General features: G+C 69.9%; 103 protein-coding genes and 4 tRNA genes (2 of these 107 cut by a window edge). 31 read left to right on the forward strand and 76 right to left on the reverse strand.

Going from position 1 to position 114,345, the window contains the following annotated elements; all coding sequences use genetic code 11:
* The 13 genes from carB to AB5G72_RS08880 all read right to left on the reverse strand — a co-directional run.
* On the reverse strand, positions 1–300 hold the 5' end (the start) of the coding sequence (gene carB / locus AB5G72_RS08820; protein WP_185950487.1) for a carbamoyl-phosphate synthase large subunit. The gene continues 3,063 nt to the left of window position 1, outside the view; the window shows 300 of its 3,363 coding nt (coding positions 1–300); it begins with the start codon at positions 298–300; the stop codon falls past the left edge of the window.
* A complete protein-coding gene (carA, locus tag AB5G72_RS08825; protein WP_067717951.1) occupies positions 300–1,508 on the reverse strand; it encodes a glutamine-hydrolyzing carbamoyl-phosphate synthase small subunit in 1,209 nt (402 codons plus the stop codon). Before carA ends, carB begins: the two co-directional genes overlap by 1 nt.
* The gene (locus AB5G72_RS08830; RefSeq protein WP_067717949.1) at positions 1,505–2,053 is read right to left on the reverse strand and encodes a PH-like domain-containing protein; all 549 of its coding nucleotides are present in this window, start codon (positions 2,051–2,053) and stop codon (positions 1,505–1,507) included. The genes carA and AB5G72_RS08830 overlap by 4 nt, the downstream gene beginning before the upstream one ends.
* A complete protein-coding gene (locus tag AB5G72_RS08835) occupies positions 2,050–3,375 on the reverse strand; it encodes a dihydroorotase (RefSeq protein WP_440221438.1) in 1,326 nt (441 codons plus the stop codon). The genes AB5G72_RS08830 and AB5G72_RS08835 overlap by 4 nt, the downstream gene beginning before the upstream one ends.
* Positions 3,372–4,313 carry an aspartate carbamoyltransferase catalytic subunit gene (locus tag AB5G72_RS08840; protein ID WP_067717943.1) on the reverse strand — a complete coding sequence of 314 codons (942 nt, stop codon included), beginning with the start codon at positions 4,311–4,313 and terminating at the stop codon, positions 3,372–3,374. Before AB5G72_RS08840 ends, AB5G72_RS08835 begins: the two co-directional genes overlap by 4 nt.
* On the reverse strand, positions 4,310–4,894 hold the full coding sequence (pyrR, locus tag AB5G72_RS08845) for a bifunctional pyr operon transcriptional regulator/uracil phosphoribosyltransferase PyrR (protein ID WP_440221439.1): 585 nt from the start codon (positions 4,892–4,894) through the stop codon (positions 4,310–4,312). Before pyrR ends, AB5G72_RS08840 begins: the two co-directional genes overlap by 4 nt.
* Before the next feature lie 69 nt (positions 4,895–4,963).
* Positions 4,964–5,542, reverse strand: a complete 579-nt coding sequence (gene nusB / locus AB5G72_RS08850; RefSeq protein ID WP_069389334.1) for a transcription antitermination factor NusB — start codon at positions 5,540–5,542, stop codon at positions 4,964–4,966.
* Between the two features lie 2 nt (positions 5,543–5,544).
* Positions 5,545–6,108, reverse strand: a complete 564-nt coding sequence (gene efp / locus AB5G72_RS08855; RefSeq protein ID WP_067717936.1) for an elongation factor P — start codon at positions 6,106–6,108, stop codon at positions 5,545–5,547.
* Positions 6,109–6,183: 75 nt separating this feature from the next.
* Positions 6,184–7,284 (reverse strand): aminopeptidase P family protein, encoded by a 1,101-nt coding sequence (locus AB5G72_RS08860; protein WP_120283327.1) that lies wholly within the window; start codon positions 7,282–7,284, stop codon positions 6,184–6,186.
* Positions 7,281–8,408, reverse strand: coding sequence for a 3-dehydroquinate synthase (gene aroB, locus AB5G72_RS08865; RefSeq protein ID WP_067717930.1), 1,128 nt, complete (start codon positions 8,406–8,408; stop codon positions 7,281–7,283). Before aroB ends, AB5G72_RS08860 begins: the two co-directional genes overlap by 4 nt.
* A gap of 47 nt (positions 8,409–8,455) precedes the next feature.
* Positions 8,456–9,004 (reverse strand): shikimate kinase, encoded by a 549-nt coding sequence (locus tag AB5G72_RS08870; protein ID WP_163375808.1) that lies wholly within the window; start codon positions 9,002–9,004, stop codon positions 8,456–8,458.
* Entirely contained in the window at positions 9,001–10,215 is a 1,215-nt protein-coding gene (gene aroC / locus AB5G72_RS08875) for a chorismate synthase (protein ID WP_440221440.1), read from the reverse strand. The genes AB5G72_RS08870 and aroC overlap by 4 nt, the downstream gene beginning before the upstream one ends.
* A 26-nt stretch (positions 10,216–10,241) precedes the next feature.
* Positions 10,242–11,315, reverse strand: a complete 1,074-nt coding sequence (locus AB5G72_RS08880; RefSeq protein ID WP_120283334.1) for an AraC family transcriptional regulator — start codon at positions 11,313–11,315, stop codon at positions 10,242–10,244.
* 70 nt (positions 11,316–11,385) lie between these two features.
* Here AB5G72_RS08880 and AB5G72_RS08885 point away from each other — a divergent pair, with 70 nt between their 5' ends.
* Positions 11,386–12,900, forward strand: coding sequence for a flavin-containing monooxygenase (locus AB5G72_RS08885; RefSeq protein WP_440221441.1), 1,515 nt, complete (start codon positions 11,386–11,388; stop codon positions 12,898–12,900).
* 86 nt (positions 12,901–12,986) lie between these two features.
* Here the strand turns inward: AB5G72_RS08885 and AB5G72_RS08890 are convergent, their stop codons facing one another.
* The 6 genes from AB5G72_RS08890 to AB5G72_RS08915 form a co-directional block, all read right to left on the reverse strand.
* Positions 12,987–13,826 carry a shikimate dehydrogenase gene (locus AB5G72_RS08890; protein ID WP_096905419.1) on the reverse strand — a complete coding sequence of 280 codons (840 nt, stop codon included), beginning with the start codon at positions 13,824–13,826 and terminating at the stop codon, positions 12,987–12,989.
* Positions 13,816–14,988, reverse strand: a complete 1,173-nt coding sequence (locus AB5G72_RS08895; protein WP_440221442.1) for an endolytic transglycosylase MltG — start codon at positions 14,986–14,988, stop codon at positions 13,816–13,818. The genes AB5G72_RS08890 and AB5G72_RS08895 overlap by 11 nt, the downstream gene beginning before the upstream one ends.
* A 93-nt stretch (positions 14,989–15,081) precedes the next feature.
* Entirely contained in the window at positions 15,082–15,594 is a 513-nt protein-coding gene (ruvX, locus tag AB5G72_RS08900; protein WP_283467124.1) for a Holliday junction resolvase RuvX, read from the reverse strand.
* Entirely contained in the window at positions 15,591–18,251 is a 2,661-nt protein-coding gene (alaS, locus tag AB5G72_RS08905) for an alanine--tRNA ligase (protein ID WP_440221443.1), read from the reverse strand. Before alaS ends, ruvX begins: the two co-directional genes overlap by 4 nt.
* A gap of 200 nt (positions 18,252–18,451) precedes the next feature.
* Positions 18,452–18,598, reverse strand: a complete 147-nt coding sequence (locus tag AB5G72_RS08910) for a hypothetical protein (protein WP_167457804.1) — start codon at positions 18,596–18,598, stop codon at positions 18,452–18,454.
* Positions 18,599–18,680: 82 nt separating this feature from the next.
* On the reverse strand, positions 18,681–20,081 hold the full coding sequence (locus tag AB5G72_RS08915) for a replication-associated recombination protein A (RefSeq protein WP_120283346.1): 1,401 nt from the start codon (positions 20,079–20,081) through the stop codon (positions 18,681–18,683).
* 129 nt (positions 20,082–20,210) lie between these two features.
* Between AB5G72_RS08915 and AB5G72_RS08920 the strand changes: the two genes are divergently transcribed.
* Positions 20,211–21,515 (forward strand): alkaline phosphatase family protein, encoded by a 1,305-nt coding sequence (locus AB5G72_RS08920; RefSeq protein WP_440221444.1) that lies wholly within the window; start codon positions 20,211–20,213, stop codon positions 21,513–21,515.
* A gap of 27 nt (positions 21,516–21,542) precedes the next feature.
* Here AB5G72_RS08920 and aspS read toward each other — a convergent pair whose 3' ends face one another.
* Positions 21,543–23,342: an aspartate--tRNA ligase gene (gene aspS / locus AB5G72_RS08925; protein WP_440221445.1), complete on the reverse strand. Its 1,800-nt coding sequence runs from the start codon at positions 23,340–23,342 to the stop codon at positions 21,543–21,545.
* 236 nt (positions 23,343–23,578) lie between these two features.
* Here aspS and ypfJ point away from each other — a divergent pair, with 236 nt between their 5' ends.
* A complete protein-coding gene (gene ypfJ, locus AB5G72_RS08930; protein ID WP_440221446.1) occupies positions 23,579–24,502 on the forward strand; it encodes a KPN_02809 family neutral zinc metallopeptidase in 924 nt (307 codons plus the stop codon).
* A 91-nt stretch (positions 24,503–24,593) separates the two neighbouring features.
* Here the strand turns inward: ypfJ and hisS are convergent, their stop codons facing one another.
* The gene (gene hisS / locus AB5G72_RS08935) at positions 24,594–25,874 is read right to left on the reverse strand and encodes a histidine--tRNA ligase (RefSeq protein WP_120283354.1); all 1,281 of its coding nucleotides are present in this window, start codon (positions 25,872–25,874) and stop codon (positions 24,594–24,596) included.
* 45 nt (positions 25,875–25,919) lie between these two features.
* Positions 25,920–26,585: an MBL fold metallo-hydrolase gene (locus tag AB5G72_RS08940; protein WP_440221447.1), complete on the reverse strand. Its 666-nt coding sequence runs from the start codon at positions 26,583–26,585 to the stop codon at positions 25,920–25,922.
* Positions 26,586–26,795: 210 nt separating this feature from the next.
* Between AB5G72_RS08940 and AB5G72_RS08945 the strand changes: the two genes are divergently transcribed.
* A complete protein-coding gene (locus tag AB5G72_RS08945; RefSeq protein WP_120283356.1) occupies positions 26,796–27,719 on the forward strand; it encodes a peptidylprolyl isomerase in 924 nt (307 codons plus the stop codon).
* Positions 27,720–27,872: 153 nt separating this feature from the next.
* Here the strand turns inward: AB5G72_RS08945 and AB5G72_RS08950 are convergent, their stop codons facing one another.
* The 18 genes from AB5G72_RS08950 to thrS form a co-directional block, all read right to left on the reverse strand.
* Positions 27,873–30,266, reverse strand: a complete 2,394-nt coding sequence (locus AB5G72_RS08950) for a RelA/SpoT family protein (protein ID WP_120283358.1) — start codon at positions 30,264–30,266, stop codon at positions 27,873–27,875.
* A gap of 46 nt (positions 30,267–30,312) precedes the next feature.
* Complete coding sequence (locus AB5G72_RS08955) at positions 30,313–30,870, reverse strand: adenine phosphoribosyltransferase (RefSeq protein WP_120283360.1); 558 nt, start codon at positions 30,868–30,870, stop codon at positions 30,313–30,315.
* On the reverse strand, positions 30,867–31,928 hold the full coding sequence (gene secF / locus AB5G72_RS08960; protein ID WP_440221448.1) for a protein translocase subunit SecF: 1,062 nt from the start codon (positions 31,926–31,928) through the stop codon (positions 30,867–30,869). Before secF ends, AB5G72_RS08955 begins: the two co-directional genes overlap by 4 nt.
* Positions 31,925–33,553, reverse strand: coding sequence for a protein translocase subunit SecD (gene secD, locus AB5G72_RS08965; protein ID WP_268093123.1), 1,629 nt, complete (start codon positions 33,551–33,553; stop codon positions 31,925–31,927). The genes secF and secD overlap by 4 nt, the downstream gene beginning before the upstream one ends.
* Positions 33,554–33,697: 144 nt before the next feature.
* Positions 33,698–34,006 (reverse strand): preprotein translocase subunit YajC, encoded by a 309-nt coding sequence (yajC, locus tag AB5G72_RS08970; RefSeq protein WP_120283366.1) that lies wholly within the window; start codon positions 34,004–34,006, stop codon positions 33,698–33,700.
* Between the two features lie 89 nt (positions 34,007–34,095).
* Positions 34,096–35,214 (reverse strand): Holliday junction branch migration DNA helicase RuvB, encoded by a 1,119-nt coding sequence (gene ruvB / locus AB5G72_RS08975; RefSeq protein ID WP_120283368.1) that lies wholly within the window; start codon positions 35,212–35,214, stop codon positions 34,096–34,098.
* On the reverse strand, positions 35,214–35,813 hold the full coding sequence (gene ruvA / locus AB5G72_RS08980; protein ID WP_119193231.1) for a Holliday junction branch migration protein RuvA: 600 nt from the start codon (positions 35,811–35,813) through the stop codon (positions 35,214–35,216). Before ruvA ends, ruvB begins: the two co-directional genes overlap by 1 nt.
* Positions 35,810–36,469, reverse strand: a complete 660-nt coding sequence (locus tag AB5G72_RS08985) for a crossover junction endodeoxyribonuclease RuvC (RefSeq protein ID WP_067717868.1) — start codon at positions 36,467–36,469, stop codon at positions 35,810–35,812. The genes ruvA and AB5G72_RS08985 overlap by 4 nt, the downstream gene beginning before the upstream one ends.
* 61 nt (positions 36,470–36,530) lie before the next feature.
* Positions 36,531–37,283 (reverse strand): YebC/PmpR family DNA-binding transcriptional regulator, encoded by a 753-nt coding sequence (locus AB5G72_RS08990; protein WP_096905400.1) that lies wholly within the window; start codon positions 37,281–37,283, stop codon positions 36,531–36,533.
* 81 nt (positions 37,284–37,364) lie between these two features.
* Complete coding sequence (pdxT, locus tag AB5G72_RS08995; RefSeq protein ID WP_096905399.1) at positions 37,365–37,979, reverse strand: pyridoxal 5'-phosphate synthase glutaminase subunit PdxT; 615 nt, start codon at positions 37,977–37,979, stop codon at positions 37,365–37,367.
* Positions 37,976–38,848: an acyl-CoA thioesterase gene (locus AB5G72_RS09000; RefSeq protein WP_119193229.1), complete on the reverse strand. Its 873-nt coding sequence runs from the start codon at positions 38,846–38,848 to the stop codon at positions 37,976–37,978. Before AB5G72_RS09000 ends, pdxT begins: the two co-directional genes overlap by 4 nt.
* A 7-nt stretch (positions 38,849–38,855) precedes the next feature.
* The gene (gene pdxS, locus AB5G72_RS09005) at positions 38,856–39,761 is read right to left on the reverse strand and encodes a pyridoxal 5'-phosphate synthase lyase subunit PdxS (protein WP_120283374.1); all 906 of its coding nucleotides are present in this window, start codon (positions 39,759–39,761) and stop codon (positions 38,856–38,858) included.
* 95 nt (positions 39,762–39,856) lie between these two features.
* Positions 39,857–40,456, reverse strand: a complete 600-nt coding sequence (locus AB5G72_RS09010; RefSeq protein WP_253003648.1) for a LemA family protein — start codon at positions 40,454–40,456, stop codon at positions 39,857–39,859.
* Positions 40,446–41,561, reverse strand: coding sequence for a glycosyltransferase family 4 protein (locus AB5G72_RS09015; RefSeq protein WP_440221482.1), 1,116 nt, complete (start codon positions 41,559–41,561; stop codon positions 40,446–40,448). The genes AB5G72_RS09010 and AB5G72_RS09015 overlap by 11 nt, the downstream gene beginning before the upstream one ends.
* 7 nt (positions 41,562–41,568) lie before the next feature.
* Positions 41,569–42,477 (reverse strand): phosphatidylinositol mannoside acyltransferase, encoded by a 909-nt coding sequence (locus tag AB5G72_RS09020; RefSeq protein WP_440221449.1) that lies wholly within the window; start codon positions 42,475–42,477, stop codon positions 41,569–41,571.
* The gene (gene pgsA / locus AB5G72_RS09025) at positions 42,474–43,118 is read right to left on the reverse strand and encodes a phosphatidylinositol phosphate synthase (RefSeq protein WP_440221450.1); all 645 of its coding nucleotides are present in this window, start codon (positions 43,116–43,118) and stop codon (positions 42,474–42,476) included. The genes AB5G72_RS09020 and pgsA (AB5G72_RS09025) overlap by 4 nt, the downstream gene beginning before the upstream one ends.
* A 12-nt stretch (positions 43,119–43,130) precedes the next feature.
* The gene (locus AB5G72_RS09030; RefSeq protein WP_241504636.1) at positions 43,131–43,643 is read right to left on the reverse strand and encodes an HIT family protein; all 513 of its coding nucleotides are present in this window, start codon (positions 43,641–43,643) and stop codon (positions 43,131–43,133) included.
* A gap of 86 nt (positions 43,644–43,729) precedes the next feature.
* The gene (thrS, locus tag AB5G72_RS09035) at positions 43,730–45,814 is read right to left on the reverse strand and encodes a threonine--tRNA ligase (protein ID WP_440221483.1); all 2,085 of its coding nucleotides are present in this window, start codon (positions 45,812–45,814) and stop codon (positions 43,730–43,732) included.
* A 158-nt stretch (positions 45,815–45,972) separates the two neighbouring features.
* Between thrS and AB5G72_RS09040 the strand changes: the two genes are divergently transcribed.
* Positions 45,973–46,653: a DsbA family oxidoreductase gene (locus tag AB5G72_RS09040; protein ID WP_163375826.1), complete on the forward strand. Its 681-nt coding sequence runs from the start codon at positions 45,973–45,975 to the stop codon at positions 46,651–46,653.
* A gap of 146 nt (positions 46,654–46,799) precedes the next feature.
* Here the strand turns inward: AB5G72_RS09040 and AB5G72_RS09045 are convergent.
* Positions 46,800–46,871, reverse strand: a tRNA-Val gene (locus AB5G72_RS09045).
* 369 nt (positions 46,872–47,240) lie between these two features.
* Between AB5G72_RS09045 and AB5G72_RS09050 the strand changes: the two genes are divergently transcribed.
* The 3 genes from AB5G72_RS09050 (at position 47,241) to AB5G72_RS09060 (ending at position 47,540) form a co-directional block, all read left to right on the forward strand.
* A tRNA-Gly gene (locus AB5G72_RS09050) sits at positions 47,241–47,313 on the forward strand.
* Between the two features lie 49 nt (positions 47,314–47,362).
* Positions 47,363–47,433: transfer RNA gene (locus AB5G72_RS09055), tRNA-Cys, on the forward strand.
* Between the two features lie 32 nt (positions 47,434–47,465).
* Positions 47,466–47,540: transfer RNA gene (locus AB5G72_RS09060), tRNA-Val, on the forward strand.
* Between the two features lie 44 nt (positions 47,541–47,584).
* Here the strand turns inward: AB5G72_RS09060 and AB5G72_RS09065 are convergent.
* The 3 genes from AB5G72_RS09065 to AB5G72_RS09075 all read right to left on the reverse strand — a co-directional run bounded on the left by AB5G72_RS09065 (position 47,585) and on the right by AB5G72_RS09075 (position 50,121).
* Positions 47,585–48,685 (reverse strand): glycosyltransferase family 4 protein, encoded by a 1,101-nt coding sequence (locus tag AB5G72_RS09065; protein ID WP_440221451.1) that lies wholly within the window; start codon positions 48,683–48,685, stop codon positions 47,585–47,587.
* Between the two features lie 28 nt (positions 48,686–48,713).
* Positions 48,714–49,763, reverse strand: coding sequence for a glycosyltransferase family 4 protein (locus AB5G72_RS09070; RefSeq protein WP_096905388.1), 1,050 nt, complete (start codon positions 49,761–49,763; stop codon positions 48,714–48,716).
* Between the two features lie 115 nt (positions 49,764–49,878).
* Positions 49,879–50,121, reverse strand: coding sequence for a phosphopantetheine-binding protein (locus AB5G72_RS09075; protein WP_240341293.1), 243 nt, complete (start codon positions 50,119–50,121; stop codon positions 49,879–49,881).
* A gap of 293 nt (positions 50,122–50,414) precedes the next feature.
* Between AB5G72_RS09075 and AB5G72_RS09080 the strand changes: the two genes are divergently transcribed.
* From AB5G72_RS09080 to AB5G72_RS09105, 6 genes are all read left to right on the forward strand, one after another.
* Positions 50,415–51,362: an amino acid--[acyl-carrier-protein] ligase gene (locus tag AB5G72_RS09080; RefSeq protein WP_240341294.1), complete on the forward strand. Its 948-nt coding sequence runs from the start codon at positions 50,415–50,417 to the stop codon at positions 51,360–51,362.
* Between the two features lie 743 nt (positions 51,363–52,105).
* The gene (locus tag AB5G72_RS09085) at positions 52,106–54,214 is read left to right on the forward strand and encodes a glycosyltransferase family 4 protein (RefSeq protein ID WP_440221452.1); all 2,109 of its coding nucleotides are present in this window, start codon (positions 52,106–52,108) and stop codon (positions 54,212–54,214) included.
* A complete protein-coding gene (locus AB5G72_RS09090) occupies positions 54,211–55,344 on the forward strand; it encodes a GNAT family N-acetyltransferase (RefSeq protein WP_440219704.1) in 1,134 nt (377 codons plus the stop codon). The genes AB5G72_RS09085 and AB5G72_RS09090 overlap by 4 nt, the downstream gene beginning before the upstream one ends.
* A 74-nt stretch (positions 55,345–55,418) precedes the next feature.
* Positions 55,419–56,891: a flippase gene (locus AB5G72_RS09095; protein ID WP_254050455.1), complete on the forward strand. Its 1,473-nt coding sequence runs from the start codon at positions 55,419–55,421 to the stop codon at positions 56,889–56,891.
* Entirely contained in the window at positions 56,888–57,664 is a 777-nt protein-coding gene (locus AB5G72_RS09100; protein ID WP_240341296.1) for a polysaccharide deacetylase family protein, read from the forward strand. Before AB5G72_RS09095 ends, AB5G72_RS09100 begins: the two co-directional genes overlap by 4 nt.
* Positions 57,661–58,986 (forward strand): O-antigen ligase family protein, encoded by a 1,326-nt coding sequence (locus AB5G72_RS09105; protein WP_253003656.1) that lies wholly within the window; start codon positions 57,661–57,663, stop codon positions 58,984–58,986. Before AB5G72_RS09100 ends, AB5G72_RS09105 begins: the two co-directional genes overlap by 4 nt.
* On the opposite strand, the gene AB5G72_RS09110 is transcribed toward AB5G72_RS09105, so the two are convergent.
* Together AB5G72_RS09110 and AB5G72_RS09115 are read right to left on the reverse strand one after the other, a co-directional pair.
* Positions 58,983–60,083 (reverse strand): glycosyltransferase, encoded by a 1,101-nt coding sequence (locus AB5G72_RS09110; protein WP_440221484.1) that lies wholly within the window; start codon positions 60,081–60,083, stop codon positions 58,983–58,985. The two genes, AB5G72_RS09105 and AB5G72_RS09110, sit on opposite strands and share 4 nt — an antisense overlap.
* Before the next feature lie 29 nt (positions 60,084–60,112).
* A complete protein-coding gene (locus tag AB5G72_RS09115) occupies positions 60,113–61,183 on the reverse strand; it encodes a hypothetical protein (protein ID WP_143337681.1) in 1,071 nt (356 codons plus the stop codon).
* 320 nt (positions 61,184–61,503) lie between these two features.
* On the opposite strand from AB5G72_RS09115, the gene AB5G72_RS09120 reads away from it, so the two are divergent.
* Positions 61,504–63,282 (forward strand): condensation domain-containing protein, encoded by a 1,779-nt coding sequence (locus tag AB5G72_RS09120; protein WP_440219705.1) that lies wholly within the window; start codon positions 61,504–61,506, stop codon positions 63,280–63,282.
* 15 nt (positions 63,283–63,297) lie between these two features.
* Entirely contained in the window at positions 63,298–64,386 is a 1,089-nt protein-coding gene (locus AB5G72_RS09125) for a glycosyltransferase family 4 protein (protein ID WP_096905379.1), read from the forward strand.
* Positions 64,387–64,398: 12 nt separating this feature from the next.
* Here AB5G72_RS09125 and AB5G72_RS09130 read toward each other — a convergent pair whose 3' ends face one another.
* The gene (locus tag AB5G72_RS09130) at positions 64,399–65,565 is read right to left on the reverse strand and encodes a GH39 family glycosyl hydrolase (RefSeq protein WP_440219706.1); all 1,167 of its coding nucleotides are present in this window, start codon (positions 65,563–65,565) and stop codon (positions 64,399–64,401) included.
* 254 nt (positions 65,566–65,819) lie between these two features.
* Here AB5G72_RS09130 and AB5G72_RS09135 point away from each other — a divergent pair, with 254 nt between their 5' ends.
* Positions 65,820–66,353 carry a GNAT family N-acetyltransferase gene (locus AB5G72_RS09135; RefSeq protein WP_096905377.1) on the forward strand — a complete coding sequence of 178 codons (534 nt, stop codon included), beginning with the start codon at positions 65,820–65,822 and terminating at the stop codon, positions 66,351–66,353.
* Positions 66,354–66,670: 317 nt separating this feature from the next.
* Here AB5G72_RS09135 and zapE read toward each other — a convergent pair whose 3' ends face one another.
* Positions 66,671–67,687 (reverse strand): cell division protein ZapE, encoded by a 1,017-nt coding sequence (zapE, locus tag AB5G72_RS09140; protein ID WP_120283392.1) that lies wholly within the window; start codon positions 67,685–67,687, stop codon positions 66,671–66,673.
* Positions 67,688–67,744: 57 nt separating this feature from the next.
* On the opposite strand from zapE, the gene AB5G72_RS09145 reads away from it, so the two are divergent.
* Genes AB5G72_RS09145 through msrB form a run of 4 tightly spaced genes read left to right on the forward strand, consistent with a single transcriptional unit; the run spans position 67,745 to position 71,717 of the window.
* Positions 67,745–68,485: a dihydrofolate reductase family protein gene (locus AB5G72_RS09145; RefSeq protein WP_194307194.1), complete on the forward strand. Its 741-nt coding sequence runs from the start codon at positions 67,745–67,747 to the stop codon at positions 68,483–68,485.
* Positions 68,482–70,023, forward strand: coding sequence for an alpha/beta hydrolase (locus tag AB5G72_RS09150; protein ID WP_440219709.1), 1,542 nt, complete (start codon positions 68,482–68,484; stop codon positions 70,021–70,023). The genes AB5G72_RS09145 and AB5G72_RS09150 overlap by 4 nt, the downstream gene beginning before the upstream one ends.
* A 53-nt stretch (positions 70,024–70,076) precedes the next feature.
* Positions 70,077–71,273: a glycosyltransferase family 87 protein gene (locus tag AB5G72_RS09155; RefSeq protein ID WP_227022034.1), complete on the forward strand. Its 1,197-nt coding sequence runs from the start codon at positions 70,077–70,079 to the stop codon at positions 71,271–71,273.
* A 9-nt stretch (positions 71,274–71,282) separates the two neighbouring features.
* On the forward strand, positions 71,283–71,717 hold the full coding sequence (msrB, locus tag AB5G72_RS09160; protein WP_440219711.1) for a peptide-methionine (R)-S-oxide reductase MsrB: 435 nt from the start codon (positions 71,283–71,285) through the stop codon (positions 71,715–71,717).
* Positions 71,718–71,821: 104 nt separating this feature from the next.
* Here msrB and hemQ read toward each other — a convergent pair whose 3' ends face one another.
* From hemQ to hemE, 3 genes are read right to left on the reverse strand one after another with little or no spacing between them, the layout of a single operon-like run.
* Positions 71,822–72,517, reverse strand: coding sequence for a hydrogen peroxide-dependent heme synthase (gene hemQ, locus AB5G72_RS09165; RefSeq protein WP_440219712.1), 696 nt, complete (start codon positions 72,515–72,517; stop codon positions 71,822–71,824).
* Between the two features lie 3 nt (positions 72,518–72,520).
* Positions 72,521–73,903: a protoporphyrinogen oxidase gene (gene hemG, locus AB5G72_RS09170; protein ID WP_440219713.1), complete on the reverse strand. Its 1,383-nt coding sequence runs from the start codon at positions 73,901–73,903 to the stop codon at positions 72,521–72,523.
* Positions 73,904–73,905: 2 nt separating this feature from the next.
* Positions 73,906–75,018 carry a uroporphyrinogen decarboxylase gene (gene hemE / locus AB5G72_RS09175; protein ID WP_440219714.1) on the reverse strand — a complete coding sequence of 371 codons (1,113 nt, stop codon included), beginning with the start codon at positions 75,016–75,018 and terminating at the stop codon, positions 73,906–73,908.
* A 106-nt stretch (positions 75,019–75,124) separates the two neighbouring features.
* Here hemE and AB5G72_RS09180 point away from each other — a divergent pair, with 106 nt between their 5' ends.
* Positions 75,125–75,712: a DUF3000 domain-containing protein gene (locus AB5G72_RS09180; RefSeq protein WP_440219715.1), complete on the forward strand. Its 588-nt coding sequence runs from the start codon at positions 75,125–75,127 to the stop codon at positions 75,710–75,712.
* The gene (locus AB5G72_RS09185; RefSeq protein ID WP_440219716.1) at positions 75,709–76,947 is read left to right on the forward strand and encodes an HRDC domain-containing protein; all 1,239 of its coding nucleotides are present in this window, start codon (positions 75,709–75,711) and stop codon (positions 76,945–76,947) included. The genes AB5G72_RS09180 and AB5G72_RS09185 overlap by 4 nt, the downstream gene beginning before the upstream one ends.
* A gap of 87 nt (positions 76,948–77,034) precedes the next feature.
* Here the strand turns inward: AB5G72_RS09185 and dxs are convergent, their stop codons facing one another.
* The 3 genes from dxs to AB5G72_RS09200 all read right to left on the reverse strand — a co-directional run bounded on the left by dxs (position 77,035) and on the right by AB5G72_RS09200 (position 82,375).
* Positions 77,035–78,909 (reverse strand): 1-deoxy-D-xylulose-5-phosphate synthase, encoded by a 1,875-nt coding sequence (gene dxs, locus AB5G72_RS09190; RefSeq protein ID WP_440219717.1) that lies wholly within the window; start codon positions 78,907–78,909, stop codon positions 77,035–77,037.
* A 119-nt stretch (positions 78,910–79,028) separates the two neighbouring features.
* On the reverse strand, positions 79,029–80,372 hold the full coding sequence (locus AB5G72_RS09195; protein WP_253003670.1) for a class I SAM-dependent RNA methyltransferase: 1,344 nt from the start codon (positions 80,370–80,372) through the stop codon (positions 79,029–79,031).
* Positions 80,369–82,375 (reverse strand): APC family permease, encoded by a 2,007-nt coding sequence (locus AB5G72_RS09200; RefSeq protein WP_253003671.1) that lies wholly within the window; start codon positions 82,373–82,375, stop codon positions 80,369–80,371. The genes AB5G72_RS09195 and AB5G72_RS09200 overlap by 4 nt, the downstream gene beginning before the upstream one ends.
* A gap of 98 nt (positions 82,376–82,473) precedes the next feature.
* Here AB5G72_RS09200 and AB5G72_RS09205 point away from each other — a divergent pair, with 98 nt between their 5' ends.
* Complete coding sequence (locus AB5G72_RS09205; protein ID WP_163375842.1) at positions 82,474–83,136, forward strand: potassium channel family protein; 663 nt, start codon at positions 82,474–82,476, stop codon at positions 83,134–83,136.
* A 76-nt stretch (positions 83,137–83,212) separates the two neighbouring features.
* Positions 83,213–83,872, forward strand: a complete 660-nt coding sequence (locus tag AB5G72_RS09210) for a potassium channel family protein (RefSeq protein ID WP_120284311.1) — start codon at positions 83,213–83,215, stop codon at positions 83,870–83,872.
* Here the strand turns inward: AB5G72_RS09210 and AB5G72_RS09215 are convergent.
* The gene (locus AB5G72_RS09215; RefSeq protein WP_440219718.1) at positions 83,847–84,539 is read right to left on the reverse strand and encodes a hypothetical protein; all 693 of its coding nucleotides are present in this window, start codon (positions 84,537–84,539) and stop codon (positions 83,847–83,849) included. The genes AB5G72_RS09210 and AB5G72_RS09215 overlap by 26 nt on opposite strands.
* 49 nt (positions 84,540–84,588) lie before the next feature.
* Between AB5G72_RS09215 and AB5G72_RS09220 the strand changes: the two genes are divergently transcribed.
* Together AB5G72_RS09220 and hrpA are read left to right on the forward strand one after the other, a co-directional pair.
* On the forward strand, positions 84,589–84,777 hold the full coding sequence (locus AB5G72_RS09220) for a hypothetical protein (RefSeq protein WP_067717794.1): 189 nt from the start codon (positions 84,589–84,591) through the stop codon (positions 84,775–84,777).
* A 51-nt stretch (positions 84,778–84,828) separates the two neighbouring features.
* On the forward strand, positions 84,829–88,743 hold the full coding sequence (hrpA, locus tag AB5G72_RS09225; protein WP_440219719.1) for an ATP-dependent RNA helicase HrpA: 3,915 nt from the start codon (positions 84,829–84,831) through the stop codon (positions 88,741–88,743).
* Positions 88,744–88,753: 10 nt separating this feature from the next.
* On the opposite strand, the gene nrdR is transcribed toward hrpA, so the two are convergent.
* Together nrdR and AB5G72_RS09235 are read right to left on the reverse strand one after the other, a co-directional pair.
* A complete protein-coding gene (gene nrdR / locus AB5G72_RS09230) occupies positions 88,754–89,209 on the reverse strand; it encodes a transcriptional regulator NrdR (protein ID WP_119192964.1) in 456 nt (151 codons plus the stop codon).
* Positions 89,210–89,320: 111 nt separating this feature from the next.
* Entirely contained in the window at positions 89,321–89,755 is a 435-nt protein-coding gene (locus AB5G72_RS09235) for a hypothetical protein (RefSeq protein ID WP_185950455.1), read from the reverse strand.
* A gap of 189 nt (positions 89,756–89,944) precedes the next feature.
* Between AB5G72_RS09235 and lexA the strand changes: the two genes are divergently transcribed.
* Positions 89,945–90,655 carry a transcriptional repressor LexA gene (gene lexA, locus AB5G72_RS09240; protein ID WP_372509910.1) on the forward strand — a complete coding sequence of 237 codons (711 nt, stop codon included), beginning with the start codon at positions 89,945–89,947 and terminating at the stop codon, positions 90,653–90,655.
* A gap of 39 nt (positions 90,656–90,694) precedes the next feature.
* Here the strand turns inward: lexA and hflX are convergent, their stop codons facing one another.
* The gene (hflX, locus tag AB5G72_RS09245) at positions 90,695–92,143 is read right to left on the reverse strand and encodes a GTPase HflX (RefSeq protein ID WP_120283417.1); all 1,449 of its coding nucleotides are present in this window, start codon (positions 92,141–92,143) and stop codon (positions 90,695–90,697) included.
* Positions 92,144–92,195: 52 nt separating this feature from the next.
* Complete coding sequence (gene dapF / locus AB5G72_RS09250; protein ID WP_182645992.1) at positions 92,196–93,086, reverse strand: diaminopimelate epimerase; 891 nt, start codon at positions 93,084–93,086, stop codon at positions 92,196–92,198.
* 119 nt (positions 93,087–93,205) lie between these two features.
* Here dapF and AB5G72_RS09255 point away from each other — a divergent pair, with 119 nt between their 5' ends.
* Positions 93,206–95,386, forward strand: coding sequence for a malate synthase G (locus AB5G72_RS09255; RefSeq protein WP_120283419.1), 2,181 nt, complete (start codon positions 93,206–93,208; stop codon positions 95,384–95,386).
* Positions 95,387–95,555: 169 nt separating this feature from the next.
* On the opposite strand, the gene AB5G72_RS09260 is transcribed toward AB5G72_RS09255, so the two are convergent.
* From AB5G72_RS09260 to AB5G72_RS09270, 3 genes are read right to left on the reverse strand one after another with little or no spacing between them, the layout of a single operon-like run.
* Positions 95,556–96,302, reverse strand: a complete 747-nt coding sequence (locus tag AB5G72_RS09260; RefSeq protein ID WP_185950453.1) for an IclR family transcriptional regulator — start codon at positions 96,300–96,302, stop codon at positions 95,556–95,558.
* Entirely contained in the window at positions 96,299–97,252 is a 954-nt protein-coding gene (miaA, locus tag AB5G72_RS09265; protein ID WP_440219720.1) for a tRNA (adenosine(37)-N6)-dimethylallyltransferase MiaA, read from the reverse strand. The genes AB5G72_RS09260 and miaA overlap by 4 nt, the downstream gene beginning before the upstream one ends.
* Positions 97,249–97,980 carry a hypothetical protein gene (locus AB5G72_RS09270; RefSeq protein ID WP_440219721.1) on the reverse strand — a complete coding sequence of 244 codons (732 nt, stop codon included), beginning with the start codon at positions 97,978–97,980 and terminating at the stop codon, positions 97,249–97,251. The genes miaA and AB5G72_RS09270 overlap by 4 nt, the downstream gene beginning before the upstream one ends.
* Positions 97,981–98,189: 209 nt before the next feature.
* Between AB5G72_RS09270 and AB5G72_RS09275 the strand changes: the two genes are divergently transcribed.
* Entirely contained in the window at positions 98,190–99,578 is a 1,389-nt protein-coding gene (locus tag AB5G72_RS09275) for a DUF349 domain-containing protein (protein WP_440219722.1), read from the forward strand.
* A gap of 129 nt (positions 99,579–99,707) precedes the next feature.
* Here the strand turns inward: AB5G72_RS09275 and AB5G72_RS09280 are convergent, their stop codons facing one another.
* From AB5G72_RS09280 to pgsA (AB5G72_RS09320), 9 genes are all read right to left on the reverse strand, one after another.
* Positions 99,708–100,289, reverse strand: coding sequence for an Rv2732c family membrane protein (locus AB5G72_RS09280; protein ID WP_120283427.1), 582 nt, complete (start codon positions 100,287–100,289; stop codon positions 99,708–99,710).
* A complete protein-coding gene (gene miaB, locus AB5G72_RS09285; RefSeq protein WP_440221485.1) occupies positions 100,277–101,848 on the reverse strand; it encodes a tRNA (N6-isopentenyl adenosine(37)-C2)-methylthiotransferase MiaB in 1,572 nt (523 codons plus the stop codon). Before miaB ends, AB5G72_RS09280 begins: the two co-directional genes overlap by 13 nt.
* A gap of 26 nt (positions 101,849–101,874) precedes the next feature.
* On the reverse strand, positions 101,875–102,483 hold the full coding sequence (locus AB5G72_RS09290; RefSeq protein WP_120283431.1) for a regulatory protein RecX: 609 nt from the start codon (positions 102,481–102,483) through the stop codon (positions 101,875–101,877).
* Complete coding sequence (gene recA / locus AB5G72_RS09295; protein ID WP_120283433.1) at positions 102,483–103,589, reverse strand: recombinase RecA; 1,107 nt, start codon at positions 103,587–103,589, stop codon at positions 102,483–102,485. Before recA ends, AB5G72_RS09290 begins: the two co-directional genes overlap by 1 nt.
* A gap of 226 nt (positions 103,590–103,815) precedes the next feature.
* Positions 103,816–104,010 carry a DUF3046 domain-containing protein gene (locus tag AB5G72_RS09300; protein ID WP_067717747.1) on the reverse strand — a complete coding sequence of 65 codons (195 nt, stop codon included), beginning with the start codon at positions 104,008–104,010 and terminating at the stop codon, positions 103,816–103,818.
* A gap of 67 nt (positions 104,011–104,077) precedes the next feature.
* Positions 104,078–104,902 (reverse strand): PspA/IM30 family protein, encoded by an 825-nt coding sequence (locus AB5G72_RS09305; RefSeq protein ID WP_120283435.1) that lies wholly within the window; start codon positions 104,900–104,902, stop codon positions 104,078–104,080.
* A 96-nt stretch (positions 104,903–104,998) separates the two neighbouring features.
* Entirely contained in the window at positions 104,999–105,313 is a 315-nt protein-coding gene (locus tag AB5G72_RS09310) for a helix-turn-helix domain-containing protein (protein ID WP_067717740.1), read from the reverse strand.
* Between the two features lie 16 nt (positions 105,314–105,329).
* Complete coding sequence (locus tag AB5G72_RS09315; RefSeq protein WP_440219723.1) at positions 105,330–105,863, reverse strand: CinA family protein; 534 nt, start codon at positions 105,861–105,863, stop codon at positions 105,330–105,332.
* Positions 105,864–105,868: 5 nt separating this feature from the next.
* On the reverse strand, positions 105,869–106,456 hold the full coding sequence (gene pgsA, locus AB5G72_RS09320) for a CDP-diacylglycerol--glycerol-3-phosphate 3-phosphatidyltransferase (protein ID WP_069389095.1): 588 nt from the start codon (positions 106,454–106,456) through the stop codon (positions 105,869–105,871).
* A 76-nt stretch (positions 106,457–106,532) separates the two neighbouring features.
* Here pgsA (AB5G72_RS09320) and AB5G72_RS09325 point away from each other — a divergent pair, with 76 nt between their 5' ends.
* Entirely contained in the window at positions 106,533–106,814 is a 282-nt protein-coding gene (locus tag AB5G72_RS09325) for a YciI family protein (RefSeq protein WP_069389096.1), read from the forward strand.
* Positions 106,815–106,833: 19 nt separating this feature from the next.
* Here AB5G72_RS09325 and AB5G72_RS09330 read toward each other — a convergent pair whose 3' ends face one another.
* The 5 genes in view from AB5G72_RS09330 to thyX are tightly spaced (at most 58 nt apart) and all read right to left on the reverse strand, a layout consistent with a single transcriptional unit that may run on beyond the window.
* Positions 106,834–109,695: a DNA translocase FtsK gene (locus tag AB5G72_RS09330; protein WP_440219724.1), complete on the reverse strand. Its 2,862-nt coding sequence runs from the start codon at positions 109,693–109,695 to the stop codon at positions 106,834–106,836.
* A 52-nt stretch (positions 109,696–109,747) separates the two neighbouring features.
* Entirely contained in the window at positions 109,748–110,404 is a 657-nt protein-coding gene (locus tag AB5G72_RS09335; RefSeq protein WP_185950448.1) for a TIGR03085 family metal-binding protein, read from the reverse strand.
* A 5-nt stretch (positions 110,405–110,409) separates the two neighbouring features.
* Positions 110,410–112,587 (reverse strand): ribonuclease J, encoded by a 2,178-nt coding sequence (locus tag AB5G72_RS09340; protein WP_440219725.1) that lies wholly within the window; start codon positions 112,585–112,587, stop codon positions 110,410–110,412.
* A complete protein-coding gene (gene dapA, locus AB5G72_RS09345; protein ID WP_185950446.1) occupies positions 112,584–113,543 on the reverse strand; it encodes a 4-hydroxy-tetrahydrodipicolinate synthase in 960 nt (319 codons plus the stop codon). Before dapA ends, AB5G72_RS09340 begins: the two co-directional genes overlap by 4 nt.
* A 58-nt stretch (positions 113,544–113,601) precedes the next feature.
* On the reverse strand, positions 113,602–114,345 hold the 3' portion of the coding sequence (gene thyX / locus AB5G72_RS09350; protein ID WP_067717719.1) for an FAD-dependent thymidylate synthase. Its footprint extends 9 nt past the window's final position; 744 of the gene's 753 nt are visible here — the last part of the coding sequence; its start codon lies off the right edge, out of view; its stop codon occupies positions 113,602–113,604.

Here is a 114,345-nt window from a genome sequence, read left to right on the forward strand (position 1 = left end):
TGCGGTCTGCCCACCGAGGGTCGCGAGCACCGCGTCCACCGGGTGGCCGTCGGCGGCCTCCTTGATCAGGATCTTGTCGATGAACTCGGGCGTGATGGGCTCGACGTAGGTGGCGTCGGCGAACTCCGGGTCGGTCATGATCGTGGCCGGGTTGGAGTTGACCAGGGTCACACGCAGGCCCTCGGACTTGAGCACGCGGCACGCCTGGGTGCCCGAGTAGTCGAACTCGCAGGCCTGGCCGATGACGATCGGCCCGGAGCCGATGACGAGGACGTGGTTGATGTCTGTGCGCCGGGGCATCAGTTCGAACCCTTTCTGGAGTCTGCGGAGCCGAGGTCGGAGGATTCGAGCAGGCTGACGAAGCGGTCGAAGAGGTCGGCGGCGTCCCGGGGGCCCGCCGCGGATTCGGGGTGGTACTGGACGGAGAAGGCGCTGCCGTCGACCAGGGCGACGCCCTCGACGGTGCCGTCGTTGGCGCACACGTGGGTCACGGCGGCCGTGCCCCACGGGGTCTGCCAGGTGTCACCCTCCGGGGCGCGCAGTGCGAATCCGTGGTTCTGGGAGGTGATGGCCACGGCGCCGGTGGCCTTCTCGATCACCGGGATGTTGATGCCGCGGTGCCCGAACTGCATCTTGTAGGTCTCCAGCCCCAGAGCCCGGCCGAGGATCTGGTTTCCGAAGCAGATGCCGAAGAAGGGGATCCCCTGGCCCAGCACCTCCTTGGTGAGGTGTACCGCGTGGTCGGCCGTCGCCGGGTCGCCCGGACCGTTGGACAGGAACACCCCGTCGACGCCGAGGTCGAGGATGTCCTGCAGCGTCGAGTCGGCGGGCAGGACGTGGACGCGGACCCCGCGCTCGGTGAGCATCCGGGGGGTGTTGGTCTTGATCCCCAGGTCCAGTGCGGCGATCGTGTAGGACGCCTCGCCCTCCGGCTCCACCACGTAGGCCTCGCGCGTGGAGACCTCGTCGGACAACGACGCGCCGGCCATGGACTCCTGGGCCCGGACCGCGGTGAGCATGGTCTCGTCGTCGGTCAGGTCGTCGCCCGAGAAGATCCCGGCCTTCATGGCCCCGAGCTCCCGGATGTGGCGGACCACGGCGCGCGTGTCGATACCGGCGATGCCGACCACGCCCTGGGCGGCCATCTCGTCTTCGAGGCTGCGGCTGGACCGGTGGTTGGAGGGCTGTCGCGACAGGTCGCGGATCACGAAGCCGGAGACCCAGATCCGGCCCCCGCGGGCCTCACCGTCGAGGAGGGACTCGCCGTCCTCGTCGTTCCAGCCGGTGTTGCCGATCTGCGGGGCGGTGGCCACGACGATCTGCCGGCAGTAGGAGGGGTCGGTGAGGGTCTCCTGGTAGCCGGACATGCCGGTGGTGAACACGGCCTCCCCGAGGGTGGTCCCGGTCGCGCCGAAGGAGGTGCCGCGGTGGATGCGTCCGTCCTCGAGGACGAGCGCGGCGGGTTGCGGGCCCGCCTGCGGCGCGGGCGTGGTGCTGTGCGGTGTCACTGGTTCTCCTCGGTGGTGGAGCTGGAGTCGGTGGGCGTGTCGGAGGGGTCGGCGTCTCCGCGCAGCGCCTCCCAGCGGGGGTAGGTGTCCTTGTCGTCCGCCCGGAAACCGGAGTCGACGAGCGTTCGGCCGTCGGTGCCCGTCACCTGCCATCGCGCGACGAGGATGCCGCCGCCGGGCACGGTCTTGTTGGCCAGCGCCGAGGCGCGGCGCACGTCGACGAGGTCGGCGCGGGGGATCCACACGACGGCGTCGGCCAGCTCGAGGCGTATGCCGCCGGTGTGGGCGGTCAGGGTGCCGGCGGAGCGGTGGCCGAGGGGCGGGCGGGCGATCCGGGCCTGCCAGTCCCCCGCGACGGTGCTGCCGATGTACACACCGGTCAGCGGCCCCAGGACGATCTCGCCCGGGTCGGCGGGCGGGGTGGGGAGCTCGTCGAAGAGCCCGGCCTGGGACCGGCTACGGTTCCGCCATCCCAGCGTCATCAGACCGATCAGCGCGAGCAGCACGGCGATGACGATGATGACGGTCCAGTAGTCCTGGGTCATGCGAGTACCTCTCCGTCGCGGGTGGTCAGGCGGCCCCGGTACACGGTGCCGACGACCCTGGCCGCGAATGTCATTCCCTCGTAGGGGGTGTTGGCGGACAGACTTGCCAGCGCGTCGCCGACGACGGTCCACGGGGAGTCGGGGTCGACGACGACGAGGTTCGCGGGCTCCCCTACGGCGATCGGTCGCCCCTGGTCCGACAGGCCGGCGATCTCGGCGGGCCGGGTGCTCATGACACGGGCGAGGTCCCGCCAGGTCATGTCCCCGGTCTCGACCAGCAGGGCGGCGACGATCGGCAGGGCGGTCTCGAGTCCGAGCATGCCCGGCCGGGCGGCGGCGAACTCGCAGCACTTCTCCTGCGCGGCGTGCGGGGCGTGGTCGGTGGCGACGCAGTCGATCACGCCGGACCTCAGCGCCTCGCGCAGCGCGAGGGTGTCGTGTGCCTCGCGCAGGGGCGGGTTGACCCGGTAGACGCCGTCGTAGGTCTCGAGCCGGGAGTCGTCGAGGAGCAGGTGGTGCGGGGTGACCTCGGCGGTGATCGAGATCCCCTGGTCCTTGGCCCACCGCAGCAGTTCGACGGTGCCGGTCGTGGAGGCGTGGCAGATGTGCACGCGGGCGCCGGCGTCGCGGGCCAGGATCGCGTCCCGGGCGACGATCGATTCCTCCGCCGACCGCGGCCATCCGGTCAGTCCCAGGCGTGCGGCGTGGGGCCCCTCGTGGGCCACGGCGCCGCCGGTGAGCCGGGGTTCCTCGGCGTGCTGGGCGACGAGGACGCCCAATCCGGCCGAGTACTCCAGGGCTCGACGCATCACCAGCGGGTCGTGGACGCACATCCCGTCGTCGGAGAACACCCTGACGCGGGCCTCCCCCGCGGCCATCTGCCCCATCTCGGTGAGCTGCTCACCCTGGAGACCCACGGTGACGGCGCCGACGGGGTGCACGTCGCACAGTCCGACCTCGCGGCCGATCCGCCAGACCGAGTCGGTCACCGTCTGGTTGTCCTGCGGGGGCTGGGTGTTGGCCATGGCGAACACCGCCGTGTACCCCCCGCGGGCCGCGGCGGCAGAACCCGAGGCGATGGTCTCGGTGTCCTCGCGACCGGGTTCACGCAGGTGGGTGTGCAGGTCGACGAACCCCGGCAGCAGTACGGCGTCGTCCGCATCGAGGACCTCGGTGTCCGGCGCGGACAGGTCCACGGACCCGCCCGCGTCCGGACCGATCGCGGCGACGACGCCGTCGCGGACGAGGACGTCGACCGGGTCGCCCTCGCCGTAGGGACGCACCCGCCGTAGCAACAGGGTCGGTGTGTGGGGGGCGCTCACTCAGGGGTTCCTTCCGCCGTGACGAGAGTGTGGAGCAGGACCGACATGCGCACGTGCACGCCGTTGGTGACCTGCTGGAGGATCGCGGAGGACGGCGCGTCGGCGGTGTCGAAGCCGATCTCCATCCCACGGACCATCGGACCCGGGTGCAGGACCACGACGTCGTCGCGGAGCCGGGCGGCGCGCGTCGGCCCGAGCCCGTAGCGCACCGCGTATTCGCGGGCAGACGGGAAGAACCCACCGTTCATCCGCTCGGCCTGGACGCGCAGCATCATGACGGCGTCCGCACCGTCCAACTCCGCGTCGAGGTCGGTCGACGCGCGGACCGGCCAGCCGTCGACTCCCACCGGGAGCAGGGTCGGCGGGGCGACGAGGACCACCTCGGCGCCCAACGTGGACAGCAACAGGGCGTTGGACCGGGCGACGCGCGAGTGCAGGATGTCCCCGACGATCACCACCCGGCGTCCGTCTATCCCGCCGAGGCGTTCACGCAGGGTCATGGCGTCGAGCAGGGCCTGGGTGGGGTGCTCGTGCATCCCGTCACCGGCGTTGATGACCGACGGGCCGACGCCACCCGGCGCGACCCACCCGGCGATCTGCTGAGCGGACCCGGAGGCGGGGTGACGCACGATGAGGGCGTCCGCGCCGATGGCGGTCAGGGTGAGCGCCGTGTCACGCAACGACTCGCCCTTCTGGACCGAGGAGGCACTGGCGGAGACGTTGATGACGTCCGCGCTCATCCACTTGCCGGCCGTCTCGAACGACACCCGCGTGCGGGTGGAGTTCTCGTAGAACACGGTGAGGACGGTCTTGCCCCGCAGTGTCGGCAACTTGCGGACCTCGCGACCGAGGAGCGTCTCCTTGAGTCGTTCCGCCTCGTCGAGGATGGACAGGGCCGAGTCGCGGTCGAGGTCGGCGGCCGAGAGCAGGTGCTTCATCTCGTCCTCTCCGCGTCCGGACGCCGCAGGACCACGGCGTCGACCCCGTCGACCTCGGTGAGCCGGACGGACACCCCCTCGTCGCGGGAGGTGGGGACGTTCTTGCCCACGTAGTCGGCCCGGATCGGCAGTTCACGATGCCCGCGGTCGACCAGCACGGCGAGCTGGACCCGCGCCGGTCGACCGAGGTCGCGCAGGGCGTCGAACGCCGCGCGGATGGTCCGGCCCGAGAACAGGACGTCATCCACGAGGATCACCGTCGCGCCGTCGATCCCGGCCGACGGGACCCGCGTGGGGTTCATCGGCCGGTGCGGGCCCACGGCGAGGTCGTCGCGGTAGAGCGTGACGTCGAGGGCCCCGGCGTGGACGTCCGCGCCGCTGAACTCACGGATCCTCTCGGCGAGTCGGGCGGCGAGCGGCACCCCGCGGGTGGGGATTCCGAGCAGCACCACGGGGCCCGAATCGGGCGCGTCCGCAGCAGTGCGTTCGATGATCTGATGTGCCAGGCGGGACACCGTCCTGGCGACGTCGTCGGACGTGAAGAGTGACACCGAGTTCTCTTGCGAACCGTCAGCGCTCACCGATCACCACCTCCTTGTCCGCCTCGCTGGACGGCTCGTTAAAGGGATAGCTTTCGGTCCCGAACTCTATCAGTCCCCGGTGTCCGTTCCGGGATCGGTGGACGTGGCCTCGGACACGTCTCCGGGCTCGTCGCCGGCGGCCTCGGAGGCAGCGTCGGCGGGCGGGGTGTCCAGGCCCGCCACGGCCCGCTCGGCGGCCCTGATGTGCTGGGCCAGGCCGGCCACGCGGTCGAGGACCGCGTTGACGTACGGAACCGACTTCTCCGCGGACAGGTCGGACACCAGAAGGACCGCCTGGTCGATCACGACGGCGGCGTCCACCTCGTCCGAGCCGAAGAGCAGTTCCCACGCACCGGCGCGCAGGACCGCGCGGTCGACGGCGGGCAGCCGCTCCAGCGTCCACTCCCTCAGGTGCTCGGTGATGGTGGAGTCGAGGCGGTCGAGCCGCTCGGCGACGCCGGTGACGATCTCCATCGTGTAGGGCGCGACGTCGTGGAACTCCTGGGAGTCCTCGCCCATCTGCCGACGCTCCTCGGCGAGCGCCACCACGTCCGCGTCACGTAGCTCCGCCTCGAACAGCAGCGAGACCGCGCGCCTACGCGCCCGGTAGCGTGATCCGCGACGGCGGTGGTCGACGTCTTCCGACATGATCAGTCGTTCACCCGGCTGAGGTAGCGGCCGTCACGGGTGTCGATGCGCAGCTTGTCGCCGGTGTTGATGAACAGCGGCACCTGGACCTCGGCACCCGTCTCGAGGGTCGCCGGCTTGGTGCCACCGGTCGAACGGTCGCCCTGCAGGCCCGGGTCGGTGTGCTGGACCAGCAGGTCGACGGCGACCGGCATCTCGGCGAACAGCGGGACACCCTCGTGGATGGAGACCTGGACCGAGGTGTTCTCGAGCAGGAAGCGGGCACCGTCACCCATCACGGTCGGCGTGACGTTGATCTGCTCGAAGTCCTTCTCGTCCATGAGGACGTAGTCCTCGCCGTCGCGGTAGAGGAAGGTCATGTCGCGCCGGTCGACGGTCGCGGTCTCCACCTTCACGCCGGCACTGAACGTCTTGTCGATGGTCTTGCCGCTGACCACGTTCTTCATCTTGGTCCGCACGAACGCGGGGCCCTTGCCGGGCTTGACGTGCTGGAACTCGGTGATCTGCCAGAGTTGGCCCTCCTCCTTGAGGACGAGGCCGTTCTTGAAATCGGCGGTGGACGCCATAGTCGGTACTCCTTCGGGAAGTCGTCCGCGCCGCAGCCGGGGGCGGCGTCGCGCGCATGATCGTGGGTCGGATCCTCAGAGCACCCTGAGGTCCTTCGACGTGGTGGTCAGGGACCGTCCGCCACCGCCGGTGACGGCCACGGTGTCCTCGATTCGGATCCCGCCGAGGCCCGGGAGGTAGATCCCCGGCTCGATGGTGATCACATCGCCGTCGGACAGTGTACTCGTGGACCGGGTCGACACCGCGGGCGCTTCGTGCACGTCCAACCCCACCCCGTGCCCCAGCGAGTGGCCGAAGTGGTCGCCGAACCCGGCGTCGGTGATGATGTCGCGGCTGACGGCGTCGAGCTCGGCGCACGGGACGCCGGCGCGGACGGCCTCGACCCCCGCGATCTGGGCTCGGCGGACGACCTCGTAGGCCTCCACCAGACGGTCCGGGGCGGTCCCTAACGCGACCGTGCGGGTGCAGTCGGACGCGTACCCCGAGACCGTGGCTCCGAAGTCCACCACCACCAGGTCGCCCTCGGCCAGGACCCGGTCCCCGGGAACGTGGTGCGGGTGCGCTCCGTTGGGTCCGGAGGCCACGATCGTCTCGAACGCCACGCCGTCCGAACCGGCCCGCCGCATCGCGTGCTCCAGGTCCGCCGCGACCTCTCGTTCGGTCCGACCGGCCGCCACCAGGTCGCTGCCCAGCACGTGGGTCCACGCCTCGTCGACCACCGTGCACGCCCTGGCGATGAGGGCGAGCTCGTCGGGATCCTTGGCGCGGCGCACCGTCTCCACCAGCCCGCTGGTCTCCACCATCCGGGCGTCCGCTCCCCCGGTCGCCGCGAGTGCACGGCGCAGGCCGGCGGCCGCGGACAGGGTCAGCTGATCGGCCTCGACGGCGAGCGGGGCGTCGGCGGGTCCGCGACGACGACCGAGGACGCCGGCGACGTACTCGCGCGAGATCACGTGGCCCACGTCCGGGGCCTGCTCGACGACCTGGAGTTCGTAGCGGGAATCCGTGCAGAGGACCGCCTCGCCGTCGTCCTCCACCAGGACGGCCCCACCCGACCCGGAGAACCCGGTCAGGTAGGCGATGTTCCGTGGATCGGTCACCAACAGGGCGTCGGCACCGACGTCGGCGAGGGCGGCGGCGACGGCGCGGCGACGTGGGGCGAGACGCTCGATCACAGCAGGATCCCCCCGCCGCTGGGCTTGCGGCCCTCCGAGATGGTGGCGTACGCCGCCGTCATGAGCGACGGGTCCGGGGCCTCCATGCGCGACGGGCGGGCCAGTCCGTCCAGCACGACCAGGCGTAGGAAACCCGAGTGGTTCTTCTTGTCGCCGGCCATCAGCTCGAGCAACCGCGGGAAGGCGTCCTCGTCGTACCCGGTGGGAAGTCCGAGGGACGCGAGGACGGAGGCGTGACGGTCCGCCGTCGCGTCGTCCAGTCGGCCCGCCAGCCTGGCGAGCTCGGCGACGAAGCACATCCCGACGCTGATCGCCGCGCCGTGACGCCACCGGTACTGCTCGCGACGCTCCACGGCGTGGCCGAGGGTGTGGCCGTAGTTGAGGATCTCCCGCAGGCCGGACTCCTTGAGGTCCTGTCCGACCACGTCGGCCTTGACCTGCACGCTGCGGCGGATGAGCTCGACGATCGTCTCGCCGCCCGGATCGAGCGCCGCCGCGGGATCCGCCTCGATGAGGTCGAGGATCTCCGGGTCGGCGATGAAGCCGCACTTGACCACCTCGGCCATTCCGGAGACCAACTCGTTGTGCGGGACGGTCTCGAGCGTCGCGGTGTCGATGAACACGGCGGCGGGCTCGTGGAAGCAGCCCACCAGGTTCTTCCCGGCATCGGTGTTGATTCCGGTCTTGCCACCGACCGCGGCGTCGACCATCGCCAGCAGGGTGGTGGGGATGTGTACGACCCGGACGCCACGCATCCAGGTGGCGGCGACGAAGCCGGCGAGGTCGGTGGCCGCGCCCCCGCCGAGGCTCACGACGGTGTCCTTGCGGTTCAACCCGATCTGGCCCAGGACGTCCCAGCAGTACCCGGCGACGGCGAGGTCCTTGCCGGCCTCCGCGTCCGGGATCTCGATCCGGTGGGCGTCGATGCCGGCGTCGGCGAGCTTCTCGCGGAGCGCCTCGGCGGTCTGGGCCAGCGGCGGTTGATAGAAGATCGCCACGGTTCGCGAGGACGAACACGCCTCGAGGATCTCCGGGAGCAGGCCCCGGCCGATGACCACGGGGTACGGGTCCGCGGCGCGCACCTCCACGACGACGGGCTCGGTGGTGTTCTCGTCCTGGTTCATCTGCTGCTCCCGCTCATCGCTCGTGTCGCTACGCGTCTGGTCGTCACTCATCTCCGAACGCCGCCCCGCAGGTGCGGGTCGCCGGAGTCGAGCCTGTCGACGATGTCCGTCACCACCTTGCCCGAACTGCGCCGCTCGGTGCTCACGGTGGTCCAGGCGACCTCCCGGTACAGCGGCGAGCGTTCGGTCAGCAGTGCCTGGTACCGGGCTGTGACGTCGCCCCCGGCCAACAGCGGGCGACCCGGACCCTGGGATCGGCGCACCCCCTCCGCCACCCCGATCGTGAGGTGGACGACCCGGTGGCCTCGCAGGCGTCGCCGGGTCACCGCCGACAGGACCGCCCCGCCCCCCAGGGACAGGACCCCGTCGAACGATGTGAGCGCATCACCGATGATCCGCTCCTCGATCTCGCGGAAGTGCGGCTCGCCGTCGGAGGCGAAGATCTCGGGGATGGACCGGCCCTCGGCCTCTTCGATGAGGTGGTCGGCGTCGCGGAACGGCACGTCGAGCCGCCGGGCGAGTTTGCGGCCGATGGTCGTCTTGCCGGCACCGGGTGGCCCCACGAGCACGGCGACCGGCCGTGCCGGCTCGCTCATGCCTCGTCCGTCGCCCAGTCCAGCCGCTCGGCGACCGCGTCGAGGTATCCCGCGACGTTCCGGCGGGTCTCCGCCAGCGAGTCGCCACCGAATTTCTGCAGGACCGCGCGGGCCAGCACGAGGGCGACCATCGACTCCGCGACGACGCCCGCCGCCGGAACCGCACACACGTCCGAGCGCTGGTGGATGGCGGTGGCCGCGGATCCGTCCTCCATGTCCACCGTGCTCAGCGCACGGGGCACCGTGGAGATGGGCTTCATCGCGGCCCGTACCCGGAGGGGCTGACCGTTGGTCATGCCGCCCTCGAGGCCCCCGGCGCGGTTGCTGCGGCGCTCGACGCCGTCGTCCCCGCGGACCATCTCGTCGTGGGCGACGCTGCCACGGCGGCGCGCGGTCTCGAAGCCGTCCCCGACCTCGACGCCCTTGATGGCCTGGATGCCCATGAGGGCGCCGGCGAGCTGTGCGTCGAGACGATCGTCGCCGGACACGTGGGAGCCGAGACCGATCGGGAGGCCGTGGACGACCACCTCGACGACGCCACCGAGGGTGTCCCCGGCCTTCTTCGCGGCCTCGATCTCGGCGATCATCGACTCCGCGGCGGCGGCATCGAAGGCCCGCACAGGGCTGGCGTCGATGTCCTCGAGGTCCGCGTACCCGGGTTCGGGCCCGACGTACGGCTCGGACGCGCCGATGGAGATGACGTGCGAGAGGACTTCGACGCCGAGGACGTCCCGCAGCACCGCACGGGCGACCGTCCCGGCCGCGACCCGTGCGGCGGTCTCCCGGGCGCTCGCGCGCTCGAGGACCATCCGGGCGTCGTCGAAGTCGTACTTGAGCATCCCGGAGAAGTCGGCGTGACCGGGCCGCGGGCGGGTCAGGCGGGCGGCGCGGGCCTTGTCGTCGATCGCCTCCGGGTCGACGGGGTCCGCCGACATGATCTGCTCCCACTTGGGCCACTCGGTGTTGCCGACCTCGATCGCCACCGGCGATCCCATGGTCCGGCCGTGGCGGACGCCGCCGAGGACCCGGACGGCGTCCGCCTCGAACTTCATCCGCGCCCCGCGGCCGTAGCCCAGGCGACGGCGGGCGAGTTGCGAGGCGATCTCGTCGCTCGTCACCTCGACCCCGGCGATCACGCCCTCGACGATCGTCACCAGGGCCTGGCCGTGCGATTCTCCGGCAGTGGTCCACTTCAGCACGTCGCCGATCATCCCACGTCGGGGTACGGCCCGGCACATCAGGCCCGGGTCGTCGAGGACCGCCGCGCCCGCGAGGCGACGACGGCCCGGTGCGGGGTGTCACCGGTGAGACGCCGGAACGCGTGAATGAAGCTCGAGGCCTCGGCATACCCCAGACGCAACGCGACGTCCTCCACCGACAGCAGACCGGTCGCCAGCATCCGCCTGGCCAGTTCCAGCCGGACGTCGTCGAGAAGCCGCTGGAACGACGTGCCCTCGTCCGACAGGTGCCTGCGCAGGGTCCGGGAACTGACCCCCAGTCCGGCGGCCACCGAAGACATGGAGGCCCCCTGCGTGAGACGACCGGCGATCTCGACGCGGACCCGGCTGCTCACCGGCCCCCGGGTCCGGCGGGTGGCGGCCAGGTCGCGGCACATGGCCTCGGCCACCGTCACCGCTGCTGGGCTCCCCTGCGGGAGCGGTTTGTCGAGGCGCGCGGCGTCGAAGACCATTGTGACGCCGGCGCCGTGGTCGGACTCCGACGGTATGAGGCCGAGCCGTTCCCCGTATGCGGTCAGGGTCCCGGCTGACCGCCCCCCACCGAAGGAGATGTCCGTGAACGGGACACCTCCGGGGACGAGCTCGCCGAGGACGGAGTGGATCGCGAACAGGTCGCGGTCCACGAGGAACTCGCGGACGTCGTCCGGGAGCGCGGTGTCCTCCAGACGCACCACGATCCTGTCCCCCGTCGACTCCACACCGATCGTGCTGAAGATGTAGCTCAAGTCGATGAAGCGGAGCGTCACGGCGATCACGTCGCGGAGCGTCGGGCTCGACAGCAGGGCGTATCCGAAGATCCCGAAGGTGGTCAACCGGTACGTGGCGCCCACCTCGGCGGCGAGGGCGGGCCGGTCGCCCGCGGCGGCGCGGAGGTTGCGGATCGCGGTCAGTTCCTGGTCCGGCGTCACGAGTAGATCGGGGGTGGCGAGGTCGGCCGGGGAGAGCGCGATCCCCTGCAGGACCCGGCCGGCGTCCACGCCGAGCCGCTCCCCGGCCTCGACGAGGACGCCGATCCCGATGGCCGAGCGGGGGAAGTCCCAGTGTGGGACCGCGGGGGCGTCCCAGGTGGTCATGTCCGGAATTATGGATTATTCGTCCGTGAATGTCTGCGGCCACGCGGGGCCGGGGCACTACCGTCACGACATGACCTCTTCCTCCTCCCCCGGGACCCGGCGTCGGCGACCGCGCGTGATCATCATCGGAGCCGGATTCGGTGGCCTCGGCGCCGCCTACGAGCTCACCCGTGACGGCCTGGCCGAGGTGACGATCCTGGAGAAGGCCGACGACGTCGGAGGGGTGTGGCGGGACAACACCTACCCCGGAGCGGCCTGCGACGTCCCGTCGAACCTCTACTCGTACTCCTTCCACCGCAGGACGGACTGGGGCCGTCGCTACGCCGAGCAACCCGACATCCTGTCCTACATCCGGGAGACCGCCGACAGGTACGGCCTGCGCGAACTCGTGCGCACCGGCATCGAGGTGACCTCCGCGGAGTTCGACGACGACAGCGCCACGTGGACGGTACACACCGCCTCCGGAGAGTCGTTCGAGGCCGAGGTGCTCGTGCCCGCGGTGGGTCAGTTGTCCCGTCCGGCCTACCCGGACATCCCGGGGTCGGAGACGTTCGCCGGCCCGTCGTTCCACTCGGCCGAGTGGCGGCACGACGTCGATCTGACGGGTAAGCGGGTCGCGGTACTCGGCACCGGGGCCTCGGCCATCCAGTTCGTCCCCCGCATCCGCGAGGTGGCCGCGCACGTGACCGTCTACCAACGCTCGGCGCCGTGGGTGGTGCCCAAACCGGACCGCGCCTACACGGACGCCCACCGGGCGGCGTTCGCCCGTGTCCCCGGCCTCATGACCGCGATGCGTGGGACGATCTGGGAGACGACGGAGGTCATCGGCCTGGCACTGACCTCCGCGCGGCCGCTCGCCAGGATCCTCGGCGGGCTCGCCCGCGCCAATCTGCGGCTCACCGTCCGCGACCCCCGGCTGCGCGAGGCCCTCACCCCGACGGAACCGATCGGGTGCAAGCGGATGCTGTTCAGCAACCAGTGGTACCCCGCACTCACGCAGCCGAACGTCGACGTGGTGACCGACACCGTCGCCGAGGTCGTCCCCGAGGGGATCGTCACCGCGGACGGACGGATGCGCCCCGTCGATGTCGTGGTGTACGGCACGGGTTTCAAGGCCACCGACTTCCTGGCACCGATCACCGTGCGTGGACGCGGCGGTCGGGACCTGCACGAGCAGTGGCGAGAGGGTGCGCGCGCGTATCTCGGGATGGCCGTGCCGGGCTTCCCCAACATGTTCGTGATCTACGGACCCAACACCAATCTCGGGAGCAGCTCGATCATCCTCATGATCGAACAACAGGCGAGGTACATCCGCCAGGTGGTCGAGGAACTGGCTCGGGTGGATCGGACGGTGGCCGTGGACGTCCGTCGCGAAGTGCACGAGGCCTACGACGACGAGATGATGCGCCGCCTCGGTGCGTCGGTATGGAGCGGCTGCGACTCCTGGTACAAGGCGGACTCAGGCCGGATCACGACGAACTGGCCGGGGCTCGTGCACGAGTACCAGCGTCGCACCCGGACCGCGGACCCGGCCGACTTCGAGACGATCGCCCCCCGTCGCGCCACGGAGCCCTCGGGCATCTGACCGATCATCCGGCCGTACGGCTCCGGCACGGTGGCCGTCCCCGCGTCCCCGCGTCCCCGCGTCCCCGCGTCCCCGTGTCCGCGCGGTCAGCGACCGAGCGCCTGCGACAGCGCGGCGGCCATCTCCCCGCGCGGCGCCGGGTGCCCGGTGAACAGCTCCACCTGACCGAAGGCCTGGTGGAGCAACATCACGTCGCCACCGACCACGGGGATGCCCGCGGCCTGGGCTGCTGCGCCAGCCGCGGTGGGCCAGGGGTCGTAGAGGACGTCGAACACCCGTCGGGCGCCGGCGACCAGGTCGGTGAGCTCCCGCACGCCGGGTTCGGGGACGGTGTTGATCAGAACATCGGCCCGCGTGATCTCCCCGATCAGTTCCGGGTCGGTGAGGCCCATGGTGCGGACCCCGAGCCCGAGGGCCCGTCCGCAGTCGGCCGCCGGCCCGGCGTTGTCGCGCCTGGAGGCCAGGACCACCTGCGTGGCGCCGGCCTCGGCGAGCCCGGCGAGAACCGGTCTGGCGGTTCCCCCCACGCCCAGGACGACTGCCGTCGGATGGTCCGGGAGGTCCCCGAAGGCGGCGAGCGCCCCGGTCACACCGTCGACGTCCGTGCAATCGGCGAACCAGCCGCCCGCCCGCCGGACGAGTGTGTTGGCGCTGCCGACGATGCGGGCGCGTTCACTCACCTCGTCGGCGTGGGCGAGCGCGGCGAACTTGCCGGGCATCGTGACCGAGTAACCGATGCGGTCGGCGGGCGACGAGTCGACCACAGACGGCAGTCGTTCGGCGTCGCAGTCGATGCGCTCGTAGGTCCAGTCGTCGAGGCCGAGCGCCCGGTACGCGGCACCGTGCAGGACCGGGGACAGCGAGTGGTCCACCGGGTGCCCCAGGACGGCCGCCGAGCGCGGTGCGCCCGTGGGATCAGCGACCACTGGCGAGGACCCCGTTGGCGATGGCCTCGCTCTGATAGCGCTCGTGCTCCGGGTATTCGTCCGCGAATCTGGTGGTGCCCTCCATGTCGACCGTGACGAAGTACTTCCACTGCCCGTCGGCAGGGTTCTCCATCGCGCGCAGTGCGTCGAGACCCGGTGAACCGATCGGCCCGTAGGGCAGTCCGTCCATCGCGTAGGTGTTCCACGGGGTCACCTCGGCCCGGTCGGCGTCGGTCGTGGCGATCTCCTGGTCGGCGAGAGCGTAGTTGACCGTGGAGTCGAACTGGAGACGCATGGGCTCGGCGAGGCGGTTGAGGATGACCCGCGCGACCTTGTCGAAGTCCTGGAGCTTGCCCTCCTTCTCCACCAGCGACGCGGCGGTGACCACCTCGTAGGGGGTGAGACCGATACGGTCGGCGGCCGGGACGAGTCCGGTCTCGTCGTAGGAGGCGGTCGAGGCGTCGATGAGCTGACGCAGGATCTCGACGGGCTCGGACTGCGGGTTGATGTTGTGGACCCCCGGGGCGATCAACCCCTCGAGGCGACGGACCGGGTCCGGGGCGCCCCGTACCTCGTTGATGGCCCACTCGGGGACCGCGAGTTCCGCCGGGTCGGCCTGCACGGCCGCGTCGACGATCTCCTGGGGCTGCCGACACATCGGGGCGGCCTCGGGCTCGTCCAGATCGCGGAGGCACGTGGCGTCGGCGATCAGGGTGTAGATGCCCTTCTCTCTGCCGCCGCCCACCACGACCGTGTCGAGCAGCCGGCCGCCCGGTTTGACCTCGATGAACCCGACGCGGTTCTGGGGGTCCGCCAGTGCGTCCACGGCGGCGGCCGCGCTCATCTCCTGCCGCACCTGGTAGTAGCCGGGCTGGATGCCCTCCACGGTCGTTCCCGCCGCCGCTCCGGTGAAGGCGCGGGTACTGGCCACGGTGCCGATGTCGTAGAGGCGGTCCCCGACGACCCCCAGGGTGTCCCCCGGTTCCACGTGCAGCAGCGCGTTCCCGCTGCCCTGTCCGTCGAAGTCCGGGGCCGCCGCGACCTCGGTGTTCTGGTTGCGGTAGACCATCACGCCGAAGGCGAGGACCACCCCGATCACGGCCGCCAGGAGGATGAACCTCGTGGTGGCTCCTGTACGTGAGCGTCCTCGTGCCGCAGACATCGTGCTCCTCGGTCATGGTGTCAGGGGAGCTGTCCCGCGGACAGCATCGTGCTCGTCGGCCAGTTTATCCAGGCGGGCACGCCGGGGGGTCGCTCATCGGCGGGCGTGCCGCGAGTCGATCCAGGCCTGGAGCAGGACAACGGCGGCCGCCTGGTCGATCACGTCGCGCTGTTTCCGCGTGTTGCGGCCGGCGCCGTGCAGTGCCGAACTCGCGGTCACCGTCGTCAGCCTCTCGTCGACGAGGTCCACCGGCAGGTCGGGCGCCCCGGCCGTCAGGGCGGTGGCGAACGAGCGGGCCATCGCGGTGGACGCGGTCTCCCGGCCCTTGAGCGAGGTGGGCAGCCCGACCACCACACCCACGGCGTCGTACTCCTCGACGAGCTCGGCGAGACGCCGGAGCTCGCTCGCCCACCGGGGGTCGCCGTCGGTGACCTTGATGGTCTCGACGGGGGTGGCGAGGATCCCGTCGGGGTCACAGGAGGCCACACCGATACGGGCGGTGCCCACGTCCAGTCCGAGCCGGCGACCGCGGGCCCATCCGCCGCCGGACGTGGCGGGCCCGGCTGGCCCGGCTGGCCCGGCCGCGGCGCCCGGGGCGTCGGTCATCCGGCGCCCCGGACGGCGTCGCGCAGCGCGGACACCGCGGTGTCGATCCCGGCCGGGTCGGACCCGGCACCCTGCGCCATGTCCGGCTTGCCGCCGCCGCGGGCACCGAGCGCGGGCGCGATGGCCTTGACGAGGTCGCCGGCCCTGAGTCCGCGATCCTGCGCGGCGGGGCTGACGGCGATGACGAACGGGACCTTGTCCTGCGCCGGGGCGGTGAGGAACACGACCCCGGCGTCCGAGCCGAGCCGTCCCTTGAGATCGGAGGCGAGGGTGCGCAGGTCTCCCGCGGCGCCGCCGGGGGTGCTGTGCGCCAGGAACCGGATGCCACCGAGGTCCTCGGCCGAGTTCAGCAGGTCGCCGGCCTGGGCCGCGAGCTGGGAGGCCCGCAGGGATTCGAGCGCCTTCTCGGCCTCACGCAGTTTCGCGGTGAGGGCGGCCACGCGGTCGGGCAGCTCGTCGGTGGGCGCCTTGAGCGAGGCGGCCAGCCCGGACACGAGCGCCCGCTCGCGGGCCTGGTGGCGGTAGGCGTCCATGCCCACATAGGCCTCGACACGCCGGATCCCGGAGCCGACGGACGCCTCCCCCAGCAGGCTGACGGGCCCGATCTGCGCGGAGCTGGACACGTGGGTCCCGCCGCACAGTTCCATGGAGAAGGGGCCACCGATCTCCACAACGCGGACCCGGGAGCCGTAGTTCTCGCCGAACAGGGCCATGGCGCCCATGCGCTTGGCCTCCTCGAGGGTGGTCTCCACGGTGTTGACCCCGTAGTCGGCGTCGACGGCGGTGTTGGTGACCTCCTCGACCTGCGCCAGGACGTCCGAGGGGATCGAGCCGGACCAGTTGAAGTCGAACCGCATGTAGCCGGGCTTGTTGAGCGAGCCGGCCTGGACGGCCTCCGGGCCGAGGATCTGCCGCAGTGCGGCGTGGACGAGGTGGGTGGCGGAGTGCCCCTGGGTGGCGCCCTTGCGCCACTCGGGGTCGACGGCGGAGGTGACGAGCTGACCGGCCTCGGCCTCGCCGCCGGTGAGGACGCCCTTGTGCACCCAGAGCTTCTTGCCGATCTTCTGGACGTCGTCGACCCGCATCTGGAAGCCGGCGGTGGAGATCATGCCGCGGTCGCCCAGCTGTCCGCCGGACTCGGCGTAGAACGGGGTGCGGTCGAGCAGGAACTCCACCGCGTCCCCCTCGCGGGCGACGTGGACGGCCTCGCCTCCGGAGACGATGCCCAGTAGCCGCGACTCGTCGGTCAGGTCGGTGAAGCCGGTGAAGACGGTCTCGCCGGCGTCGAGGAAGTCACGGTAGACGGACAGGTCGGCGTGGGCGTGCTTCTTGGCCCGGGAGTCGGCCTTGGCGCGGGCGCGCTGCTCGGACATGAGCGAGCGGAAGCCCTCCTCGTCCACCTGCAGCCCTGCCTCGGACGCCATCTCGAGGGTGAGGTCGATCGGGAAACCGTGCGTGTCGTGCAGGGCGAACGCCTGGCGGCCGGTGAGCACCGCGGCGCCCGACGACCGGGCGTCGGAGGCGGCGCGCTCGAACAGCTGCGTCCCGGACTCGAGGGTCTTGAGGAACGCGACCTCCTCGGCCACCGCGATCCGCTCGATCCGGTCGTACCCCGAGACGGTCTCGGGGAACGACGGACCGATCGCGTCGCGGACGGTGGCCATGAACTCGGCCATCGTCTCGCCGGTCGCCCCGAGCAGGCGCACGGAGCGGACGATGCGACGCAGTAGACGGCGCAGGATGTACCCGCGGCCCTCGTTGCCGGGCGTCACGCCGTCGGAGATGAGCATGTAGGCGGTGCGGGCATGGTCGGCGATCACGCGGAACCGCACGTCGGCGGCGCCGTCCGCACCGTACTTCGCGCCGGACAGTCGCTCGGCGGTCTCGACGACCGGGCGCAGCAGGTCCGTCTCGTACACGTTCTCCACGCCCTGGAGCAGGAACGCGACGCGCTCGACGCCCATGCCGGTGTCGATGTTCTGCTTGGGCAGCGGGCCGAGGATCTCGAAGGCTTCCTTGCCGGTGCCCTCCCCTCGCTCGTTCTGCATGAACACGAGGTTCCAGATCTCGATGTAGCGGTCCTCGTCGGCCTCGGGCCCGCCGTCGACGCCGTAGGCGGGCCCGCGGTCGTAGAAGATCTCCGAGCACGGTCCGCACGGGCCGGGTACGCCCATGGACCAGTAGTTGTCCGCCATACCGCGGCGTTGGATGCGCTCCTCGGGCACCCCGATCACATCCCGCCAGATGCCGTAGGCCTCGTCGTCGTCGAGGTACACGGTGACCCACAGCAGCGCGGGGTCGATCCCGAAACCGTCGTCGTCGACCGACGTGGTCAGCAGGGACCACGCGTGCCGGATGGCGCCTTCCTTGAAGTAGTCGCCGAAGGAGAAGTTCCCGGCCATCTGGAAGAAGGTGTTGTGGCGGGTGGTGATGCCCACCTCCTCGATGTCGAGGGTGCGCACACACTTCTGGATGGAGGTCGCGGTGGCGTACGGCGGGGTCTCCTGGCCGAGGAAGTACGGCTTGAAGGGCACCATCCCGGCGTTGACGAACAGCAGGTTGGGATCGTCCAACACCAGAGACGCACTGGGGACCTCGGCGTGGCCGGCCCTGACGAAGTGCTCGAGGAAGCGGCGCCGGATCTCATGGGTCTGCACTGGGGGCCTCACTGGTCGTCTACTGGTGGTCTCGGGCGAGGTCCCAGCCTACCGTCGCGCCCGCGTGGGACCGGGAACGAGGTGGGCCGGGAGGACCTGACGACGACGAGGTGGGCGGCCGCGTTAACTCCTGCGGGCGCCCACCCGGCCGAACCGGCGGATGGGCGCCCGGTGCAGGGCGGACCCTGCCTGATGGGAGGTCAGCGCGGCATCGGGGGCAGGACGATGCCGAAGTTGGCGGCGGTGATGAACGCCTCCCGGGGCAGAAGCCCCATGCTGTGTGCCCCCGTGCCCCAGACCCCGATCGAGGTCGCGACACTGACGAGCGTGGACAGGAGATAGGCCATGGTTTCCTCCAGGGTGAGCGGCGTGATTAAAGTGCCTGGTCGAGCACTTATTAACGATACTCACATATTTCTCAAGATCTGGCTACGTCTCTGTTCGTATGATCTTCCGGAGCTTGTCCACCCGCGCACCCAGGTCCCGCTCGTGCCCGTGGGGGCTCGGCTCGTAGTAGTCACGCCCCACCAGTTCGTCGGGCGGGTACTGCTGCGCCACGACCCCGGCGGGCGCGTTGTGGGCGTAGCGGTAGCCCACCCCGTTGCCGAGGCCCTTCGCCCCGGCGTAGTGGCCGTCCCGCAGATGCTTGGGTACCTCGCCCACCCCGCCCGCGCGGACATCGGCCATCGCGGCGTCGATCGCGGCGATGACCGCCTTGGACTTCGGGGCCGTGGCGAGGTGGATGGTGGCCTGCGCCAGCGCCAACCTGCACTCCGGCAGTCCGACCTTCTGCACGATCTCGGCGGCGGCGCCGGCGGCCAACAGCGCGGTGGGGTCGGCCATCCCGATGTCCTCACTGGCGTGGACCATGAGGCGCCGGGCGATGAACCGCGGGTCCTCCCCCGCGACCAGCATCCGGGCGAGGTAGTGCAGCGCGGCGTCCACGTCGGACCCACGGATGGACTTGATGAACGCGCTCGTGACGTCGTAGTGCTGGTCCCCGTCGCGGTCATAGCGCACCGGCGCGGCGTCCAGGCTCAGCTCCACGATCTCCGGGGTCACCACCCCGTCCTCCGCTGCCCCCGCCGCCGCCTCGAGGATCGTGAGGCTGCGCCTCGCGTCGCCCCCCGACAGTCTGACGATGTCCTCGACCGCCTCGTCCGTCAGCTCGACCTCGCCGGCCAGGCCCCGCTCCTCGGCCACCGCGCGCCTCAGCACGCCGGCCACACCACTGTCGTCCAGCCCCCGGAGCTCCGCGATGAGGGATCGGCTCAGCAACGGGGCGATCACGGAGAAGTGGGGGTTCTCCGTGGTCGCGGCGACCAGGAGGACGATGCCGTTCTCCACCGCGGCGAGCAGGGCGTCCTGCTGACTCTTCGAGAACCGGTGCACCTCGTCGATGAACAGGACCGTGCGCTGACCGTGCACCTGGCGGGTGCGGGCGTCGTCGATGACCGCGCGGACGTCCTTGACCCCCGCACTCAACGCGGACAGCGCCACGAAGTGCCGACCCGAGGTACTCGCGACGAGGTTCGCGAGCGTCGTCTTCCCGGTACCCGGCGGACCGTAGAGGATCAGCGAGGAGCCGCCGCGCCCCTCCACCAGCCGCCGCAGCGGGGAGTTGGGCCGCAGCAGGTGCTCCTGGCCGATCACCTCGTCGAGAGTCCGTGGCCGCATACGCACGGCCAGCGGTGCGGACGGGTCCACGTCCCCCGCCGCGGGCGAGGGGGGCGCGTGTCCGCCCGCGTCCCCGGCGGCGAACAACCCGGCATCTTCTGTCACGCCGACCAGGCTACCGGCGGGCCCGGACTCCGACCCCCGGGTGAACATTCGGCGTCCGATCACCGAAAGTGTGGGCAGCCCTCGTCGTCGTCGGGTTCCCTGGTGGGCAGGTATGCCACGTCCCCGGCGGGCACACCGCCCCGCCAGCCACCACCCGACCGTCAGGACCCCCGCCCCATGTGCCGCGACGACAATCCCACCCACGGACCCACACTCACCCGTCGTGAGGCGCTCGCCGGCGCCGGCATGGTCGCCGCCGCCGGCGCCGTCGGGGTGACCCTGCTCGCCGAACCCGCCCCCGTGTGGGCGAACCCGGTGCACCCGGTGGCCGACGACCTCGACGTCTACGTGATCGTCACCGACGGCATGCGGCCCGACGAACTCAACCCGGCCCAGGCGCCCACTTTGCACCGATGGGCCACCGAGGGGACGCGGTTCACCGACGCCTCCTCCCTGATGATCGCCGAGACCCTGCCCAACCACGCCGCCATGGTCACCGGGGTGCTGCCCGCGCGCAACGGGGTGCCCGCGAACGCCATCTGGGACCACGCGATCGGGGACGAGAGGACCCTCGACCGGCCCGACGACCTGCGGGCGGCCAGCGTGCTGGACCGCATCCGGACCGAGGCGGGTCTGACCACCGCGAGCGTGCTCAGCAAGGACTACCTCCACGGCCTGTTCGGTGGCCGCGCGAGCGTGCAGTGGGCACCCTTCCCGCTGGTGCCGGTCACCGACCACTCGCTGGACTGGTTCACCGTCGAGGCCCTCAAGCAGACCATCACCGACCACGCCCCGCGGATGACGTTCGTCAACCTCGGCGACATGGACCGCTTCGGCCACATGGACCTGTCCGGCACCTCACTGCGACTGGCCCGCAACCAGGCGGTGTACAACTCGGACCACAAACTCTGGGACCTCGAGCAGTTCCTGCGGTCCACCGGCCGGTGGGAACGGTCGGTGCTCATCGTGCTGGCCGATCACGGCATGGACTGGTCGGAGCCGCTGCGCCTCATCAGTGCCGCCGGCGCGATCGACGCCGACCCCGCGCTGCGCGGGCGCGTCGGGATCGCACAGAACGGGGGCGCCGACACCTTCGCCCACCTCGGCCCCGCCGGAGAACGCGAGGCGACCCTGGCGCGCCTGCGTGCGGTGGTCGGCGCGCTCCCGGGCGTCAACCGCCTCTACGATCCGGCCGAACTCGACCTGGGCGAGCGCGGTGGCGACCTCGTGGCCACCTGTCATCCGGGATGGCGGTTCTCCGACCCCACCCCGTTCTCCAACCCCATCCCCGGCAACCACGGACACGAGGTCACGCTCGGCATCCCGTTCTTCATCGCCGGCGGGCACCGGATCGTCCGCCGGGGGCAGGTCGTCGACCGTCCCGTGCGCACCCTCGACGTGGCGCCGACGGTGGCCCGGCTGTTCGGACTCGACCATTCCGGGATGGACGGGCGCCCGGCGCTCGAGGCGTTCCACCTCTGAGACGCCCGGGGCCGCCCGCCTCGGGTACTACCCGGCTGCGGCCCCGTCCTGGGCGGCCTGCCCGCGCTGGACCGGCTTGGCGTCGATGCCGGACTCCTTGCGCTGCTGGGTGGTGATCGGCGCGGGAGCGTCGGTGAGCGGGTCGACCCCGCCGCCGGACTTGGGGAAGGCGATGACGTCGCGGATGGACTCGGTTCCGGCCAGCAGCGCACAGATGCGGTCCCAGCCGAAGGCGATGCCACCGTGCGGGGGGGCGCCGTAGGAGAAGGCGTCGAGCAGGAACCCGAACTTCTCCTGCGCCTCCTCCTGCGAGATGCCCATGACGCCGAAGACCCGCTCCTGGACGTCCTTGCGGTGGATACGGATCGACCCGCCACCGATCTCGTTGCCGTTGCACACGATGTCGTAGGCGTAGGCCAGCGCCGATCCCGGATCGGTGTCGAACGTGTCGAGGTGCTCGGGCTTGGGCGAGGTGAACGCGTGGTGCACGGCGGTCCACGCACCCGAACCGACGGCCACATCGCCGGCGGCGGTGGCGTCGTCCGCGGGCTCGAACATCGGGGCATCGACGACCCAGGTGAACGCCCACTTGGTGGGGTCGATCAGTCCGAGCTTCTCGGCGATCTCACCGCGTGCCGCACCGAGGAGAGCGCGGGTGGACTTGACCGCTCCCGCGCCGAAGAAGATGCAGTCCCCCGGCTCCGCGCCGACGTGCGCGGCGATCCCGGCGCGCTCGGAATCCGACAGGTTCTTGGCGACGGGGCCGCCCAGCTCGCCGTCCTCACCGACGAGGATGTAGGCCAGCCCCTTGGCGCCGCGCTGCTTGGCCCATTCCTGCCACGCGTCGAGCTGGCGACGCGGCTGCGACGCCCCGCCCCTCATGACGACCGCGCCGACGTACGGCGCCTTGAACACCCGGAACGGGGTGTCGGCGAAGAACTCCGTGCACTCGACCAGTTCGATGTCGAACCGCAGGTCGGGCTTGTCCGAACCGTAGCGACGCATCGCCTCGTCGTAGGTCATCCGCGGAATGGGGGTCGAGATCTGATGCCCGGCGGTGGCCCACACCTCGGTGAGGATCTCCTCGGCCACGGCGATCACGTCGTCCTGGTCGACGAAGCTCATCTCCACGTCCAGCTGCGTGAACTCCGGCTGGCGGTCGGCGCGGAAGTCCTCGTCCCGGTAGCAGCGGGCGAGCTGGTAGTACTTCTCCATCCCGGCCACCATGAGCAGCTGCTTGAACAGCTGCGGAGACTGCGGGAGGGCGTAGAACGTCCCCGGCTGCAGGCGGGCGGGCACGAGGAAGTCGCGGGCCCCCTCGGGCGTCGAGCGGGTCAACGTGGGCGTCTCGATCTCCACGAAGTCGTGACGGGCCATGACGCCCCGCGCCGCGGCGTTCACTTCGGACCGCAGACGCAGCGCCGCCCCCGGGCCCTCACGCCGCAGGTCGAGGTAGCGGTGACGCAGGCGCGCCTCCTCGCCGACCTCGTCGTCGAGCTGGAACGGCAGGGCCGCGGCCTCGCCGAGCACCTCGAACGAGGTCACGTCGATCTCGACCTCGCCCGAGGCGAGGTTCGGGTTCTCCGATCCCTCCGGGCGGCGGTCCACCACGCCGGTCACGGCCACGCAGTACTCGTTGCGGAGGCGGTGTGCGCGCTCAGCCACGTCCTCCGAGCGGAACACCACCTGGCAGACGCCGGTCGAGTCGCGGAGGTCGACGAAGATGACCCCGCCGTGATCCCGGCGGCGCGCGACCCAGCCGGCCAGGGTGATGGTCTCCCCTGCGTCGGCGGCTCGGAGCTGGCCGGCGGAATGGGTGCGCAGCACTGCGGTTGTCCTCTCGTCGGGAAAAAGTCGTGTGGTCGGCGAACTCCGGAACGGACCCACCGCCGGATGAGCGGTCGGCCCCGGGTTCGGACGAGGGACAGTCTACGTCCACCCGCGGGCGTTCCCCGTGTCGGCTGTGACGGCGTACCGCCGGCCCATACAGTGATCCGACAAGCACCGTGGTGGTGCGGCGTGCCCGGGTGGACCGGCGGCCGGTGTGGACGAGAGGTGACGATATGACGTTCCGGCAGGGCGGGAAACTGGACACCAGCGGGGTCTCCGGCGGGGGCCGAGGGGGTCGCCGGGGGATGGCGGTCGGTGGGGGTGTCGGCGGCCTCGTCGTCGTCGTCATCGCGTTGTTCCTCGGCGTCGACCCCGGCCAGCTCGGACTCGACGGCGGTGGCACGGACCCGGGCGCCACCGGCGGCCGGGCACAGACCTCCGACTCGGCGCAGCAGTTCCAGGCCCACATCGACCAGTGCGACCTGCAGCAGGCCAACACCGACACCATCTGCCGCGTCGTCGCCACCACCGAGAGCCTCGAGGACGTGTGGAACACACAGTTGCCCGACCAGATCGGGATGCGCTGGGTCCAGCCCCACACCACCATCTTCACCGGTGCCGTCGACACCGGATGCGGTGGCGCCTCCTCCGACATCGGACCGTTCTACTGCCCGGCCGACGAGAACGTGTACATAGACCCCGCGTTTTTCGACCGGGTCCTCGTGGGCCAACTCGGGGGGTCACCCTCCGGTGCGGCGCAGATGTACGTCGTCGCCCACGAGTTCGGCCACCACCTGCAGACCATGCTCGGCGACATCCGCCGGTCGCAGCAGGACCCGCAGGGCCCCTCCTCGGGTGCGGTCCGGGTCGAACTCCAGGCCGACTGCTACGCCGGGCTGTGGGCCCATTACGCCACCTCGACCCCGGCGCCCGACGGCGGCCCGCCGCTGCTGGAGAGCCTCACCGGGAGCGACGTCGACGCGATCATCCGGACCGCCGAGGCGATCGGCGACGACCACATCCAGCGCTCCGGCGGCGCACGCGTCGACCCGGGCTCATGGACCCACGGGTCGTCGGAGATGCGCCGACAGTGGTTCCTGACGGGCTACGAGCAGGGCTCGATGCAGGCCTGCGACACCTTCCGCGCACAGCTCTGAGGCGCACAGCTCTGAGGCGCCCGGCTCTGGCGCGCGTAGCCCTGACGCGTGGGCGGGGCCCCGGTCTCCCGGAAGCGCCGGACAGTCGGGTTCAGCGGGAGACGGCCCTGGTCACGTGGTCGACGAGACCCTCCAGGGGCACAGGTTCCTGCTCACCGGTGGCCATCGTCTTGACGACGGCCGTGGAGGTGGCGAGCTCGTTCTCCCCGACGACGACGGTGATCGCCGCGCCGGAGCGGTCCGCGGCCTTGAAGGCGCCCTTCATGCCGCGGTCCCCGTACGCCATGTCCGCGCGGAGCCCGCTGCGGCGGAACTCGGCGAGGACGGGCACCAGAGTCGCCTTGGCCTGCGCGCCGAGGGCCACGCCGTACACGTCGACGCGCCCCTCGGCCGCCGGGTCGATCCCCTCGGCCTGCAGTGCCAACACCGTGCGGTCCACACCGATACCGAACCCGATGCCGGACAGCGCCTGGCCGCCGAGCTGTTCCATCAGGCCGTCGTAGCGGCCACCGCCACCGATCCCGGACTGGGCGCCGAGGCCGTCGTGCACGAACTCGAAGGTCGTCTTGGTGTAGTAGTCCAGGCCCCGCACCATGCGGGGATTGACCTCGTACGCGACGCCCAGCGCGTCCAGATGCGCCCGAACGGTCGCGAAATGCTCGGCGCTCGCGTCCGACAGGTGATCGATCATCAGAGGAGCGCCCTCGAGCTGGGCACGCACCTCGGGGCGCTTGTCGTCCAGGACGCGCAGCGGATTGACCCGAGCGCGTTCCCGCGTCGCCTCGTCGAGGTCCAGCCCGGTGAGGAAATCCTGGAGCCGTTCCCGGTAGTCGGGGCGGCACGTCTCGTCCCCGAGTGAGGTGAGCTCGAGGCGGAACCCGGTGAGTCCGAGGGAGCGGAACGCCTCGTTCGCCACGGCGATCACCTCGGCGTCCAGGGCCGGGTCGTCGACGCCGATCGCCTCGATGCCCACCTGCTGGAGCTGGCGGTACCGCCCGGCCTGGGGGCGCTCGTACCGGAAGAAGGGGCCCGCGTAGCAGAGCTTGACCGGGAGCTGGCCTCGGTCCAGCCCGTGTTCGATCACCGCACGCATGACCCCGGCCGTGCCCTCGGGGCGCAGGGTGACGCTCCGGCCGCCCCTGTCGGAGAACGTGTACATCTCCTTGGACACCACGTCCGTCGACTCCCCCACGCCGCGCGCGAACAACGCCGTGTCCTCGAAGATCGGCAACTCGACGTGCCCGTACCCGGCGCGACGGGCGGCGGTGGTGATGGCGTCCCGGACCGTCACGAACCCGGCGGACGCCGGAGGCACGTAGTCGGGAACACCCTTCGGTGCCTTGAGTGCGGTCTTCTTGACGTTGCCGGTCACTGGTGAGGCGTCCTTGGGTCTCGAGGGGCGGGTGGGGTGGTGGGTCTAGAGGTCGCGTAGGAACGGATTCGACCGACGCTCACGACCGATGGTCGTGGACGGCCCGTGCCCGGGTAACACGACGGCGTCGTCGTCCAGGACGAGGAACTTCTTGGCGATGGACTGCATGAGCACCTCGGTGTCCCCCGCGGGCAGATCGGTGCGTCCCACACCGTCCTGGAACAGTACGTCCCCACCGAGCACGACCAGCCGGGGTCCGTCCTCGGTCTGCACGGTGATCCGGAACGAGACCGAGCCTGGGCTGTGACCCGGGACGTGGTCCACGTCGAAGGTCATCGAGCCGAGGCTGAGGGTGTCGCCGTCGAACACCTCGATGACCTCGGCCGGCTCCGTGAAGGTGACGCCCTTGAGCATCGCCGACAGGTCGAGCGAGAGGCCCTTGCCCGGATCGGAGAGCATCTCGCGGTCCTCGGGGTGGATGTAGGCGGGGACCCCGTAGTGATCCGCCACCTGCCGTGCGTTCCAGATGTGGTCGAGGTGCCCGTGCGTGAGCAGCACCGCGCGGGGCCGGAGCCCGGCCTCGGAGATCTGACGGCGGACCTGTTCCTCCGCGTCCTGCCCCGGGTCGACGACCACACAGTCGCCCGCGTCGTCCGCCACGATGTAGCAGTTGGTCTGGAACATCCCGGCGGGGAAACCGACGATCTGCACGTCCCGTACTCCCTTTCTCGACACTGTCGGCGCCGTTCGGCGCCCGGTGCCGGGCAACGGCGCCCGACACCGGAGTGGCGTTCGGCCGTCACTACCCGACCTGGTAGACAAGGACCCTGGGCTGGACCGCCGCGTGGGGCTCTTCACGGAGCCCCACCGTACGGGTCCGCCCGTGGAGTCCCAGCCTAGTCCAGGTCCCCAGGAGGGTCAGTGTCCACCAACCAGGAACGCCGAGCCGAGGCGCGCCAACGTCTGCGTGAGCAGATGGAGGCGCAGGCGCGCCGCGAGAAGCAGCTGAAGATCGCCGGTGCCTCGGTCGTGGTGGTGGTCCTCCTCGGCATCGTGGGCGTCGTGGTCTGGAACAAGGCGGAACAGTCCCGCGCCGAGCAGTACGCCGCCGACTGGGTGTCCTGCGAGTACCCGCAGGACACCAGTCCCATGGAGAAGGTCGACCCGGCGGAGTTCGAGGACCAGGGGCCCGAGATCGTCGCCGAGGCACGTCGTTTCAACGAGCAGGTCGACGAGATCGAGGAGTCCAAGCGCGAGATGGACCCCCCGACCGGGGACCAGCCCAGGAGAGGGACGGCCGAGATCGTGGTGACCACCGGTAGCGGCGAGATCCCCCTGACGCTCGATCGTGAGGGCGCCCCCTGCAACGTCGCGAGCTTCGTGCACCTCGCCGAGCAGGAGTACTTCGACGACACCGAGTGCCATCGACTGACGCAGGGCGGGGAGGGTTCGCAGCTCTCTGTCCTGCAGTGTGGTGACCCCACGGGGACCGGGCTCTCGGGCCCCGGGTACTCGATCGTGGACGAGCCGCCCACCGATCTCCCCGTGGCCGAGGACGGTTCGGGTATGTCGGTCTACCCGCGCGGCACGGTCGCCATGGCGAAGTCGCAGGCGCCGAACAGCGCCGGGAGTCAGTTCTTCCTCGTGTACGAGGACTCCATGCTGCCGCCCGAGTACTCCGTGATGGGCACGATCGGCGAGTCCGGTCTGGAGGTCCTCGACGAGATCGCCGAGGCCGGGACGAAGAGCGACGACCAGAGCGATCCGGACTACGAGGCACCGCGCCGACCGGTGGTCATCGAGAAGGTCACGGTCGGCGCCCAGGAGGGTCTGCCCGAGGCGTGAACCCGTAGCACCCGGCCGTGAGCACCGGCCCCGGCCTCCCGGCCGGGGCCGGTGTCGTCCCACCGGGTCCGCGTCGTCCCACCGGGTCCGCGTGGACCCACCGGGCTCGCGAAGGCCGGCCGCGGAGGGGTCGGTCAGCCGCGGAGGCGTCGGTCAGTTCGAGGTCATCCGGTAGACGTCGAAGACGCCTTCGACCTTGCGGACCGCACCGAGGACGTGACCCAGGTGTTTGGGGTCGGCCATCTCGAAGGTGAACCGGGAGATCGCCACCCTGTCGTCGCCCGCGGTCTGCACCGAGGCGGAGAGGATGTTGACCTTCTCGTCGGCCAGCACCTTGGTGATGTCGGAGAGCAGACGGTGACGGTCGAGGGCCTCCACCTGGATGGCCACGAGGAACACCGCGCCCGGCTGGGGCGCCCACTCGACCTTGACCAATCGCTCCGGCTCCCGGTGCAGGTCGGAGGCGTTGGTGCAGTCGGTGCGGTGCACGCTGACCGAGCCGCCGCGCGTGATGAAGCCCAGGACCTGGTCCCCCGGCACCGGGGTGCAGCAGCGGGCGAGCTTGGCGTGGACGTCCTCGACACCGCCCACGAGCACGCCGGCCCCGGAGGTCGTGGGGCGGGGCGGGGTCATGGTCTTGTCGCGGGAGCGGTCGGCCAGTTCCTCGGTGACCTCGTCCACGCCCCCGTGGGCGGCGATGAGACGACCGACCACGGTCTTGGCGGAGACGTGGTTCTCCCCGATCGCCGTGTAGAGCGCGGTGACGTCGGCGAATCCGAGTTCGCGGGACACGCCGGCGAGCGACTCGTTGGAGAAGATGCGGTGGACGGGGACCCCGCCCCGTCGGACCTCACGGGTGATGAGGTCCTTGCCCCGCTCCAGGGCCTCTTCTCGGCGCTCCTTGGCGAACCATTGCCGGATCGAGCTCTTGGCGCGGCCGGAGACCACGAACTTCTGCCAGTCCAGGCTGGGGCCGGCGTTGTGGTCCTTGGAGGTGAAGACCTCCACCACCTCGCCGTTCTCGAGCGGGCGCTCGAGGGCGACGAGTTTGCCGTTGACCCGTGCCCCGATGCAGCGGTGACCGACCTCGGTGTGGACCGCGTAGGCGAAGTCCACGGGCGTGGCGCCGACCGGCAGGTTGATGACGTCCCCCTTGGGGGTGAAGACGAAGATCTCCTTGCTGGTCATCTCGAAGCGCAAAGAATCCAGGAACTCGCCGGGATCGGCGGCCTCACGCTGCCAGCTGAGCAGTTGCCGCATCCACGCCATCTCGTCGACCTCGGCGGGGTCGCCGTTGTGCTTGCCGCGGGTCTCCTTGTAGCGCCAGTGCGCCGCGATGCCGTACTCCGCGTTGCGGTGCATCTCGTGGGTGCGGATCTGGATCTCGAGGGGTTTGCCGTCGGGTCCGATCACGGTGGTGTGCAACGACCGGTACACGCCGAAGCGAGGCTGGGCGATGTAGTCCTTGAACCTCCCCGGCATCGGCTTCCACGTCGAGTGGACGACCCCGATCGCGGCGTAGCAGTCGCGCACGTCCTCGCACAGGACACGAATGCCCACGAGGTCGTGGATCTCGTCGAACTCCCGACCGCGCACGATCATCTTCTGGTAGATCGACCAGTAGTGCTTGGGTCGGCCCTCGACCCGCGCCTGGATGTGCGCCTTCTCGAGGTCCGCCCTGACCCGGTTGGTCACCGTTTGCAGGTAGACGTCGCGGCTGGGGGCCCGGTCGGCGACGAGCCGCACGATCTCCTGGTACTTCTTCGGCTCGAGGATCGCGAAGGCGAGGTCCTCGAGTTCCCACTTGATGGTCGCCATCCCCAGCCGGTGCGCGAGCGGGGCGATCACCTCGAGGGTCTCCCGCGCTTTCTTGACCTGCTTCTCCGGCGGCAGGAACCGCATCGTCCGCATGTTGTGCAGGCGGTCGGCGACCTTGATCACCAGGACGCGGGGATCGTGTGCCATCGCGATGATCATCTTGCGGATGGTCTCCGCCTCGGCGGCCTCGCCGAACTCGACCTTGTCCAACTTGGTGACGCCGTCCACCAAGTGGGCGACCTCACCGCCGAAGTCGGCTTCCAGCCGCGCGAGCGAGTAGTCGGTGTCCTCGACCGTGTCGTGCAGCAGCGCCGCCACGAGCGTCGTGGTGTCCATCCCCATCTCCGCGCAGATGGTCGCCACGGCGAGTGGATGGGTGATGTAGGGGTCGCCGGATTTGCGGTAGACGCCCTCGTGTTGCTTCTCGGCGAGCGTGTACGCGCGGGCCAGCAGACCGACGTCGGCCTTGGGGTGGTGTATCCGGTGGACGCGCACCAGCGGTTCGAGAACCGCCGGTGTGGAGGTGACGGTCAGTCCCGAGGTGAGGCGGCGCGCCCACCGCGCTCGCACCCGTCGACCGGCGGACGGGCGGTTGCCCGGGATCACGGGGAGCGGTTGGGTCGAGGGTTGGGGTGTCGGGGGCTGGGGTGTCGAGGGCTGGGGTTGAGCCGTCTGTCCGGGTTGCGCGCCCCCGTCCGGCTGCCCGGCGGGGTCCTGCCGTTGCGTCATCTCCGGCTCCTCCCTCCAGTTCCGGGCCGTCAGGAACGGCCGGCGGTCACGCGACCGTGAGGCAGGTCAGCGGTGTGGCGGCCAGTCTATCCCGCCCCCCGAGGCCGGGGACCTCGAGTACCACGGACAGCCCCGCGACGATCGCCCCACAGTCCTCCAGCAGACCGACCGCGGCGGTGAGGGTCCCCCCGGTGGCGAGGACGTCGTCGACGACGAGGACGCGCTTCCCCCCGAGATCGAGCCCGTCCGCGGGGAGTTCCAACGTGGCGGCGCCGTACTCGAGCTCGTAGGACCGCGAATGCACCGGTGGCGGGAGCTTGCCGGCCTTACGGATGGCCAGGACCCCGGTGTGTAGCCGCACGGCTGCCGCGCCGGCGAGCAGGAACCCCCGGGCGTCGAGCCCGGCGACGTAGTCCACACTGCCGATCTCGTGCCCGGCGATCAGCCCGGCGACGACGGCATCGAAGCCGTCGGCGTCCGCGAGGACCGGAGTGAGGTCGCAGAACTGGACGCCCGCGGAGGGGAAATCGTCGACGCGACGCATCAACCGCTCCACGGCCGAACTGATGGCAGGTGAGACGGGGCTGAGAGTTGGTTCGGTCATGCGGCGGCCTCGGCCTTCTCGCGTCGGGCCAGGACCTTGGCGGTCTGGCGTCTGATCTCCGGATCGCGGTTCTTGAGCGACACCAGCAGGGGTGTGGCGAGGAATACCGAGGAGAAGGTGCCGGTGATGATCCCCACCATCTGGACGAGTGCCAGATCCATGAGGGTGCCCACCCCGAGGATCCACACGGCGATCACGACCAGCGCCAGCAGGGGCAGCACGCCGATGATGGTGGTGTGGATCGAACGCATGAGGGTCTGGTTGACACCCAGGTTCGCCTCTTCGGCATAGGTGCGGCTCGTGGTGTGTCTGATGCCGCGGGTGTTCTCCTCGACCTTGTCGAACACGATCACCGTGTCGTACAGCGAGAAGCCGAGGATGGTCAGCAGACCGATCACGGTGGCCGGGGTGACCTCGAAGCCGACGAGAGAGTAGACACCGGCGGTGGTCAGTACGTCGAACAGCAGGGCGACGATGGCTGCGGTGGCCATCCGCCACTCGAAGCGGAACGCGATGTAGGCGAAGACGATGACGAGGAACACCCCGAGTGCGATCAGTGCGTTCTCGGTGACCTGTCCTCCCCAGCTCTCCGAGCGCGCGGAGTCGCCGATCGCCTCCACTGAGGCGTCACCGTCGGCCGTGACCGGCCGGAACTCCTCGAAGAGGGCGTTCTTGGCCGCACGGATCTCGTCGCTGGTGAGGAACCGCGTCTCCACCTCGACGATGCGCGCGTCCCCGGCTCCGACGATCTGCACCGTCTGCGGTTCCTCACCCACCGACTCCTCGACCACCGCGGCCACGCGGCTCTTGTCGTGGTCGGCTGCGGGCATGGTGAGCTTGGTGCCACCGGTGAAGTCGATACCGAAGCTGAAGCCACGGAAAATGATGCTCGCCAGGCAGATCGCCACGATCACGGTGGTGAGGACGTAGAACCTCCGGCGGTTCGGGACGATGCCGAACGCCCCGGTCCCCGTGTAGAGCCGCGTGAACAAACTGTCGGACCGGCTGGCGGGGGCGGCGGCGCCGCTCCCGGGCTCGGTGGTCGTGGGAGTGCTCATCGGCCCTCCTCCTCATCGGTGGCGGGACGCTCGGTGCGCGGTTCGGTGATGGTGTCGCCGCCCGGGCCGCGGATGGTCGCGGTGACCCCGCGGCCCTGGCCCTGCTCGAGATCGCTCTCGGTCTTCCGGTCGATGCGGCGCTGTTCCGCCGCGGCTGCCTGGAGGTTCTCCATCCGTCCCATCCCGTTCGCCCAGGTCTTGGCGAAGGTGGGTTTGGTGGAGGCGAGGTAGACGAGCGGCCAGGTCACGGTGAACGCGACGAAGACGTCCATGATGGTCGTGAGGCCCAGGGTGAACGCGAATCCGCGCACCTCGCCGCTGGCCAGCAGGTAGAGCACCAGCGCTCCGATGAGGCTGACCATGTTGCCGGTGACGATGGTGCGGCTGGCACTCTTCCAGGCCCGCGGCACCGCGGATCTGAAACGGTGGCCGTCCCGCAGTTCGTCCTTGATGCGCTCGAAGAACACGACGTAGGAATCGGCGGTCATGCCGATACCGATGACGAGGCCCGCGATGCCCGCGAGGTCGAGGCTGTAGTCGACGGTGTATCCGAGGAAGACCAACAGGATGTAGGTGAGCAGGAACGACAGGGCCAGCGAGAGGAACGCCAGCACACCGAGCAGGCGGTAGAAGAAGGCCGAGTACGCCAGTACCAGCAGGAATCCGATGGCGCCCGCGAGCAGGCCCGCCTCGAGCGAGGCCAGACCGAGGGACGCCGGGACGTTGTCGACGTTGGGGTCCTCGAAGGAGATGGGCAGGGCACCGTAGCGCAGGTTCGCGGCGAGAGAGGCCGCCTCGTCCGTGCTGAAGTCACCGGTGATGGAGGTCGCCGAACCGACCGGCGTGACGCCCTGGACGACGGGCGCGCTGATGACCTCGCCGTCGAGGAGGATGGCGATCTGCCGCTGGAGGTTCTCCTGGGTCAAGCGGGACCAGGTGGCGCTGCCCTGCTCACCGGGTCCGGCGTTGAACCGGAAGGAGACCTCGTTCTTGGCGGCCTGCTGGTTGAACCCGGAACTGACGGAGTCCTTGACGATCTGTTGCCCGTCGAGCCGCTTCCCGTCCTCCGGTTCCCCGATGAGCAACGGGACCGGGCCGAGGACGTACTTGGCGCCCTCGCCGCAGGCGATGAGGGCCTGGGACGGGTCGTCGAAGCCGGCCAGGACATCGCGCTCCGGGCAGCGGAAGGTCGCGAGGGTCTCGGTGAGCTCCTGCGGGTCGCCCTGGCGGAGCTCGCGGGCCTCCTCGACCTCCCTGGCGACGGCGTCGCGGTCCCCCTTGGCGGCGGGCACGGGCTCGACGTCGCCCTCGGCGACGGGCTGGACCTGCAGCACGGGACGGATCGTCAGCTGTGAGGTGGTGCCGAGGTCACGGGCCTGGCTGGAGTCCTCACCGGGCACCGTGAGGACGATGTTGCTGCCCTCGATGACGACCGAGGTCCCGGCGACGCCGAGCCCGTCGACCCGGTCCCGGATGATGTCCTGGGCCAGTTGTAGGTCCGCCTCGTCGGGGTCTCCCTTGGGGATCAGCGTGACGCGGGTACCGCCCTGCAGATCGATGCCCAGCTTCGGCGTCAGGCCGCGCTCGGCGACGGCGAAGGCGCCGAGGAAGAAGATGAACAGCACCAGGAAGAACGCGGACAGCAGCGCCCACGGTCTGGGGCGGGCGTCGGCGCCTCGAGGACGAGCTGGTGACACAGGTGATCTCTCTCGGTCTTCGTCTGGGGCCTCCGGCCGGAGGGCCCCATTACACTAATCGCCGGTCGTGGCCTACAGGGAATCCGCGGCACCGGTGCCGGTGTCGGCTCCGGGGGGCGTACCGGCGTCGATCTTCTCGCGGATGACGCGACGGTCCCACTGGGTGTGGACACCCTCCGCGATCTCCAGTTCCACGGTCTCGTCTCCCACGGAGACGATGGTCGCGCGGAGGCCCGAGGTGGTGAGCACACGATCGCCCGCCGTCAGTGAGGCCTGCATCTCCCGCATGTCCTTCATCGCCCTGCGTTGTCTCGTGCTCTGCAGGACCATCAGCACGATCAGCACGACGATCATCAACGGCAGCAGCAGTTCCAGTCCCATTCGGGTCCTCCTGACATGGACCCGCCGGTTCCGGGTCGCTGGCGGGTCCGGGCTACGGACGGTCTCGTCCGAGGATGCCAGCCCGGGGCTCAGCCGCGCGCGCCGGGGCCCCGGTCGACCTCGACCGGCAGCATCGGGTCCCCGGCCGCGTTGTCGGAGCGGGTGAGCCCCAGGTGGTCCCACGCCGCGGCGGTGGCGATCCGCCCGCGCGGGGTGCGTGCGAGCAGACCGGCGCGGACGAGGAAGGGCTCGCAGACCTCCTCGAGGGTGGTGGACTCCTCCCCCACGGCCACCGCCAGAGTGCTCAGTCCGACGGGCCCGCCCTCGTGCTGGACGAGGAGCGCCCTCAGGACCGCGCGGTCGAGACGATCGAGCCCCAGCTCGTCCACCTCGTACACCTCGAGGGCGGCCCTGGCGACGGGCACGGTGATGCGACCGTCGGCCCGGACCTCGGCGAAGTCACGGACCCGCCGCAGGAGTCGGTTGGCGATACGGGGTGTGCCCCGCGACCGGCCGGCGATCTCCAGCGCGGCATCGGGCTCCACGGGGATGGCGAGGATGTCCGCGGCGCGGGTGACGATCCTGGCGAGGTCGGTGTCCGTGTAGAAGTCCATGTGCGCGGTGAACCCGAACCTGTCGCGCAGCGGACCGGTCAGCGCTCCGGATCGCGTGGTGGCACCGACCAGGGTGAACGGGGCGATCTCCAGCGGGATCGAGGTGGCACCGGGCCCCTTGCCCACCATGATGTCGATCCGGAAGTCCTCCATCGCGAGATAGAGCATCTCCTCGGCCGGGCGCGCGATGCGGTGGATCTCGTCGATGAACAGCACGTCGCCCTCGATGAGATTGGACAGCATCGCGGCGAGGTCGCCGGGTCGTTCGAGCGCGGGACCGGAGGTGATCCGCAGTGAGCCGCCGAGTTCCGCCGCGACGATCATCGCGAGACTCGTCTTGCCCAGCCCGGGCGGCCCGGAGAAGAGCAGGTGGTCGGGCACGACCCCGCGGCGGGTGGCGGCGGTGAGGACCAGGTCCAGTTGCTCCCGGACCGTCTCCTGACCGATGAACTCGCCCAGGCTGCGGGGTCGGAGGGCACCCTCGACGTCGGTGTCGAACGGGGTCGCGGACGCGGACAGCTCGCCCTCGTGGCCCGCCCCGTCGTCGACGTCGGGGGAACGCCCGTCGCCGGGCGCGTCGAACGGTCCCGCCATCAGCGCCTACCAAGTGATTTGAGGGCCAGTCGCAGGGCCTGCGCCGGGTCGAGGTCCGGCTCGGCCGCGAGCACCGCGGTGGCGGTCTTCTCGGCCTCCGCGGAGGAGAAGCCCAGGCCCTCGAGTGCCTCTGCGACCTCGGTCGCGGCCGACCCGCCTGTCGCGCCGCCCTGGATCCCCACGGAGCCACCGTCGGACACGGGACCGACCTTGTCCTTGAGTTCCAGCACCATGCGTTCGGCCGTGCGCTTGCCCACGCCGGGGACGCGGGTCAACGCCCTGACGTCCCCGGTTCCGAGGGCCCGGACGAGAACCTCCGGCTCGAGGGTCGCGACGATCGCCAGGGCCAGTCGTGGTCCGACGCCGGAGACGGTCTGCACGGTGAGGAACAACTGACGCGCGTCCACCGAGTCGAATCCGTACAGGGTGAGCGAATCCTCGCGCACCACCAGCTCCGTGTGGAGCATCCCCTCCGCGCCGCGCCGGAGACCGGCGAGCGCCGCGGGGGTCGCGTGAACGAGCACCCCGACTCCCCCGGTCTCCACCACGCAGCGGTCCAGGCCGATCTCGGCCACGGTCCCCCGGATCGAGGCGATCACCAGCGCACTCCCTTCGTCCGCGCCATGCCCCGGGCCGCGGCCCGGGCGCGCTCCTGATCGGCGGCCGCGCTGCGACCACCGTGTGCGTTCGACGTGGCGGCGTCCCGTGCCGCCGCCACCTTCGACTCGAACCCGGCCCGGGACCGCGCGACATGGCCGTCCAGCGCGGCGACCCGGCCCTGCATGGGCGCCCGCCAGCTGTGGCACACGGCGAGCGCGAGGGCGTCGGCCGCGTCCGCCGGGCTGGGGGGCTTCTGCAGGCCGAGGATCCGGGTGATCATCAGGGTCATCTGCTTCTTGTCCGCGCGCCCGCTGCCGGTGATGGCCGCCTTGACCTCGGAGGGCGTGTGGAAGGCCACCGGGATGTCGCGGTAGGCGGCGGCCAGTGCCACGACGCCGGCGGCCTGGGCAGTGCCCATGGCGGTGGAGACCTGGTTCTGGGCGAAGACCCGCTCGATGGCGACCACGTCCGGGCGGTGGATCTCCATCCACTCGTCCGCAACGGCGTGGACCGCCCGCAGGCGCCTCTCGAGTGGTTCCTGGGCGGTCGTCCGCACCACGTCCACGTCCAACGCCGTGACGGCCCGACCCGGCTCGGTCTCGATCAGCGCGAGCCCGCACCGGGTCAGTCCCGGGTCCACACCCATCACGCGCATAGCGACCTTTCGCCGACCAGTGGTAGAACCTACGTTCGAGACCCTACCAGTGGGCCGCCCGTCAGGCGTTGAGCGCCGCCAGCACGTCGTCCGGCACGTCGAGGTTCGAGTAGACGTTCTGGACGTCGTCGGAGTCCTCGAGCGCGTCGATGAGCTTGAAGACCTTCGCGGCGCCGTCGGCGTCGACGGTCACCTCGACCGAGGCGCGGAACCCGGACTCGGCCGAGTCGTAGTCGATGCCGGCCTCCTGGAGCGCGGTGCGCACCCGGACGAGGTCGGTGGGTTCGCAGACCACCTCGAACTGCTCGCCGAGGTCGTTGACCTCCTCGGCCCCGGCCTCGAGTACGGCCATGAGGACGTCGTCCTCCTCGAGCTCACCCTTGTCCAGCACGATCTCGCCCTTGCGGGTGAACAGGTAGGCCACCGAACCGGGGTCGGCGAGGTTGCCGCCGTTGCGGGTCATCGCCGTGCGCACCTCGCCCGCGGCGCGGTTGCGGTTGTCGGTCAGACACTCGATGAGCAGGGCCACGCCGTTCGGGCCGTACCCCTCGTACATGATGGTCTCCCACTCGGCGCCGCCCGCCTCCTCGCCGGCGCCACGTCTGCGCGCCCGCTCGACGTTGTCGCCCGGGACAGAGTTCTTCTTGGCCTTCTGGATGGCGTCGTAGAGCGTGGGGTTGCCGGCTGGGTCACCGCCGCCCGTACGGGCCGCCACCTCGATGTTCTTGACGAGCTTGGCGAAGAGTTTGCCGCGCTTGGCGTCGATCGCGGCCTTCTTGTGCTTGGTGGTGGCCCACTTGGAATGGCCTGACATGGGATGTTCCGCCCTCCGGGGGTGTCAGTCCGGGCCGACCTCGGTTGGCCGCCCGGTGCGATGTGTCGCTGACTGGCCAGTCTACGAGGTCGACTGCCGCACCATGTCGACGAAGTACCGGTGAACGCGCACATCGTCGGTCACCTCGGGGTGGAAGGAGGTCGCCAGGGCGTTGCCCTGCCGCACCGCGACCACGTGATCGTGGCCGTCGGAGGCGCGGACGCGGGCGAGTACCTCCACGTCGGGGCCGACCGTCTCGACCCAGGGTGCGCGGATGAACACGGTCCGGACCGGGTCGGCGCCGAGGGCGTCGACGACGAGGTCGGCCTCGAACGAGTCGACCTGCCGTCCGAAGGCGTTCCGTCGCACGGTCATGTCGATCGCGGAGAACCAGGTGGCGTCGGCCCGGGTGTCAAGGACGACCGACGCCAGCAGGATCATGCCCGCGCAGGAGCCGTAGACCGGCATGCCGCCGGAGATCCTCTCGGCCACCGGTTCGTACATGTCGTAGACGTCCAACAGCCGACTCATCGCGGTGGACTCCCCGCCGGGCAGGATGAGTCCGTCCACGCCGTCGAGCTCGGAGCGCCGGCGGACGGCCACGGCCCGCGCGCCGACGGACTCGAGGTGGCGGACGTGTTCGGCGACATCGCCCTGGAGGGCGAGGACACCGACGGTCGGGGCGTCCGTGCTCACTTCTTGGACGGGTCGTCGGTGGTGCTCACCGGGAACGACTGGGCTCCCGGTCGCAGACGGCGGGACAGTCCCTCCTGGGTGACGGCGGCGACGAGCCTGCCGGAGCGGTCGAAGATCCGCCCCTGGGTGAGGGCGCGCCCCCCGAACGCCGACGGCGAGGTCTGGTCGTACAGCAACCAGTCATCGGCCCGGAAGGGGCGCATGAACCACATGGCGTGGTCGAGCGAGGCGTCCTGGGTGGGCTCGTCGGGGTGCGGGACCTTGGCCGAACCGAGCAGGGTCATGTCCGACATGTACGCGAGCGTGCACACGTGGAAATTGGGGTCGTCCGGCAGCGTGTCGACGCTGCGGAACCACACCCGCTGCTGCGAGGCCAGCACCGAACTCGTCTCCAGGCGGTCCCGGGGGACGATCCGGATGTCCCACTGGGCCCATTCCTCGACGAAGACGCGGTGGGCCTCGTCGAGGTCGTCGATCGTCGGGACGTCGATCTCCTCGGGCCCCACGACCCGGGGCATCGAGTCCTGGTGCTCGATGCCCTCCTGGTCGACGAGGTGGAAGGAGGCCGACATGGAGAAGATCGGCTCCCCCTCCTGGATGGCGGTGACACGGCGGGTGGCGAAGCTGCGACCGTCCCGGAGGCGGTCGACCTGGAAGACGGTCGGCACATCGGGGATGCCCGGCCGGATGAAGTACCCGTGCAGGGAGTGGACGTGCTTATCGGAGTCCACGGTCCGGACCGCGGCGACGAGGGTCTGACCGGCGACCTGGCCGCCGAAGGTCCGCTGCAGGTGCGTGCGGATGGCCGGTCCCCGGTAGAGGTCGCGGTCTATCCGCTCGATCTCGAGGATGTCCTCGATCTTCGCCACCGGCGGGTCACCAGCCCCGCTCGGCGAGCCGGTGGGGCTCGGGGATGTCGTCGACGTTGATGCCGACCATGGCCTCGCCGAGGCCGCGGGAGATGGTCGCGAGCATCTCCGGATCGTCGTGGAAGGTCGTCGCCTTGACGATCGCCTTGGCCCGCTCGGAGGGGTTGCCGGACTTGAAGATGCCGGAACCGACGAACACACCCTCGGCACCGAGCTGCATCATCATCGCGGCGTCGGCCGGGGTGGCGATGCCGCCCGCGGTGAACAGGACCACGGGGAGCTTGCCGGTCTCGGCGACCTCCTTGACCAGCTCGTACGGCGCCTGCAGCTCCTTGGCGGCCACGTACAGCTCGTCGGACGGCAGGCTCTGGAGCTTGCGGATCTGCTGCCGGATCTGGCGCATGTGGGTGGTGGCGTTGGAGACGTCACCGGTGCCGGCCTCGCCCTTGGAGCGGATCATCGCCGCGCCTTCGGTGATGCGGCGCAGGGCCTCGCCGAGGTTGGTGGCGCCACAGACGAACGGCACGGTGAAGCCGAACTTGTCGATGTGGTTGGCGTAGTCGGCCGGGGTGAGGACCTCGGACTCGTCGACGTAGTCCACGCCGAGGGCCTGGAGGATCTGGGCCTCGACGAAGTGCCCGATGCGGGCCTTGGCCATCACGGGGATGGAGACGGCCTCGATGATGCCGTCGATGAGGTCGGGGTCGCTCATGCGGGCGACGCCGCCCTGGGCCCGGATGTCGGCGGGGACGCGCTCGAGGGCCATCACGGCCACGGCGCCGGCGTCCTCGGCGATCTTCGCCTGCTCGGCGGTGACGACGTCCATGATGACGCCGCCCTTGAGCATCTCCGCCATACCTCGCTTGACGCGTGCGGTTCCGGTGGTGTTCTCGCTGGACTGCGGGTCGCTCACGAAATAGGCCTTTCCTGGCTCAGACGACGTGTGACAGGGGTCCAGTGTAGGTCTCCCTCACCCCGGCGCCCCAACCGCCGCCCCACCGGGGTTGGTCAGGCCTGCGGTGGCGGTGCGTCGACGAGTTCGACGTACCCGGGCATCGGGGCCCGGCCGGCCAGTCGCAGGAGGCGGACCGGGGCCTGTTCCCGCAGACTGCGGGTGTCGCGGACGGCGTCGTTGTAGAAGCGCCGGGCCATGGACACGCGATCCGAGGCGTCCTCCAGTTCGGCGGCGAGATCGTCGGGCAGGGCGTCCGTGTCGACCCCGGACAGGACGACGCCGAGGGTGTTCTCCGCGACCTCGGCGTCGGGCTCGGGGGCGTCGTCAGGCGCGCTGCCGTCGTTGCGACGGCGTCGGTGGTCGGGGTGCGGCGCGGGGTCCGGCCCGGCGATCGCCCCCGGGGGGTGGGCGCGGGCGTGCGCGAGCGCCCGCACCAGGCGGTCCGCGCCCGCCGGGTCCCGCGCCGAGAGGTCGCTGGCGACGGCGGCGGCGACCGTGTGGCGTCGTTCGAGGGCCCCGGTCAGGGCGGCGCGGGCGAGGTCGGTGCGGATGTGGAGCCGGTCCAGGCGGTGGGCGGTGAGGTACGCGGTGAACAACGCCGCGAGCGCGGCGACGAGGACGACGACGACGAGGACGATCAGCTCAGCGGACACGCAGCGTCTCCCCCGGGCCGCGGATGGTCTCGTACACACGCACGACCCGGTCGGCGACGACGGGCCAGTCGTACTCCCGGACCGCCTGGAGACCGCGGGTGCGGAGGTCGGCGCGGCGCCCGGGGTCGGTGAGGACCCTCGTGAGGGCTGCGGCGAGGGCACCGGCGTCGCCGACCGTGGCGAGTTCCCCGCACTCGCCGTCCCGGAGGACACGGCGGAATGCGTCGAGGTCGGCGGCCACGACGGCGGTCCCGGCGGCCATGGCCTCCACGAGGACGATGCCGAAGCTCTCCCCGCCGGTGTTGGGTGCGCAGTAGACATCCGCCGCGGCCAGCACCGCGGCCTTGCGGGTGTCGTCGACCCGGCCGAGGAACTCCACGTCCAACCCGGCCGGGAGGGCGGAGCGCAGTGTCCGCTCGTCGCCGTCGCCCATGACCCGCAGCCGCAGGCCCGGGACGTCCCGCAGGACGGCGGGGAGCGCTGCGGCGAGCACGCCCATCCCCTTGCGGGGTTCGTCGTAGCGGCCGAGGAACGCCACGGTCGGTGCGTCGGTCGGTTCGGCTGAGGTGTCGACGTCGGTGAACGCGGACACGTCGACGCCGTTGGGGATCTCGACGGCGTCGGAGCCCAGGGCCTCCATCTGCCAGCGGCGCGCCAGGGTCGACACCGCGATCCGTCCCCGGATCTTCTCCAGCAGCGGGGCCAGGACCCCGTCGGCGGCGCCGAGGATCATCGACCCCGTGGTGGAGGTGTGGAACGTGGCCGTGATGGGCCCGGAGGACATCGCCAGGGCGAACATGCCGACGCCCGGGGCGTTGGGCTCGTGAATGTGCAGGACGTCCAGCGGTTGCTCGCGGAGCCACTGTCGGGTGGCCCGCCAGGTGGAGGGGCCGAAGCTGAGCCGGGCCACGGACCCGTTGTAGGGGATCGGGACGCCCGGCCCCGTCAGGGTCATCCCGGAAACCGGCGCGCTGCCGGGACTGCCCGGGGCCAGGACACGGACAGTGTGTCCGCGGCGTCGCAACTCCTCGGTCAGGTCCACGACGTGGGCCTGCACCCCGCCCGGGGCGTCGAACGAGTAGGGGCAGATCATGCCGATGCGCACGGCGGGGTCAGCGCTCGATCCGCGCACGCCGCTCGGCCGGCAGGTCGTCCAGCCACAGTGGCTGGAGCATGTGCCAGTCCGCGGGGTGCCGGGCGATCCCCTCGGCGAACAGGTCGGCCATCGCCTGGACCGCCGGTTCGATACCACCTGAGACGTCGATGGGCGGGGTGATGCGGACCCGCATCGTCTCCTCGTCGGCGTACCAGAACTGGGCGACCAGCAGCGGCGCGCCGGTCTCCACGGCGAGGCGGGCCGCCCCCGCGGGCATGCGCGTCTGTTCGCCGAAGAAGGTCACGGGCACCCCGGTCCGGCGCAGGTCCCGCTCCCCCGGCAGACAGACGATCCCGCCCCCTGCGAGGTACTCGCGCAGGGCGTCCAGCGGCGGGGTGGGTCCGCCCGTGTGCGGGTAGATGGTGAAGCCCAGGCCCTCGCGGAAGTCCAGGAAGCGCTGGTACAGCGATTCCGGCTCGAGTCTCTCGGCGACGGTGGCGAACCCGCCGTAGCGTCGCGCCAGCCAGGTGCCGCCCAGATCCCAGTTGGCCGAGTGCGGCAGCGCGACGACCACCCCGCGCCCCTGCTCGAGCGCCGCGTCGAGGTGCTCGACCCCGGCGATCGTCCGGTCCATCTCGCGGGCCACCGCCTCGCGGTCCATCGACGGCAGGCGGAAGGCCTCCCGCCAGTAACGGGCGTAGGACCGGAAGGAATCCCGGATCAGCTGGTCGGGGACCTCTGCCGGGGCGACCCCCAGGACACGGGCCAGGTTCCGGCGCAGCTGAGAGTCCGGGCCCTGTCTGCGGGCGGCGAAATCGGCTCCCGCCCGGAAGAGCGCGCGGGCGGCCGGCTCGGGAAGCGCGCGCACGACGGCCCACCCGGCGGCGTAGCCGAGATCGGAAAGGTGATCGCCGAGCGCGCTCATCGGTCTCCCACCGCGGGGGCGTCGCTACGCGCCACGCGTTCGAGGTAGTCGGTGCGTCCGCCCCACACCCGCTGGATCACCGTGACGAAACTGCCCGCCGCGACGGCGGTCAGCCCGATCTCGAGTGCCCACGGCACCCCCAGCCCCTCGAGGCCGGCGGCGAGCAGGATGAGGACCAGGCGATCGGCGCGCTCCATGAGCCCGGCCGGTGTGCGGAGTCCGCCCGCGTCGGCGCGGGCCTTGGAGTAGGACACCACCTGGGACAGGATCAGGCAGGACAGGAGCATGACCAGCGCGTACCGGTTGTCGGGCTCGGTGTAGACCAGCCACCACACCAGCGACGCCAGGATCACGCCGTCCGCGACCCGGTCGGAGACCGCGTCGACCAGGGCTCCGTACGGTGACCCGCCCCCGCCCGCGCGGGCGACCGCCCCGTCCACCAGATCGAACAGGGTGCACAGTGCGATGACGATCGCGCCGGCCACCAGGTGTCCGGGTCCGAACAGGGTGATCGCCGCGGCGCAGGTCAGCAGGAGTCCGGCGAGGGTGATCCCGTTGGCGGTGACGCCGCTACGGACGAGGAACGCCGCCAGGGGGTGGGCCACCCTGGCGACCCCCGACCTTCCGTACTCGCTGAGCATTCGACTCCCTGCCTACTTCGAGGTGCGGTCTGGTCGGGGCACATCGCCTGGTGACATCGTGGTGGACCACGCCTCCGAGAGCAGCTGCCGCGTCTGTCGGAGGAGCTGCGGCAGCACCTTGGTTCCGCCGGTCACGGTAATGAAGTTCGCGTCACCGATCCAGCGTGGCACGACGTGTTGGTGTAGATGCTCGGACAGGGACCCGCCGGCCGCGCCACCCAGATTGAGTCCCACGTTGAACGAGTCCGGGTTCGAGACCGCCTTGATGACCCGGATCAGGTGCTGCGTGTACGACATGAGTTCGCGGGACTCGTCGTCGTCGAGGTCCTCCAGGTCCGCCACCTTGCGGTACGGCACCACCATCGAGTGACCCGGGTTGTAGGGGAACAGGTTGAGCACGACGTAGACGTGCTCGCCCCGGGCGACCACCAGCCCGTCCTCGTCGCTCATCCTCGGGATGTCGAGGAACGGCTCCCCCGTCATCCCCTCGGCCGGCTCGGGACGCGACTCGGCGATATATGACATCCGGTAGGGCGCCCACAGCAACTGGAGGTGGTCCTCCCCCACCCCGAACTGGCGGTAGACGCCCGTCGAGGACGGATCTCCGGCCGTCACACGCGCTCCGCGGTCGGCACGTCGTTGCGTCGGGAGTTGACCCAGTACGAGATCTTGTCCATCGCGGCGTTCCGCGAGACCCCGTTGAGCTGCGTCCCGTCCGGGAACCGGAAGCTCACCGCGCCCGCCTCGACGTCGCGGTCACCGGCCAGGAGCATGAACGGGACCTTGCCGGTGGTGTGGTTGCGGATCTTCTTCTGCATCCGCTCGTCGGAGACGTCGAGCTCGGCGCGGATACCGCGCCCCCGGAGCTCGTCGATCACGTCCTCGAGATGCTTCTCGTGCGCCTCCGCCACGGGGATGCCCACCACCTGCACGGGCGCCAGCCACGCCGGGAACAACCCGGCGTAGTGCTCGAGCAGCACGGCGAAGAACCGCTCGATCGAGCCGAAGAGCGCGCGGTGGATCATCACCGGCCGCTTCTTGGTGCCGTCCGCGGCGTTGTAGGTCAGGTCGAACAGCTCGGGCAGGTTGAAATCCAGCTGGACCGTCGACATCTGCCACGTCCGCCCGATCGCGTCACGCGCCTGGACCGAGATCTTGGGGCCGTAGAAGGCGGCCCCGCCCGGGTCCGGGACCAGCTCGAGGCCGGAGTTCGTGGCCACCCGACGCAGCGTGTCGGTCGCGCGTTCCCAGATCTCGTCGCCGCCGACGTACTTCTCCGGGTCCTTGGTCGACAGCTCGAGGTAGAAGTCCTCGAGGCCGTAGTCGCGCAGGAGCGAGATGATGAAGGACAGCACGGAGGCGATCTCGCCCTCCATCTGCTCCTCGGTGCAGTAGATGTGCGCGTCGTCCTGGGTGAAGCCGCGGGCGCGGGTGAGACCGTGGATCACCCCGGACTTCTCGTACCGGTACACGGTGCCGAACTCGAACATTCGCAGCGGGAGCTCGCGGTACGAGCGGCCGCGGGAGTCGAAGACCAGATTGTGCATGGGGCAGTTCATCGGCTTGACGTAGTAGTCCTGCCCCGGCTTGGTCTCCCTGCCGTCCGCGTCGTACTCCGCGTCCAGGATCATGGGGGGGAACATCCCCTCCGAGTACCAGCTCAGGTGCTGGGACTTGCGGAACAGGTCGCCCTTGGTCACGTGTGGGGTGTTGACGAGTGAGTACCCGGCGGACAGGTGGCGCCTGAGGGAGTGCTGCTCCATCTCGTTGCGGATGATCCCGCCGCGGGGATGGAACACCGGGAACCCGGACCCGATCTCGTCGGGGAAGCTGAACAGGTCCAGCTCGGTCCCGAGCCGACGGTGGTCGCGCTTCTCCGCCTCGGCCAGACGGTTGAGGTAGGCGTCCATGGCCTCGGTGCTCTCCCAGGCCGTGCCGTAGATCCGCTGGAGACCGGCGTTGTTCTGATCGCCCCGCCAGTAGGCAGCGGACGAGCGCGTGAGGGTGAACGCGGGGATGAACTTGGTGGTGGGCGTGTGCGGGCCGCGGCACAGATCCGACCAGATGACCTCGCCCGTGCGGGGGTTGAGGTTGTCGTAGGCGGTCAGCGCACCCGCGCCGACCTCCATGATCTCGGAGTCCTCGAGCGCCACCGCGCCGTCGGCGTCACCGGCGTCCGCCCGGCCCTTGTCCTCGACCAGTTCGAGCTTGTACGGCTCGCCCGCCAGCTCGGTGCGCGCCTCGTCGAGGGAGGCGTACTCCCGCCGCGAGAAACGCTGGCCGGCCTTGATGATCTTCTTCATCCGCTTCTCGAGGTCCTTGAGGTCCTCGGGTGTGAAGGGCTCGGTCACGTCGAAGTCGTAGTAGAAGCCGTTCTCGATCGGCGGACCGATCCCCAGCTTGGCCTCGGGGAACTTGTCCTGTACCGCCTGGGCGAGCACGTGTGCGCACGAATGCCGGATCACCGACCGCCCGTCCTCGGTGTCGGCGCGGACGAGCTCGACCTCGGTGTCCACCTCCGGCGCCCACGACAGATCCCGCAGCGTGCCCTCCGGGTCGCGCACCACGACAATGGTCTCCGGGCCGCTCTTGGACTGCAACTCCCGCTCGGCGAGGATCTTGCCCGCCGGCTCACCGGCCGGGATGACGGTGGTCACGGTGGCCGCACCCGTCGCGTCGACATCGGCTTGAGGCATGCGGTTCTCGGACACGGGGGACGATCTCCTCGGCAGTGGACGTCGGGCGGCGACGGGCCGCCCGGGCTGACACCGCGGTCCGAACGGCGGACCGGGCCGGTCCATGCTACCCGGGCCCCTCCGGAATCCCGGACCTCGCCGGGGCGTTGCACCCGGGTATGCGCATCGACATCTGGTCCGACGTCATCTGTCCGTTCTGCTGGATCGGCAAACGGCACCTGGAGGCGGCGTTGGAGTCCTTCCGGGTCGACCATCCCGACACCGAGGTCGAGGTCGCGTGGCGCGCCTACGAACTGGATCCGTCCGCACCTCGCGTCACGGGCGACGAGCCGGGCGAGACCAGCGTCGAGATGCTCGCGCGCAAGTACGGGATGTCCCTAGCCGAGGCCGAGGCCGGTCAGGAGCAGATGGCTTCCCGCTTCCGCGAGTTGGGCCTGGAGTTCGACTGGCGGTCGGCGCGGGTCTGTTCGACGTTCGACGCGCACCGGCTCGCCGCGCTGGCGGCCGAGCGCGGGCGCGCGGACGAGGTCGACGAGGGACTGCGCCGCGCCCATTTCTCCGAGGGTCAGGTGATCTCGGACCCCGCCGTGCTTCGGCGGATCGGTGTCGACGCCGGCCTGCCCTCCGACGCGGTCGACCGGGTGCTGGCCGGTGACGATTTCTCCGACGAGGTCCGGCGCGACGCGGAGACGGCCCGCGGCCTCGGGGTCCGAGGGGTGCCGTTCTTCGTGTTCGACGGCCGGCTCGCGGTGAGCGGTGCGCAGCCGGTGGAAGTCTTCACCCAGGCGCTGGAGCAGGCACTGGAGTCCGGCACACAGGCGTCCCCCGACGCGGTCTGATCGCCGTCGGCCCGCCGGGCGAGCGCTGACCCGCCAGATTGGTAGTTCCCGCGGTCTGGCGTAGGCCTGCGCCGACCCCGCGGTCCCGGGTAGGCCCCGCGACGACAGAAGCCCTCCCGTTCCCGGGAGGGCTTCTGTCTTCGTTGTGGTCCTAACTGGGTTCGAACCAGTGACCTCTCCGGTGTGAACGGAGCGCTCTTCCGCTGAGCTATAGGACCCCACCGCGCCGCGCTGTCTCGCTCGGCACCGGAACACTGTAGCAAGCCCCGGGCCACCGCCCAATTCGGGGTCCGAGAGGCCCTCGCAGCCCTGTTCGCGGGCCCATGCCGCACTGCCCCGGCCGCCGGCGGCCCTGCCGACCGGCGAGTGGTCACAGATGACGCTGCTCCGACGAGGCGCCCTGGGGAGACGTGAGCAGGTGTGACCTCGCGACGGTCGGCGCCCGGCCGGGAGGTGCTGTCGTCGGGCGATTTCGGACGTATGCCCAGATCATCGACCATTTCCGACCCCGGATTTGTGTTCCGTCGAAGTCGTCGGCTAATGTTCATTCTCGCAACGCGGTGAGCAACAGCGAGCCGGGAAGCGATGCGGATGTGGCGCAGCTGGTAGCGCATCACCTTGCCAAGGTGAGGGTCGCGGGTTCGAATCCCGTCATCCGCTCGGAGGGATCGAGGAGCCAGGACGTCCTCACCAGGCTCGATACCTTTGCGGTGGAGTGGCCGAGTGGTGAGGCAGCGGCCTGCAAAGCCGTCAACACGGGTTCGATTCCCGTCTCCACCTCTACGGCCGGACTCGTCCGGTCGCAGAAACCCGCGCGATTAGCTCAGCGGGAGAGCGCTTCCCTGACACGGAAGAGGTCACTGGTTCAATCCCAGTATCGCGCACCACCAACGCCCCGGCCTCAGGCCGGGGCGCTCTGCTTTAAGCTCCATCAGGGTTTGTCGATGGTGAGGGCATCCACCATCGCCGGCAGCGTGCGGCGGATATCGTGCGAGCGTTTCACTCGCGCTCGCGCAACCCGCGCGATCTCCTCGCGGCGTCGCGCGTCCCCCGTCAGCTCCTGCAGAGCACGGGAGAGAGCATCGACATCGCCAGGTGCGACCAACACGCCGGCACCGTCGGAAAGATATTCGCGAACGCCGCCGTGGGATGTGGCGACGACCGGCACCCCTGCTGCCATGGCCTCCAACGCGACCAACGGGCCGGCCTCCGGAAGGATTGAGGCGGAGACGGCCACAGACCACCTCGACAGCACCTCGGAGCGGTCGACGTGGCCGAGGAACACCACCCTGCCTCGAAGGTCGTCTTGTTCAGCGCGGGCCTTCAACGTCGCGACGTAGCTGGACTCTCCGGGCAGTTCGCCCCCTGCGATCTCCAGGATGAGATGGGGAATGCGAGCGACGGCCTCGAGAAGCACATCGTGCCCTTTCCAGGGGGTTAGTGTGGCGAGGATGCCGATCACCTGCCCGCGATCGGGCGATCCGAAGGCATCGTCGTCGCCGATCTCCACCCCATGGGGCCGGAGGATGACCTCTCGCACCAAGCCCCGGACCGAGGCGGCGGTGGCCCCGGAGACCGCGACCGCGCGGTCGAGATGGCGGGCACCTAACCTCACCGCGACACGCTGCTTCCGACTGACCACCGTGTCATGGACGAACCAGGTGGTGAGGCCCGTATGTCTGCCTCTGGGGAAAGCCGCCGGCAGCGCTGGCAAAGCGAAGAGCGAGTTGACCACGACCGTGTCCGATGGGCCGACGACCCGGCGTAGCGTGCGGCCAGCTCGAATCCAGGCGGCCGCGACCCGAGCGACGGCGATGATCCGGGACGCTCCGGAGCGACCCTGCAATCCGAGGGTGTCGATGGCCACATGAACCGTCCCGGACGGGAACGCTCCGACGACGGGACCATGGGGACTCACCAGGATGATTTGAGCGCCCGTGGCCGCAAGGGTCTGAGCGACCCCGCCAAGTACGTTCTCGGCTCCAGAGCGCATTCCGCTGGCGTTGACCAATACGACATTTCTGGTGTTCACGGATCGACGACTCCTCAATGTGGCCCAGTCAACTCACAGTGCGGTACACGGCGAGGGTTTCCGCCGCGACCGCGTCCCACGAGCGGTTCCGCACGACGCGTTCCGCCCGGTGGAGAAGCTCCGTCCTGCGATCGCCGTCGAACGCGAGTTCTTTCAGTGCGTCGACCCAGGATTCGACAGTGTTTGCGCGAACGACCACCGCCCCGGCACCGACCGCCTCGGGGATGCCACCGACCGCGCTGGCCGCCACCACGCCGCCACAGGCCATCGCCTCCAGAGGAGGGAGGCCGAACCCCTCGTACCTCGACGCGTACGCCACGACGGTCGCGGCCCTGTACAAGGCGGGGACGTGCGCTCGATCTACATATCCCAGGCCCATGGTCCCGGGCGCCAGGTTTGGGGCCTCCGTGCCGGCGCCAGCAAGGACCATTGGCAGACCGAGCACCCGTGCGGCCTCTGCGGCCACCTCTGGGCACTTCCTCGGCTCGAGTGTTCCGAGTTGGAGGACGAATCGATCGGGAAGACCGTAGTGGTCGACGACGGCTCTAACCTCGGCCCGGGCGGGCACCCTCGCCCAGCTGGCGGGCGCGAGCGGGATGACGGTCGACATACGACCCGTCAGGGCCTGCACTCTCTCCGCGGTGAACGCTGAGACCGCGATCACCGCGTCGGCGCAATTCAGGGACCGGCGCAATAGCGCGCGCTCGCCCCGGGCTCGTATCGGCCCGGAGGCCCAGGGCGCGTCGAACACCGACATGTCATGCACGGTGCTCACACGCGCTCTGCGCTGGGCGACAGGCAGATCGACATCGAGGGAATGGAAGATTCCCTCGGTACGTACCGGCCGCAGACCCGAGAGCGCTCGACGCACGCCGCTCGCTATGGGGCGCGTCAGCGGGTGGACGGACGCCGGGAGTTCCCCCACCGCGTCGCGTTGAACCACGGCGGCGAAGGCGTGGCCGGACCCCGCCAGTGCGGCGGCTCGCATAAATTCGCGCTGATAGGTCTGAACCCCGCTGCCCCCGGGCCGAAGGGCGAGAGCTCCCCATACTACCGGCGCGCTTCCGGACGGCGTCATCGGTCGACGCTTTGGGCCCCGCGGGCGGTATCAAAGGCGCTTATTCTCAGGTAAAACGCAGGTGGGGAGTGGTCGGCCGGCGGCAACGGCGCGGCTCCGGAAAAGTCTAATAATTTCATGAGTGAACCGCGAGCGCCGCCACCATCGAGTCGATGGTGGCGAAGGTCGCCTTCACCAGTTCCTCATCGGCGAACTCCACATCGAACTCGTCCTCGAGCCGGAGCATGACCTGCACGGTCTGGTGCGAGGTCATGCCGGCGGCGAACAGATCGTCGGATCTGTCCAGCCCTCCCACGTCGACCGTTCCGCCCAGCGCCATTCGTAGTGCGTGTCGGACGCGCTTCTCAATTTCGTGCATGATCCCCCCGGATTCCTGATTCGGTGTCCGGCGTTCCTCCGAACGCCTCCCGGCCGCGCTTGCCGGATCGCCGCGGGAGGCGTGTACCGAACGTGCAGCCAGGAGAAGTTTCCCTCATGAAGCGAGTTTTGAACAGTCCCAGCTCCTCCGACTTCACTTGCGTCGCGGCATTAGGGGCAATGCGAAGTGAGGACTTCCCTATCCGTCCTTCATGTGGGTATTCTCTCATCTTGTTCCGCGCGATGTCCCATCGTGCACGCAGCCTCGGGTGACGAGGCGAGAGGTGGCGAGTCGTGACCCTGGAATCACTGGCCCGAATGAAAGACGAGTTCCGTGAGGGGCTCGTAGGCGCCGGACTGCTCATCCCCGCAGGCGTCGACGGGCTCTATGCCCGTGGGGCGGGATTCGAGTTGGTACTCGATGCCGTCGACGACGCCATCACCCGTGCGGGTGACGACGCCCGAGCTCTCACGCCCGGGGGCGCCGGATACGAGTACTTCCGCTTCCCACCGGTTTTTTCTCGGCATACCTACGAGAAGACCGACTACATAGAGTCGTTCCCCGACCTGACGGGTGTGGTCAACACCTTCGGCGGGACGGGTTCCGACCATCGACAACTACTCTCGGACCGGGCGGAGGGCCGGTCATGGGACCACCACCTCTCCCCCGGTGACACGGTGATGGTCTCCTCGGCATGTCACCCGCTTTACGGGGCGATCCCGTCGGCGCTTCCGGCAGGGGGGATCGCAGCCGATGTCAGTGGATTCTGTTTCCGCCACGAGCCGTCGACTGACCCCATGCGGATGCAGATGTTCCGTATGCACGAGTTCGTCCGGGCAGGCTCGCCCGAAGATGCCGCCCGATTCCGCGCAGCGTGGGTCGATCGGGCCGTCGACCTACTGACCGGGTTGGGTCTCGAGGTCCGTCCGGTCGCCGCCAACGATCCGTTCTTCGGACGCGCGGGAAAGTTGCTCGCCAACGAGCAACTCAATAACGATCTCAAGACCGAAATTGTCACGCACGTCTACGGCAATACCCATCCGCCTGATGCGATCGCCTCCTGCAACCTCGCGGAGGATCACTTCGGAAAAAACTTCGACCTCACCCTCCCGGACGGCTCCACCGCGCATACCGCGTGCGTGGGCTTCGGCTTGGAACGAATCACGCTGGCTCTGTTCGCCGAGCATGGGTTCGATCACGAAGAGTGGCCCACCGGGGTCCAACGGACGTTGTTCCGATGACGGTCTCTCCCACGAAGATGGCGACCTGGTTCGGCCCGGAGGACCGCTCGCTCTTCGGAGTCCTCGAGTTCCCGTCGGACCGAGAGATCAGGGCGGGGGTGATTGTCGTCCCGTCTCTGGGGATCGAACAGGTCACCACCTACCGGGGCGCTCGTCGACTCACCGAACAGCTCGTCCGGGCGCGCTTCGTCACCCTGCGATACGACCACCCGGGGACTGGGTCGTCGACCGGTGACCAGCTCTCGGACACGGCATGGGACGAGTGGCGCGAAGGTGTCCTCGAGGCCGTTGCGATGGTGCAGGCGCAGGGGGTGAACGACGTCACGCTCGTGGCGATCCGTGCCGGCTGTGTCGTCGCCGATGCCGCACTCGGCTCGGTCCACGGTCTCGATGCCCGTCTGGTGCATTGGGACCCTCCGCGCTCGGGGCGGCGTTGGCTGCGCGAGCAGACGACCAAATTCCGCCTCAGTGTCGGGGATGTAGGGTGCGATCCGGGGGTGTCCGTACTTGGAGGGCACTTCTCACGGGCCGCCGCCGAGCGGCTCAAGTCCGCCACGTGGTCCGCCGGCGACTCGGTCAGCCTCGTAGCCGGACGCCCAGACGTCCTGTCGAGCCCGGACTTCGGATCGATCGGTGGCGGCCGAGCGGAGACGGTCTCTCTGGTCGGGGCAGAGCTCTTCGCCGCTCCACCGGCCTTCGTACACCACGTTCCCGAGTCGGACATCGGCGCGATCGTGTCACACTTGGCCGACCGCGCAGGCGATACGACCCTGACACTGCACCCGTTGATCCGGCGTCGAGCAGTCGTCGGCGTTTTACCCGACGGCTCTCCGATAGTGGAGGAGATCGAGTCCGTCAGAGGTTCGAGCGACTTGCAGTTGTTCTCCACGCGCGTTGAGGTTGAGTCAGCACTGGGCGCCGTCGTCTTCCAGAGCACGGCGCTCGAGCCGGCGTGGGGGCCGACGCGTGCATGGGTCGACTCCGCCCGCGAGAACGCAGGCGGTGGACTCGTTTGCTTTCGATTTGACAAGGCGGGCGGCGGTGAGGCCGGCACTGTCGACGGCGGCGAGATCGCGGTCCTGTACTCCCATGAATCGCGCCGTGATGCCCACGAGGTCTTCCTCGCACTAGCGGATCGGGGCCTGCCCTCGAGCGCCACCTTGTCGGTCGGACTCTGTTCGGGCGCCTGGATGGCAGCGGAGTCCGCGATCCGCGCGAGAGCCGGCACGGTGCTGCTGTTCGGGATGATCCAATGGTCACGGGTCCGCGAGCCCGTGACCCGCGAGTTCCTCAGCGCTCTCGGGTATGACGCCGAGAATGTGTCTCCTGCGGCCACGAAGTCTGCGCGAACACGGCTCAAACCTCTGCTCCGACGCCTCCTCCCCTACTCAGCGTGGGAGGCATTGGGACGCAGAGGAATCACTCAGGTGCCCGGGCCCCTCCTCGGCGAACTGTGGCGCGCCGGTGTCCGCACTACCGTCGCGCTGACGCCCCAGGACGACGACCACTTCGTCGCACAGCGAGGCGACGCCGGCCTACGGCGACTGAGACGACGAGGCTATCGGGGACGCATCGAACGGATTCCCAGCCCGCAGGGGGATCACGACCTGTACAGGCCTGACACCCGGGAGGCCGCCCGTCGGCTGATACGAGAGGAAGCCGACGCCCTGAGGTCACGACTCGGCCTCCCCACAGTCAGAGGCGAGCACAGACCGTTGCGTGCCTTGTTCGTCAACGAGAACATCGGCGGTCATGCCACCGTTCACCTCGCGCTGCGCCGCGCATTCGCGGACAGAGACGATATCGCGGCGGAATTCCTCGACGCGGAAGGGCCGGGGATCGTGGGCAAGGTGCTCAGAGCCCCGGTGCCGGGTCTGGCGCGGGCCGACCTCGACCTACAGCCGCTGCGAGGTCAGCTCGTCCACTCGTGGGCGATCAACAAGAGGGTGCGGCAGCGGCTGAATCGTGGTGACATCGATGCTATTCACCTCTACACCCAGAACGCGATGCTCGGCGGGACGAGAATTGTGCGTCGCGTGCCTACGGTCATCACGACCGATAGCGTCGGGCTGCGAAACGCCTTCAGCATCCCTTATCGATCGCCGACCCGATTCACCCGCAAGGCCAGCAGGGCCGCTCTTCCATTCGAGCGACCGGTCCTCGACGCCGCGCACCACGTCCTGGCCAACGCATTGCCCGTCGTCGAGTCACTCACCTCACCTGACTACGGTCTTTCGCCGGACTCGGTCTCCCTCTTGCGGATGGGCATCTGGTCTCCGTTCTTGACGAAAGAGCTACCAAAACGACCGCCAGATCGCCGACCCACCGTGGTCTTCCTGGGTACCTCGATGGATCGCAAAGGGGGGACACTGCTTCTCGAGGCGTGGCGATCATGCCTCCGGGACCGCGCTGATCTACTGCTGATCACGCTCGACGCCGTCGCCGAGGAGCCTGGGTTGCGGGTCGTCCGCGACCTTCGCCCCGGCGACGACCGGCTATGGGAACTGTTGGCCGGGTCAGACATCATGTGTTTTCCGTCGATCATCGATCAGGCTCCGAACGCGGTTCTCGAGGCCGCTGTCGCCGGGCTTCCGGTCATCGCGCACCCCGCGGGCGCCATTCCAGAGATGGTGATCGACGGCGTTACCGGGCTCCTGGTGGACGGCTCGGATCCACGCGCGGTGGTCGGCGCGCTCGACACCCTGATCTCCGACCCGGGGATGCGCCGGAGAATGGGCGAGGCAGGGTGCGCGCACGTTCGTGAGCACTACAACATCGTCCGGTCCGCGGACACGATCGTCTGCGCGCTCCACAGGGCTGTCGACGCCTTCCCCGAGGAATGCGAGCCATGAGCTTCCGGATCTATAAAGCAGTAGACGACCGACTGTTGCACGAATGGCAGAAACTGGCCGAGGAAGTCGGTACGAGGTTCGCCTCGCGTCCGTCCTACGGGTTGTCCTGGCACCGCCACCTCGGGCGCGGGCCGCTCCGGCTCGCAACCGTGCGCCGGGACGGCCGGCTGGTGGCCCTGCTGCCACTTCATAGCCGACGGCGCCTGGGAGTGGCGGTCTACCGACTGCTCGGCCACGGGCTCGGTACGATCGGGGAAGCCCTCGCGCGAGATGAGGCGGCTCTAGCGGATCTAGTCTCGGGGCTCGCACGCTCGGGCGCAGCGCTCGAACTGACTCACCTTCCGTCCGATTCACCGCTGGTGGCCGCGGTGCGGGCGGATCCAGGGTGGGACGCGACCTTCACTGGAGACGACTACTGCCCGGTGATCTCACTGCCTGAGGGCACCCGGGCGTCCGACCTGCGCAGCAAGTCCACGCTCTCCCGGGCGGCCTCCTCCCGGCGCAAACTCGCCAGGGAGGGGCTCGAACTGGCAGTGGAGACTGTGAGCACCGCCGCCCAGTTCGACAGGCGATGGACGGACATCGTCGCGACGGCCGCGGCGGCGGAAGAACAGGAGGAGGTGAGTCGGCTCAATCTATGCGCTCCTCCCTATAGCGGCTTCACCAACGAATTCCTACGTCGTGAAGCCGAAACCGGGCACCTCATCATCTGGGGCGGGACGTTCGGTGGCGGATGGGGAGCCCACGTCGCGACCTTGGCGACACATGGGACTGCGGAACTGTGGTTCACCCGGTTCGATCCCCGCCACAAGCGTTGCCGGCCGGGCCACCACCTAATCGAAGCGATCTGCGAGAACCATGACGAGCTCGGCGTCACCCGTGTGGATCTCCTCCTCGGTAGAAATGGCTATAAGAGCGACTGGCAGACCGGCGAGTACGAAGTGGGAACTCTGGTAGCAGCTCCATCGGGTTCGCGAGGGGTCAGGACGAGGATGGGCGCTGCCGACCTCGCGGCGGGGCTGGTCCGCGGCGGGGCCGCTCGGGCGTCGGACGGCGCGGGACGGGTCCGGTCCCGGATGGTCGCGGTGTTCGGTGGTGGAGCTGGACCGGCGACAGCGCCGCGGTCATGACTCCGAAGAGCACCCTGGACGATCGCCCCGGGGGGGACGTCCGGGGGCCGGGTGCGGACAGCGAGAGCCGTTCCTTGCTCGCCAACTCGGGCGCGATGGTCGCTGGCCGGATCCTCACGGCGGTTCTCGGGTGGGCAGGCAGCGTGGTGATAGCCCGTTCCCTGTCGCCAGACGACTGGGGGCGTTACTCGTTCGTCTTCGGCCTGCTCGGCGTCCTGTCCCTGGTGACCGATCTCGGTGTAGGTCGAGTTGTGCTTGCTCGCCTTACCGGTGCGTCGTGCGAGGAGTCCCGGCGGGTGGCGGGGTCGTTCATCCTGCTGCGGTTCGTTCTCGGTCTCATCGGATTCGCCGTCGCGGTGGCCTATGCGGCGATCACGGGAATGTCGACGGAACTCGTCGCGGTGGTGGCGTTCGCAGCGATCGGTGTGGTCCTGGCCACCCCTGCAAACGCACTGATGGTGCTGTACCAGGCGAGACTGCGGCTCGTCACGATCACTGTGTGGGACGCCGTAGCCCACATCGTGCAATTGACATTGGTGCTGATAGTCGCACGCACTGCACCGTCACTCGTCTGGTTCATTGTCCCGGTGTTGGCCAAGGAGCTAACCGTCCTCGTGGCCCGCGCCGCGGGTGTTCTACGGGGCAGGCTCGGACCTCGTCCGGTGTTCAGCGCGGGGACGGCGTACTGGGGGGAAATGCTCCGTGAGGCCGTCCCCATCTCGATTGGGTTCGCGCTGATTATGCTGTTGACCAAGGTAGACATCCTCATCCTTCAGAGGTTGGACACCTTCGAGTCGGTCGGTATGTACGCGATCGGTTATAAGTTCTCCGACCTGGTGATCATGGTCGCCGTCACCATTTCGGTACCCTTCACGACGGTGCTGGTCCGGGCGTGGCCCGACGACGACGAGACCTTTCGCCAACGGACGAGACAGGCCATGATCATCGCCGGCGTTCTGGGGTTGCTCGCCGTGGTGGGCTTCTGGCCGACGGCAGACTTCTTCGTCGGCCTCCTGTACGGAGAGAGGTTCGTCGAGGCGGCCGGGACCGCACAGCTGCTGGTGCTGGCCAGCGCGCTCTCCGGCGCGACGAACATCGGCCTCGTCGCCCTCATCGCCGCTCGAAAGCTGACCGTGTTCCCCTGGGTGGCCGCCGGGGGCGTGCTACTCAACGTTGCGTTGAACCTCGTCGCGATCCCTCGCTGGTCCTACGAGGGCGCGGCCGCAGCCACTCTCGTCACCGAGGCGCTCGTTTTCGTTTCGGTGCTCCTGCTGGTCCAGCGCAGCATCGGGATTCGCGGAGTCGTCCCGTGGGGGCCACTGGTTCGTCTGGCGCTTCTGGCTGCTGCGGTTGTCGCCCCCTCCGTCGTCCTCATCACATACTCGGCTTGGCCGTGGCTCCCGGTTGTCCTCGGTTCGTTGCTCGTATTCCTCCTCCTGGCGGAGCTCAGCGACTCGCTAGAGGGTGTTTCACTCATCGGCCGAGTGCTGCCACCGTTCATCGGTCGACGGTTCGTCGACTCAGGATGCAATGGGAAGGGGTCATGATGGAACGGCTCAGCGGGCTCCTGACAGCCTTCGGACGCTCGGGATTGGTGCTCGCCTACCACGACATACTCCCCGACCGGCGCGCCGTCTACCCGTATGCGGTCCGTGAATCGACGTTTCTCCGCCACCTCGACATGGTCCAAGCTCTCGGCCTTCGACCGGTGACCCTTGCCGAATTCACCGACAACCTGCTCGCCGGCGACGCTTCCGGACTGGTAGCGGTGGTGTTCGACGACGCGATCGTCGGTGTGCATCGAATCGCGATGCCCAGGTTGGCCGAACGGTCAATCCCGTGGACGCTGCTGCCCGTCACCGACCGGACAGGAGTCGATCCCGACTGGTGGCCGGAGGCGGATCGCACGATGACGCGTGTCGAGATCGCCGAGGCCCTCGATTCGGGAGCGGCGCTCTGTGGACACACCGCCACCCACGTGTCGCTTCCCGACATTCCTCCGGCCAAAGCGCTCGACGAACTAAGGCGATCCCGCGAGACCCTGTCTGCCTGGGCCGGTCGCGAGGTGCGGGACCTCTGTTATCCGTTCGGTCATCAGACTTCCGACGTAAGACAACTGACCAGGGACGCCGGGTACCGATGCGGTTATTCGTTCACCAACGGACGCTGTCATCCGGCGACCGACCCATTCGCGCAGCCACGGCTGGCGATGCATGAGGAGCTGAGCCCTGCGAAGTTCCTCGCGACTGTGATCCGACCACGATGCACCTGGCCGCCGGTTCGGGATCTCCGCCGCCAACCCCCCGCGGTGAACGCATGATCGGTGGCGCGGTCGTCATTCTGCTGATCTGCATCGCACTGTTCGCGCTCTCGATCAGACGACCCCAGTGGGGGGTTATCGCCATCGCCGGGCTCCTGCCGTTCCACGGACTCCTGTTGATCACCCCGCTGTCGATGAACTCGTGGAAAGAAGCTGCCGTCCTCGCCGTGCTGGCGGCCTGCCCCTTCGCACGCCGGGTCGGTTCGCACCGCACCGTGGTCGCGCCGTGGATCATTCCGCTGATCCTGCTCATTCCGATCGGAACCGTGTCGGCTATCGCGGCGTTCGGTGTCCTGGCATTCTTCCCGTTGAAGATCGCGTTCTTCTACGTCCTGCTTCCTCTCATCGTGATGATGTTCCCGTTCGACCGCGCCGACAAGGATCGCCTGGTCTCGGTCCTATTGGGAGCGGGTGTCGTGGCGGCGTCCTACGGGATCTGGCAGCAGTTTGTCGGCGGGGCCGCGCTGGTCGACCTGGGATACGAGTGGAACGTGCACATTCGCAGTGCCGGGCCGATAATGCGAAGCATCGGGACGTTCAACCAGCCTTTCCCGTTCGGTCTGTTCCTCATGCTCGTCATCGTGGTGGCCACCGCCGCGGCTCTCGCGGAACCTCACCGGCTCCGATCGAAGTTCTTCGTCGCCGTGTTCCCCGTGCTCGCCGCCGGTATGCTTCTATCGGTAGTCCGCGCTAGCTATATCGGAGTAGCCGTGGGGCTCGTCGCCGTCGGCGTCCTGCTGTCCCGGCGGTTCCTTGTGCGGCTGCTCATCACCTTCTGCGTTGCGGTCCCCGTCGTCCTGACGTTCGCTTTCCTGTCTGGGTCGGACATCCTTAGGACCTTCGTCTCGAGCAGCAGCCTCGAGGAGCGCGGAGGCCACTGGTCGGTCAACATCCCGCTTGTGCTGAGCCAGCCCTTCGGAGCAGGTCTGGGCACGACCGGTTCCTCGGCGGCAAAGGTCTCGGAGGGCCACGACCCCTCCAGCCCCTTATACCAGCCGGACAGCAACTACATGAAGATTCTGCTCGAACTCGGGCCGATCGGACTCGCCGCGTATGCATTGATCGTAGGTCTTATGGTTCTCACGCTCACCCGGATGATCCCCCACACCCCTGATCCCCTCGAACGCGGGCTCCTGGCCGGTGGCGCATCCGTCGCGCTTGCTGCTTGCGTGGCCGCATTCTTTGCGACCTATCTGGAGATTTTTCCCCTGGATGCGTACTTCTGGCTGCTCCCCGCGGTCGCGGCGAGTACGTCCACAAAGGTGCGGGACCGAGTCACGGGGCGGCAACCGGCGTCGCGTCCGCGGATACTGGAGCGTTAGACGACCCGCTCGATCACCTCGGCGATCCTGCCGCGGAACGATTCCTCGGAGAACCCGGCTGCGAAGGCGACGAGGTCTGATGTCGCGTAGTCGGAGTCATTCCACTCGCGCATCGCCCGGGCCAGGGCTGCTATCACCTCGTCGTCGCCGCGCCCGTTCACAAGTTCTCCGCTGACACCCGGAATGACGGTGTCGAGGGCGCCACCACGACCCAGCGCAAGGACCGGCGTACCCGCGGCGATGGCCTCGACGGGAACTATCCCGAAATCCTCCTCCCCCGGCATGACCAGGGCGCGGGCGCCGCGGAGCATGTCCCTCATCTCGGAGCGGGGCAGACGTCCGAGAAACTCCACGCCGGGCCCTGATCGCGCCCGGCAGCGGTCCATGTCCCGCCCCTCGCCCACCACGACAAGTCGGACGCCGGCGGCAACCGCGGCCGCGACGGCGAGGTCGACCCGCTTATATGGAACTAATCTGCCCACCGAGATGAAGTAGTCACCACGGGGTGCGTCCCCGGGGGTGAAGTATCCGGTGTCGACCGGTGGGTGTAAGACCTCCGCGTCCCGGCCCCACCAGTTTCGAATCCGGTCCCGCACGGCCGTCGAGTTCGCCACGACGATCTGCGGGCGGTGCGCCCAGCGGGTTTCGTTGGCCCTGGCCCTGGCCGCCAACACCGCGAGCGCCACCCGGCCGGCACGGGAGTCGGACTCCCCGTGCCGGAAGGCCTGATCCCAGGCCCACCGGGCCGGACTGTGGACGTAGGCCACCGAGGGAATGTCGACCGCGGCCCCCGAGATCGCGAACGCGTGGTGGCTGATCACCACCACATCGGTGTCCTCGGGATCGATGGCGGTCCGCTGCAGCACCGAGGGGACGAGCGGCATCAGGTGCGCGTACGAGGCCTGGCCGGTCATGCGATACGCCGCCTGCAGCGGACCGGTGCGCACGCGGGGGCCGAGTCCGCTCGGGATGCCCTGCGGGCGCGAGAACGGGACATGGATCCGGGCGTCCGGCCAGACTCGGGCCATCTGCTCGACCACGTGTTCGCTGCCGGCGATGTCGGTCAGACGCTCGTGGACCAGTGCAACCTTCGGCATCCGGCGCCCGCTGGCGGCTCCCAGTGCGTTCATCCGGCCGCCTCGGACTTCCTGACGACCACCCGCGTCGGTACACCGACCTCGACCAGAGCGGCTAGTGCCTTCTCCGCAGCCCGCCCATTGCGGGACCCGTGGTCGACGACCACCACTCCCAAATCCACGGCGGACGCGGCAACCTCCCGCCACCACGGCTCGCCATGGCTGGCCACGAGTAGCCTGTGCTCTTCGGAGCGGTCATCGGGAGGCGGAACGATCGGATCGACGTCACCAAGGAGCACGGCTGACCCGCCGGAGGAGAGGACGGCGGACACGGCCGCCTCCGTCAAGGCGGGTAGCCCGGTCGGCGGTGCGGCGTCGACGTCCACAACTGAACCGTAGCGGTGCCCCACCGACTGCGCCCAGGTCTTGTCTGTTCGGCGTCCTCTACGTAGCCGAACCGCGCCGAGTACCGCCGCCGCCGCCAGGGTGACGACGATTCCCGCCACCGCCCCGGACCGGAGCGGGGTGGGCCAGCTTGGGTTCCCGCTTCCGACGTCCTGCCCGATAACATTCGCGGTGGGGTAGGTCGCCCGCAGAGTGTCCGTACGTGACCGCGCTTCTTGAATGAGCCGTGCGAGGTCTGATGTATCAGCGTTTCTGTCCGACTGCCGTCGAGCAGCTATCTGGTCCTCGAGGTCGGCAATCTCCTCGTCGGCCGAGTCGACGACCGGAGCGAGGAACTGTTCGCGGAGTTCTCCGGCGCGAGTGTTCATCGCCTCCACGACAGCGGTCCCCATCCGTGCAGCCGCGTCTGAGCCAGATTCGGACCGGGTCACCACTTTGAGCAGCCCGGGCACCGTCGCGGTGGACACCTCAACGGTCGGTCGCCTGCCGGCGAGTACTACCGGTTCACCGCTGCGGTCCTCGATGATCTCCTTCGCTCGCTCGTCCGTGACGAACTCGGACATCCCGGCGGCGACTGCGTCCATGGCGACGGCATCCCGCTCCGCCCGGGCGGCGGTCCCGACCGTCACCGTCGTCTCGACGGAATAGACGGGCGTCGCCCTGGAGTAAGAGAACGCGACGATGATTCCGACTATCGCGCCCACCACGAGTGCCACCGGGAGCGACCGGAGGTAGGCGCCGAATAGCAGCCGAAGATCGACGGCCGGAGGGCGCGATGGTCTAGAGGAATCGACCGAGTGCGAACCGCGTTCCGCGATTGCTGATGACGGCATATGTGGACCCCCTTCCGACGAACTGGCGGTTGTCGCCACCCCGGTCATGCCGGGGATCGTCGGTCCTCGCGAAATCCTAGCGCCCGGCACCCGCAAATAAACATTGTTCCATGTAGCCCTCCCCGCAGGGCCCCTGAGGGGTTACCATCCCCACACAGCCGGTGGGACCAATCCCTTCTGGCGACCAGAGCCCGAGGTGTGTCATGTCCGAGACCCTGTCCCCCCGTCTTCCTCTAACCCCAGCGCAGGCGGCAATGCGGGACGGGCACCTCCAGGACCCGCAGAGTTCGGCGTACTCCCAGGCGCAGATCGTCTGGTACTCCGGGGAGAACCTGACCGAAGAGGTCCTCGTCGAGGCGTTCAACCGTGGGCTTCGGGAGTGCGAGACCCTGCTATTGAAGTGTGGCGTCGACGAGAGCGGCAACTGGTACCAGCAGTTCGATCCCGCCGAGGAGATTCCCATGACCCGGATCGATCTCACAGGGGAAGGTGATCCGAGAGCCGCCGCCTTGACTATCGCTGATCGAGAGATCCGACGGGCGCTCCAGATCAGCGGCCCCGAACTCCCCTTCCGGTCATACCTGTTCGTTCTCGGCGAGCATTCGTTCGGATGGCTACTCGTGTGCCACCACGTCGTGATCGACGGCTACGGCGCCAACCTGTTGCGGTCCCGTGTGGGAGAAATCCTCGACGCACTCGTCAACGGGAATGACGTTCCTGACTGCAGGTTCGGACGGATCGCGGAGATGATCGCCGTAGTGCCGGAGCCGGACCCTGCCGACCTGGAGTTCTGGAGGCAGCACCTCGAAGGTGCGCCGGAGGTGATCAGCTTCGCCGACCGTGTCGTCCCGCCGGCTCCCCTCCACTCGATGATCGATGTTCTCACCCCGGACTTCGTCGCCCGGGTCGCCGAGACACTCGACGGCGTAAACTGGGCGCATGTTGCTGCGGCCGCAGCGATCGGGTATGTATCGGTACTAGTCGAGAACCCGACAGTGGTGGTTGGCTTGCCTGTGACAGGGAGGTTTGCTCCCGAGGAGAAAATCACTCCATCGCAGTCGATGGGTGCGTTGCCGCTCCACCTGACCGTCGACCACTCGGCGCCGCTTCCGGAGTTGGTCCGGCTGTTCCAGACCACGTTCCGCAGCACGCGAAACCATCAACGTCAGGCTCCGCACACCTTGCGCGCCGAGCTCCCCGTGGCATGGCGCACCGGCCGGATCTACGGTCCGATGATCAATGTGATCCCGTTCGAGGTGCCCTCGACCGCCGGAAGTCTTGAGAGCGGCCTCGAGGTCATCGACCAGGGGCCCATCGATGACCTCGCCATGACTATGATCCCGGGTCCGGACAACGGTATAAGGACGAAATTCCTGTTCAATCCGGATTTATACGGCCCCCAAGCGCGTCAGGAGCACGCCGACCGCCTGGGGAGGTGGCTCGAACAGATCGTGGAGAACACCAGCGCAATCCTCGCGGATCTGGTCTGTCTCACAGAGGACGAGGAGAAGTTCCATTCGGAGCTGGAGGCAACCGCTGCGGCAGGTGAGCCGAGCCCGCTGGGGTGGCGAGAGCCGTGCACTGTAGCGGATCTGGCGGCCGCGGCCGGGGTCGCCGGGGCGTCAGGGATATCGGTGCGATCAGCGCTCGGTCGCCCGTCAGTCATCGGCTCGCCGGGCCGGGTCACGCTCCACAGTCCTCGCGGTGAGCACCGCACGGACCTTCTCGTGGCCCTTCGCCGGGACGGGGCGATCGAATACCGCGGAAAATCCTCGGATCGGGTGGCGGTGAACGGCTCGTGGGTCGAACTGGAGGGCGTGCGGAACGCGTTGGCCCGGGATGCTCGGTGCGCAGGGGCCGAGATCTCGGTGTCGGAACGCAGGATCACTGTACGGTTGGGCCGAGACAGTGGCGGGGTTGATCGTGCGGACGTCTCCCGCTTGATCGGCGAGGTCACTGCCGCGCCGGTCGTCGTCCGCTGACCGGCGCTGACCGCGATGCGGATACTCCATCTGGTCAACGAACTCGTCGACACCGGGAACGGAATCGTCAATGTCGCGGTCGATCTGGCCATCGACTGCGCTGCTCGCGGCGACGAGGTCGCCATCGCGTCCAGCGGGGGCGGCTTCGTCGAGCTGGTCGTCACCCATGGTGTGCGACACGTGGACATCGATTTCCGAAACCGGCCTGCGCGCTCCTTCGGTCGGCTGAGGCGGTGGGTCCGCGAGTTCCGACCGGACGTCGTCCACGCGCACACCGCTGCGCCCTGCGCGATCGCGGCAGCGGTCCGTCGAAGCCCCGGGGTTCCCGACTTCGTCCTCGTGGCCACGATGCACAATGTCTACCAGCGGTCGTCGGTGCTAATGGCCACGGCTGACATGACGATCGGAGTCGCCGAGTCGGTGTCACGGACCGTGCGCAGACGTCGGTGGCACTCACCTCTCGTGGAAACAGTGGTCAACGGCGTCGTCTCGTCGCCCCGGCGACCGAAACGCGGGATCCGGAGCGAGGACGATGGCGCAGTTCTCGGCCCCGAGTCCATAGTGACGGTCGGCGCGGTTTCCCACCGTAAGGGGGCCGACGTGCTCCTGGACGCCTTTATCGCTTTGGCCGGCTCCCGACCGGGAGCCCACCTCTGGTACGTGGGAAACGCGGATTGGGCCGACGTCATACAGCGAGCCCGCTCATCGGAGTTCGCCGACCGCATCCACTTCCCGGGACTCTCTACCGACCCTGGGTCGTTTCTCGCGGCGGCGACCGTTGTGGCCGTCCCGTCCCGTCGGGAGGGACTGGCCCTCGCACTGCTCGAGGCCCGAGAAACGTGCGCTGCGATCGTCGCGACGGACACTGACGGGTCTCGAGAAGGTCTCGATCAAGGTGCCGCAGGGATTCTGGTGCCGGTCGAGGAGCCGGAGGCTCTCGCATCAGCACTCGTCAGGGTGCTTGACAATCCCCAGCTTCGGTCCGAGTTGCGCGGGAAGGCGGCCGCGGGCCTGGAACGCTTTTCTGTCGGTCGAATGGCCGCGGACTATCGCGATTGCTATATGACTGCGGCCGCCGGAAGGCAGCCGACCCGGAACAGGTGACTGCCCCGGGGGTCAGGAGCCGAAGCCGACGCCCCCGGCGCCGGCTCCCGGGAATTGTCCCGGTGGCCCCTCACCTGGGGACTGCGCCGGGTCTTCAGCGCGGTCTTCGGTAGAGGTGCAGTCGGCCACAGCTTCCTGTAGCGCCCCGACCACGGGCTTGGGCCGTCGGTCCTCGTAATAGAGGCCGAAATGGTATTCCGAGTCCGTCCGCGGGGCATCGCCGTCGACCAGCGTGTAGATGAAGATCGGCCCCAGTGCCCGCTCACTTCTGGCGAGTTGGAACGCCTCGACGACCATCGCTGCCTGGTGCTGCGGGCTGACCGCCTTGAGTCCGCCCGTGGGGGCGCCGAACTCGGTGAGCCAGATCTTTTTGTCACCGTCCCCGTGAGACCGCATCAGTTGCTCGACTTCATCGAGGGACCTGAACGTGTTCCACCTGGACTGCCCGGACGGCAGTTCCGGGTAGGAGTAGGGGTGCATGCCGACGGCGTCCAGATACTCGCGGCCGCCCATGTCGTACAGCCTGGAGAGAAAGGTCAGCGGGGCGATCGACCTGTCGGTGTCCGCAACAGGTGCCAAGCCACCGCTGATAACGGTGGCATCGGGATCCGCTGCGCGTATCGCGGGGTACGCGGCCTTCAAGATCTCGAAATAGAAGGCGACATCGGGGTTGGGCCAGAAGTGGTGCAAGTTCGGCTCGTTCCAGATCTCGTATCCATCTACCTGATCCCCGTACCGCGCTGCTACCTTCCCGGCGAACTCGCCGTAGAGCCCAGCTACCGATCGGTGCTCGGCCGTGACCGGCCCGGTCGGAACGTCTAGCCAATCTGGCACGGACTGGATGACCAGTAGTGGCGTGACCCCGGCTTCGCGGGCCCGCCGCACCCTCGTGTCCAGCGGCGACCAGTCGTGCGTTCCTCTCGCGCGCTCGATCTCACCCCAGTTGGCGCCTATCCGCACCCGCCCCATGCCCAGGTCTCGGGTGAGCCTGTTCGCGCGGGCGTACTCGTCGGAGGACATGCGGTCCCAGGCCGCGTTGCCGGACATCCCGATGTCCATGCACGGCGCCTGGGTGCCGAGCGGCGTCTCTACCGCGGCGGGGCGGAACGCGGTGAACGGGGAGTAGCCCATGAGGGTTCCCAGAACGAACACCACCGAGGAGACGACCGCGACGAGCACCGTTCCCCAACTCCGCAAATGAAACGCATTCCTGGTGGATCGGGATTCCACTGCTCCATCTCCTTCGCGATGCGTTCTCCGCACTGTCCGCGGACGCAGGATCCCCCGATCCCCACGAGCACGATCATGGCATCCTACGCCGGACAGCGGGGCGAAGTACCTATACAAGCCGAGTTCCGCGGTGAGGTAGCACCGACGCACATCTCTACATGTCCTGCGTGTGGGTGCGCGAACGGTGGCCCTAGGCTGGTCGGGTGACCGCGCGACTCGACGAGGCCGTAGAGGCTGACCTCGGCCCGCTATCGGAGCTGGCCGCCCTGACCTTCCCGCTGGCGTGCCCACCCGGGTTAGACGAGCAGGTGATCGGTGTCTTTGTCGCCGAGCACCTCAGCGAGCACGCGTTCAGGGCGTACCTGGAGGCCCCGGACCACGACGTACTGGTGGCCCGCTCAGCCGATGGCGCGATCGTCGGATACGTGCTGCTCGTCGCCGGGACCGCGATGGATCCGGGTTGCGCGCGCCAGATAGTCCACCGCCCGACGACGGGGATCAGCAAGTTCTACGTGCACCCCGACCACCACGGCGCGGGCATCGCGTCGCGGATGCTCGACGAGGTGACGCGGCGGTGCCGGGACGCGGGTGCACAGAGCATCTGGTTGGCCACGAACGTCGCCAACACCCGCGCCCGCAGGTTTTACGACAAGCACGGGTTCGAGCCCCGGGGAAACCGGACCTTCGACGTGGGCGGCGTCGCCAACACCGACGTCGTCTACGAACTGCCTCTCTGAACAATCCTTCCGCAGTCGGGATAGCCAGGTCTCCGGGCGCCGCCGGGCGTCGGCCGCCCTGACGCCGACCGACTGCCGAGAACGCCGGGCCGGCGAATGAGGCCGGGCCCACGAGTAAGCCGGTCTGGCGCGAGTCCCCCGGGCGGAGCACCGCCCATCTCATCGCCGGCGATCCATGAGTGGACGAGCGTGCGGGTCATCGCATCGTGGGAGTGCAGTGCACCTATCGGGGGTCTGGAACCCCGGCGGGTGAGGACGGGGCGGCGGCGCCGGGTGCGCGGGCGGCGCCGGGTGCGCGGCGACGCCACGGCCGGAGGTCAGCCGCCGACGGTCTCGAACCGGGACAGCGCCAGGAGTCGGGAAGTGGCACGAAGGTACTTCTTGCGGTAGCCGCCGGCGATCATCTCGTCGGTGAAGATCGCGTCCAGTTTGTCTCCGGAGTTGCGCACGGGAATCCCCGCGTCATAGAGCCGGTCGGCGAGGACGACGAGACGAAGGGCGATCGACTGATCAGGCAGCGGCTTGACCCCGCTGAGGCAGACCCGCGTGACGCCGTCGACGAGGCGGTTGTACTTGGACGGGTGAAGGGTCGACAGGTGCTCGCACAGGGCGTCGAAGTCGTCGAGCGTGGCACCCTCCACCGCCTCGGCCTCGGCCTCGAGTCCGCTGTCGTCCATCGGGTCCGGGGCGGGGGGCAGGTTACGGTGCCGGTAGTCCGGGCCGTCGACCCGGATCGACTCGAAGATCCCCGACATCTTGCGGATCTCCCGCATGAAGTCCTTGGCCGCGAACCGTCCCTCCCCCAGCTGCTCCGGCAGTGTGTTGGAGGTGGCCGCGACGCTGACACCGGCGGTGGTGAGCTCCGCGAGCAGTCTAGACACCAGCATGGTGTCGCCCGGATCGTCGAGCTCGAACTCGTCGATGCACAGGACGGAGTGCCCGGAGAGCTCCTCGACGGCCCGGTTGAAGCCGAGAGCACCCACGACGTGGGTCAGCTCGACGAACGTCCCGAACGCCTTGGGCTCGGGGCAATTGTGGTAAATCGACGTCAGCAGGTGGGTCTTGCCCACCCCGAAGCCGCCGTCGAGATAGATACCGGTCCCCTGCACCGCCTTCGGTCGCCGGCCGAACAGCCCCTTCTTGGGAGTGCGACGGGCCACCACGGACTCGGCGAACTCGCGACACGCCTTGACCGCGGCGGCCTGCGAGGGCTCGGCCGGGTCCGGGATGTAGGAGTCGAAACTGACATCGTCGAACATCGACGGGGGAACCATCTGTGCCACGAGCTGATCGGCAGGAACCACCGGGGTGACGTCAACGAGGCGAGAGACCATGGGCAGAGCCTATCGTGGGGACACCCGGCGTCAGTACGGAAGGAGTCCCCGGTGCACATGACACGGCCCACCGTGATCGACGACGACCCCGCCGCCCTCGAGGCCTTGTGGGCGGCGCTGGACCCCGAACCGGGTCTGCCCGTGCCGTGCATCCGCGCGGTGATGATCTCGTCGGTCGACGGCACGACCACCGTGGACGGCCGCAGCGGCGGGCTGGGGACCCCGACGGACCGGCTGGTCTACGACGCTATGCGGGCCCGGGCCGACCTGATCCTGGTGGGCTCGGGCACCGTTCTGGCCGAGGGGTACGGCCCCGCCCGGACCGCCGCCGTGTGGGCGGACAGACGACCCGGTCCCCCGCCCGTCGTCCTGGTGTTCACCCGCGCGCTGGGCGACGCGCTCATCGAGCACTGCGCCGACGCCGGCGACGGACTGCAGGTGGTCGCCGCCCACGGAGTGCCCGGCGACCGACTCGAGGCCGCCCGGGAGCGGGGTGTCACGGTGCACGTGCTCGATCCGGGTCCACTGCGCACCTCCGTCCGTTCCCTCGCCACACACTTCGGGGCCTCCGAGGTGACGTTCGAGGGCGGTCCGCAGCTGCTCGGGACGTTGTTGCGCGAGGGCGCGATCGACGAACTCGTCCTGTCGGTCGCCCCCGAGATCATCGTCGGCGGCGACGACTCGCGACTGGCCGTCGGAACCGACGCCACCCGGGTTCCGCTGCGCGTCGCCGCGGCCTTCACGTGCCCCCGCGGCGGGCTCTACACCCGCTGGGTCGTCACCGGGGCCGACGGGTGAGGAACCGTCGAGCGGGAACACGCGCGGTCACGCGGCACCAGCACGTACGGGCACTCGGCGTGGGGCTGGCGGCCCTGGCGGTGACGATCGCCGGGTGTGCGCCCCTGCCCGCGACGGGGCCGCGCCTGGCGACCGGCGACGGCCCCGGGGGATCCTCCGGCGTTGGCGAGGCGGCCGAGACCGCCGACCGACCCGACTGGCTCGCGCCGCGCAGCGACCTCACCTGGGTCCCGTGTCCCGACGGCCGGACCGGCGGGATACCGGAGGGCGCCGCCGTGGAGTGTTCCCTCCTCGGGGAGACCCCCGTCCTGCGGCTCACCGCGACGGGGACACCCGACGACGCGGCGCCCCTCGTCGTCGTCGCCGGTCCCGAGACACCGGCCGACACCCTCGCCTCCCGACTCGCCTCGTCCGGCCCCGAACTCATTGACACCCGACCGCTGGTCGTCGTGGACCACCGCGGACGGACCGGCCCGGCCGGTACGTGCCTGACCTTCCCGGCCCGCCGCACCCTCGACGGGCTCGCGGATCGGGGCACCGACCCCGATTCGCCCGCGCTGCGCGGCGACCTCGCCGACACCTCACAGTCCTGCACGGACCAGCTCCAGGGCCGCGAACTGGACTTCGGCTCCGCCGGCGCCGCCGAGGACCTCGAACGCCTACGCCAGCAGTGGGACGTGCCCGGGCTCGCCGTGATGGGGATCGGGACCGGGGCCCGCACCGCCCTCGCCTACGCCGGCGCACACCCGGGTCGCCTCTCCCTGCTCGTGCTCGACTCCCCCGCCCCCGCCGACGGGGACCAGGAGGCCGCGGCCCGCGCCGCCCTCGACGGCTCCGACGCGGCGCTGCGCCTGTGGGCCGCCTCGTGCACCCGGACCGAGTGCGGACCCGGCGACGCCGACGAGAAGGTCGAGGCCGTGACCCGCGCGCTCGACCGCGCCCGCGAACCCGGCGTGGCGGTCCCGGCGGCGTTGCTGTCCGACGTGGTCCGGTCGGCGTTGGCGGACCTGTCCGGCGCCTCCGCTGCCGACGCCTCCCCAGGCGACGTCATCCTGGGCGACCTCGCGGCCGCCGCCCCCGAGGACACCCCGGGCAGCGTCCGTGACCGCGCCGCCGAACTGGCCGGGACGTCGCTGCCGTACGTGGCCGGATGCTCCGACCTGTCGCGCCGCGTCCCGGTCAACCGTGTCGAGGAACTGCGGGCCGAATGGGAGCAGACCCCGCCGTTCGGGGAGATCATCGCCGCGCAGCTCTCCGCCTGCTCCACCTGGCCCGTGCCCGGGCAGTCTCCGGTCTCCGTTCCCGCCGAGACGCCGGTACTCCTGGTCGGAGGGATCGCCGACCCCCGGGCCGGTGCCGCCGCACTCGAACCCACCGCCGGGGCCCTCAGCGCCGCCGGGGCCACCGACGTGCGGATCGTCACCTGGGGCGCCCCGGGCGCACAGGTGATCCTGCACTCCGGATGCGCCCGGGGCGCGGTCGTCGATTTCCTCGACGACCCGGATGCCGCTGAGCAGTCCACGGCCTGCCCGTCCTGACCGGCCGGGGTGCCTCACCGGGACGCGGGAGGCCAGGCGGTACCCTGCGAGTCGTGCCGCTGCCCACCCGAAGCACGTCGACCGTGCCCCGCGTCCTCACCCACGTGTTGTGGCCGCTGGCGATCATGACCGTCATCCACCGCGTCCTGATCAAGGCCGTCAACGGATCCATCACGAACGACTTCGGCACCGTCTACGCCGCCACCAGGCGTTTCCTGGCAGGTGAGCCGGTGTACGTCGAGAACCTGCTGACGGTGCAACCGCACTATCTCTACGCCCCCAGCGGGACGTTCGTCCTCGCCCCGTTCGGCCTGATCGACAACTACACGCTGGCGCGCTGGCTGTTCATCGGAATCAACACCGCCGCGATCATCGCGGCGCTGTGGCTGCTCATGCGGCTGTTCGACCTCGACGTCCGCTCGTTCGCCGCCCCCGCCATCCTGCTGGCGGCGTTCTGCACCGAGGCGGTCACCAACACGCTGGTATTCACCAACGTCAACGGCGTGATCTTCCTGTGCCAGGTGGCGTTCCTCTACCTGCTGCACCGACGGCGCCTCTGGTGGGCCGGCGTGGCCATCGGCCTGTCCCTGGCCGTCAAACCGATGCTCGCTCCGCTGCTCGTGCTGCCTCTCATCCGCAAGCAGTGGCAGCCGTTCGTCACCGCGGCCGCGATCCCCGCCGTCACCATGGCCGCGGGGTGGGCCCTCACCGTCGACGCCCGTAGTTACCTCGACACCACGCTCACGTACATGGGTGAGGTGCGCGACTACTACAACAGCTCGATCGCGGGGATGGGCCTGTACTACGGCGTGCCCGAGCCGGTCATCCTGGTGGCCCGCATCCTGGTCGTGGTGGCCACCCTGGTCGCAGTGTGGCTGCTGTTGGACTACCGCCACAACCACGAGGTGCTGTGGTTGGCCACCACCTCCGGGGTCGTGCTCGCCGGCGTGTTCCTGGTCTCCACCCTCGGCCAGATGTACTACTCGATGATGCTCATCCCGATCATGCTCACGGTGGTGCTGGACAGGTCCATGGTGCGCAACTGGCCGGCGTGGCTCGCGGCCTACGGGTTCTTCACCCTCGACTTCTGGGAGTCGGCGCGCTGGCCCTACTACGGGCGGCTACTCGAGTTCGCGCACCCGACCCTGGGATGGTTGCTGCTGCTGGCCACCGTGCTCGTGGTGCTGCTGTGGCGCCGAAGCGACCCCCGCCGACACGAGCGGATCGCACCGGCCGCCGCGTCGGCGTAGCCTGCGGGCATGAGCGAGCCCACCGATACCCACACCCCCCAGCCGGACTTCACGCTGGACGACACCGAGTGGCGTCGTCGACTCAGCCCGGAGGAGTACCAGGTCCTGCGACAGGCCGGCACCGAGCGTCCCTTCACCGGTGAGTACAACGACACCAAGACCGAGGGCGTGTACCGCTGCCGCGGATGCGGCGCCGAGCTGTTCCGCAGCGACGCGAAGTTCGAGTCCAACTGCGGTTGGCCCTCGTTCTTCACCCCGCTGGCAGGCGGCGCCGTCATCGAGCGCACGGACACCTCACTCGGTATGACCCGCACCGAGGTGATCTGCGCGAACTGCCACGGCCACCTGGGGCACGTGTTCTCCGGGGAGGGCTACGGCACGCCCACCGACCTGCGGTACTGCATCAACTCACTGAGCATGACGCTGGAGCCGGCCGAGAGCTGAATCCGACCGGCCGCATCCGGCCCGCAGAGTAGCGAGGGCCGACCGGGACTGTTCCCGGTCGGCCCTCGTTCGCGTCAGGTCGAGCCGTCGGCGCGCGGTGGACCTCAGGGCATCGAGGCGGCCAGCTGCCCGGCGGTGACGCGCGGTCCGGTGAAGAACGGGATCTCCTCGCGCACGTGGCGGCGGGCCTCGGTCGCCCGCATCTCGCGCATCAGGTCGACGATCCGGTCGAGCTGCGGGGCCTCGAAGGCGAGGATCCACTCGTAGTCCCCCAGCGTGAAGGACGGCACGGTGTTGGCGCGGACGTCCGGGTACTCGCGGGCGGCGCGGCCGTGCTGGGCGAGGATCTGGCGCCGCTCCTCGTCGGGGAGCAGGTACCACTCGTAGGAGCGCACGAACGGGTACACCGAGACGTACGCCCCCGGCTCCTCCTCGGCGAGGAACGCCGGAATGTGGCTCTTGTTGAACTCCGCGGGGCGGTGCAGCGCGGTGTTGGACCAGTAGGCGGTGCTTGCCCGGCCCAGGATCGTGGTGCGTCGGAACTCGTTGTAGAACCGCTGCAGGTCCTCGATGTGCTCGGAGTGGGTCCAGATCATGAAGTCGGCCTCGGCGCGCAGACCCGAGATGTCGTAGAGACCCCGGACCACCACGTCGGTGCCGTCGTAGCGGGCGAGGAACTCCTCCAGGTCCGCGGCGACCGCGTCCCGGTCCTCCCCGAGCTGCCCCGGCGTCACCGTGAAGACGGAGAACATCAGGTAGCGCAGGGTCGAGTTGAGTTTCTTGTAGTCAAGGCGTGCCATGGCTCAATCCTGCCACCCCGCGGCGAGTCGCCGGGCCGCGGCCCGCGCCGAGCCGATACAGGCGGGCACCCCCACGCCCTCGGTCGCGCCGCCGACGAGCTCCACGCCGGGCAGCCGCTCGGCCAGTTCGGCGCGCACCGCCGAGATCCGCGCGTCGTGTCCGGGACCGATCTCGGCGAGGGCGTCGGACCAGCGGCGCACCCGCGAGTGCAGGACCGTCGGCGCGGAGCCGCACAGTCCCCCCAGCGCGGATTCGGCCATGCGGGTGAGGGTCGCGTCGTCGGCGGCGAGCACCTCGTCGTCGTCGATCCTCCCGAACGACACCCTGACCAGGTGCCCGGGCCGGGTGTCGAGGTGCGGCCACTTGCGGCTGGTGAAGGTCATCGCCTTGAACGGCACCGGTTCGTCGGTCGCCACCAGGACCCCCGACCGCTCCGGGAGATCCAGGGACCGGTCGACCTCCAACGCGACGACGGCCGAGGAGGCCGTCCGGATCCCGGACAGGCCCCGGGTCGCGGCGTCGAGACCCCCGGCGCCCTCAAGGAGCGGGGCGGCGTGGGGAACGGGGACGGCGACGACGACGAGGTCCGCCTCCTCGGACCACGACCCGCGGTCGCCGGCGACCGCCAACGAGTAGCCCGAACCGTCCCGGTGGAGAGCGGTGCAGGTGGCGTGTGTACGGATCACGGCACCGGAGGCCCGGACGAGGGCGTCCACGAGGAGCCGGTAACCCCCGTCGAGGGTGGCGAACACCGGGCCCGGCACGCGGTGCGCGACGAGCTCCCGGGCGGCGGCCGTCAGGCTGGGAGCGCCCCGGTCCAACGCCTGCGCCAGCCCCGGGATCACCTGCCGCAGCCCGAGTCCGGTACTGGGGGCCGCGTACACGCCCCCGAGCATGGGGTCGACGAGCCGGGCGACGACCGCGTGCCCGAACCGCTCGGAGACCAACGAGCCGAGCGAGACGTCACCGCCCGGCTCCCAGTCCAGCGGCAGGTCGGCCTCGCGCGCGGCCGCAGCGCGCTCCCGCGGGCTCAGCACGTCCGCCAACGCCCCGACGTCGGACGGCAGACCCATCAACGTGCCGACGGGCATGGGCACCATCCGACCCCCGGTGAGGATCGCCGGTCCGAGCGGCCCGGGATGACGCAGCGACCCGGTCAGGCCGAGTTCGGCGACGAGGTCGCTCGCCTCGGGTCGGCGGCCGATGAAGGCCTCGGCGCCGAGCTCCATCGGACCGGACGGGAAGTCGACGGTGTGGAGTGCCCCGCCCGGCCGGTCCGAGGCCTCGAGGACGGTGATGTGGGCGTCCGGCAGCTCGCGCGAGAGCTGATAGGCGGCCGTCAGCCCGCTGAGCCCGCCGCCCACCACAGCGACGCGAGGGCCCACCGTCACTTCCCGGTCAGCTCGTGGACGAGCTCCACCACGTGGGTCACCGCACCCGGGTCGGTGGTGGGCAGGACACCGTGGCCGAGGTTGAACACGTGGCCGCGTGCGCCGAGTTCGCGGGCCCGCTGGCCCTCGTCGAGGATGCGGCGGACCTCGCCGTCCAGCGCCGACCGGTCCGCGAAGAGCATCGCGGGGTCGAGATTGCCCTGCAGGACCTTGCCCGGCGCCCGCCCGGCCGCGTCGTCCAGGGGGATGCGCCAGTCCACGCCGACGACCTCCGGGCCGGCCTCGCCCATCGCCCCGAGCAGCTCGCCGGTGCCCACGCCGAAGTGCGTGCGCGGAACCGTCGTGATGATCTCGTCGGCGAAGATGCGGGTCGAGTGCGGGAGTACCAGCGACCGGTAGTCCCGCAGGCTGAGCGCGCCCGCCCACGAATCGAAGAGCTGGACGGCGTCCACTCCGGCAGCGATCTGCGCGCGCAGGAACACCGTGGTCAGGTCCGCCAGCTTGGCCATGAGCGCGTTCCACACGTCGGGGCGCGAGTACATCAGTGACTTGGTGTGCTCATGGTTGCGGCTGGGACCGCCCTCGATGAGGTAGGAGGCCAGGGTGAAGGGGGCGCCGGCGAAGCCGATGAGCGCCACCCGCGGGTCGAGTTCGGCCACGACCAGCCGCACGGCCTCCCCGATCTTCTCGAGGCGGTCCGGGGTGAGCTCGGGCAGCGCGGCGACACCGGCCTCGTCCCGGATCGGCTCCGCCACCACGGGCCCGGTCCCGGGCACGATGTCGATGTCCACCCCGGCGGCGGCCAACGGGATGACGATGTCGGAGAAGAAGATCGCGGCGTCCACCCCGTGGCGACGGACCGGCTGCAGGGTGATCTCACACGTCATCGCCGGGTCGAAACAGGCCTCCAACATGGTGGACCCGGCGCGGACCTCCTTGTACTCCGGGAGCGAGCGGCCCGCCTGGCGCATGAACCACACCGGCGTGTGGGCGCCACCGACTCCGGTCACCTCGTCGAGGTACGGGCCGGTCCCGGCGCGGCGGCCGGCGACGGCATCCGTGGCGGGGTCGGCGGGACGGGAGGTCGAGGACGCATCAGAGTTCAACACACCCCCATCGTCCCATGACGCCGCCGCCGCGGCCGGTCAGCCCACCCGGGCAGGCGACGGCGCGCCTCCTCGGGGCACGCCGGGGCGGTCGCTAGCGTGACGACCCGTGAGTACATCGGTCAATGACGGCGAGCCCGAGGTCTTCCGGGAGGCGGTCGAGTCGCTGTCGCGACTCGAGGTCCGCCCCGAGATCTCGGTCGGCCCGATCCGCCCGCCGCAGCGACTGGCGCCCTACAGTTACGCGCTCGGTGTCGAGATCATCCCGCCCTCCGGCGACGACGTCCCGGAATTCTCCGACGGCGACGCCTTCGGCCGTCTCATCCTCCTGCACGACCCCTCCGGGGACGACGCGTGGAACGGCACCCTCCGACTCGTGGCCTACATCCAGGCCGACATGGAGGCCTCGCTGGCAGGTGACCCGCTCCTGCCCCAGGTGGCGTGGAGCTGGCTCACCGAGGCCCTCGGCGAGCAGGCCGGGCCGTACACCTCGCTCGGTGGCACCGTCACCAGCACCGCCTCCGTCCGGTACGGCGACATCGCCGGTCCTCCCCAGTCCCACCAGCTCGAGCTGCGCGCCTCCTGGACCGCCCTCGAGCCCGACCTGACCGGCCACGCGTCCGCCTTCTGCACGACGCTCGCCCTGGCCGCCGGCCTCCCCCCCGTCGGCGTGACCTCCCTGCACCGGCGGTCGTGAGCGGGCGCCGCCGCGGCGAGACCCCGCCCGGGGCACAGCCACCCCCGGCCGAGTACGAGTTCGTCGACGACCTCCCCGCCATCGAGGCGGTCGCCGACGCCCTGCGATCCTCGCCCGGCCCCGTCGCGGTCGACGTCGAACGCGCCTCGGGGATCCGGTATGCCGACCGGGCCTTCCTCCTGCAACTCCGGGCCCCCACCGGCCCCGCCCTGCTCGTGGACCCGGAGACCCCGGGCCGGACCATCGGCTCCCTCGCCGACGTCCTGTCGACCCGCCCCCTGCTGCTCCACGCCGCGAGTCAGGACCTCCCGTCGCTGCGTGAGCTGGGGGTCTCGCCGACCTCGCTCGTCGACACCGAGCTGGCCGGACGTTTCCTCGGCACCGAGCGGGTCAACCTCGGGGCGATGATCTCGGAGCACCTCGGGATCGGCCTGGCCAAGGCGCACTCCGCCGCCGACTGGTCTCGTCGCCCGTTGCCGGCGGCGTGGTTGGACTACGCAGCCTATGACGTGCTGTTCCTGCACGAATTGGCGGACGAGGTCCTGCCGCGGCTCGACGAGCTCGGCCGCCGTGAGTGGTTCGAGGCGGAGTGTCGGTACCTGGTGGAGTCCGGCCCGGCACCTGCCGCGCCGGACCCCTGGCGTCGACTGTCCCGGCTGTCGAGCCTGCGCGACGGCCGGCAACTGGCGCGCGCCAGGGAGTTGTGGATGGCCCGGGACCGGGTCGCGGCCGAGCGGGACATCGCCCCCAAGCGACTCCTCGGTGACGCGGCGATCGTGGAGGCCGCCAGGGTGGGGCCGACGAACAGAACCGCACTGCTGGCGATCGAGGGGTTCGACGGACCTCACCGCCGACGGCTCGTCGGGGAATGGCTCGCCGCCCTCGAGTGGGCCGACGGGCTGGGGCGGGCCGACCTGCCCTCCCGGCAGGGGCCGCCCGCCGAGCACCCGCCGCACGCGTCGTGGAAGCGAAACGAGCCCGAGGCCGCGGAGTTGCTCGAGATCGCCCGCGAACGGATCGGTGCACTCGCCGACGACCTGGGTCTGGAGCCCGGGCTCCTGCTCAAACCCTCGACGCTGAGACTGTGGGTGTGGCGCGCGGCGACGACCCGGTCCGGGGACGACGCGGAACTGCTCCACGACGTCCTGCTCACCGAGAGCGCCCGTGCCTGGCAGATCGAACTGGCCACCGACCCCCTGCTCGAGGCGGTGCGGAGCTTCCGCGCGGATTCCTGAGTCCGGGCCACCGGCACCGGCCGGCGCGGCCCCTGTCACGCGTGGGTACGGGCCCGCGTGTGCACGCGTCCGGCGATCCGGCCCGGGTCAGCCCAGGCGGGTCCGGATGCTGTCCGAGATCCCCTCGGGGGTCAGTCCGGCGTCGGCCAGGATCTCCCCGCGGGAGCCGTGGTCGAGGAACTCCTGCGGGATGCCCAGCGCGATCCGATCGACCCGCACCGCAGCGGTGTCCAGGCAGGCCGACACCGCCGAGCCGACGCCGCCGTGCAGACCGTTGTCCTCCACCGTGACCACCAGACGGCGTCCACGGGCGGCGTCCACGATCGACGCGGGCACCGGGTAGACCCATCGGGGGTCCACGACGTCGACGGAGATGCCCTCGTTCCCGAGGGCGCGGGCGGCGGCGATGGCTGGCGCGACCATCGACCCCACCGCCACCACGAGGACCTCGGCGTCACCGGATCCGTGCACGCGGTCGACCCCGTCCTCGGACGTGGCGAGGGCGGGCAGGGCATCACCGACCGACCCCTTCGGGAACCGGACGACGGTCGGACCGTCGTCGACGGCCACCGCCTCGCGCAGTTCCTGCCGGAGGGTGGTCGCGTCCCGGGGAGCGGCCACGCGCACCCCGGGGATGATTCCGGTGAGCGACAGGTCCCACATCCCGTTGTGGCTCGCACCGTCAGGGCCGGTGACGCCGGACCGGTCCAGGACCATGGTGACCGGCTGTCGGAGTAGTGCGACATCCATGAGCAGCTGGTCGAACGCCCGGTTGAGGAAGGTCGAATAGACCGCGACGACGGGGTGCAGCCCACCGAGCGCGAGCCCCGCCGCCGAGGCCACGGCGTGCTGCTCGGCGATTCCCACGTCGTACATCCGTTCCGGGAACCGCTCCCCGAACGCGGCCAGACCGGTCGGCCCGGCCATCGCGGCCGTGATGGCCACGACGTCATCGCGTTCGGCACCGATCTCACACAGTTCCTCGGAGAAGACCGAGGTCCAGTCCACGGCGGAGGAGGTCGCCAGCGGTTTGCCGGTCTCGGGATCGATGATCCCGGTGGCGTGCATCTGGTCCGCCTCGTTGTTCTCGGCGTGGACGTAGCCCATCCCCTTGCGGGTGACGACGTGGACCACCACCGGGCCGCCGAAGTCCTTCGCGAGGCGCAGGGCCGCCTCCGTGGCGGCGAGGTTGTGTCCGTCGACCGGCCCCATGTACTTGAGCCCGAGGTCCGCGAACAGCTCCTGCGGCGAGACGACGTCCTTGACTCCCGTCTTGATGCCGTGGAGGACCGAGTACACGGCCTTCCCGACGACGTCCTTCCGGCCGGTGAGCGCGTTCTTCGTTCGGTCCATCGCCTTCTCGTACGCGGGCTGGAGCCGCAGCGCGCCGAGGCGCTCGGCGAGCCCTCCGATGGTCGGCGAGTACGAGCGGCCGTTGTCGTTGACGACGATGACCATCGGGCGGTCCTTGGCGGCGGCGATGTTGTTGAGCGCCTCCCAGGCCATGCCGCCGGTCATCGCACCGTCACCGATCACGGTGACGACGGTCCGATCGGACTCCCCGCGCAACGAGAACGCCTTGGCCAGCCCGTCCGCGTACGACAGGGACGCCGTGGCGTGCGAGGACTCGACCACGTCGTGCTCGCTCTCCGCGCGACACGGGTAGCCGGACAATCCCCCGCGGGTGCGGAGCCCGTCGAACTGGTCGCGACGGCCGGTGAGCATCTTGTGGACGTAGGACTGGTGTCCGGTGTCGAAGATGACGGGATCGCGGGGCGAGTCGAAGACCCGGTGCAACGCGACGGTCAGTTCGACGACGCCGAGATTCGGGCCGAGGTGCCCGCCCGTCGCGGCGACCTTACGGATGAGGAATTCACGGATCTCCCCGCACAGCGCGGCCAACTCCCCGGGACCGAGCCGCCGCAGATCGGATGGGCCGTCAACCTGTTCGAGCACGCTCATTGCCGTCGACTGCCCCTTCCGTGACCGACACCCTGCTGGGTCGAATGGTCAGTCTACGGGCTGGCGCCGCGCGACCTCGCCCACGGGCGGACGTGTGGGCCCCTACCTGCGGTGCCGGATCAGGAGCGTCCCGGCGAGTCCAGTACGGCGATCCCCTCGACGTGATGGGTGCCCGGGAAGGCCGCCACCCCGTGGAGGTCCGTGAGCGTCCACCCGGCGGCCACGAGGACGCCGATGTCCCGCGCCAGACTCGCCGGATCGCAGCCCACGTGCACGATCCGGGACGCACCTGTCGCCGCGAGCCGCCGCATGACCGGGATCCCCGCTCCGCCGCGCGGGGGATCGAGGATGATGACCTCCGGATCGGGGTGGTCCGCCGGCCGGTCGTCGCGGTCCTCGAGGAACGTCTCGACCCGGGAACGCAGGGTCCTCACTCCTCCGCCGGCGGGGTCCCCGGGCGGGCCGCCGAGGGTGTCCGTGGCCGCGTGCAGCGACGCCGTGGCGGATTCGACGACTGTCACGCGGGCGCCCGGGATCGCGTCCCGAACCCCGGCGGCGAACAGCCCGGCGCCTCCGTAGAGGTCCCAGATCTCGGGGATGTCGGTCAGGTAGGGGGTGCGCGTCACCGCGGTGCGTACCTCGTGGCTGTAGTGGCTCGCGGCGGAGCGGTGCGCCTGCCAGAACGCGTCGGGAGGCAGCCGCCACTCGTGGCCGCCCACCCGTCTCACGACGGTCGGTCCCCCGGCGACGATCTCCCAACCGGCCGCCCGCGAATGACGTGCCCTGGCGCGGGTCGCCGAGGACCGGCGGGATCGGCCACTCCGGCCCCGCGGCGTGTCACCGACGGCCGGGCGGTGGGCGATGTGCACCATTCCGTCGTCACCGAGCACTCCGAGCACCTCGCGGCCCGGGCCGAGCGTGGTGGCGGAGACCGCATCACGCAGCCGCGGGTCGGGCTGGATGCAGGGCTCGGTCACCAGTTCACGGGAGCGCGCCCTCCGGACCCCCGGCACACCATCGGGGCCGGTGACCCAGCGGGCAACGGTACGCCAGCCGGACGTCGCGGGATCCGCGGCGGGGACCTCGACCGGGACCGCGTCGTCCCGGTATGCGATCCGGCCGATCCGGTACACCTGCTCGGCCAGGATCCTGCCGGCGAAACCGCGGGCGGCATCGGACGCGATGTGGCTCCAGTCGCAACAGCCGGCGCCGGCGGCCGCCGCCGGGCACGTCGGGACCACCCGGTCCGGGGATTCCTCGACCACCGCCTGGACCGTCCCTCGACAGAACGCGCGCCCGGGGTCGTCGTCGATGAGGACGTCGACCAGTTCGCCGGTGATCCCGCCGCGGCAGAACACCACCCGGCCCTCGTGGCGCGCGACGAACTCGCCGCCGTGCGCCGGTCCCTCCATGCGCAGGCGCACCACACGGCCCGTCCAGCCGGTCGCTCGGTCCTGGGTCATCTTTCCTCCGGTCCACGCCAGCGTCCGACGATGGGTTCGTCGCGGGCCTGCTCCGCGCGGCCGTCCGAGGACGACAACTGCCACGGGACGCTGGTCACCATGACACCTCGCTCGTAGAGCAGGCGGGTCTTGAGGCGCAGCGCGCTCTGGTTGTGCAGTATCTGCTCCCACCAGTGGCCCACCACGTACTCGGGGATGTACACGGTCACCACGTCCCGCGGCGCCTGATCGCGAAGGCGCTTCACGTAGTCCACCACGGGACGGTTGATCTCACGGTACGGGGACTCGACCACCTTGAGCGGAACCGAGATGCCGCGTCGATCCCATTCCCTCACGAGGGCACGGGTCTCGGCGGTATCGATGTTCACCGTCAACGCCTCGATCGAGTCCGGGCGTGCCGCCCGCGCGTAGGCCAGGGCCCGCAGGGTGGGCAGATGCAGCTTGGACACCAACACCACACAGTGTGTCCGGCTCGGCAGGACGACCTCCCACGAGGAGTCGTCGAGTTCGCGGGCGACCGCGACGTAGTGCCGGTGGATGAGTCGCATGATCCCGAACGCTCCGAGCATCGCCAGGACCGCGATGTAGGCCCCGGAGAGGAACTTGGTCGCCATGACGATCACCAGGACGCCGGCGGTGACGAGGAACCCGACGGCGTTGACCGCCCGGGACCTGTGGATCCGCCGACGCACGGACGGGACCCGCTCGTGGTCCAGGCGCCGGGTCCAGTGTCGGACCATGCCGAGCTGGCCGAGGGTGAAGGCGACGAACACGCCCACGATGTAGAGCTGGATGAGGAGCGACACCTGGGCGTCGAACGCCACGACCAACACGACTGCCGCGATCGCGAGGACGACGATCCCGTTGGAGAACGCCAACCTGTCCCCGCGGGTGGCGAGCTGTCGGGGCAGATACTTGTCGCGAGCGAGGACCGAGGCCAGCACCGGGAACCCGTTGAACGCCGTGTTGGCGGCGAGTGCCAGGATCAGCGCGGTGATGATGATGACGGCGTAGAAGGCGAGCGGCAACCCCTCGAAGACCGGTCGCGCCAACTGGGCGATCATCGTCTTCTGCCGGTACCCCTCCGGAGCGCCGATCAACTGTGCCGCCGGTTGCTCGGCGATCCGGACCCCGAGCCGACCGGCCAGGGCGATGAGCCCCAGGAGGAACGAGACCGCGAGAACCCCGAGGACGGCCAGCGTCACGGAGGCGTTGCGGGCCCGCGGCTTCCGGAAGGCCGGGACACCGTTGTGGATGGCTTCGATACCGGTCAGGGCGGCACATCCGGATGCGAAGGACTTGGCGACGACGAAGGCGAGCGCGAGTCCGGCCAACTCCGCCCCGTCCACGGGCACCATTTCGAATCCCGCGGATTCGGCCCGGAGGTCGCGGCCCAGGATCTCCACCTGGAACAGCCCCCAGACGATGAGTGCGGTCATGGAGGCGAGGAACGCGTAGACGGGCACGGCGAACATCGCGCCGGTCTCACGGAGCCCACGCAGGTTGAGCGCCGCCAGGAGGATGATCGCCAGGACGGCGAACGGAATCTCCCTGGATTGGACGAAGGGGATCGCCGATCCGATGGTCGCGGCGGCGGCCGAAATCGACACGGCCACCGTGAGGACATAGTCGAACAGCAGGGCCGCACCGACCGCCAGGCCCGCACTCGGACCCAGATTGACGGTGGCGACCTCGTAGTCGCCCCCTCCCGACGGGTAGGCGCGGACGTTCTGCCGGTAACAGGCGATGACGACCACCAGGACCGCCGCCACCGCCAGTCCCACCCACGGGGTGAACGTGAGTGCCGAGACCCCGGCGATGGAGAGCACGAGGAAGATCTCCTGCGGGGCGTAGGCCACCGAGGACAGCGCATCGGACGCGAACACCGGCAACGCGATCCGTTTGCGGAGGCTGGTGGCACCGATCGTGTCGCTGCGGGAGGGGCGCCCCACGAGGAGGCGCTTGGTTCCCATGGAGACCTTCGAGATCCTGGACACCGACATATCGTAGGGCCCGCGAGCCCCGCCGGGCAGTATCCGTGGGTGTGAGTAGCGTGTCCGTCACTGGCTCACGTGCGTGGGCCGTGAGGAGTGGACTCGTCATGAGGGTCGTCGTCATGGGCTGTGGTCGTGTGGGGGCCGCGTTGTCCGTCGAGCTCGACGCAGCCGGCCACCAGGTCGTGGTGATCGACCGCGACCCGGCTGCGTTCGCCAGGTTGTCGGCGGAGTTCTCGGGAGGCACGGTGACGGGCCAGGGCTTCGACAAGACTGTGCTCACCGAGGCCGGGCTCGAGGGGGCCGACGCATTCGCCGCCGTGTCCTCCGGGGACAACTCGAACATCATCGCCGCGCGGGTGGCCCGGGAGACCTTCGGTGTCGAGCGGGTGATAGCGCGCATCTACGACGCGGGCCGGGCCGAGGTCTACGAACGACTGGGGATCCCGACCATCGCCACGGTTCCGTGGGCCACCGGTCGACTGGTCCGCTACATCACCGCCGGGTCGGGTCCCGTCGAGTGGCGCGACCAGACGGACTCCGTGTCCCTCGTCGCCGTCGACCCACCGGCGGCGTGGGTCGGGCTCCCGGTCGACCGGCTCGCCGCTGCGGTCGGAGGACGTGCCGCGGCCGTCACCCGCTTCGGCGAGAGCCGCCTCCCGGACGCTCGCACGCTCGTCCAGGCCGACGATGTCCTCCATATCATCGTGCCCTCGCAGACGGTCGCGGACCTGGACGACCTGATGCTGGAAGGACCCTCGGATGTCTGAGAACTCCGTCCCCGACTACGCCGACGGGTCGGGACTGCTCGCCGCTGCCCCGGCCCGGACCGTGTACTCCGCGACCATGAGGGTGGTGGTGGCCGGGGCCGGGGTCGTCGGACGGTCGATCGCACGCGAACTCGTGGCCGGTGGCCATTCCGTCACGCTGATCGACAAGCGCTCCACCGTGTTCTCGGCCGACCCCGTCGACGGGGCGGATCAACAGGTCGGCGACGCCTGCGAGCTCAGCGTCCTCGAACGGTTGGACCTGCAGGCGGCGGACGTGGTGGTGGCCGCCACGGGTGATGACAAGGCCAACCTGGTGGTGAGCCTGTTGGCCAAGACAGAATTCGCCGTCTCCCGGATCGTCGCCCGCGTCAACGATCCCCGCAACGAGTGGCTCTACGACGAGCGCTGGGGCGTCGACGTGGCGGTGTCGACGCCCCGGCTGATCGTCTCGGTCGTCGAGGAGGCGGTCTCCGTCGGGGACGTGGTCCGTCTGATGACCCTGCGCCGCGGAGGGGCGAACCTCGTGAGCGTGACGCTGCCGGACCAGACCCCGTTGGCGGGGCGGTCGGTGTCCCGCGTTCGGTTTCCCCGGGACGCCGCACTCGTCGCGATCCTGCGCGGCGGGCGGGTGATCGTCCCCGAACCCGACGTTCCGTTCGAGCCCGGCGACGAACTGCTCGTGGTGGCGCCGGAGGAGGTCGAGGCCGGTATCAGCGAGGTCGTCCTGGGCGGGTGACCGTCACCGCGATCTCCCGGCCGTAGTCCCATCCCGGGGCCAGGGGCAGGTCGTCACCGCTCCAGAAACGGCCCGGGTCGTACCAACTCGCCTCACCCGCAGGCAGGAGTACACCCATCGCCTCCAGGGTGACCCCCACGACCTCCGCGCAGTACGCCGCCTCCATACGCATCGCCGCACCGGCATCGGATCCCGAGCGGACGCTGCGACCCGTGACGCTCGGCCGCTTCCCGCGTGCCGCCCACCGTCCTCGTGCCCACCTCGCGGTGAGACGTCCCGCGGAGGGGAAGGACACCCCGTTCAACCGGGCGATCGACTCCAGTAGCGCGTCCTCGTGTTCCCCACCCACCTCCGGGGAGATCTGGCGGAACCACGCTCGTTGGCCGTACGGTCCGGCCCACTGCCGCACAGCCGACTCGAGGTCATGCAGCTGCACCCCGCGCTGGTGGCGACCCGTCCACACGTCCGGCAGCGCCCGTCCCATCTCGGCGTGCCACAGCAGCGGCGGCATGTCGTCCAGGACCACCGCGACGCCCACGTGGTTGACGGGCGCGTTCGTGAGGGTCTGGATCAACCGGTCCGCCGTGCTCCGGCCACGGAAGAGCCAGAGGTCCCCGGTGCGGGTGCGGTGCGCCGCGGCGGCCAGGGGGACGGTGTCGACGCTCATACCGCGATCCTGCCAGGCCGCCCGTGCGTACCCGCCTAGTCTCGGCCGTATGGCTCCCAGGGGACGACAGTGGCTCAAGGTGATCGGCGCGGCGGGTGCGGCGGGGGTGGCCGCCACGGGGATCCTGGCGGCCCGTTCCGAGCGGCGTCGGCGGTCCTACGAGCCCGATGAGGTGCGGGAGCGGCTGCACGAGCGCTACGCGAGGATCCAGAGTCGGCGGGACGGCGTCGTCGACTAGGGACCGCGCCGGTCGGAGCCCGGGGATGCGAGTCGATATCCTTGCGGAACCATGCCGTCGTCCTCCTCAGCCACCCCCGATCTCCGCCGAGCCCGAAACGAACTCTTCGCCCGTCTCGACGATGTCGGCACCCTCGACGCCCATCGTCTCCGGTCCCGGGTCCGGCGTGCCCGGGTGGACCAACTGGATGACCTCGGACGGAGGATCGACGAGGCGGCCGAGCGCGTGCGGCGCCGATCAGAGTCGATCCCCACCCCCCGCTACCCGGAACAGCTCCCGGTCAGCGCACGCAAGGACGAGATCGCCGAGGCGATCCGGGACAACCAGGTGGTGGTGATCGCCGGCGAGACGGGGTCGGGCAAGACCACCCAGATCCCCAAGATCTGCCTGGAACTCGGGCGCGGGGTCAAGGGCATGATCGGCCACACCCAGCCGAGGAGGTTGGCCGCCCGCTCCGTCGCCGAGCGGATCGCGGACGAGCTCGGGGTGGAGATCGGTGGCCCGGTCGGGTCCGCCGTCCGCTTCGACGACCGCACCAGCCCCGAGACCGCGGTCAAGCTCATGACCGACGGTGTGCTGCTCGCCGAGATCCGGCGTGACCGGCTGCTGCGGGCCTACGACACGATCATCATCGACGAGGCCCACGAACGCAGTCTCAACATCGACTTCCTGCTGGGTTATCTCAAGCAGATCCTGCCCCGTCGCCCGGACCTCAAACTCGTCATAACCTCCGCCACGATCGACCCGGACCGTTTCGCCCGTCACTTCGCCGGCGCGGAGGGGCGCCCGGCCCCGGTCATCGAGGTCTCGGGGCGCACTTATCCCGTGGAGGTCCGGTACCGGCCCCTTCAGGTCGTACACGCCGATCGCGTGGTCGACCTGGATCCCCTCGACGCGCTCGCCGACGCCGTTGCGGAGCTCCTACGCGAGGACGATGGTGACGTACTCGTGTTCCTCTCCGGTGAGCGTGAGATCCGCGACGCCGAGGAGGTGCTGCGGGGCCGGAAGTTCCCGGGCACCGAGATATTCCCGCTGTTCGCCCGCCTCACGGCAGCAGAACAGCAGCGCGCGTTCCGGGCCCATTCCACCCGGCGGGTGGTCCTGTCGACCAATATCGCCGAGACCTCGGTGACCGTGCCCGGCATCCGTTACGTCGTGGACACCGGCCTGGCGAGGATCTCCCGCTACTCCACCCGGACGAAGGTGCAGCGACTGCCCATCGAACCGGTGTCTCAGGCCTCCGCCGCGCAGCGCGCGGGACGCTGCGGCCGCGTCGCCGACGGGATCTGTATCCGCCTCTACTCCGAGGAGGACTTCGACTCGCGACCGGAGTTCACCGACCCGGAGATCCTGCGCACGAACCTCGCCTCGGTGATCCTGTCGATGGCGGATCTGGACCTGGGCCCCGTCGACGACTTCCCGTTCGTGGAACCCCCGGACCGCAAGGCCGTCCGGGACGGGCTCACCCTGCTCTCCGAACTCGGGGCGGTCAGGGTCGACGACGACGAGCGCCCTCACCTGACCGAGGTGGGCCGTGACATGGCGGCACTCCCCCTCGATCCCCGACTCGCCCGGATGGTGGTCGAGGGCCACCGCAACGGTTCGCTGTCGGACGTGCTGGTGGTGGTCGCCGCTCTGACGGTGCAGGACGTCCGCGAGCGTCCCGCGGAGGAGCGGGACAAGGCGGACCTGCTGCACCGCCGCTTCGCGGACAAGACCTCCGACTTCCTCGGATATCTCAATCTGTGGAGGTACATCACCGAGCAGCGCCGTGAGCTGTCCGGCAGCGCCTTCCGAAAGATGTGCAAGGCGGAGTATCTGCACTGGCTACGCATCCGAGAGTGGCAGGACCTCAACTCCCAGCTGCGGAGCATGTGCCGTGAACGAGGGTGGCATCCCGCGTCCGGACACGCTGCGGAGGACGACCTCCACAAGGCGGTCCTGACCGGTCTGCTCACCAATGTCGGTATGCGGGACGAGGAGACCCGCGAGTTCCGGGGCACTCGCGGCATCCGGTTCCAGGTGTTCCCCGGGTCGGACCTGTCCAGGAAGCCTCCCCGCTGGGTGATGGCATCCGAGCTCGTCGAGACGTCCCGGTTGTGGGCGCGTGATGTCGCCCGGATCGATCCGGGGTGGATCGAACAACTCGGGGGTCACCTCACCCGCACCCAGTACTCCGAACCGCACTGGTCGGACGCCCAGGGTGCGGCGATGGCGTATGAGAAGGTCCTGCTGCTGGGATTGACCGTGGTGGAGGCGCGGCGGATCCTGCTCTCCAGGGTCGACGCCCCGCTCGCCCGCGAGATGCTCGTCCGCCACGGAATCGTGGAAGGACGCCTAGATACCCGGGTCTCGGTCATCCGCGAGAACGCCGAGGCCGTGGAGCAGGCCCGTGAACTGGAGACGCGGAGCCGCCGTCGGGATCTGGTGATCGACGACGAGGCATTGGTGGCCTTCTATCTCGACCGCTTGCCCGAGGACATCACCTCCGGCCGGCATCTGGAGTCCTGGTGGAAGAAGCGTGGTCATCGCGACCAGGAGTCCCTCCGTCTCACCCCCGAGGACATACGCACCTCCGAGGCGGTGCCCGATGCCGCCGATTTCCCGCCTTTCTGGCGTCAGGGAGATCGGAATTTCGAACTGCGGTACGCGTTCGATCCGGGCGTCACCACCGACGGGATCACGGTGCGCATCCCGCTGCCGCAGCTGTCCTCGGTCACCACCGCCGGATTCGAATGGCTGGTGCCGGGGCTGCGGGAGGAGCTCTATACGGAAATGCTCCGCACGCTGCCCAAGTATCTGCGTCGACTGTGTTCTCCGCCCGCGGAGTTCGCGTCGCTGTTGGCAGGAGACGTCTCGCCCCGGTCCGCCCCGCTGTCCGTCGCGCTCGCGCGGGCGCTGTCTGCTCGGATCGGTACCTCGGTCGACCCGCGTGACTTCGATCAGAACCAGCTACCGGGCCATCTCCGGATGCGTTTCGAGGTGGTCGACGGGGACGAGGTCGTGGCCGCCGGAACGGATCTCGCGCAGTTGAGGACCCGGTTGGTGGACAGGGTACGGGCGACCCTCAACGCCCGTCTGGTACCCGACAAGGGGCCCTACCGGGAGTGGACATCCGACACCATCGGCGACCTCCCGCAGTCGGTCACCGGCTCGGTGGACGGTGTCGAGGTGACCGTCTACCCCGCCCTGCGTGTCGGTGGGGACGGAATTCACCTCGTGGCGTGCGCCACGGAGGACGAGCGTCGATCCACCCAGGCGTCGGCGGTGCTCACGCTGGTCTCGGGCGGCCTGGTCTCCGCGGCATCGATTCTGCGCGGCCGTCCGGTCCAGCAGCGACTCGCGCTCACCCAGTACCCGCACGGCGGGATGGAATCCCTGGTGTCGGACGCATCGCTCGCTGCGAGTGGGCGGATCATCGCCCGGCGAAAGGGCGCACCGGTTCTCACGGTCGCGGAGTTCCACGAACTCCAGGCCACTGCGCGGGCGGAGGTCCCCGGTGCGGTGGCGTCCGCGATCTCGTCGGCGGTTCCCGCGCTGATGGCCGCCCAGTCCGTGTCGGGCCGTCTGGCGGAGGCGCCGGCAGATGTCGCCGACGAGGTCCGTCCTTCACTGGACTTCCTCGTCGGGCGCGGATTCCTCGCCCGCCATCCCTCGGATGTGCTTCCACATCTGGAGCGACATGTGCGGGCGGTCGGCCTCCGGTTGGACCTCGCGGAGAAGTCACCCGCGCGGCACGGCAAACTCACGGCGAAGCTGAACCGCTCCGAGTCGATCGTCGAGGAGGCGTGCGCCGCGCTGCGACGGCGGCCGGGTGGCGCACGGGTGTGCCGGGACCTGCGGTGGATGCTCGCCGAGTACCGGGTGGGGTTGTTCGCGCAGTCACTGGGTACCGCACGGCCGGTATCGGCAGAGCGGATCGACAAGGCGGTGGCGTCTGCGCTCGCCCCGCGGTCGTCCCGATGACGCCGAGTGGTCAGCGGCTCGTGCGGCGCTCCCGGAGGGCGATGATCTCGCGTTCGAAGTCGTCGGCCGAGCTGAACTGCTTGTACACGGACGCGAACCGCAGGTAAGCGACCTCGTCCAGATCCTGCAGAGGGCCCAGGATGGCGAGCCCGATCTCGTGGGCGGGAACCTCGGACGCACCGCCGGATCGCACAGCGTCCTCGACCTGTTGGGCGAGGCGACGCAGAGCGTCCTCGTCAACCGATCGTCCCTGGCACGCGCGGCGGACACCTCGGACGACCTTGTCCCGACTGAACGCCTCGGTCACCCCGTTACGCTTGAGAACCGTCAGCAGAGGTGTCTCGAGCGTCGTGAACCGGTGTCCGCACCGGGGGCACTCCCGTCGACGCCGGATCGCCTGACCCTCGTCGACGGATCGTGAGTCGATTACCCGGGAGTCCTCGTGGTGGCATGTCGGGCAGTACATTCCCGTGGGGCCCTTCGTCGACCGGAGTTCACGCGTCCCGGATCGTGCCTGACGGAACGCGGGGGCGGTAGACCACCGCCCACGGTCCATTCTAGGAGGCCCGCTGCCCGGTCACGCGTAGGCGGGTCCACCGAGGAAGGCCACTGCGAGAAGCATGATCACGCCGAATGCGATCCCGCACGCCAGTAGTGCCCAGGCCGGCACGTCGTCGACGACCCCGGTGGACAGCGGTGCCTCGACGTGGCACGCCCGCACGCGGTCCGTGGAGACCGGGCGCACGAGCACACGGCGACCCGGGGCGACCGACGTGACGGCGGCCGGACGGGCGGCCACCCGCGGCCGGACGAGATTCTCCGCACGCGAGGACGTGACGGCGGGCCGACTGCCCTCCGGTCGGGCCAGGGTGCGTCGCGGCGCACGGGTGGACCGCACTGACGCGTCACCGGGCCGGTCGAGGTGCGCGACCCGTCCACGATGGTCGTCGGGGCAGACCTCGGTCCACCGCGCGGCCGGACGTGTGTGGGACTCAAGCGCGACAACGGTCATGGTGGCTCCCTACTCGATACGGTGTGCGATGTGGATTCGCACACCTGTATGTGTTTCTCAGTACATCTGTTCGAATCCGAACTCCCCTAGAGTTGTATCACGCGACTCCGACACAGTCACGATCCACCGAGGAATTTCTTCGAACACCTGTGTGGCGCGCCGCAGTCCTTGGCACTAGGGTGTAGACAGATCACAACGTCGAACATCCATTCGCCGAAGGGACCACACGAGATGCCGAAGCCCGATTTCGAGTCACTGACGGACCGACAGAAGAGCGTTCTGCTCCACATTCACGACACCGTCAAGGAGCGTGGTTATCCGCCGAGCATCCGCGAGATCGGGGACGCGGTCGGCTTGCAGTCCACGTCGTCGGTGGCGCATCAACTCCGCACGCTGGAGAAGAAGGGCTTCCTGACGCGGGATCCGCACAAGCCGCGGGCGGTCGACGTCCACGGTGTCCCGGGGCAGAAGTCACGGGGCCGTCGGTCACCTGCTCCGGAGCCCCAGCGTCCGGGCGGCGCGGTCGAACCCGTTTACGTCCCCGTGCTCGGCCGGATCGCGGCGGGCGGGCCCATCCTCGCGGAGCAAGCCGTCGAGGAGATCTTCCCCCTGCCGTCGGACCTCGTCGGATCAGGTGATCTGTTCATGCTCAAGGTCGTGGGCGAGTCGATGATCGACGCCGCCATCTGCGATGGCGACTACGTGGTGGTCAGGCGGCAGAACGTCGCGGACAACGGGGAGATCGTCGCCGCCATGATCGACGGGGAGGCGACGGTCAAGACTTTCCGGAACGACTCGAGCGGAGTCTGGTTGCTGCCCCACAATCCGTCGTTCAGCCCGATTCCGGGCGAGCACGCGACGATCCTCGGCAAGGTCGTGACAGTGTTCCGGAAACTCTAAGTCCCGGTTCGAACGACGCGCCGCCCGTCCCCGAAGGGGTCAGGCGGCGCCGTCATGTGGACCGCGGGCGGCGAACTCGTCCAGTTCGCCGGCCACGGACGCGGGCAGGCGGACCACCAGCCGGGTTCCGTCCTGGGTGTGTTCCTCCTCGACCACCGCGCCCTCGGCGTGGACCCGCGACACCACGTCCCCGCGGGAGTACGGGACGGACAGGGTCACCTCGGTGTCCCCGGAGGCGACGATCTGCGTGATTCGCTCGAGGAGTTCGTCGACACCCTGCCCGGTGACCGCCGAGACGAACACGGCGTCGGGCAGCGCGTGGTGCAACTCGGTGAGGACCACGGGATCCGCGGCGTCGATCTTGTTGATCACCAGGAGTTCCCGAGGCCGCTCCGCGTTCTGCTCCTCGACCACCTCGTTGATCACCTTGCGCACCGCCTCGATCTGGCGGAGCGGGAAGGCGTCCGAACCATCCACGACGTGGAGGAGCAACTCGGAGTCGACGACCTCTTCCAGTGTGGACCTGAACGCCTCGACCAACTGGGTCGGCAGGTGTCGGACGAATCCCACGGTGTCCGTGAAGACGACTGCTCTGCCGTCAGGCAACTCGGCCTTGCGCGTCGTCGGGTCGAGTGTGGCGAACAGGGCGTTCTGAACCAGGACGCCGGCTCCGGTGATCCTGTTGAGCAGGCTCGACTTCCCGGCGTTCGTGTAGCCGGCGATGGCGATGGACGGCACCGGAGTGGTACGCCGTCGGTGCCGTTTGGTGTCCCGGGCCTGCTTCATCCCCTTGATGTCCCGGCGCAGACGGGCCATCCGCTCGCGGATCCGACGCCGGTCGGTTTCGATCTTGGTCTCACCGGGGCCACGAAGACCGACGCCGCCGTTGCTCCCGGCACGACCGCCCGCCTGGCGGGACAGCGACTCGCCCCACCCACGCAGACGGGGGAGCATGTACTCCATCTGGGCGAGGGTCACCTGGGCCTTGCCCTCACGGCTGGTGGCGTGCTGTGCGAAGATGTCGAGGATCAGCGCGGTACGGTCGATGACCTTCACGTTGACCGCCTTCTCCAGCGCGAGCAACTGTCCAGGGGTGAGTTCGCCGTCGCAGATGACGGTGTCCGCGCCGGTCGCGGCGATCACGTCCTTGAGGACGCTGACCTTGCCCGACCCGATGTAGGTGGCGGCATCGGGCTTGTCACGCCGCTGGATGAGCGCGTCGCACACCTCCGATCCCGCGGTCTCGGCGAGCTGGGCGAGCTCGGCCATCGCGGCGTCCGCCTGCGCGGCGGACCCTTCGGTCCAGACACCGACGAGCACGACCCGTTCGAGTCGGAGCTGGCGGTACTCGGCGTCGTTGACGTCCTGGAGTTCGGTGGAGAGCCCCGCCACCCGGCGCATCGAGGATCTCTCCTCGAGCTGGAAATCACCGATGGACGGATCGAGGTCGCGTGTCGGCCGGTCAGCGGCCGTGTGATCAGTAGTCATTCGGGTTCATCTTCTCACACCGGGCCCCCGGTGTCCCGTGCGAGACGGTGTGCTACCGACCACGGTGGTAATGACCGCGGGCGACGAGTGTGGACGGCCCGGTGAGCGAGGACCCGGCCTCGGTGAGTGAGACCTCCACCTCGCCGCCGGGGACCACCACGACGACGTCGCCCGTCGCCTCCCCCGAGTCGGCCAGCGCGGCGACCGCGGTCGCGACGATTCCGGTTCCGCAGGACATGGTCTCCCCTGATCCCCGCTCGTGGACCCGCATGGAGACCCGACCGTCCACCATCGGGGTGGCGATCTCGATGTTGACGCCGTCGGGGAAGAAGTCCCGGTCATACACCGGGGCCTCCTGCACCGGCAGCCCGGCGAGGCCCGCGGCGTCCAGATCGGGGACCACACAGGCGAGGTGCGGATTGCCCATGTCGACGGCGAGTCCCGCGAAGGTCCGGCCACCGACCTCCGCCGAGGACAGACCCAGCAGACGCGGCTCCCCCATGTCCACCCGCACCACCGCGTCAACACCCGAGTGTGAGAGGACCTCGGCGGGGCGGGCCCCTGACCGCGTGCCCACCGGGATCGAGCCGGCCTCCGCTCTCCCGGTCGCGACGAGGGCGTGGGCGAAGACCCGGACCCCGTTGCCGCACATCTCCGCGATGGAACCATCGGCGTTGCGGTAGTCCATGAACCAGTCCGCACCGTCCACGCCGGGCGGCAGGGTCGCGAGCACGCCGCGGTCGACGAGGGCTCCGGCGGTCGCGATCCGCAGGACTCCGTCGGCGCCGATTCCGCCACGCCGATCGCACAGTGCTCGTACGAGGTACACGTCGAGGTCCAGGTCGGCCTGATCGTCCGGGAGGATCACGAAGTCGTTGAGGGTGCCGTGGCCCTTGAGGAAGGCGATACCGTCGGGCTGCGAGGCCTGGCGCGTCGAAGTCATGGCGAAATCGTACTCGCCGGCGGGGACCGTTCCGCACTGTGGAAATGTCGGATGATGCCGGACGGTACGCCCACTAGAGTCGACTTGGAGAACGGTCCCCTACCTCCAGGAGAGCATCGATGTCCGAACGCATCACTGTCGGCGGAATCCAGGTCGACGAGGTCCTGTACGACTTCGTCAACTCCCAGGCGATCCCGGGCACCGGGGTCGATCCCGACGCGTTCTGGGCGGGCGCCTCCGAGATCTTCACCGAGCTGGCCCCCCGCAATCGCGAACTGCTCGACACCCGCGACCGGTTGCAGTCCCAGATCGACGCCTGGCATCACGAGAACCCGGCGCCGATCGACCCGGGCGTCTACAAGGCGTTCCTGCAGGAGATCGGGTACCTGGTTCCCGAGCCCGAGTCCGTCTCCGTCACGACCGAGAACGTCGACGCGGAGATCGCCACGGTCGCCGGCCCGCAGCTCGTCGTGCCGGTCATGAACGCCCGGTTCGCGATCAACGCGGGTAACGCCCGCTGGGGTTCGCTCTACGACGCCCTCTACGGCACCGATGCGATCCCGGAGTCCGACGGCGCCGAGCAGGGCTCGGGGTACAACAAGGTCCGCGGCGACAAGGTCATCGACTGGGCCCGTGAGTTCCTCGACGACGCCGCACCGCTGGCGTCGGGCAGCCACGTGGGCTCCACGGCCTACGCCGTGGTCGACGGAGGCCTGCAGGTGACCGTGTCCGACGGGTCGAGCACCCGGTTGGCGGCCCCGGAGAAGTTCGTGGGCTACCTCGGCGAGCCCTCGAGCCCGTCCTCGGTCCTGCTGTGCAACAACGGTCTGCACATCGAGATCCAGATCGACCCGGACTCCCCCATCGGCTCGACCGACGGCGCCGGCGTCAAGGACGTCGTCCTGGAGTCCGCCGTCTCCACCATCATGGATTTCGAGGACTCGGTCGCCGCCGTCGACGCCGAGGACAAGACCCAGGGCTACAGCAACTGGCTGGGGCTCATGAAGGGAGACCTGTCCGAGGAGATCACCAAGGGCGACAAGACCTTCACCCGTGTCCTCAACGACGACCGGGTCTTCACCGCGCCCGACGGTTCGGGTGAGGTCCGTCTCCACGGCCGCTCGATGCTGTTCGTGCGTAACGTCGGCCACCTGATGACCAACCCGGCCGTGCTCGACGCGGACGGCAACGAGATGCCCGAGGGCATCCTCGACGCACTGGTCACCTCGCTCGCCGGCATGCACGGGATCGCCGAGGGCAACGAGCGCCGGAACAGCCGACACGGGTCGATCTACATCGTGAAGCCCAAGCAGCACGGGCCGGAGGAGGTCGCGTTCACCACCGAGCTGTTCGGTCGTGTCGAGAAGCTCCTCGGGCTGCCCGAGAACACCCTCAAGGTGGGCATCATGGATGAGGAGCGTCGCACCTCGGTCAACCTCGCCGCCTGCATCGCCGAGGCCACCGAACGAGTCGTGTTCATCAACACCGGCTTCCTCGACCGGACCGGCGACGAGATCCACACCTCCATGGAGGCCGGGCCGATGATCCGCAAGGGCGAGATGAAGGGCGCCCGGTGGATGAACGCCTACGAGGACTTCAACGTCGACACGGGTCTGGCGTGTGGCCTGCGTGGCCGTGCCCAGATCGGCAAGGGCATGTGGGCCAAGACCGACCTCATGGCCGAGATGCTCGCCGAGAAGATCGGCCAGCCCGAGGCCGGCGCCAACACCGCGTGGGTGCCCTCGCCGACCGGCGCCACGCTGCACGCCACCCACTACCACCGGGTCAACGTCATGACCCGGCAGGAAGAGCTGCTCGCCGGGGGTGCCCGCGCGAGTGTCGACGACATCCTCACCGTCCCGCTGGCCCCGTCCACGGACTGGACGGACGAGGAGAAGAAGGAAGAGGTCGACAACTCCTGCCAGACCATCCTCGGCTACGTCGTGCGGTGGGTCGAGCAGGGCATCGGCGTCTCGAAGGTGCCGGACATCCACGACGTCAACCTCATGGAGGACCGCGCCACCCTGCGGATCTCCTCGCAGATGCTGGCCAACTGGATCCGCCACGACATCATCACCGCCGACGACGTCGAGGACTCGCTGCGCCGGATGGCCGAGATCGTCGACAAGCAGAACGCCGGCGACGACGCCTACCGGAACATGGCACCGGACTTCGAGAAGTCCATCGCCTGGCAGGCGGCCCGGGAACTGATCCTCGAGGGCACCAAGCAGCCGTCGGGCTACACCGAGCCGATCCTGCATCGCCGTCGTCGCGAGTTCAAGGCCGCCAACGCGGGCTAGACCGGCGCCGGCCGACCCGCAGAATCCGCCACGTCCGCCCGACCTCCGATCCCGCGCCAGTGGGGCCGGTTCCGGGCGGGGGTGGCGGATTCTCCGCCCTCACGGCCGCGGGCGTCCTGCGCCCGGCCCGATGGCGTCCGGCGGGCGGGCGTGCTCGCCGGACGCGAGATCAGGGGACGAGCCCGGCCACGGCCGCACGCAGGATCGCGACGGCGGCGTCGCGGCGATCGCGCGTGAACCTGGCCTCGGGGCCGGATGCCGACACCGCGAAGGCGGCGTCCCCGGTACCCACCGCGATGGCGACGCAGCGGACGCCCTCCTCCTGCTCGGACTCATCGGTGGCGAACCCGGCCTGTCGCACCAGCCGCAGTTCGTCGATCAACCTGTCGGGCTCGACGATGGTCGAGTCGGTGAAGCGGCGCATGCCCGCCCTGTCGAGCATCCTGCGGACCTCGTCGTCGTCGTCGCCCGCGACCAGGGCCTTGCCCACCGCGGTGCAGTGCACGTCCACCCGTCGTCCCACCTCGGTGAACATCCGCATCGAGTGTGGGGACGGCACCTGGGCGAGGTAGACCACCCCGTCGCCCTCCCGGACGGCCAGGTTGGCGGTCTCCCCGGTGCCCTCGACCACGGCGGTGAGCACCGGCACGGCCCAGGACGCGGTGGCGCGTCCGGCGACGTCGCCGATCCGCTGGAGGCGCGGTCCGAGCAGGTAGTCGCGGCCCGCGTCGCGCCGGAGGTGACCGCTCTCCGCGAGCGTGCCGCACAGCCTGTGGACGGTGGCGGCCGCCAGGCCCGTGTCGGAGACCAGGTCCCCGAGGCTCGCCCGGCCCCCGCGGATGCTCAGCGCGTCGAGTAGGTCGAAGGCCCGGTCGACGGACTGGACCCGCGGGCGCCCGGGTCCGGGGCTGCTCACGGTCGGCCCTCCCCGAGGATCCCCAGCGCGGCCTCGAGCGGGCGGGGTGTGTGGGCGTCGCGTCCGTGGGTGTCGGTGTCGATCCACCGGATCCGGTGGTCCCGGCCGAACCATGACCGCTGGCGCCGGACGTAGCGGCGGGTCCCGATCACCGTCCGTTCCTCGGCGCGGGCCGCCCCGGCGTCGTCGATCCGCTGCTGTGCGTCCATCTCGTCGAGCACCTGGGCGTAACCGATCGCGCGTCGTGCGGTGACGCCCCGGAGCAGTCCGACTCCCACGAGCCGGCGGACCTCCGGGACGAGCCCGTCGGCGAACATCGCGGCCGTACGCGTCGTCAGCCTCTCGTCCAGTTCCGGCAGACCGCAGCGCAGGCCCAGCATGCGCGTGCCCCAGCGCGGTTCCCCGATCGTCGGTCGGGAGGCGGAGAAGGGCTTGCCGGTGAGTTCCACGACCTCCAATGCGCGCACGGTGCGCCTGGGGTCGCTGGGGAGGATGGTCTGCGCGGCCTCGGGGTCCACCACGGCGAGTTCGGCGTGCAGGGCCTGCACCCCGATCTGCTCGAGGCGACGTTCGTAGTGGGCGCGCACGTCCGGGTCCGTGTCCGGGATCGACCACCCGTCGACAAGCGCCTGGATGTACATCATCGACCCTCCGCACAGGATCGGCACGTGGCCGCGATCGCGGATCTCGGAGATCTCGCGTTCCGCCTCGGTGCGGAAGTCCGCGACGCTGGCGGTCTCGGTGACGTCCAGCACGTCGAGCCGGTGGTGCGGGATCCCGCGCCGCTGAGTCGGTGTCAGCTTGGCGGTGCCGATGTCCATGCCGCGGTACTGCTGCATGGCATCGCAGTTGACGATCTCACCGCCGAGTCGCTCGGCCAGGCCGAGCGCCAGCTCGGACTTTCCGGTCCCGGTCGGCCCCACCACGGCGACGGGGTTTCGCCCGGTCATGACGGTGCCCCGGGTTCGCCGGGCGTGGCGGCCGGCGCGTCGACGACCACCGTGGCATGCGCGGCGGCCTTCGGCGGCCACCACGCGCTGTGATACCCCACCCCGAATGGCGCCCAGGACAGGGCCTCGACAGCCGTGCGGTCCGCGACGAGGTCCGCCAGGACGCGCCACGCGGGCCGGCTCCACCAGCCGATCTCGTCGGCCACTCGCTCGCCGGGGTCGGGGAGCCCGCCCGAGGCGCGCAACCACCGGGCGAGCCGCCCGTCGAGCGCGATACCGCGGGGGTCTTCCGGTACGGGAGCACGCGGAGTGAGGGAGGCGGGGCCGTCGGCGACGACGACGACGAGGTCGTCCGACACCGGCGTGGGGGTGGGCTGCGCTCCCCCGGTCACGCCGACGAACCTCCTCGGGAGGTCGATACCCGCCAGGTCGAGCAGCCACCAGGCGATCAACGCCGGGTCGGGAACCGCAGCGTGCGGCGTCGGCGGGGCACCGGGCGGGCCCACGGGCACGTCGACCCCCCATCTGGAGAGCGAGGAGCGCATGTCCCCAAGACTTCTGCCCGCGTGGTCGGTCCCCAGGACGACGACCCGTGTCGCGCCGCGTCCGGCCCGGCGGAGCATCTCGCATATCGCGGCCACACCGCCCTCGGTCTCGGCCACCGCAGAGCCGGACAGCTCCGGCACGAGGACCGGCGCTCCGGGGACCAGGACGACAGAGGGGCTCACATCCGGAAACCCTACTGACCGCCCCCGACGCCGCGGAACGGACCCGTCCGGGGATGCCGCGGGGATACGGCGGGGATACGCCGGACACCCGGGCGGAGGTTGGTACACACTAGGAGGATGCCGTCTCCTCGAAACGGGGCGGCGAGGCGATGACCGGTGCGATCCCGGTGACGGTGCCGTGACACGCGGCAGAAGGAAACGAGGACGACATGACCGAGCAGTCACCCACCGCCCAGGGCGGATCGAGTCCGGGCGGATCGAGTTCGGGCGGAGCGACCCCGACCCCCGGTCCGAGGCCGGGTGCGCCATCCCCCGCCGCGTTGGCACGCAAGGTGGCACCGCGGCCGACCCCCGCGGGTACCCCGGGGGTCACGCGCGCCTCGGACCCCTCGCAGTGGGGTCGCGTCGACGAGTCGGGCGCGGTGTTCGTCAGGACCTCCGACGGTGAGCGTCAGGTCGGGTCGTGGCAGGCCGGCGCTCCCGAGGAGGGCCTCGCGCACTTCGGTCTGCGCTTCGATGACCTCGCCGCCGAGGTCGCCCTGCTCGAGACCCGTCTCGAGTCCCATCCGCAGGACGCCAGGAAGACCCGCGCCTCGGCGGAGACCCTGGCCGAACAGATCCCCACCGCCGCCGCCGTGGGCGATCTGGATTCTCTCACCGCGCGTGTGGCTGCGGTGATCGAGCGTTCCGGCGAGGTCGAGGCCGTGTCGAAGCAGCGCAAGGACGAGCAGCGTGCGGCCGCGATCGCGCGGAAGGAGGCGTTGGCGGACGAGGCCGAGGAGATCGGGGCGTCGTCGACTCAGTGGAAGTCCGCCGGGGACCGTCTGCGCGAGATCCTCGAGGAGTGGAAGATGATCCGGGGTATCGACCGCAAGACGGACGACGCCCTGTGGAAGAGGTTCTCCAAGGCCCGGGAGGCGTTCAACCGTCGCCGGGGCTCGCACTTCGCCGAACTGGACCGCAACCGCGCCTCGGTCAAGAAGGTCAAGGAGGACCTGGTGGAGCGGGCGGAGGCCCTGTCCGGATCCACCGACTGGAACGACACGGCCACGGCGTTCCGTCGTCTCATGGACGAGTGGAAGGCCGCCGGCCGGGCCCCGCGGGATGCCGATGAGGCCCTGTGGAAGCGGTTCAAGGCGGCCCAAGACACGTTCTTCGACGCCCGCCACGCCGCCGCTGCGGAACGGGACGCCGAGTTCGAGACCAACGCCCAGGCCAAGGAGGCCCTGCTCGCCGAGTACGAGGGCCGGATCGATCCTGCGGCCGACCTGGGCGCCGCCCGGTCCGCTCTTCGGCAACTGCAGTCGCGGTGGGAGGAGATCGGCAAGGTCCCGCGCGAGCGGATGGGTCAGTTGGAGGGGCGTATCCGGGCCCTGGAGAAGCGTGTCGCCGACGCGGCGGACACGGAATGGCGCCGTACCGACCCGGAGGCCAAGGCCCGCGCCGGCCAGTTCTGGGACAGGGTCCACGACTTCGAGGAGCAGGCCGCGAAGGCGGATGCTGCGGGCAAGAACAAAGACGCGGAGAGCGCCCGGGCGCAGGCCGCGCAGTGGAAGGAGTGGGCGGAGGCCGCCGAGAAGGCGGTCGACACCCGCTGACGCGCCCCACCGGCGGCTGCCCGCCGACGGGAAGCGAGTACCCGCCGACGAGAAGAGCCCGGCCCGTGACGACGGGGCCGGGCTCTTCTCGCGCCGGTCATCCCACCGTGCGTCGTCCGGGAGGTCGGTTCAGCGCCCGTCTCCGTGACGGGCGTTCTCCTCGAGGGTGATCTGCTCCGGGGTCCGCGCCCACAGCACGCTCGCCAGCGTGATGACCAGCGCGAACACGATGATCTCACTGAGGTAGAGGCCAATGCCGGGCCCGCCGAAGTCCTGCACATCAGGGTTGGGCCCGCGACCGGACTGGCGGAGCCAGATCGCCAACACGCCGTAGACGGCGGACACGCATGTCGCACTCCAGGCGATCCCGGCGGCCCACCACTTCTGGGTCATGATCATCGCTGCCCCGAACGCGATGGTGCCCACGGAGTACAGGAGCACGAACAGATGGGACGGCAGGGTCGTGTACTGCTCACGCGCCACGTCGGTGAAGAACAGGACGTCGAGTCCCCGCACCCCCTCGCTGTGCGGCAGGGCCAGGGCGACGGCCAACAGGACGATGAGGACGGCGGACGCCAGGTAGGCCCGCCCGATCACGAGGGTGCGCCCGAGGACGCGGTCACGGTCTCGCATCTCCGATTCCGCGTTCCGGGTGACTTCCATGATCCCCGCGATCGGATCGGGACGGTCGTCGGTGCTCACGTGGGGCATCCCTTCTCGGTGGTGACTGGGGCGCTGACGGTGTCGCGCCGGAGCGTGGGAAGTCCGAGCCCGACCCCGATGGGCGGGGTCTCGGGCTTGTGGCCCGCCGCGTGACGATCCCCGGCCCGGGTGGCCCGGTGGCTGAGCACTAGGTCATCGGCGAGCAGGTGGTGAGGGGCCGCTGCGGTGACGCGGGTGGTCACCACGTCGCCCGGACGCACCCGATCGGCGTGGTCGCCAATGGGTGCGAAGTGCACGAGCCGACCGTCGCGGGCCCGGCCCGTCATCCGTGCGGTGGCCGCGTCCTTGCGGCCTTCGTCGGCGGTCACGAGGAGTTCGACGACCCGCCCGACCTGCTTCCGGTTCTCCTCGAGGGTGATGCGCTCCTGGAGCTCGATCAGCCGCTCGTAGCGTTCCTGGACCACGGCCTTGGGGATCTGGTCCTCCATGGTGGCCGCGGGGGTCCCCGGGCGGGGCGAGTATTGGAAGGTGAACGCGCTGGAGAACCGGGCCTTCTCGACCACGTCGAGGGTGGCCTGGAAGTCCTCCTCGGTCTCACCGGGGAACCCGACGATGATGTCGGTGGTGATGGCCGCGTGCGGCATGGCCGCACGGACGCGTTCGATGATGCCGAGGAAGCGCTCGGACCGGTAGGAGCGTCGCATGGCGCGCAGGACGCGGTCGGACCCGGACTGCAGCGGCATGTGCAGTTGGGGGCAGACGGTCGGTGTGGAGGCCATGGCCTCGATCACGTCGTCGGTGAACTCCGCCGGGTGCGGCGAGGTGAAGCGGATCCGTTCGATCCCCTCGACCCGGCCGGCCGCCCGCAGCAGTGAGGCGAAGGCTCCCTTGTCGGAGGGCTCGTCGGGGTCGTGGAAGGACCGCCCGTAGGCGTTGACGTTCTGGCCGAGCAGCGTGACCTCGAGGACGCCCTCGTCGGCGAGCGCCTGCACCTCGGCCAGGACCTCGCCGGGCCGACGATCGACCTCTTTGCCGCGCAGGGACGGAACGATGCAGAACGTGCAGGTGTTGTTGCATCCCACGGACACCGAGACCCACCCGGCGTATGAGGATTCGCGGGTGGCCGGCAGGGTCGACGGGAAATGCTGCAGGGAGTCGGCGATCTCCACCTCGGCCCGCTCGTTGTGGCGGGAGCGGTCGAGGAGCGTCGGCAGGTGTCCGAGGTTGTGGGTGCCGAACACGACGTCGACCCACGGTGCGCGGGAGACGACGACGTCCTTGTCCTTCTGCGCGAGGCACCCCCCGACGGCGATCTGCAGGCGGGGGTTCGCGTCCTTCCACGGCCGCAGGTGACCGAGGGTGCCGTAGAGCCGGTTGTCGGCGTTCTCCCGGACCGCGCAGGTGTTGAACACGACCAGATCGGGAAGGTGACCTCCGGCCGGGTCGGCGTCGCCCTCGAAGGGCACGTACCCCGCGGCGTCGAGGACCCCGGCGAGACGCTCGGAGTCATGGACGTTCATCTGACATCCGAAGGTGCGAACCTGGTAGGTCCGGCGGGCGTCGCCCTCGGCATGCGCTTCCTGCGCCGCCGCCTGCAGGTCGGTCACGAGAGTATCCACGCAGGCCAGGGTACTCAGGGCGATGCGTGGGCCGCCAATTCGGCGTCCACGACTTTCACCGCCAACCCCGTCGGATAACCCCGCCGGGCCAGGAAGGCGATGAGCCTGCGCCGCTCGCCCTGCACGTCCGGCCCGGACAGTGCGGCGCGCGGCCGGCGATCCAGCCGACCGCGTACCAGTTCGGCGGCCTGCCGACGGTCATCCGACTCGTCGATCTCGCCGACAGCCCGGGCGATGTGCGCCTCCGCCACGCCCTTGTCCCGCAGCTCGCGCTCGAGGGCGCCGCGCGAACGGCCACGGCGTCTCCTACGGCCACGTACCCACTCCTCGGCGAAGTCGGCATCGTCGACCAGTCCCCACGCCCTGACCCTGCCGAGCGCCTCGTCGACGGCCTCCGCGGCGTACTCCTTGTCGAGCAGCCGCTCGCGCAACTCGTGCTCACTGCGCGGCCGGTAGCGCAGTAGTCGGAGCGCGGCGTTCGCGGCCTCGTGTGCTTCGGGGGCCAGGGGCGGAAGGTCCGAGGACCCGGAGGGCCTGGCCTCCACCGCGGCGATCGCCGTACGGAGTTCCTCCGCCCTGGGCGCCCCGGCGCCGCGGGGCCCGCGGGTGTCCCTGCCCGACATCAGAACTCGACGGGCACCACGTCGATCGGCGCGTCCTCGTCGGACTCCGCCTCGATCTCGGCGATCTCCGCCCCCGCGCCGATATTGAGCTTGTCCAGGATCTTGCGCTCGATCTCGTCCCGCACCGACGGGTTCTCCTTGAGGTACCGACGGGCGTTCTCCTTGCCCTGGCCCAACTGGTCCGGTCCGTAGGTGAACCAGGACCCCGACTTCTTGATGAAGCCGTTGTCCACGCCCATGTCGATGAGCGAGCCCTCGCGGCTGATCCCCTCGCCGTAGAGGATGTCGAACTCCGCGATCTTGAACGGCGGCGCGACCTTGTTCTTGACGACCTTGCACTTGGTGCGGTTACCGACCGCGTCGGCACCGTCCTTGAGCGTCTCGATACGGCGCACGTCCAACCGCACCGACGCGTAGAACTTCAGCGCCTTACCGCCAGTGGTGGTCTCCGGCGAGCCGAACATGACGCCGATCTTCTCGCGCAGCTGGTTGATGAAGATGGCGGTGGTGCCGGTGTTGTGCAGCGCGCCCGTCATCTTCCGCAGGGCCTGGCTCATGAGTCGCGCCTGCAGGCCGACGTGGCTGTCGCCCATCTCCCCCTCGATCTCGGCACGCGGGACGAGCGCCGCCACGGAGTCGACCACCAGGATGTCGATCGACCCGGAGCGGACCAGCATGTCCGCGATCTCGAGGGCCTGCTCACCCGTGTCCGGCTGGGAGACGATGAGGTTGTCCGTGTCCACGCCGAGCTTGCGGGCGTACTCCGGATCCAGGGCGTGCTCCGCGTCGATGAACGCCGCGATCCCGCCGGCCGCCTGCGCGTTGGCCACGGCGTGCAACGCGACCGTGGTCTTACCCGAGGACTCCGGCCCGTAGATCTCCACGACGCGCCCCCGGGGGAAGCCGCCCACGCCCAGTGCCACGTCGAGGGACAGTGCCCCGGTCGGGATGACCTGGACCGGCGGCCGGTTGTCGTCACCCAACCGCATGACCGAGCCCTTGCCGTAGGCCTTGTCGATCTGCGCGAGGGCCAGTTCCAGCGCCTGTTCGCGATTCTGGGCCACGCCCGTCTTGGTCCCCGACTTCGCGGTGGTCTTGGGTGCCATGGTGCTCTCCGTTCCTGCGCGACCCCCGGCGTCCGGCCGATCGGTCTGGGTGGTGATTCAGTTGCGGACGTTACGGGCCGGGTACGACACGAACGTCTCGCGCGAACCCGGCGACCGCTTTCCTGTGGAGGAAGGGCGCCCTGTGGACGGGGCGAACCGTCATCACGTGGCACCCAGTGTAGGCGAACGGGTGTTCGAGGTCGACCGACACGCCGCGGACGGAGCGCTAGTGCAGCTGTTCGGGTACCTCGAACTCGGCGCACAACGCCAACCACACTCGCTTGACGGGGAGGCCGGCGTCGATCGCCTCGAGGGCGGTCCTCCCGCCACACTCCGCCAGATGGTGCGATCTGGTCAGACTGTCGGCGCGGAGTTCACCGAAGGCCTCCACGGTGCGTGCGCGGAACTCGGTCAGGGTCACGTCTCGCCCTCCCCTACGGACGACGACGGGCCGCCGGCGTGGTCGCCGACGGCCCGTTGCCGCGAGATCACTGCTGTTCGGTCTGCGCCTGCTGCTGCTGCTGCGGCGCCGGCTCGGACTGGCCCTGGCCGAGCTGGCCGGTGGCACCGGTACCGGACCCGAGTTGGCCGCCCTCCGCCATCGACGCGCGGATCTGCTCGAGGCGGCTGTGGCCGGCCATCTGGGTCGAGGCCTGCTCGACCTCGAGCATGCGACCCTGCACCGAGTTCTGTGCGAGTTCCGCCGAGCCCAGGGCGTTGGCGTACCGACGCTCGATCTTGTCGCGGACCTGGTCGAGGTTCGGGGTGTTGCCGCCCGAGGACAGCTCCGACATCGACTGCAGGGAGGCGCTGACCTGCTCCTGCATCTTGGCCTGCTCCAGCTGACTGAGCAGCTTGGTGCGCTCGGCCACGCGCTGCTGGAGGACCATCGCGTTCTGCTCGACGGCCTTCTTGGCCTGGGCGGCGGCCTGGAGCGACTGGTCGTGCAGGCCCTTGAGGTCTTCCACACTCTGCTCGGCCGTGACCAGTTGGGCCGCGAACGCCTCCGCGGCGTTCTCGTATTCGGTGGCCTTGGCCGCGTCACCCTTCTGGCGCGCCTGCTCCGACATCTGCAATGCCTGCCTGGTGGAGCCCTGGAGCTTTTCGATCTCCGCGAGCTGCCGGTTGAGCTTCATCTCCAGCTGGCGCTGGTTGCCGATGACCGCCGCAGCCTGCTGCGAGAGCTGCTGGTGCTGACGCTGCGCGTCAGCGATCGCCTGCTGGATCTGGACCTTGGGGTCGGCCTTCTCGTCGATCTTCGAATCGAACAACGCCATGAGGTAGCGCCATGCCTTGGTAAACGGATTGGCCATCGCTGCGTAGTGTCCTTCTGCCGATTCGGACGACGGGTCTGTTCAACGGTACCGAACAACGCACGGTTGCGACCACCGGGCGTGACGGGCGCGCGGTCAGGCCGCGAGCACCGGCTCGGTGAACGTGCCCGGAGGGGAGACCTCGAGGGCGGCGCGGATGAGGATCTCGCCCAGGGAGACGTCGAGCGCCCCGGAGATGGAGGCCAGCAGTTCGCTGGAGGCCTCCTTGCGGCCGCGCTCGATCTCCGAGAGGTAACCGGGGCTCACGCGGGCGGCGTCGGCCACGTCCCGCAGGGTCCGACCGGATTCCCCGCGCAGCCCGCGCAGGACCGTCCCGAGCGTCTCGCGTAGCAGAGGGGCACCGCCGGGCTGGTCCGGTCTGGGCAGGGTGGTCATCTGGATGTTCGGCATCACGGGGTACAACGCATCACGACCCGGATTCGTTCCCGTCGTCGTCGTCACCGGTCCCCTCCCCCGTCGCCGCGGCGATGACCAGTTCCAGCGCCGCCGCGCACGCCGCCGTACGGATACGGCTCCGGTCACCGGTCAACGCGAGCGGCACGGACCAGGGCTCCATGCCGGGAACCGTCAGCCCGACGTGGACCGTCCCCACCGGCCTGCCCTCCTGGGGCTCGGGCCCCGCCACCCCCGTCAGGCCCACGCCGACGTCGGCGCCGCAGCGCAACGCCGCACCGCGCGCGAGTGCGCGGGCGGTCTCCGGGGACACCGCCCCGTGCCGCTCCAGGACCTCGGTCGGCACCCCGGCGAGCTCGTGCTTGAGGTCCGTGGCGTAGACGATCAACCCGCCGCGGAGCACCGCACTGGCGCCCGGCACCTCGGCCACGGTGGCCGCGAGCAGCCCGGCCGTGAGGGACTCGGCCGTGGCCAGGGTCCATCCGCGGTCCCGCAGTGCGGTGACGGCGGCGGCCGCCGGCGGGGACACGGCGACGGAGGGATCCACGGGGGTCAGTCCGCGGTGCGTGCGGCCCGGCGGGCCTTGACCAGGTAATCGATGCCGGTGAAGACGGTGAGCACCACGGCCGCACCGACGACGATCCACTCCACCGGCCACACCCAGTGCGGCAGCGGCAGGATGAGCATTCCCATGCCGACCGTCTGTGTGACGGTCTTGAGCTTGCCGCCCCTGCTCGCGGCCACGACGTAGTCCACCCCGAACAGGCGCCACAGCGTGATGCCCACCTCGCGGACCAGGATCACCACGGTCACCCACCAGAACAGCTCGTCCACCAGTGAGAGCGAGATGAGCGCGGCGGCGATGAGCGCCTTGTCGGCGATCGGGTCCGCGATCTTGCCGAAGTCGGTGACCAGCCCCAGCTTGCGGGCCAGGTGACCGTCGACGTAGTCGGTGAACATCGCCACGGCGAAGACGACGAACGCCCCCACCCGCCACCAGGGATCCTGGGCGTCGGCGACGAAGAACAGGACCACGAAGACGGGGACCAGGAGGATCCTCACCACCGTGAGCACGTTGGCGATGTTGAGGACGGGGACCTCGTCGGTCCGGCGCCCGTTCTCGCGCGTGGAAGCAGTCACCCCCTCACCTTAGCGAGGACGGCGGGAATACCCTTGGTCGCGACGCACCCCCGACCCCGATCCCAGGAGATCCACGATGCCGCTCTTCGTCGTCACCTACCGCTACTCCGATGCCCAGACCGAGGAGCGGGAGGCCAACAAGCCCGCCCACCGCGAGTGGCTGTCCGCCCGCGTAGACGACGGGTCCGTCCGGTCCGTGGGACCGTTCGTCGACGGATCCGGGGCGTTGCTGGTGGTGGAGGCCGACGACGACGAGGCCGCACGATCGCTCGTGGGAGACGACCCCCACTGCCTGCGCGGAATGGTCTCGGAGATCACGGTCCGGGAGTGGACGCCGGTCTTCGGCGCCCTCGCCTGACGCACACCCTGCCCGGCCGCTACCCCACCGGGGTCTCGGCCGGGTCGCGGAGGTCGGCCGGCTCGTCGTCCGGATCCTCCTCCGGCGGGGCCCCGCCCTTGATCATCCAGAGCACCGAGGCGAGTTCCTCGGGCTTGACCAGCACGTCGCGGGCCTTGGACCCCTCGGAGGGTCCGACGATGTCGCGCGACTCCATCAGGTCCATGAGTCGGCCGGCCTTGGCGAAGCCGACCCGGAGCTTGCGCTGCAGCATCGAGGTGGAGCCGAACTGGCTGGACACCACGAGCTCCACGGCGGCGAGCAGGTCGTCGAGGTCGTCGCCGATGTCGGCGTCGATGTCCTTCTTGCCGTCCTCCTTGGCGGCGGTGATGGACTCGTCGTACTCGGGCTCGGCCTGGTTCTTGGCGTAGTCGACGACTTCGTGGATCTCCTCGTCGGTGATGAACGCACCCTGCATACGGATGGGACGCGAGGCACCCATCGGGATGAAGAGGCCGTCGCCCATACCGATGAGCTTCTCCGCCCCGGCCTGGTCGAGGATGACCCGGGAGTCGGTGAGCGAGGACGTGGCGAACGCCAGACGGGACGGCACGTTGGTCTTGATGAGGCCGGTGACCACGTCGACGGACGGCCGCTGCGTGGCCAGGACGAGGTGGATGCCGGCGGCGCGGGCCTTCTGGGTGATGCGGACGATCGCGTCCTCGATGTCGCGGGGCGCGGTCATCATGAGGTCGGCCAGCTCGTCGACCACCGCCACGATGTACGGGTAGGGCCGGTAGACGCGCTCGCTGCCGGGCGGCGTCGTGATGGCTCCCGACTTCACGCGCTCGTTGAAGTCGGTGATGTGGCGAACGCGGGTGGACTTCATGTCCTGGTAGCGCTGCTCCATCTCCTCGACGAGCCACGCGAGCGCCGCGGCCGCCTTCTTGGGTTGGGTGATGATCGGCGTGATGAGGTGCGGGATGCCCTCGTACGGCGTGAGCTCCACCATCTTGGGGTCGACGAGGATGAGGCGGACCTCGTCCGGGGTGGCCCGCGTGAGCAGGGACACGAGCATCGAGTTGACGAAGCTCGACTTGCCCGAACCGGTGGAGCCGGCCACCAGGAGGTGCGGCATCTTGGCCAGGTCGGCGGTGACGAAGTCACCCTCGATGTCCTTGCCCAGTCCGATGAGCATCGGATTGTGCTTGCTGGCGGTCTTGGGGTCGGTCAGCACGTCCGCCAGCCGCACCAGTTCGCGGTCGAGGTTGGGCACCTCGATGCCGACCGCGGACTTGCCGGGGATCGGCGCCAGCAGCCGCACGTTGTCCGTGGCGACCGCGTAGGCGATGTTGCGGTGCAGGGCGGTGATCTTCTCGACCTTCACGCCGGGGCCCAGTTCGACCTCATAGCGCGTGACGGTCGGGCCGCGGGTGAATCCGGTGACGGCCGCGTCGATCTTGAACTGCTCCAGGACGCCCTGGATGGCCTCGATCATCTGGTCGTTGGACTCGCTGCGCGCCTTGGGCGGGTCACCGGCCGTGAGCAGGCTGACGGGCGGCAGGGCGTAGTCCACGCCGTTCAGCAGCTGGGTTTGGGAGTCGAGCCGCTCCGCGTCGCTCTCGGAGGCGGTGTGGGTGGACGGGACGTTGGTCTGCGGGACCGCGGAGGTGTCCACCGACGGTGTCGAGGCGGCACGTCCGGGCGCGGTGGCCGGCGAGGACGGGGTGGCCGAGGCCGGCGGGCCGGCGGGGGCCTCGTCGGCGTCGCCGCCCGCGGGCAGGACCTCGGTCCTGCGGGGGGTGCGCTTCGGGCGTGCCGGGGCCCGGGCCGGTGCCTCCGGGGGGAGGTCGGCGACCTCCGGTGCCGCCTCGGGCTCGGCGGATGGCCGCGAGGCGCGGGGCATCTCGACCGTCTCGCCCGCCGTGGGGGTATCGGACCACGCGGCGATCCGGCGGCGGGAGCTGCGCCGCGTCGCCGAGCGCTCGGTCTCGGACGCCCGCGTCGTCTCCGCGATCGGGTACGCCGTGGTCATCTCGTCGTCCCAGTCCTCGTCGGAATCGACGTAGTCGTGGTCGACGATGTCGCCGCTGCCGTCCCAGCCGAAGAACCCGCGGACGATCCCGGGGATCTCGCGCGCGGGCCGCCCCACCATCACCAGGATCCCGAACGCGACGAGCAGCACGAGGAGCGGTACCGCGACGAAGACGGACAGGCCGGCTTCGAGCGTTCCACCGACGATCCGGCCGAGCACCCCGGCGCCGGACCGCACCCCGTCGGGATCGGTCGGCGAGCCGGACCCCAGGTGCCACAGTCCGAGCACACCGAGAGCGGCGACGGTCGTTCCGACCAGCCATCGCGAGTGCACGTCGGGACGGGGTTCGCGGGCCATGACGAGCACGCCCCATCCGCCCAGCAGGAGCGGCAGGAGGGCACCGGGGGTGCCGACCACCGTCCGGATCCCGGTGTCGATCCAGTGGCCGATCGGACCGGCCGCGCCGAACCACACGGCGCCGACGAACACGATCGCCACGCCGATGAGGATCAGGCCGAGACCGTCACGGCGGTGCGGCGGGACCACCTTGTCGTCGTCATCCCCACCCCCGAGGCCACGGACCCCGTGGCCGACACCCTTCGCCAACGCGGACCACCCTCCGCGCAGCCCACGCCCCACGGCACCGAACGCACCCGAGGTGCGTTCCGGCGCCGGGGCAGCGGTACGAGGACCGCTGCGGGTCCCCTTCTTGGGGGTCGAGACGACCGCACCGCGACGGGAACCGCCACCCCGCGACGACGACGGGGTGGACTTGGTCGATCGCTGTGCTCCCGAGGTCGAAGCCGGACGTCGGCCGCCGGGGGCACGGGTGGAGCGCGTGCTCGAGCTGGATGCCATGGCCGTCACTCTATCGTCTGGAGCACCACTGGTAACAGCAGCCACACGGGGGTGGGGTGGTTCAGATGCCGCGTGGGACGGCTTCGAGCGCGTCGATCCCCCGCTGGGCACCGGAGATGTCGATCTCGACCTCGTCGCGACCGAACGTCCACAGGAGGAACTCGACGGGATCCGCCGTGATGCTCACCAGCGGGGCGAGCGCCGCGCCCGTCGAGACCGACGCGATCGTGGCCGATCCCACGTGGGCCGGGGTGCGCAGGTCGACGCGGGCCGCGACCTTGCGCAGGAAGGTCTTCGCCACGGTCGTGGCGAGGGACCAGACCCGTTCGAGGTCGTCCACCTCGAACTCGCGGGGTGCCCACCCGGGGCGCCCCCTGCGCACGTCCTCGTGGTGGACGAGGTACTCGGCCAGGTTCGCGACCCGGTCCGCGTAGCGCAGCGGTGAGTACCAGGGAGCTCCCCCGGCGATCGTGTCGAGCAGGTCTTCCCACGGGCGCTCGGCCTCCCGCAGGCGCAGGTGCTCCATCCGGTCCGCGAGGGCGGGGACGACTATCCCCGCCGCCGCGTCGGGTCGGTACTCCCGCACGACGAGGTGTGCGGCCAGGTCCCTGGTCGTCCAGCCCTCGCACAGCGTCGGGGCGTCGGGCCCGGTGGCACGCATGCTCTCCACGAGAGCGCTGCGCTCCCGCTGCGCGAGGGTCTGACGGCCGGGACTCACCGGACTCAGCCCTGCGCGACGGCGGAGGTGATGACCGTGGGCACGATCATGGGCTTGCGGCGCCACTTGTCCGACACCCACCGACCGACCACGCGTCGCACGGCCTGGGCGAGGCGGTACGGATCGGTCTCGCCCTCGCCGGCCAGGTCCCACAGGGCGTTCTCCACGAGTTCGACGACCGGGTCGAGTGCGCCGGGCTCGTCGGTGAAACCCTTGCCGATGATCTGCGGCTTGCTCACCGGCCGGCCGGTACGTGGGTCCACCACGACGGTCGCGACGATGAAGCCGTCCTCGCCGAGCGCGGTGCGGTCCGCGAGGACCGTGTCGCCGACGTCGCCGGTGGACAGGCCGTCGACGTACAGGTTGCCGACCGGGATCTGACCGACCACGGACGCCTTGCCGTCCACGAGGTCGACCACGACGCCGTTCTGCGCGAGGACGACGTTCTCCTCCGGCACCCCGGTGGCGATCGCCAGGGCCTTGTTGGCGCGCAGGTGCCGCCATTCACCGTGCACCGGCATGGCGTTCTTCGGTCGTACGGCGTTGTAGACGAAGAGCAGCTCGCCCGCGTCCCCGTGGCCGGAGACGTGGATGTTGGCCTCGCGGCTGGTCACCACGTTCACACCCATCTGGGACAGGCTGTTCTGCACGCTGAAGACGGGCTCCTCGTTGCCCGGCACGATCGACGAGGAGAACAGCACGGTGTCGCCCTCGGAGAGGTTGATCTGCCGGTGCTCACGACGGGCCATCCGGGAGAGCCCTGCCATGGACTCACCCTGGGTCCCGGTCGTCATGACGACGACCTTCTCCGAGGGAAGCTTGGCGGCCGTGTCCATGTCCACGATCACCTTGTTCGGATCGGTGAGCAGGCCCATCTCGAGGGCGATCTCCATGTTCCGGATCATCGACCGACCGGTGAGCGCGACCTTGCGACCGCTCGCGGCGGCGGCCGCGATGACGGACTGGACGCGGTAGACGTTGGAGGCGAAGCAGGCCACCACGACGAGCTGACGCGCGTCGGAGATGAGCCGCTGGAGCGCGGGACCGATCTCCGACTCCGAGCGACTGACCCCCGGAGTGGTGGCGTTGGTCGAATCCATCAGCAGCAGGTCGACGCCCTCGTCGCCGAATCGCCCCATCTTGGGCAGGTCGGTGGGGCGCTTGTCCGTGGGCAGCTGGTCGAGCTTGATGTCACCCGTCATCATCACCGACTGGCCACCGGCGCGGATGACCAGGCCGAGGCACTCGGGGATCGAGTGGTTGACGTCGAAGTAGCGCACCTCGAACTTGCCCAGGGTGCTCACGCTGGACTCGTCGACCTCGCGGAAGACCGGCTTGATGCGATGCTCGCGGCACTTCGCGGCCACCAGCGCGAGCGTGAACCGCGATCCGATGACCGGGATGTCCGGGCGCAGCTTGAGCAGGAACGGGATCGCCCCGATGTGGTCCTCGTGGGCGTGGGTCAGCACGAGCGCCTCGACCTGGTCCAGACGATCCTCGATGTGGCCGAAGTCCGGGAGGATGAGGTCGACGCCGGGCTCGGTCGAGCTCGGGAAGAGGACGCCGCAGTCGACGATGAGCAGCTTCGAGTCGTACTCGAAGGTCATCATGTTGCGGCCGATCTCCGTGACGCCGCCGAGCGCCACCATGCGCAGCGCACCCTTGCGGGGCTTGGGCGGGCTGGGCAGGCGGACGGTCATGTCGCCGCCCTGCATGGTCTTCACGCCACCGAACTCGGCGGTGGAGGTGTCGCCGCGACCCCGGCCGCGTCCGCTGCGACCACGGCCGCCCTTCTGGCCGCCCGAGTTCTGGCCGCCGTTCTGGTCGCCGCCCGACGATCCGCCCTTGGCGCCCGAGGACGACCCCCTGCCCCGGCCACGCGATCCGCCCTTGGGCGAGTCCTTCTGGCCGCTGTCCTTCTGGCCGCTGTCCTTCGGGCCACTGTCTTTCTGGCCGCTGTCCTTCGGGCCGTCGCCCTGCTGGTTCCTACCCTGCTGGGGCTGGTCCTGCCTACCCTTGGTCCGATCGGAGCGTCCCTGCCCCGCGTCTGCGGCGGGGGCGTCGGCTACCGGGGTGGGCTCGGTGAACTGCACGGCGGTCGTGGCCGCCGGCTCTCCCGAGGGCCGTCCTGCGGCACGTCGGGTGCGGCCGCGTCCGCGGCCGGTGGAGGTACTTTCCGTCATCTGGTGACTCCTGCTCTGTGCAGCAGCGCCGCGAGGGCGTCTCGCTGCTCGTCGGTTGGTGGTAACTGCGGGAGTCGCGGCACACCGGCCGGGACCCCGAGAAGTTCTAGTGCTGCTTTGGACATCGACACACCTCCGAGCGCCCGCTGGGCGTCGAAGAGAGGGAGGAGTCCGAGGTTGATACGTCGTGCCGTCTCGATGTCGCCACTCAGGTACGCACGGCGCAGGTTGACCAGCCGTGACGCGGCCACATGGCCGATCACGCTGACGAACCCGGTCGCTCCGACGGCCAGCCACGGGAGGTTGAGTTGGTCGTCCCCCGAGTAGTAGACGAGGTCGCAGTGGGACATGACGGTGACGGCGTCGTGGAAGTCGCCTTTCGCGTCCTTGACCGCCACGATGTTCGGGTGGTCGGACAGACCGATCAGGGTGTCCGCCTGGATGGGGACCACCGATCTCGGCGGGATGTCGTAGAGCATCACGGGCCGGTCGGTCGCGTCGGCGATCGTCCGGAAGTGGACGTCCAGACCTGCCTGGGTGGGCTTCGAGTAGTACGGCGTCACCACGAGCAGTCCGTGCGCCCCGGAGGCAGCGGCCTGCTTGGCCGCGTGCACCGAGTGCGCGGTGTCGTACGTACCGACACCCGCGACGATCGTCGCCCGGTCCCCCACTTCGGCGAGGACGGTCTCGAGGACCGCGATCTTCTCCGCGTCGGTGGTGGTGGGCGATTCCCCCGTGGTGCCGGAGACGACGAGACCGTCGCACCCCGAGTCCACGAGATGCCGCGCGACACGTGCGACGGCCTTCAGATCGACGTAACCGTCGGACCCGAACGGGGTCACCATCGCCGTGACGACCGTGCCGAACGGCGCGGGGCGCCCTGTATCGGCGGGGACCCGGCCACGGTCGGTCGGCGCTTGCCGGCCGACAGGGCCCCCGGTGGTCACGTGTGTCATGGTCTCCCAGACTACCCGCAGTACCCGGCAGACCCCGATTCCCACCCTGGGGGCGTCGTCATCCCTCGAGAACGTAGGGGCTGACCGCGATCTCCGAGCCGTCCTCCAGCGTGGCGATCTCGAAGTCCGAGAACACCGCCGGCGCCGCCTCGCGGAGACGACGGAGTACGTCGATCGCCAGGCCCCGGATCTCGGTGTCGGCGTGCTCGGTTGCGCGCATCCCGATGAAGTGGCGCCACGAGCGGTAGTTCCCCGTCACGACGATCCGGGTCTCGGTGGCGTTCGGTAGCACGGAGCGGGCGGCCTGCCGGGCCTGCTTGTGCCGCAGCATGGGGTTGGGCACGTCCGCGAACCTGTCCTCGAGCTTCGCCAGCATCTCCGCGTAGGCGTCACGGGAGGCGTCGGTCGCGCGCCGGAAGATCTCGACGAGCTCGGGATCGTCCGCTATCGCCGGTGGGGGCACCACCTTCGAGTCGTGCTCGGGGACGAAGCGCTGGGACAACTGGCTGTAGGAGAAGTGGCGGTGCCGGATCAGTTCGTGGGTGCACGAGCGGGAGATCCCGGTGATGTAGAACGACACACTCGCGTGCTCGAACACCGACAGGTGCCCGACCTCGAGGATGTGCCGCAGATACCCGGCGTTGGTCGCGGTGCGCGGATTCGGCTTCTCCCAGCTCTGGTAGCAGGCCCGCCCCGCGAACTCGGCCAGCGCGGATCCGCCCTCGGCGTCCGTCTCCCACTCGACCTCGTCGGGCGGGATGAACTCGGTGTGCGCGACCAGGCGGACCTGCCGGCGGACGAG

The organism is Dietzia sp. MNB45 (assembly GCF_051994785.1).
In the GTDB taxonomy this organism is placed as follows: domain Bacteria; phylum Actinomycetota; class Actinomycetes; order Mycobacteriales; family Mycobacteriaceae; genus Dietzia; species Dietzia kunjamensis.

What these genes read in the sequence shown, in the direction of transcription:
- miaA (WP_440219720.1), bottom strand. Translation starts at nt 97,252, where the DNA reads ATGACCGGGCGAAACCCCGTCGCCGTGGTGGGGCCGACCGGGACCGGA.
- AB5G72_RS08915 (WP_120283346.1), bottom strand. Translation starts at nt 20,081, where the DNA reads ATGTTCACCCGGGGGTCGGAGTCCGGGCCCGCCGGTAGCCTGGTCGGC.
- AB5G72_RS08910 (WP_167457804.1), bottom strand. Translation starts at nt 18,598, where the DNA reads ATGGCCTATCTCCTGTCCACGCTCGTCAGTGTCGCGACCTCGATCGGG.
- hemQ (WP_440219712.1), bottom strand. Translation starts at nt 72,517, where the DNA reads ATGGCACGCCTTGACTACAAGAAACTCAACTCGACCCTGCGCTACCTG.
- recA (WP_120283433.1), bottom strand. Translation starts at nt 103,589, where the DNA reads ATGGCACCCAAGACCACCGCGAAGTCGGGGACCAAGACGGGCGTGGCC.
- AB5G72_RS09220 (WP_067717794.1), top strand. Translation starts at nt 84,589, where the DNA reads ATGGCTCCCAGGGGACGACAGTGGCTCAAGGTGATCGGCGCGGCGGGT.
- AB5G72_RS08830 (WP_067717949.1), bottom strand. Translation starts at nt 2,053, where the DNA reads ATGACCCAGGACTACTGGACCGTCATCATCGTCATCGCCGTGCTGCTC.
- AB5G72_RS09120 (WP_440219705.1), top strand. Translation starts at nt 61,504, where the DNA reads ATGTCCGAGACCCTGTCCCCCCGTCTTCCTCTAACCCCAGCGCAGGCG.
- dapA (WP_185950446.1), bottom strand. Translation starts at nt 113,543, where the DNA reads ATGACACACGTGACCACCGGGGGCCCTGTCGGCCGGCAAGCGCCGACC.
- AB5G72_RS09030 (WP_241504636.1), bottom strand. Translation starts at nt 43,643, where the DNA reads ATGTCATATATCGCCGAGTCGCGTCCCGAGCCGGCCGAGGGGATGACG.
- AB5G72_RS09305 (WP_120283435.1), bottom strand. Translation starts at nt 104,902, where the DNA reads ATGGCCAATCCGTTTACCAAGGCATGGCGCTACCTCATGGCGTTGTTC.
- nrdR (WP_119192964.1), bottom strand. Translation starts at nt 89,209, where the DNA reads ATGTACTGCCCGACATGCCACCACGAGGACTCCCGGGTAATCGACTCA.
- AB5G72_RS08870 (WP_163375808.1), bottom strand. Translation starts at nt 9,004, where the DNA reads ATGAGCGAGCCGGCACGGCCGGTCGCCGTGCTCGTGGGGCCACCCGGT.
- AB5G72_RS09040 (WP_163375826.1), top strand. Translation starts at nt 45,973, where the DNA reads ATGCGCATCGACATCTGGTCCGACGTCATCTGTCCGTTCTGCTGGATC.
- AB5G72_RS09020 (WP_440221449.1), bottom strand. Translation starts at nt 42,477, where the DNA reads ATGAGCGCGCTCGGCGATCACCTTTCCGATCTCGGCTACGCCGCCGGG.
- AB5G72_RS09090 (WP_440219704.1), top strand. Translation starts at nt 54,211, where the DNA reads ATGAGCTTCCGGATCTATAAAGCAGTAGACGACCGACTGTTGCACGAA.
- thrS (WP_440221483.1), bottom strand. Translation starts at nt 45,814, where the DNA reads ATGCCTCAAGCCGATGTCGACGCGACGGGTGCGGCCACCGTGACCACC.
- AB5G72_RS09145 (WP_194307194.1), top strand. Translation starts at nt 67,745, where the DNA reads ATGACACGGCCCACCGTGATCGACGACGACCCCGCCGCCCTCGAGGCC.
- zapE (WP_120283392.1), bottom strand. Translation starts at nt 67,687, where the DNA reads ATGGTCTCTCGCCTCGTTGACGTCACCCCGGTGGTTCCTGCCGATCAG.
- AB5G72_RS09075 (WP_240341293.1), bottom strand. Translation starts at nt 50,121, where the DNA reads ATGCACGAAATTGAGAAGCGCGTCCGACACGCACTACGAATGGCGCTG.
- AB5G72_RS08950 (WP_120283358.1), bottom strand. Translation starts at nt 30,266, where the DNA reads ATGACGCAACGGCAGGACCCCGCCGGGCAGCCGGACGGGGGCGCGCAA.
- AB5G72_RS09195 (WP_253003670.1), bottom strand. Translation starts at nt 80,372, where the DNA reads ATGACCCAGGACCGAGCGACCGGCTGGACGGGCCGTGTGGTGCGCCTG.
- AB5G72_RS08840 (WP_067717943.1), bottom strand. Translation starts at nt 4,313, where the DNA reads ATGAAGCACCTGCTCTCGGCCGCCGACCTCGACCGCGACTCGGCCCTG.
- msrB (WP_440219711.1), top strand. Translation starts at nt 71,283, where the DNA reads ATGAGCGAGCCCACCGATACCCACACCCCCCAGCCGGACTTCACGCTG.
- AB5G72_RS09275 (WP_440219722.1), top strand. Translation starts at nt 98,190, where the DNA reads ATGACCGAGCAGTCACCCACCGCCCAGGGCGGATCGAGTCCGGGCGGA.
- aroB (WP_067717930.1), bottom strand. Translation starts at nt 8,408, where the DNA reads ATGAACCAGGACGAGAACACCACCGAGCCCGTCGTCGTGGAGGTGCGC.
- AB5G72_RS08895 (WP_440221442.1), bottom strand. Translation starts at nt 14,988, where the DNA reads ATGTCTGCGGCACGAGGACGCTCACGTACAGGAGCCACCACGAGGTTC.
- AB5G72_RS09210 (WP_120284311.1), top strand. Translation starts at nt 83,213, where the DNA reads ATGAGGGTGGTGGTGGCCGGGGCCGGGGTCGTCGGACGGTCGATCGCA.
- AB5G72_RS09110 (WP_440221484.1), bottom strand. Translation starts at nt 60,083, where the DNA reads ATGCCGAAGGTTGCACTGGTCCACGAGCGTCTGACCGACATCGCCGGC.
- pgsA (WP_440221450.1), bottom strand. Translation starts at nt 43,118, where the DNA reads ATGCTCAGCGAGTACGGAAGGTCGGGGGTCGCCAGGGTGGCCCACCCC.
- AB5G72_RS09325 (WP_069389096.1), top strand. Translation starts at nt 106,533, where the DNA reads ATGCCGCTCTTCGTCGTCACCTACCGCTACTCCGATGCCCAGACCGAG.
- ypfJ (WP_440221446.1), top strand. Translation starts at nt 23,579, where the DNA reads ATGACGTTCCGGCAGGGCGGGAAACTGGACACCAGCGGGGTCTCCGGC.
- AB5G72_RS09105 (WP_253003656.1), top strand. Translation starts at nt 57,661, where the DNA reads ATGATCGGTGGCGCGGTCGTCATTCTGCTGATCTGCATCGCACTGTTC.
- AB5G72_RS09340 (WP_440219725.1), bottom strand. Translation starts at nt 112,587, where the DNA reads ATGACGGAAAGTACCTCCACCGGCCGCGGACGCGGCCGCACCCGACGT.
- AB5G72_RS09255 (WP_120283419.1), top strand. Translation starts at nt 93,206, where the DNA reads ATGTCCGAACGCATCACTGTCGGCGGAATCCAGGTCGACGAGGTCCTG.
- AB5G72_RS09280 (WP_120283427.1), bottom strand. Translation starts at nt 100,289, where the DNA reads ATGCCCCACGTGAGCACCGACGACCGTCCCGATCCGATCGCGGGGATC.
- AB5G72_RS09070 (WP_096905388.1), bottom strand. Translation starts at nt 49,763, where the DNA reads ATGACGCCGTCCGGAAGCGCGCCGGTAGTATGGGGAGCTCTCGCCCTT.
- ruvX (WP_283467124.1), bottom strand. Translation starts at nt 15,594, where the DNA reads ATGACCGACGCCCCGGGCGCCGCGGCCGGGCCAGCCGGGCCAGCCGGG.
- AB5G72_RS08955 (WP_120283360.1), bottom strand. Translation starts at nt 30,870, where the DNA reads ATGACCGAACCAACTCTCAGCCCCGTCTCACCTGCCATCAGTTCGGCC.
- AB5G72_RS09235 (WP_185950455.1), bottom strand. Translation starts at nt 89,755, where the DNA reads ATGACCGTTGTCGCGCTTGAGTCCCACACACGTCCGGCCGCGCGGTGG.
- ruvB (WP_120283368.1), bottom strand. Translation starts at nt 35,214, where the DNA reads ATGGCGGGACCGTTCGACGCGCCCGGCGACGGGCGTTCCCCCGACGTC.
- hrpA (WP_440219719.1), top strand. Translation starts at nt 84,829, where the DNA reads ATGCCGTCGTCCTCCTCAGCCACCCCCGATCTCCGCCGAGCCCGAAAC.
- AB5G72_RS09205 (WP_163375842.1), top strand. Translation starts at nt 82,474, where the DNA reads ATGAGGGTCGTCGTCATGGGCTGTGGTCGTGTGGGGGCCGCGTTGTCC.
- secF (WP_440221448.1), bottom strand. Translation starts at nt 31,928, where the DNA reads ATGAGCACTCCCACGACCACCGAGCCCGGGAGCGGCGCCGCCGCCCCC.
- AB5G72_RS09290 (WP_120283431.1), bottom strand. Translation starts at nt 102,483, where the DNA reads ATGTCGGGCAGGGACACCCGCGGGCCCCGCGGCGCCGGGGCGCCCAGG.
- AB5G72_RS09215 (WP_440219718.1), bottom strand. Translation starts at nt 84,539, where the DNA reads ATGAGCGTCGACACCGTCCCCCTGGCCGCCGCGGCGCACCGCACCCGC.
- AB5G72_RS08990 (WP_096905400.1), bottom strand. Translation starts at nt 37,283, where the DNA reads ATGTCAGGCCATTCCAAGTGGGCCACCACCAAGCACAAGAAGGCCGCG.
- AB5G72_RS08885 (WP_440221441.1), top strand. Translation starts at nt 11,386, where the DNA reads ATGACCTCTTCCTCCTCCCCCGGGACCCGGCGTCGGCGACCGCGCGTG.
- yajC (WP_120283366.1), bottom strand. Translation starts at nt 34,006, where the DNA reads ATGGGACTGGAACTGCTGCTGCCGTTGATGATCGTCGTGCTGATCGTG.
- nusB (WP_069389334.1), bottom strand. Translation starts at nt 5,542, where the DNA reads ATGTCGGAAGACGTCGACCACCGCCGTCGCGGATCACGCTACCGGGCG.
- dxs (WP_440219717.1), bottom strand. Translation starts at nt 78,909, where the DNA reads ATGAGCGTGCTCGAACAGGTTGACGGCCCATCCGATCTGCGGCGGCTC.
- AB5G72_RS09125 (WP_096905379.1), top strand. Translation starts at nt 63,298, where the DNA reads ATGCGGATACTCCATCTGGTCAACGAACTCGTCGACACCGGGAACGGA.
- AB5G72_RS09200 (WP_253003671.1), bottom strand. Translation starts at nt 82,375, where the DNA reads ATGTCGGTGTCCAGGATCTCGAAGGTCTCCATGGGAACCAAGCGCCTC.
- AB5G72_RS08985 (WP_067717868.1), bottom strand. Translation starts at nt 36,469, where the DNA reads ATGCGCGTGATGGGTGTGGACCCGGGACTGACCCGGTGCGGGCTCGCG.
- AB5G72_RS09100 (WP_240341296.1), top strand. Translation starts at nt 56,888, where the DNA reads ATGATGGAACGGCTCAGCGGGCTCCTGACAGCCTTCGGACGCTCGGGA.
- aroC (WP_440221440.1), bottom strand. Translation starts at nt 10,215, where the DNA reads ATGATCGGCGACGTGCTGAAGTGGACCACTGCCGGAGAATCGCACGGC.
- dapF (WP_182645992.1), bottom strand. Translation starts at nt 93,086, where the DNA reads ATGACTTCGACGCGCCAGGCCTCGCAGCCCGACGGTATCGCCTTCCTC.
- hflX (WP_120283417.1), bottom strand. Translation starts at nt 92,143, where the DNA reads ATGACTACTGATCACACGGCCGCTGACCGGCCGACACGCGACCTCGAT.
- efp (WP_067717936.1), bottom strand. Translation starts at nt 6,108, where the DNA reads ATGGCGTCCACCGCCGATTTCAAGAACGGCCTCGTCCTCAAGGAGGAG.
- AB5G72_RS08880 (WP_120283334.1), bottom strand. Translation starts at nt 11,315, where the DNA reads ATGACCACCTGGGACGCCCCCGCGGTCCCACACTGGGACTTCCCCCGC.
- AB5G72_RS09310 (WP_067717740.1), bottom strand. Translation starts at nt 105,313, where the DNA reads ATGCCGAACATCCAGATGACCACCCTGCCCAGACCGGACCAGCCCGGC.
- AB5G72_RS08920 (WP_440221444.1), top strand. Translation starts at nt 20,211, where the DNA reads ATGTGCCGCGACGACAATCCCACCCACGGACCCACACTCACCCGTCGT.